This is a genomic window from Nitrococcus mobilis Nb-231 (assembly GCF_000153205.1).
GTDB classification, from domain to species: Bacteria; Pseudomonadota; Gammaproteobacteria; order Nitrococcales; family Nitrococcaceae; genus Nitrococcus; species Nitrococcus mobilis.
Window position 1 is genome coordinate 1,206,338 of the sequence record NZ_CH672427.1, and the last position, 113,508, is coordinate 1,319,845.

General features: G+C 59.8%; 115 protein-coding genes and 2 pseudogenes (2 of these 117 only partly in view). 48 read left to right on the plus strand and 69 right to left on the minus strand.

What is annotated here, in order from left to right; genetic code table 11:
- From NB231_RS05515 to NB231_RS05525, 3 genes are all read right to left on the minus strand, one after another.
- Positions 1-1,050, minus strand: the 5' portion of a protein-coding gene (locus NB231_RS05515) for a cytochrome b (RefSeq protein WP_005000440.1). 270 nt of this gene lie to the left of the window's left edge; only the first 1,050 of its 1,320 coding nucleotides appear in the window; it begins with the start codon at positions 1,048-1,050; the stop codon falls past the left edge of the window.
- Positions 1,047-1,646, minus strand: coding sequence for a ubiquinol-cytochrome c reductase iron-sulfur subunit (petA, locus tag NB231_RS05520; protein ID WP_040661897.1), 600 nt, complete (start codon positions 1,644-1,646; stop codon positions 1,047-1,049). The genes NB231_RS05515 and petA overlap by 4 nt, the downstream gene beginning before the upstream one ends.
- 181 nt (positions 1,647-1,827) lie before the next feature.
- A complete protein-coding gene (locus tag NB231_RS05525; RefSeq protein ID WP_005000444.1) occupies positions 1,828-2,586 on the minus strand; it encodes a Nif3-like dinuclear metal center hexameric protein in 759 nt (252 codons plus the stop codon).
- A 101-nt stretch (positions 2,587-2,687) separates the two neighbouring features.
- Between NB231_RS05525 and NB231_RS05530 the strand changes: the two genes are divergently transcribed.
- Positions 2,688-3,857, plus strand: a complete 1,170-nt coding sequence (locus tag NB231_RS05530) for a S1C family serine protease (protein ID WP_005000448.1) — start codon at positions 2,688-2,690, stop codon at positions 3,855-3,857.
- Here NB231_RS05530 and hisD read toward each other — a convergent pair.
- The 9 genes from hisD to NB231_RS05575 are packed head-to-tail and all read right to left on the minus strand — an operon-like array spanning position 3,852 to position 10,529.
- Positions 3,852-5,180, minus strand: a complete 1,329-nt coding sequence (hisD, locus tag NB231_RS05535; RefSeq protein WP_040661900.1) for a histidinol dehydrogenase — start codon at positions 5,178-5,180, stop codon at positions 3,852-3,854. The genes NB231_RS05530 and hisD overlap by 6 nt on opposite strands.
- An 18-nt stretch (positions 5,181-5,198) precedes the next feature.
- Positions 5,199-5,879, minus strand: a complete 681-nt coding sequence (gene hisG / locus NB231_RS05540; RefSeq protein WP_040661903.1) for an ATP phosphoribosyltransferase — start codon at positions 5,877-5,879, stop codon at positions 5,199-5,201.
- A 22-nt stretch (positions 5,880-5,901) separates the two neighbouring features.
- On the minus strand, positions 5,902-7,161 hold the full coding sequence (gene murA / locus NB231_RS05545; protein ID WP_005000453.1) for a UDP-N-acetylglucosamine 1-carboxyvinyltransferase: 1,260 nt from the start codon (positions 7,159-7,161) through the stop codon (positions 5,902-5,904).
- 10 nt (positions 7,162-7,171) lie between these two features.
- On the minus strand, positions 7,172-7,411 hold the full coding sequence (locus tag NB231_RS05550) for a BolA family protein (RefSeq protein ID WP_005000456.1): 240 nt from the start codon (positions 7,409-7,411) through the stop codon (positions 7,172-7,174).
- Positions 7,408-7,767, minus strand: a complete 360-nt coding sequence (locus tag NB231_RS05555) for an STAS domain-containing protein (RefSeq protein WP_005000457.1) — start codon at positions 7,765-7,767, stop codon at positions 7,408-7,410. The genes NB231_RS05550 and NB231_RS05555 overlap by 4 nt, the downstream gene beginning before the upstream one ends.
- Positions 7,764-8,387 (minus strand): MlaC/ttg2D family ABC transporter substrate-binding protein, encoded by a 624-nt coding sequence (locus NB231_RS05560; protein ID WP_156776909.1) that lies wholly within the window; start codon positions 8,385-8,387, stop codon positions 7,764-7,766. Before NB231_RS05560 ends, NB231_RS05555 begins: the two co-directional genes overlap by 4 nt.
- Positions 8,384-8,881, minus strand: a complete 498-nt coding sequence (gene mlaD, locus NB231_RS05565; RefSeq protein ID WP_005000460.1) for an outer membrane lipid asymmetry maintenance protein MlaD — start codon at positions 8,879-8,881, stop codon at positions 8,384-8,386. The genes NB231_RS05560 and mlaD overlap by 4 nt, the downstream gene beginning before the upstream one ends.
- Before the next feature lie 29 nt (positions 8,882-8,910).
- Positions 8,911-9,687, minus strand: coding sequence for a lipid asymmetry maintenance ABC transporter permease subunit MlaE (gene mlaE, locus NB231_RS05570; protein ID WP_005000461.1), 777 nt, complete (start codon positions 9,685-9,687; stop codon positions 8,911-8,913).
- On the minus strand, positions 9,684-10,529 hold the full coding sequence (locus tag NB231_RS05575) for an ABC transporter ATP-binding protein (protein WP_005000462.1): 846 nt from the start codon (positions 10,527-10,529) through the stop codon (positions 9,684-9,686). The genes mlaE and NB231_RS05575 overlap by 4 nt, the downstream gene beginning before the upstream one ends.
- A 275-nt stretch (positions 10,530-10,804) precedes the next feature.
- Here NB231_RS05575 and NB231_RS05580 point away from each other — a divergent pair, with 275 nt between their 5' ends.
- The 11 genes from NB231_RS05580 (at position 10,805) to NB231_RS05630 (ending at position 19,019) form a co-directional block, all read left to right on the plus strand.
- Positions 10,805-11,818: a KpsF/GutQ family sugar-phosphate isomerase gene (locus tag NB231_RS05580; protein WP_005000463.1), complete on the plus strand. Its 1,014-nt coding sequence runs from the start codon at positions 10,805-10,807 to the stop codon at positions 11,816-11,818.
- Positions 11,818-12,375, plus strand: a complete 558-nt coding sequence (locus NB231_RS05585; protein WP_005000465.1) for a KdsC family phosphatase — start codon at positions 11,818-11,820, stop codon at positions 12,373-12,375. The genes NB231_RS05580 and NB231_RS05585 overlap by 1 nt, the downstream gene beginning before the upstream one ends.
- Positions 12,368-12,937: an LPS export ABC transporter periplasmic protein LptC gene (gene lptC, locus NB231_RS05590; RefSeq protein ID WP_005000466.1), complete on the plus strand. Its 570-nt coding sequence runs from the start codon at positions 12,368-12,370 to the stop codon at positions 12,935-12,937. Before NB231_RS05585 ends, lptC begins: the two co-directional genes overlap by 8 nt.
- The gene (gene lptA / locus NB231_RS05595; protein WP_005000467.1) at positions 12,918-13,487 is read left to right on the plus strand and encodes a lipopolysaccharide transport periplasmic protein LptA; all 570 of its coding nucleotides are present in this window, start codon (positions 12,918-12,920) and stop codon (positions 13,485-13,487) included. Before lptC ends, lptA begins: the two co-directional genes overlap by 20 nt.
- A complete protein-coding gene (gene lptB, locus NB231_RS05600) occupies positions 13,484-14,233 on the plus strand; it encodes an LPS export ABC transporter ATP-binding protein (protein ID WP_005000468.1) in 750 nt (249 codons plus the stop codon). The genes lptA and lptB overlap by 4 nt, the downstream gene beginning before the upstream one ends.
- 130 nt (positions 14,234-14,363) lie before the next feature.
- Positions 14,364-15,845, plus strand: coding sequence for an RNA polymerase factor sigma-54 (locus NB231_RS05605; RefSeq protein ID WP_005000469.1), 1,482 nt, complete (start codon positions 14,364-14,366; stop codon positions 15,843-15,845).
- Positions 15,846-15,861: 16 nt separating this feature from the next.
- The gene (gene hpf / locus NB231_RS05610) at positions 15,862-16,188 is read left to right on the plus strand and encodes a ribosome hibernation-promoting factor, HPF/YfiA family (RefSeq protein ID WP_005000470.1); all 327 of its coding nucleotides are present in this window, start codon (positions 15,862-15,864) and stop codon (positions 16,186-16,188) included.
- A 99-nt stretch (positions 16,189-16,287) separates the two neighbouring features.
- Positions 16,288-16,758: a PTS IIA-like nitrogen regulatory protein PtsN gene (gene ptsN, locus NB231_RS05615; protein ID WP_005000471.1), complete on the plus strand. Its 471-nt coding sequence runs from the start codon at positions 16,288-16,290 to the stop codon at positions 16,756-16,758.
- A 208-nt stretch (positions 16,759-16,966) separates the two neighbouring features.
- Positions 16,967-17,812, plus strand: a complete 846-nt coding sequence (locus tag NB231_RS16660; RefSeq protein ID WP_198007239.1) for a hypothetical protein — start codon at positions 16,967-16,969, stop codon at positions 17,810-17,812.
- A complete protein-coding gene (gene rapZ, locus NB231_RS05625) occupies positions 17,809-18,675 on the plus strand; it encodes an RNase adapter RapZ (RefSeq protein WP_005000476.1) in 867 nt (288 codons plus the stop codon). The genes NB231_RS16660 and rapZ overlap by 4 nt, the downstream gene beginning before the upstream one ends.
- Before the next feature lie 56 nt (positions 18,676-18,731).
- Positions 18,732-19,019 (plus strand): HPr family phosphocarrier protein, encoded by a 288-nt coding sequence (locus NB231_RS05630; RefSeq protein WP_005000479.1) that lies wholly within the window; start codon positions 18,732-18,734, stop codon positions 19,017-19,019.
- Positions 19,020-19,043: 24 nt separating this feature from the next.
- Here NB231_RS05630 and NB231_RS05635 read toward each other — a convergent pair whose 3' ends face one another.
- The 14 genes from NB231_RS05635 to leuS all read right to left on the minus strand — a co-directional run bounded on the left by NB231_RS05635 (position 19,044) and on the right by leuS (position 36,405).
- Positions 19,044-19,382, minus strand: a complete 339-nt coding sequence (locus tag NB231_RS05635) for a hypothetical protein (RefSeq protein WP_005000480.1) — start codon at positions 19,380-19,382, stop codon at positions 19,044-19,046.
- Positions 19,383-19,674: 292 nt separating this feature from the next.
- Positions 19,675-21,036: a metalloprotease PmbA gene (gene pmbA, locus NB231_RS05640; protein WP_005000481.1), complete on the minus strand. Its 1,362-nt coding sequence runs from the start codon at positions 21,034-21,036 to the stop codon at positions 19,675-19,677.
- 33 nt (positions 21,037-21,069) lie between these two features.
- Positions 21,070-22,530, minus strand: a complete 1,461-nt coding sequence (tldD, locus tag NB231_RS05645) for a metalloprotease TldD (RefSeq protein WP_005000482.1) — start codon at positions 22,528-22,530, stop codon at positions 21,070-21,072.
- A complete protein-coding gene (locus NB231_RS05650; protein WP_005000483.1) occupies positions 22,523-23,386 on the minus strand; it encodes a carbon-nitrogen hydrolase family protein in 864 nt (287 codons plus the stop codon). Before NB231_RS05650 ends, tldD begins: the two co-directional genes overlap by 8 nt.
- Positions 23,373-27,167 (minus strand): YhdP family protein, encoded by a 3,795-nt coding sequence (locus NB231_RS05655; RefSeq protein ID WP_040661906.1) that lies wholly within the window; start codon positions 27,165-27,167, stop codon positions 23,373-23,375. The genes NB231_RS05650 and NB231_RS05655 overlap by 14 nt, the downstream gene beginning before the upstream one ends.
- Before the next feature lie 84 nt (positions 27,168-27,251).
- A complete protein-coding gene (gene rng, locus NB231_RS05660) occupies positions 27,252-28,718 on the minus strand; it encodes a ribonuclease G (protein WP_005000490.1) in 1,467 nt (488 codons plus the stop codon).
- Positions 28,719-28,721: 3 nt separating this feature from the next.
- Positions 28,722-29,333, minus strand: coding sequence for a Maf family protein (locus tag NB231_RS05665; RefSeq protein WP_005000491.1), 612 nt, complete (start codon positions 29,331-29,333; stop codon positions 28,722-28,724).
- A 58-nt stretch (positions 29,334-29,391) separates the two neighbouring features.
- The gene (gene rlmH / locus NB231_RS05670) at positions 29,392-29,862 is read right to left on the minus strand and encodes a 23S rRNA (pseudouridine(1915)-N(3))-methyltransferase RlmH (RefSeq protein WP_005000492.1); all 471 of its coding nucleotides are present in this window, start codon (positions 29,860-29,862) and stop codon (positions 29,392-29,394) included.
- A gap of 6 nt (positions 29,863-29,868) precedes the next feature.
- Positions 29,869-30,243 carry a ribosome silencing factor gene (gene rsfS, locus NB231_RS05675; protein ID WP_005000493.1) on the minus strand — a complete coding sequence of 125 codons (375 nt, stop codon included), beginning with the start codon at positions 30,241-30,243 and terminating at the stop codon, positions 29,869-29,871.
- Positions 30,244-30,298: 55 nt separating this feature from the next.
- On the minus strand, positions 30,299-30,967 hold the full coding sequence (gene nadD, locus NB231_RS05680) for a nicotinate-nucleotide adenylyltransferase (protein ID WP_005000494.1): 669 nt from the start codon (positions 30,965-30,967) through the stop codon (positions 30,299-30,301).
- Positions 30,964-32,235 carry a glutamate-5-semialdehyde dehydrogenase gene (locus NB231_RS05685; RefSeq protein ID WP_269593384.1) on the minus strand — a complete coding sequence of 424 codons (1,272 nt, stop codon included), beginning with the start codon at positions 32,233-32,235 and terminating at the stop codon, positions 30,964-30,966. The genes nadD and NB231_RS05685 overlap by 4 nt, the downstream gene beginning before the upstream one ends.
- Positions 32,236-32,272: 37 nt before the next feature.
- Positions 32,273-33,295, minus strand: a complete 1,023-nt coding sequence (gene holA / locus NB231_RS05690) for a DNA polymerase III subunit delta (protein ID WP_005000497.1) — start codon at positions 33,293-33,295, stop codon at positions 32,273-32,275.
- Between the two features lie 18 nt (positions 33,296-33,313).
- Positions 33,314-33,808 carry an LPS-assembly lipoprotein LptE gene (locus NB231_RS05695; protein ID WP_040661909.1) on the minus strand — a complete coding sequence of 165 codons (495 nt, stop codon included), beginning with the start codon at positions 33,806-33,808 and terminating at the stop codon, positions 33,314-33,316.
- A gap of 8 nt (positions 33,809-33,816) precedes the next feature.
- Positions 33,817-36,405, minus strand: a complete 2,589-nt coding sequence (leuS, locus tag NB231_RS05700; RefSeq protein ID WP_040663285.1) for a leucine--tRNA ligase — start codon at positions 36,403-36,405, stop codon at positions 33,817-33,819.
- 231 nt (positions 36,406-36,636) lie between these two features.
- Between leuS and NB231_RS05705 the strand changes: the two genes are divergently transcribed.
- The 3 genes from NB231_RS05705 to rpoE all read left to right on the plus strand — a co-directional run bounded on the left by NB231_RS05705 (position 36,637) and on the right by rpoE (position 39,222).
- Positions 36,637-37,161, plus strand: coding sequence for a zinc ribbon-containing protein (locus tag NB231_RS05705; protein ID WP_005000500.1), 525 nt, complete (start codon positions 36,637-36,639; stop codon positions 37,159-37,161).
- A 352-nt stretch (positions 37,162-37,513) separates the two neighbouring features.
- Complete coding sequence (locus NB231_RS05710) at positions 37,514-38,251, plus strand: response regulator (protein ID WP_005000501.1); 738 nt, start codon at positions 37,514-37,516, stop codon at positions 38,249-38,251.
- A gap of 266 nt (positions 38,252-38,517) precedes the next feature.
- The gene (gene rpoE, locus NB231_RS05715) at positions 38,518-39,222 is read left to right on the plus strand and encodes an RNA polymerase sigma factor RpoE (protein ID WP_005000503.1); all 705 of its coding nucleotides are present in this window, start codon (positions 38,518-38,520) and stop codon (positions 39,220-39,222) included.
- Between the two features lie 109 nt (positions 39,223-39,331).
- Here the strand turns inward: rpoE and NB231_RS19425 are convergent.
- The 3 genes and pseudogenes from NB231_RS19425 to NB231_RS05730 all read right to left on the minus strand — a co-directional run.
- Positions 39,332-39,808: pseudogene (locus tag NB231_RS19425) on the minus strand (DUF938 domain-containing protein); the annotation flags it as partial.
- A gap of 99 nt (positions 39,809-39,907) precedes the next feature.
- Positions 39,908-40,684 (minus strand): SIMPL domain-containing protein, encoded by a 777-nt coding sequence (locus NB231_RS05725; protein ID WP_005000505.1) that lies wholly within the window; start codon positions 40,682-40,684, stop codon positions 39,908-39,910.
- Positions 40,685-40,978: 294 nt separating this feature from the next.
- Positions 40,979-42,181 (minus strand): M12 family metallopeptidase, encoded by a 1,203-nt coding sequence (locus NB231_RS05730; RefSeq protein ID WP_232210393.1) that lies wholly within the window; start codon positions 42,179-42,181, stop codon positions 40,979-40,981.
- A 246-nt stretch (positions 42,182-42,427) separates the two neighbouring features.
- Between NB231_RS05730 and NB231_RS05735 the strand changes: the two genes are divergently transcribed.
- Positions 42,428-42,637 carry a DUF433 domain-containing protein gene (locus tag NB231_RS05735; RefSeq protein ID WP_005000508.1) on the plus strand — a complete coding sequence of 70 codons (210 nt, stop codon included), beginning with the start codon at positions 42,428-42,430 and terminating at the stop codon, positions 42,635-42,637.
- 497 nt (positions 42,638-43,134) lie between these two features.
- Here the strand turns inward: NB231_RS05735 and NB231_RS05745 are convergent, their stop codons facing one another.
- Together NB231_RS05745 and NB231_RS05750 are read right to left on the minus strand one after the other, a co-directional pair.
- Complete coding sequence (locus NB231_RS05745; RefSeq protein WP_005000510.1) at positions 43,135-43,560, minus strand: type II toxin-antitoxin system HicB family antitoxin; 426 nt, start codon at positions 43,558-43,560, stop codon at positions 43,135-43,137.
- A gap of 9 nt (positions 43,561-43,569) precedes the next feature.
- Positions 43,570-43,755: a type II toxin-antitoxin system HicA family toxin gene (locus tag NB231_RS05750; RefSeq protein ID WP_005000511.1), complete on the minus strand. Its 186-nt coding sequence runs from the start codon at positions 43,753-43,755 to the stop codon at positions 43,570-43,572.
- Between the two features lie 650 nt (positions 43,756-44,405).
- Here NB231_RS05750 and NB231_RS16670 point away from each other — a divergent pair.
- Entirely contained in the window at positions 44,406-50,132 is a 5,727-nt protein-coding gene (locus tag NB231_RS16670; protein WP_005000516.1) for a Calx-beta domain-containing protein, read from the plus strand.
- 125 nt (positions 50,133-50,257) lie between these two features.
- Positions 50,258-51,052, plus strand: coding sequence for a DUF7901 domain-containing protein (locus tag NB231_RS05760; RefSeq protein WP_005000517.1), 795 nt, complete (start codon positions 50,258-50,260; stop codon positions 51,050-51,052).
- 171 nt (positions 51,053-51,223) lie between these two features.
- Here NB231_RS05760 and NB231_RS05765 read toward each other — a convergent pair whose 3' ends face one another.
- From NB231_RS05765 to NB231_RS05785, 6 genes are all read right to left on the minus strand, one after another.
- Entirely contained in the window at positions 51,224-52,558 is a 1,335-nt protein-coding gene (locus NB231_RS05765) for an HlyD family type I secretion periplasmic adaptor subunit (protein ID WP_156776910.1), read from the minus strand.
- A gap of 3 nt (positions 52,559-52,561) precedes the next feature.
- Positions 52,562-54,313 (minus strand): type I secretion system permease/ATPase, encoded by a 1,752-nt coding sequence (locus NB231_RS05770; RefSeq protein WP_005000520.1) that lies wholly within the window; start codon positions 54,311-54,313, stop codon positions 52,562-52,564.
- Between the two features lie 190 nt (positions 54,314-54,503).
- Positions 54,504-55,091: a Uma2 family endonuclease gene (locus NB231_RS05775; protein WP_005000521.1), complete on the minus strand. Its 588-nt coding sequence runs from the start codon at positions 55,089-55,091 to the stop codon at positions 54,504-54,506.
- A gap of 542 nt (positions 55,092-55,633) precedes the next feature.
- Positions 55,634-56,170 (minus strand): hypothetical protein, encoded by a 537-nt coding sequence (locus NB231_RS18335; RefSeq protein WP_156776911.1) that lies wholly within the window; start codon positions 56,168-56,170, stop codon positions 55,634-55,636.
- Between the two features lie 479 nt (positions 56,171-56,649).
- A complete protein-coding gene (locus NB231_RS05780; protein WP_005000524.1) occupies positions 56,650-57,285 on the minus strand; it encodes a peroxiredoxin in 636 nt (211 codons plus the stop codon).
- A 129-nt stretch (positions 57,286-57,414) separates the two neighbouring features.
- Positions 57,415-57,687, minus strand: coding sequence for an ORF6N domain-containing protein (locus tag NB231_RS05785; RefSeq protein WP_005000525.1), 273 nt, complete (start codon positions 57,685-57,687; stop codon positions 57,415-57,417).
- 113 nt (positions 57,688-57,800) lie between these two features.
- On the opposite strand from NB231_RS05785, the gene sohB reads away from it, so the two are divergent.
- The gene (sohB, locus tag NB231_RS05790) at positions 57,801-58,790 is read left to right on the plus strand and encodes a protease SohB (RefSeq protein WP_005000526.1); all 990 of its coding nucleotides are present in this window, start codon (positions 57,801-57,803) and stop codon (positions 58,788-58,790) included.
- A gap of 201 nt (positions 58,791-58,991) precedes the next feature.
- Here sohB and NB231_RS05795 read toward each other — a convergent pair whose 3' ends face one another.
- Positions 58,992-59,234 carry a sulfurtransferase TusA family protein gene (locus NB231_RS05795; protein WP_005000527.1) on the minus strand — a complete coding sequence of 81 codons (243 nt, stop codon included), beginning with the start codon at positions 59,232-59,234 and terminating at the stop codon, positions 58,992-58,994.
- A 106-nt stretch (positions 59,235-59,340) separates the two neighbouring features.
- Here NB231_RS05795 and NB231_RS18960 point away from each other — a divergent pair, with 106 nt between their 5' ends.
- On the plus strand, positions 59,341-59,517 hold the full coding sequence (locus tag NB231_RS18960; protein WP_005000528.1) for a hypothetical protein: 177 nt from the start codon (positions 59,341-59,343) through the stop codon (positions 59,515-59,517).
- A gap of 166 nt (positions 59,518-59,683) precedes the next feature.
- A complete protein-coding gene (lipA, locus tag NB231_RS05805) occupies positions 59,684-60,688 on the plus strand; it encodes a lipoyl synthase (RefSeq protein WP_005000530.1) in 1,005 nt (334 codons plus the stop codon).
- Positions 60,689-60,908: 220 nt separating this feature from the next.
- Here the strand turns inward: lipA and cyoE are convergent, their stop codons facing one another.
- The 4 genes from cyoE to NB231_RS05825 are packed head-to-tail and all read right to left on the minus strand — an operon-like array spanning position 60,909 to position 64,277.
- Positions 60,909-61,841 (minus strand): heme o synthase, encoded by a 933-nt coding sequence (gene cyoE, locus NB231_RS05810; RefSeq protein ID WP_005000531.1) that lies wholly within the window; start codon positions 61,839-61,841, stop codon positions 60,909-60,911.
- Positions 61,838-62,875, minus strand: a complete 1,038-nt coding sequence (locus NB231_RS05815) for a COX15/CtaA family protein (protein WP_005000532.1) — start codon at positions 62,873-62,875, stop codon at positions 61,838-61,840. The genes cyoE and NB231_RS05815 overlap by 4 nt, the downstream gene beginning before the upstream one ends.
- Positions 62,876-62,911: 36 nt before the next feature.
- Positions 62,912-63,556 (minus strand): hypothetical protein, encoded by a 645-nt coding sequence (locus NB231_RS16675; protein WP_005000533.1) that lies wholly within the window; start codon positions 63,554-63,556, stop codon positions 62,912-62,914.
- Complete coding sequence (locus NB231_RS05825) at positions 63,546-64,277, minus strand: SURF1 family protein (protein ID WP_005000534.1); 732 nt, start codon at positions 64,275-64,277, stop codon at positions 63,546-63,548. The genes NB231_RS16675 and NB231_RS05825 overlap by 11 nt, the downstream gene beginning before the upstream one ends.
- An 85-nt stretch (positions 64,278-64,362) precedes the next feature.
- Here NB231_RS05825 and NB231_RS05830 point away from each other — a divergent pair, with 85 nt between their 5' ends.
- Positions 64,363-64,587 carry a twin transmembrane helix small protein gene (locus tag NB231_RS05830; RefSeq protein WP_005000536.1) on the plus strand — a complete coding sequence of 75 codons (225 nt, stop codon included), beginning with the start codon at positions 64,363-64,365 and terminating at the stop codon, positions 64,585-64,587.
- Here NB231_RS05830 and NB231_RS05835 read toward each other — a convergent pair.
- The 6 genes from NB231_RS05835 to bioB all read right to left on the minus strand — a co-directional run bounded on the left by NB231_RS05835 (position 64,584) and on the right by bioB (position 71,164).
- Positions 64,584-65,447 carry a cytochrome c oxidase subunit 3 gene (locus NB231_RS05835; protein ID WP_005000537.1) on the minus strand — a complete coding sequence of 288 codons (864 nt, stop codon included), beginning with the start codon at positions 65,445-65,447 and terminating at the stop codon, positions 64,584-64,586. The two genes, NB231_RS05830 and NB231_RS05835, sit on opposite strands and share 4 nt — an antisense overlap.
- A gap of 320 nt (positions 65,448-65,767) precedes the next feature.
- Positions 65,768-67,378 carry a cytochrome c oxidase subunit I gene (gene ctaD / locus NB231_RS05840; protein WP_005000539.1) on the minus strand — a complete coding sequence of 537 codons (1,611 nt, stop codon included), beginning with the start codon at positions 67,376-67,378 and terminating at the stop codon, positions 65,768-65,770.
- A gap of 115 nt (positions 67,379-67,493) precedes the next feature.
- The gene (gene coxB / locus NB231_RS05845; protein WP_005000540.1) at positions 67,494-68,375 is read right to left on the minus strand and encodes a cytochrome c oxidase subunit II; all 882 of its coding nucleotides are present in this window, start codon (positions 68,373-68,375) and stop codon (positions 67,494-67,496) included.
- A 161-nt stretch (positions 68,376-68,536) separates the two neighbouring features.
- Positions 68,537-69,097, minus strand: coding sequence for a DUF2244 domain-containing protein (locus NB231_RS05850; protein ID WP_005000541.1), 561 nt, complete (start codon positions 69,095-69,097; stop codon positions 68,537-68,539).
- 154 nt (positions 69,098-69,251) lie between these two features.
- Positions 69,252-70,142 (minus strand): malonyl-ACP O-methyltransferase BioC, encoded by an 891-nt coding sequence (gene bioC, locus NB231_RS05855; RefSeq protein WP_040663324.1) that lies wholly within the window; start codon positions 70,140-70,142, stop codon positions 69,252-69,254.
- Positions 70,142-71,164, minus strand: a complete 1,023-nt coding sequence (bioB, locus tag NB231_RS05860; protein ID WP_005000543.1) for a biotin synthase BioB — start codon at positions 71,162-71,164, stop codon at positions 70,142-70,144. Before bioB ends, bioC begins: the two co-directional genes overlap by 1 nt.
- Before the next feature lie 148 nt (positions 71,165-71,312).
- On the opposite strand from bioB, the gene NB231_RS05865 reads away from it, so the two are divergent.
- The gene (locus tag NB231_RS05865) at positions 71,313-71,972 is read left to right on the plus strand and encodes a ComF family protein (RefSeq protein ID WP_005000544.1); all 660 of its coding nucleotides are present in this window, start codon (positions 71,313-71,315) and stop codon (positions 71,970-71,972) included.
- Here the strand turns inward: NB231_RS05865 and ubiA are convergent.
- The 8 genes from ubiA to NB231_RS05905 form a co-directional block, all read right to left on the minus strand.
- On the minus strand, positions 71,957-72,835 hold the full coding sequence (ubiA, locus tag NB231_RS05870; RefSeq protein ID WP_005000545.1) for a 4-hydroxybenzoate octaprenyltransferase: 879 nt from the start codon (positions 72,833-72,835) through the stop codon (positions 71,957-71,959). The genes NB231_RS05865 and ubiA overlap by 16 nt on opposite strands.
- A gap of 17 nt (positions 72,836-72,852) precedes the next feature.
- On the minus strand, positions 72,853-73,419 hold the full coding sequence (locus NB231_RS05875) for a chorismate--pyruvate lyase family protein (RefSeq protein WP_040661924.1): 567 nt from the start codon (positions 73,417-73,419) through the stop codon (positions 72,853-72,855).
- A gap of 64 nt (positions 73,420-73,483) precedes the next feature.
- The gene (recG, locus tag NB231_RS05880) at positions 73,484-75,577 is read right to left on the minus strand and encodes an ATP-dependent DNA helicase RecG (RefSeq protein WP_005000548.1); all 2,094 of its coding nucleotides are present in this window, start codon (positions 75,575-75,577) and stop codon (positions 73,484-73,486) included.
- A gap of 20 nt (positions 75,578-75,597) precedes the next feature.
- Positions 75,598-75,984 (minus strand): RidA family protein, encoded by a 387-nt coding sequence (locus NB231_RS05885; RefSeq protein ID WP_005000549.1) that lies wholly within the window; start codon positions 75,982-75,984, stop codon positions 75,598-75,600.
- A 54-nt stretch (positions 75,985-76,038) separates the two neighbouring features.
- A complete protein-coding gene (locus tag NB231_RS05890) occupies positions 76,039-78,219 on the minus strand; it encodes a RelA/SpoT family protein (RefSeq protein WP_005000550.1) in 2,181 nt (726 codons plus the stop codon).
- Positions 78,220-78,234: 15 nt separating this feature from the next.
- Positions 78,235-78,492, minus strand: coding sequence for a DNA-directed RNA polymerase subunit omega (gene rpoZ / locus NB231_RS05895; RefSeq protein ID WP_005000551.1), 258 nt, complete (start codon positions 78,490-78,492; stop codon positions 78,235-78,237).
- A 207-nt stretch (positions 78,493-78,699) separates the two neighbouring features.
- Entirely contained in the window at positions 78,700-79,326 is a 627-nt protein-coding gene (gmk, locus tag NB231_RS05900; RefSeq protein WP_040661928.1) for a guanylate kinase, read from the minus strand.
- A 210-nt stretch (positions 79,327-79,536) separates the two neighbouring features.
- Positions 79,537-80,403 (minus strand): YicC/YloC family endoribonuclease, encoded by an 867-nt coding sequence (locus NB231_RS05905; protein WP_005000553.1) that lies wholly within the window; start codon positions 80,401-80,403, stop codon positions 79,537-79,539.
- 155 nt (positions 80,404-80,558) lie between these two features.
- Here NB231_RS05905 and rph point away from each other — a divergent pair, with 155 nt between their 5' ends.
- From rph to hemW, 3 genes are all read left to right on the plus strand, one after another.
- Positions 80,559-81,275 (plus strand): ribonuclease PH, encoded by a 717-nt coding sequence (rph, locus tag NB231_RS05910; protein WP_005000554.1) that lies wholly within the window; start codon positions 80,559-80,561, stop codon positions 81,273-81,275.
- 273 nt (positions 81,276-81,548) lie between these two features.
- Positions 81,549-82,145: an RdgB/HAM1 family non-canonical purine NTP pyrophosphatase gene (gene rdgB, locus NB231_RS05915; RefSeq protein WP_005000555.1), complete on the plus strand. Its 597-nt coding sequence runs from the start codon at positions 81,549-81,551 to the stop codon at positions 82,143-82,145.
- 4 nt (positions 82,146-82,149) lie between these two features.
- Entirely contained in the window at positions 82,150-83,316 is a 1,167-nt protein-coding gene (hemW, locus tag NB231_RS05920) for a radical SAM family heme chaperone HemW (RefSeq protein WP_040661931.1), read from the plus strand.
- A gap of 74 nt (positions 83,317-83,390) precedes the next feature.
- Here hemW and NB231_RS05925 read toward each other — a convergent pair whose 3' ends face one another.
- Complete coding sequence (locus NB231_RS05925; protein WP_198007242.1) at positions 83,391-83,765, minus strand: SirB2 family protein; 375 nt, start codon at positions 83,763-83,765, stop codon at positions 83,391-83,393.
- Positions 83,766-84,233: 468 nt separating this feature from the next.
- Here NB231_RS05925 and NB231_RS20240 point away from each other — a divergent pair, with 468 nt between their 5' ends.
- From NB231_RS20240 to NB231_RS05935, 3 genes are all read left to right on the plus strand, one after another.
- Positions 84,234-84,587, plus strand: coding sequence for a DUF3135 domain-containing protein (locus tag NB231_RS20240; protein WP_084766246.1), 354 nt, complete (start codon positions 84,234-84,236; stop codon positions 84,585-84,587).
- Between the two features lie 167 nt (positions 84,588-84,754).
- Positions 84,755-85,012: a type B 50S ribosomal protein L31 gene (locus tag NB231_RS05930; RefSeq protein ID WP_005000559.1), complete on the plus strand. Its 258-nt coding sequence runs from the start codon at positions 84,755-84,757 to the stop codon at positions 85,010-85,012.
- A 524-nt stretch (positions 85,013-85,536) separates the two neighbouring features.
- On the plus strand, positions 85,537-86,838 hold the full coding sequence (locus NB231_RS05935; RefSeq protein ID WP_005000560.1) for a citrate synthase: 1,302 nt from the start codon (positions 85,537-85,539) through the stop codon (positions 86,836-86,838).
- Between the two features lie 88 nt (positions 86,839-86,926).
- On the opposite strand, the gene NB231_RS05940 is transcribed toward NB231_RS05935, so the two are convergent.
- Both NB231_RS05940 and NB231_RS05945 read right to left on the minus strand, forming a co-directional pair.
- Positions 86,927-87,544, minus strand: coding sequence for a hypothetical protein (locus tag NB231_RS05940; RefSeq protein WP_005000561.1), 618 nt, complete (start codon positions 87,542-87,544; stop codon positions 86,927-86,929).
- A gap of 17 nt (positions 87,545-87,561) precedes the next feature.
- Positions 87,562-90,021 (minus strand): penicillin-binding protein 1A, encoded by a 2,460-nt coding sequence (locus NB231_RS05945; RefSeq protein WP_005000562.1) that lies wholly within the window; start codon positions 90,019-90,021, stop codon positions 87,562-87,564.
- Positions 90,022-90,146: 125 nt separating this feature from the next.
- Between NB231_RS05945 and NB231_RS05950 the strand changes: the two genes are divergently transcribed.
- The 8 genes from NB231_RS05950 to NB231_RS05985 all read left to right on the plus strand — a co-directional run bounded on the left by NB231_RS05950 (position 90,147) and on the right by NB231_RS05985 (position 97,652).
- Positions 90,147-91,256: a pilus assembly protein PilM gene (locus NB231_RS05950; RefSeq protein WP_005000563.1), complete on the plus strand. Its 1,110-nt coding sequence runs from the start codon at positions 90,147-90,149 to the stop codon at positions 91,254-91,256.
- 1 nt (position 91,257) lies between these two features.
- On the plus strand, positions 91,258-91,833 hold the full coding sequence (locus NB231_RS05955) for a PilN domain-containing protein (RefSeq protein WP_005000564.1): 576 nt from the start codon (positions 91,258-91,260) through the stop codon (positions 91,831-91,833).
- Positions 91,833-92,450: a type IV pilus inner membrane component PilO gene (locus NB231_RS05960; protein WP_005000565.1), complete on the plus strand. Its 618-nt coding sequence runs from the start codon at positions 91,833-91,835 to the stop codon at positions 92,448-92,450. Before NB231_RS05955 ends, NB231_RS05960 begins: the two co-directional genes overlap by 1 nt.
- Complete coding sequence (locus tag NB231_RS05965; RefSeq protein WP_005000566.1) at positions 92,447-92,998, plus strand: pilus assembly protein PilP; 552 nt, start codon at positions 92,447-92,449, stop codon at positions 92,996-92,998. The genes NB231_RS05960 and NB231_RS05965 overlap by 4 nt, the downstream gene beginning before the upstream one ends.
- Before the next feature lie 49 nt (positions 92,999-93,047).
- Positions 93,048-95,165, plus strand: a complete 2,118-nt coding sequence (gene pilQ / locus NB231_RS05970) for a type IV pilus secretin PilQ (protein ID WP_156776913.1) — start codon at positions 93,048-93,050, stop codon at positions 95,163-95,165.
- A 108-nt stretch (positions 95,166-95,273) separates the two neighbouring features.
- Positions 95,274-95,798 (plus strand): shikimate kinase AroK, encoded by a 525-nt coding sequence (gene aroK / locus NB231_RS05975; protein ID WP_005000568.1) that lies wholly within the window; start codon positions 95,274-95,276, stop codon positions 95,796-95,798.
- Positions 95,791-96,906, plus strand: coding sequence for a 3-dehydroquinate synthase (gene aroB, locus NB231_RS05980; protein ID WP_005000569.1), 1,116 nt, complete (start codon positions 95,791-95,793; stop codon positions 96,904-96,906). Before aroK ends, aroB begins: the two co-directional genes overlap by 8 nt.
- Positions 96,907-97,313: 407 nt before the next feature.
- Complete coding sequence (locus NB231_RS05985; protein ID WP_156776915.1) at positions 97,314-97,652, plus strand: hypothetical protein; 339 nt, start codon at positions 97,314-97,316, stop codon at positions 97,650-97,652.
- A gap of 80 nt (positions 97,653-97,732) precedes the next feature.
- Here the strand turns inward: NB231_RS05985 and NB231_RS05990 are convergent, their stop codons facing one another.
- Positions 97,733-98,557, minus strand: a complete 825-nt coding sequence (locus NB231_RS05990) for an IS5 family transposase (RefSeq protein ID WP_005000571.1) — start codon at positions 98,555-98,557, stop codon at positions 97,733-97,735.
- 179 nt (positions 98,558-98,736) lie between these two features.
- On the opposite strand from NB231_RS05990, the gene bhcB reads away from it, so the two are divergent.
- From bhcB to bhcD, 3 genes and pseudogenes are all read left to right on the plus strand, one after another.
- A complete protein-coding gene (gene bhcB, locus NB231_RS05995) occupies positions 98,737-99,690 on the plus strand; it encodes a beta-hydroxyaspartate dehydratase BhcB (protein WP_005000572.1) in 954 nt (317 codons plus the stop codon).
- Between the two features lie 31 nt (positions 99,691-99,721).
- Positions 99,722-100,510, plus strand: coding sequence for an alanine racemase (locus tag NB231_RS06000; protein WP_005000577.1), 789 nt, complete (start codon positions 99,722-99,724; stop codon positions 100,508-100,510).
- A gap of 56 nt (positions 100,511-100,566) precedes the next feature.
- Positions 100,567-101,532: pseudogene (bhcD, locus tag NB231_RS19430) on the plus strand (iminosuccinate reductase BhcD).
- Positions 101,533-101,635: 103 nt separating this feature from the next.
- Here bhcD and NB231_RS06010 read toward each other — a convergent pair.
- From NB231_RS06010 to NB231_RS16680, 4 genes are all read right to left on the minus strand, one after another.
- A complete protein-coding gene (locus NB231_RS06010; RefSeq protein ID WP_005000585.1) occupies positions 101,636-101,908 on the minus strand; it encodes a WGR domain-containing protein in 273 nt (90 codons plus the stop codon).
- Between the two features lie 709 nt (positions 101,909-102,617).
- On the minus strand, positions 102,618-102,800 hold the full coding sequence (locus tag NB231_RS06015) for a PLDc N-terminal domain-containing protein (protein ID WP_005000594.1): 183 nt from the start codon (positions 102,798-102,800) through the stop codon (positions 102,618-102,620).
- Between the two features lie 375 nt (positions 102,801-103,175).
- On the minus strand, positions 103,176-103,460 hold the full coding sequence (locus NB231_RS06020) for a C69 family dipeptidase (protein ID WP_084766247.1): 285 nt from the start codon (positions 103,458-103,460) through the stop codon (positions 103,176-103,178).
- Entirely contained in the window at positions 103,453-103,644 is a 192-nt protein-coding gene (locus NB231_RS16680) for a type II toxin-antitoxin system HicB family antitoxin (protein ID WP_005000596.1), read from the minus strand. The genes NB231_RS06020 and NB231_RS16680 overlap by 8 nt, the downstream gene beginning before the upstream one ends.
- A gap of 50 nt (positions 103,645-103,694) precedes the next feature.
- Here NB231_RS16680 and NB231_RS06025 point away from each other — a divergent pair, with 50 nt between their 5' ends.
- Together NB231_RS06025 and NB231_RS06030 are read left to right on the plus strand one after the other, a co-directional pair.
- Positions 103,695-103,943: a type II toxin-antitoxin system Phd/YefM family antitoxin gene (locus NB231_RS06025; protein WP_040661940.1), complete on the plus strand. Its 249-nt coding sequence runs from the start codon at positions 103,695-103,697 to the stop codon at positions 103,941-103,943.
- Positions 103,943-104,365 carry a type II toxin-antitoxin system VapC family toxin gene (locus NB231_RS06030; RefSeq protein ID WP_005000598.1) on the plus strand — a complete coding sequence of 141 codons (423 nt, stop codon included), beginning with the start codon at positions 103,943-103,945 and terminating at the stop codon, positions 104,363-104,365. The genes NB231_RS06025 and NB231_RS06030 overlap by 1 nt, the downstream gene beginning before the upstream one ends.
- A 172-nt stretch (positions 104,366-104,537) precedes the next feature.
- On the opposite strand, the gene thiD is transcribed toward NB231_RS06030, so the two are convergent.
- The gene (gene thiD / locus NB231_RS06035; RefSeq protein WP_040661944.1) at positions 104,538-105,350 is read right to left on the minus strand and encodes a bifunctional hydroxymethylpyrimidine kinase/phosphomethylpyrimidine kinase; all 813 of its coding nucleotides are present in this window, start codon (positions 105,348-105,350) and stop codon (positions 104,538-104,540) included.
- Positions 105,347-106,939 (minus strand): AMP-binding protein, encoded by a 1,593-nt coding sequence (locus tag NB231_RS06040; RefSeq protein ID WP_005000601.1) that lies wholly within the window; start codon positions 106,937-106,939, stop codon positions 105,347-105,349. The genes thiD and NB231_RS06040 overlap by 4 nt, the downstream gene beginning before the upstream one ends.
- 137 nt (positions 106,940-107,076) lie before the next feature.
- On the opposite strand from NB231_RS06040, the gene NB231_RS06045 reads away from it, so the two are divergent.
- A complete protein-coding gene (locus NB231_RS06045; RefSeq protein ID WP_005000605.1) occupies positions 107,077-107,877 on the plus strand; it encodes a TatD family hydrolase in 801 nt (266 codons plus the stop codon).
- A gap of 19 nt (positions 107,878-107,896) precedes the next feature.
- Here NB231_RS06045 and dusA read toward each other — a convergent pair whose 3' ends face one another.
- On the minus strand, positions 107,897-108,901 hold the full coding sequence (gene dusA, locus NB231_RS06050; RefSeq protein ID WP_050756055.1) for a tRNA dihydrouridine(20/20a) synthase DusA: 1,005 nt from the start codon (positions 108,899-108,901) through the stop codon (positions 107,897-107,899).
- A gap of 348 nt (positions 108,902-109,249) precedes the next feature.
- On the opposite strand from dusA, the gene NB231_RS06055 reads away from it, so the two are divergent.
- The 5 genes from NB231_RS06055 to NB231_RS06075 all read left to right on the plus strand — a co-directional run bounded on the left by NB231_RS06055 (position 109,250) and on the right by NB231_RS06075 (position 112,127).
- Complete coding sequence (locus NB231_RS06055; protein ID WP_156776916.1) at positions 109,250-109,489, plus strand: hypothetical protein; 240 nt, start codon at positions 109,250-109,252, stop codon at positions 109,487-109,489.
- 118 nt (positions 109,490-109,607) lie between these two features.
- A complete protein-coding gene (locus NB231_RS19435) occupies positions 109,608-109,859 on the plus strand; it encodes a glutaredoxin family protein (RefSeq protein ID WP_232210396.1) in 252 nt (83 codons plus the stop codon).
- A gap of 9 nt (positions 109,860-109,868) precedes the next feature.
- The gene (locus tag NB231_RS06065; RefSeq protein ID WP_005000612.1) at positions 109,869-110,429 is read left to right on the plus strand and encodes a L,D-transpeptidase family protein; all 561 of its coding nucleotides are present in this window, start codon (positions 109,869-109,871) and stop codon (positions 110,427-110,429) included.
- A 242-nt stretch (positions 110,430-110,671) separates the two neighbouring features.
- Positions 110,672-110,980, plus strand: coding sequence for an Lpp/OprI family alanine-zipper lipoprotein (locus NB231_RS06070; protein WP_005000615.1), 309 nt, complete (start codon positions 110,672-110,674; stop codon positions 110,978-110,980).
- Positions 110,981-111,128: 148 nt separating this feature from the next.
- A complete protein-coding gene (locus NB231_RS06075) occupies positions 111,129-112,127 on the plus strand; it encodes a DUF2333 family protein (RefSeq protein ID WP_005000617.1) in 999 nt (332 codons plus the stop codon).
- Here NB231_RS06075 and NB231_RS06080 read toward each other — a convergent pair whose 3' ends face one another.
- On the minus strand, positions 112,128-112,985 hold the full coding sequence (locus tag NB231_RS06080) for a class II glutamine amidotransferase (RefSeq protein WP_050756056.1): 858 nt from the start codon (positions 112,983-112,985) through the stop codon (positions 112,128-112,130).
- A gap of 25 nt (positions 112,986-113,010) precedes the next feature.
- On the minus strand, positions 113,011-113,508 hold the 3' portion of the coding sequence (locus tag NB231_RS06085; RefSeq protein WP_005000619.1) for a CoA pyrophosphatase. The gene runs 129 nt beyond the window's last position; 498 of the gene's 627 nt are visible here — the last part of the coding sequence; its start codon lies beyond the right edge, outside the window; its stop codon occupies positions 113,011-113,013.

Consider the following 113,508-nt stretch of genomic DNA (forward strand, 5'->3'; position numbering starts at 1 on the left):
GGCGATCTTGAACCCACGCCCTCGATAACGCACTGAGCGCACCTTGCCACGATCCAACCAGGGCAGAAGGAACAACATGAAGATCGACGCGGCGAGCGCAACGACCCCCCAGAGTTTGTCGGGCACACAGCGCAGAATCGAGTAGAACGGAGTGAAGTACCAAACCGGTGCGATGTGCTCAGGGGTCTTGAGGGGATTGGCGGGCTCGAAGTTCTCGGGCTCCAAAAATAGCCCCAACATGGTGGGTGAGTAGAAGACGACTAGGACGAACACAATCAAAAACACCACCACACCTACCATGTCCTTGACAGTGTAATAGGGGTGGAACGGGATGCCATCCAGTGGAATACCGTTAGTGTCCTTGTGGCGCTTGATGTCGATGCCATCCGGATTGTTCGACCCCACCTCATGCAGAGCCATGAGATGCACCGCCACCAGCAAGACGAGCAGCAGCGGCATTGCCGCCACGTGCAGCGCGAAAAAGCGGTTCAAGGTAACATCGGAGACGGTGTAATCGCCCCGAATCCAAATCATGAGCTTTTCGCCGATCCCAGGGACCGCACCGAACAGCGAGGTGATCACCTGCGCACCCCAGTACGACATTTGTCCCCAAGGAAGCAAATAGCCAAAGAAGGCCTCCGCCATAAGAATGGCGTAAATCGCCATGCCGATGAGCCAGAGCAACTCACGCGGCTTACGGTAAGAGCCGTACAGCAGCCCTCTGAACATATGCAGATAAATAACGACGAAAAAGGCTGATGCGCCGGTGGAATGCAGGTAACGGATGAGCCAGCCCCAGTGCACATCGCGCATAATGTACTCGACCGAGGCGAAGGCTTGCGCGGCGCTCGGTTTGTAGTACATCGTCAGCCAGATGCCGGTAAGCAACTGCAAAACCAGCACGAATATCGCCAAGGAACCGAAATAATACCAAAAGTTGAAATTCTTCGGCGCGTAGTATTTAGCGGCGTGATCTTCCCACAGCTTGGTGAAGGGAAAACGTGCGTCGATCCAGCCCAGCAGCCCCCGAGTCTTGGCATCATCGCTCATGAGGCGCCCCCCTTCTCTTGGTGTTCACCGATAACGATGCGCGATTCGCTCGGATACCAATACGGCGGTACCGCAAGATTGAGCGGGGCCGGCACGCCTTTGTAAACACGTCCGGCAAGATCGTATTTGGAACCATGGCATGGGCAGAAAAAACCGCCCAGCCATTCATCGTCAACTGAACCAGGCTTCGGCTGGTAGAGCGGTATGCAGCCGAGGTGCGTACAGATGCCGACCATGACGCCATATTCGGGTTTGATTGATCGAGGCAGATTCTGGCAGTACGGCGGCTGCTGGGTGATGATCTCGGAGTGAGGATCCCGCAGCAAGTCATTGAGCTTCGGCAAGGTATCCAGCTCTTGTTGGGTGCGGCGGAAAATCCAAATTGGCTTGCCCCGCCAATCGACATCAATCTTCTGACCCGGTTCGAGCTTGCTGATATCCACTTCGACCGGCGCGGCCGCCGCTTCCGCCTGCACGCTGGGCTGCCAATAACCAATGAATGGTACGGCGGCATATGCCACGCCCACGCCACCGACTACACCAGCCGCCCCGGTGAGCAAACGCCGCCTTCTTAAGTCCGCCCCCTCTGGTTTCATCCACATCTCCCCTTTAGGCTGGGTCTGGGTTAGCTGAACATATGGCCAGAAAAAACGGCCTGAACGGCCGACTCTCGGGGCTCGCTAATGACTACAAGCTGCGTGCAGCGTGCAAGGATCTTACATAGCGTTCCGGTCGTCAAGCACATCACCGAACATGCGGCAAACTGCCCACGGGAGGTCAGACCGGATTCGGGTCGTCAACAAAGCGGTGCTCAAGACACAGCTTTGCGGCGAGGTGCTCGCCCAGTGCCTGCACTCCGTAGCGCTCGGTCGCATGGTGCCCAGCGGCAAAGTAGTGAATTCCATGCTCCCTGGCCTCATGAGTGGTTGGCTCGGAGACCTCGCCACTGATGTAAGCGTCGGCCCCAAGGGTTACGGCCTCGCCGAGGAAGCGCTGCGCTGCGCCGCTACACCAGGCCACTTTACGGATAATCCGCGGGCCGGCCCCCACATGGAGCGGGGCACGCCCAAGCAGACGAGCCAGCCGATCGGCCAGTTCGCCCGGGGTAGACGCAACATCAAGACGCCCGAAGGCCAGCAATCTCGGTACCCCACCGGCCTCGGCGTAACCGTCTACCTCAAAGGCAAGCCGTTTGCCAAGTTGCGCATTATTGCCGAATACTTCGTGGGTATCCAAAGGCAAATGATAGGCGATCAGACTGACTCCATGCCGCAACAGCATACTCAGACGCCGCGCCTTCAGGCCGGTCACCGGCAGCGGCTCTCCCTTCCAAAAATAGCCGTGGTGTACGAGCACGGCATCCGCGCCGAGGGCAATGGCCTGCTCAAGCAACGCCATCGAAGCTGTAACCCCGGTGACGATGCGAGCCACCTCGTCGCGGCCTTCTACTTGCAATCCATTGGGGGTGTAATCGTGAAAGCCGCTGGTGCCGAGCAGCTCATCACAGTAACGAACCAACTCGGAAAGTTGTATCATGAAGGTGTCAACTCTCCGTTCGAATCCATGCAGCCCAACTTGCTGTCCTCCTGGATTCCTCGCGCTGCGGCGTGAGCAAGTGAAATGTGAGATAAAACGGCGTGCAGCCGCATAAGCGTGTAACGCAGTTCATACTCAGATACCTTAGTATCGGCGTCGCCGTTGCGGGGGTCACGATCTGGCTGGCGCCCCGATTGTTACCCACTGAACGACCGATCGTGGAGATCCACGAAGCACCACTTGTAAGCCGCATCGCCCTGGTAGGGGCAACAACGGCACCGGTCTCTTACGCCGAAGCCGTCGTGCGAGCAGCCCCGGCGGTGGTGAATATTTATACCACTAAGCAGGTGGCCGAACCACGCCACCCGTTTTTCGACGAACCCATGCTGCGCCGCTACTTCGGCAAACGCTACGAACAACCCCGCAAACGCCTGGAGACCTCTCTGGGCTCCGGCGTCGTGATCAGCAGCAAGGGCTATGTGCTGACGAATAATCACGTGATTCATGGCGCGGATGAAATCCAAGTGCTGCTCTCCGACGGGCGCAGCACCGCGGCGCTCATCGTAGGCAGCGATCCCGAAACCGACCTGGCGGTGTTGCGAATCGACCTGCAGGGACTGCCCACCGTAACGCTCGGCCATTCGCAAACCTTGCGGGTCGGCGACGTCGTGCTCGCCATTGGCAACCCTTTCGGTATCGGACAAACGGTCACTCAGGGTATTGTAAGCGCGACCGGGCGCAGCCAACTCGGCTTGGCCACGATCGAGAACTTCATTCAAACGGATGCCGCCATTAATCCCGGCAACTCCGGCGGTGCGCTGATCAACGTGCACGGGGAAGTAGTGGGTATTAATACCGCCATTTTTAGCCGTACCGGAGGATCACTGGGCATCGGTTTTGCCATCCCGATCAGCCTGGCGCGTGGCGTTTTCCAAGGCATCGTCGAAAACGGTCGCGTGATCCGCGGTTGGATCGGCGTTCAGATCCAGACGATCACACCGCAGCTGGCCGCTGCATACGGGTTAGACGCCTCGGCACATGGGGTACTCATTGCCGGTGTGCAACGCGGCGGTCCGGCGGCCCGGGCCGGGTTAAATCCAGGGGATATGGTGCTGAACATAAATGGGAACCCGATCGCCGACATCCACGATCTCCTTACAGTAATTACGGCCCAAAAGCCGGGTACCACAATCGTGGTATCTGGACTGCACAACGACGGCCTCGCTTTCCAACGCCGCGTCCCAATTGAGGAGCGCCCGCGCCGATTATAGGGGCGGTTGCTGTTCGTCGTCAGATTCTTGCACTCTATATTCAGCCGACCGTGCATGCGCGGTCAGTCCCTCGCCTCGCGCGAGCCGCCCAGCGATGCGCCCCAGGCGAGCGGCGCCGTCGCCAGAACAGCGTACCAAGCTGGTGCGTTTCTGAAAATCATACACTCCGAGCGGCGAGGCAAAGCGCGCTGTGCGCGAGGTCGGCAAGACATGATTGGGTCCCGCACAGTAGTCGCCGAAGACTTCGGCGGTATTTTGGCCCAGGAACACCGCCCCGGCGTGGCGCACGGCGCTGAGCATTCGTTCAGGCTCGATCAGCGACAATTCCAGATGCTCCGGGGCGACGAAATTGACCACATCCGCTGCTTCGGCAAGGTCCCGGACGCAAATCAACGCTCCGCGGCTGTTGAGGGCAGCGCGAATAATCTCGGAGCGTTCCATCGCAGGCAAAAGTCGTTCCATAGCGCTTTGCACTTGATCCAAATACAACGGATCGGGACAGACGAGCATGGCGCGGGCATCTTCATCGTGTTCGGCCTGGGCGAACAGGTCGACAGCGATCCACTCGGGATCGGTTTGGCCATCGCAAACGACCATGATCTCCGAAGGCCCGGCTATCATGTCGATCCCGACCTGACCGAAGACCCGACGCTTAGCCTCCGCAACATAGGCATTGCCCGGACCAACGATCTTGTCCACTGCAGCAATAGTCTCGCTGCCATAGGCCAAAACACCGATGGCCTGGGCGCCACCGATGGTAAACAATCGGTCCACTCGCGCGATCTGTGCCGCAGCGAGAACCAAGGGATTGATCTCGCCTCCCGGCGCCGGGGCGAGCATGGTGATTTCATCGACTCCGGCCACACGCGCGGGCAACACATTCATAAGCACCGAGGAAGGGTAAGCCGCTTTACCGCCCGGCACGTACACTCCCACGCGCTCCAACGGCGTCACCTGCTGGCCGAGAATGCTGCCGTCGGGCTCGGTATAAGACCACGACTCGGTTTTCTGCCGCTGATGATAAGCGCGGATTCGCTCCGCGGCGAATTCCAATGCCTCGCGTTGCATACTCGGAAGCCTGTCCAGAGCGGTGGCCCTGCGCTCGGGCGAAATCTCCAGCTCAGCGACACAGCTTGCCGTGATGCGGTCGAAGCGGGCCGTATACTCCAGCACGGCGGAATCGCCGCGCCGTCGTACCGCCTCAAGGATCTCGACGACGACTTGCTCTACCTGTCCTGTGGCGCCGCTATCCCAATCCATTAGCCGCCGAAGGCTGCCCCAAAAATCCGACTGTGTAGTACTCAGACGTTTGATCGTAAGCATCTCCCGCTCCCAGCGTGATCAGGATTTGCCGGTTGTCCCTGAATTCGCCGCCGAGCGGTGCATTGCCGCTACAGCGGCCTGCATCCGCGCCAGAAACGGCTTGATCAGCCGATGTTTGGTCTTCATCGCCGCCCGATTGACCACCAAGCGCGAGCTGATGTCGGCGATGTGCTCAAGTGGCGCGAGACCGTTGGCTTGTAGGGTGCGGCCGGTGTCGACAAGGTCGACGATCAAATCGGCCAATCCAACCAGCGGCGCAAGCTCCATTGAACCGTAGAGCTTGATAAGCTCCACCTGCCGCCCCTGTTCGGCAAAATAACGGCGGGTGATGTTGACGTATTTCGTTGCCACACGAACGCGGCGGGCGGTCACGTTTGCGCCGGGTCTACCGGCGATTACGAGACGACAGCGGGCGATGCCGAGGTCCAGCGGCTCATAGAGCCCCTGCCCGCCATACTCCATGAGCACGTCCTTGCCCGTCACACCTACATCGGCGCCACCATACTCGACGTAGGTCGGCGCGTCCGCGGCGCGCACGATCACCAGCCGTACCTGCGCCACGCCGGTAGCCAAAAGCAACCGGCGGCTCACCTGCGGCGGCTCCACCGGCTCGATGCCAGCGTGACCCAGCAGCGGCAAGGTTTCCCTTAGAATCCGGCCCTTCGACAGAGCAATAACTAGTGTATCGTCGTCGCTCACGGCAAACAGTGGCTCCTGCGCTTCAACCGGGCATGCGCCGAATGTTGGCACCGAGTTGCGCAAGTTTCTCTTCGATGCACTCGTAGCCTCGATCGATATGGTAGATACGTTGTACGACCGTTTCGCCCGCAGCCACCAAGCCCGCCAACACAAGACTGGCGGAGGCGCGCAAGTCGGTTGCCATGACCGGTGCCCCCATGAGCTGGGGTACACCGGTACTGATGGCCGTGCGCCCCTCGAGACGCACATCGGCACCCATGCGCTGCATCTCGAGCACATGCATGAAGCGGTTCTCGAATACCGTCTCCGTCACCGTCCCCACACCGCTCGCCACCGCGTTGAGAGCGCAGAACTGAGCCTGCATATCGGTCGGGAAACCCGGATAGGGTGCGGTCCGCACCTTTACCGCACGCGGGCGCTCGCGGGCCATATCCAACTCGATCCAGTCCTCACCGGTGCGCACCAGCGCGCCGGCCTCCTCTAGCTTGAGCAGCACGGCCTCCAGCAATTCCGGCCGGGTATCCTTTACCTTGATACGACCGCCGGCCATAGCGGCGGCCACGAGATAAGTACCGGTTTCAATCCGATCGGGCAGCACGTTGTAGTGTACCCCGCTCAGACGTTCAACACCCTCGATCACGAGCGTATCCGTACCGCCGCCCTTTACCCGCGCCCCCATGCGGTTGAGATAATTGGCCAGATCAATAACCTCTGGCTCCCGAGCCGCATTCTCGATAACGGTGGTCCCTTTGGCCAAAGTGGCCGCCATCATTAAGTTTTCTGTGCCGGTGACGCTCACCAGATCCATAACCAGGCGAGCCCCGCGCAGTCGCTTACAACGCGCCCGGATATAGCCGTTCTCCACATGGATGGTCGCGCCCATCTGACGCAAACCCTCCACATGCAGATTGACCGGCCGATTCCCGATCGCGCATCCCCCGGGCAGAGAAACATCGGCCTGCCCGTAGCGGGCGAGTAGCGGGCCAAGCACGAGAATCGAGGCCCGCATGGTTTTCACAAGCTCGTAAGGGGCGTAGCACTCGTGGAGCCCGCGCGGGTCGACCTCGATGTTCATGCGCTCGTCAACGGTGAGACGCACGCCCATCTGGCCCAGCAACTCCATGGTAGTGGTAATATCATGCAGGTGTGGGATACGACCGATCTGGCTTGCCCCGTCTGCAAGTAACGCCGCCGCCAGAATCGGCAGGGCTGAGTTTTTCGCTCCCGAGATACGAACCGATCCCTCCAGGGGGTGACCACCCTGGATGATCAAACGCTCCATCGATCAACCATCATTCCGCCGCCCGCTGCGCGGGGGTCAGCGTGCGCAGCGAGATCGCGTGCAGCACTTCACTGTCGATGTGCTCCTGCAAGAGAGCATAAACCATGCGGTGGCGCTTGAGCATGGGCGCGCCTTCGAAATCCGGGCTGACGACAAGCGCCTGGAAATGTCGGCCATCACCGGCAACTTCCACTTGTGCATCGGTGAAACCGGTTTCAATCAGCTGTTTGATCTGCTGCGGATTCATCATGGATGATCTCCTGTAATGCGCCGGCCGCCGTCCGCCTCAACCCCGGAATCCGTCGACAAGAGCAGCAACATCTGCTCGACTCCGCTGAGACGGGCAAGCGTAAGGAGCTGTTGTGGTGTATTGATGAATTCCAGGGCATGGCCAGAGGTGCGAGTCAAACGCGCCCACTCGATCAAAAGCGCCAACCCCGCGCTGTCCACCCGCTCAAGCCCGGCGAGATCGACGCACAGCCGTGGCCCTTGCTTAAACATCGAGTCCAGTTCCTTGCTCAGTCCAGGGACCGTCTCAAAGGTCAGCTCGCCCAGCAATGCCAGCCGCCCTTCTTCATCTCGGCTTGCAAAATGCGCTGCGCTCACGGCGAGCGGGTGCTCTCGGTGTTGCGCTGCACGAGCTGCTCGATCAGCGCGTCCAGCCCGTTGTGTCGAATCTCAGCACTAAAAGAGCTACGGTAAGTTTGCACCAGGCTGGCATGATTGGTAATCACATCGAAGACCTTCCAACCATCGCCCCCCTTCTTGTAAAGCTTGTAGTCGAGCGGGATCGGTGGACCGTCAGCCTGCTTGATGTTGGAGCGCACGGTCGCGCGCTTCGAGCTCGGCTCTGAGCGCAGCGGCTCGAACTCCACAGTCTGCCCGGAATACTCGGCTAATGATCGGCCGTAAGTGCGCACCAACAGCTGGCGAAACTCATCGACAAAGCGCTGGCGCTGATCAGGCTGGGCCGTACGCCAATGTTGAGCCAGCACGAGGCGGCTCATGAGCTCGAAATCGAAATGCGGCAGCACCAATTTCTTGACCAAATCATAAATCACGGACGGATCGCGCTTGATCTCAGCGCGATGCGCCCTAATGGCCTGCAGCGTCTGCTCGGTCGTCTGCCGCGCCAACACATCCGGCGGCACAACGTTCGCACCGGCCGAATTGGTCGCCACGGCCACCCAGGCCATGACAAACATTACAACGATTCGGCGTATCAAGGCTCCTGCCCTCCATCCGTCTGGCTCTCCGAGGCCCCCGAAGCCGTGCTATACAGGAACTGACCGATCAACTGCTCGAGCACCACGGCCGACTGGGTCAACATGAGCTCGTCACCGGGCTTGAGTACCTCTTCCATGCCACCGGGTTGCAATCCGATGTATTGCTCTCCCAGCAAACCGGCGGTAAAAATACTGGCGCTGGTATCCTGCGGTAGGTTGGCATATTTATCGGATATGGTCAGCACCACCCGTGCCTCGAACGTTTTTGGATCGACGGCTATGCTTTCTACCCGACCCACCGGTACCCCGGCTAGCGTCACCGGCGCGCGCACTTTCAGCCCGCCGATATTTTGAAATTGAGCGATGACGTCATAGCCTTGGGTCTGCTGAAAGGCCGATATGTTGCTGACCTTCAGAGCCAGGGTAAGCAACGCGCCCAAGCCCAAAAGAACGAACAGTCCCACTCCGATCTCCAGCAACCGCGAATTCTGCATGCGTCCCGTCCGTGCGTTTGTGACTCCGCTCAATCGAACATGAGCGCGGTCAGGATGAAATCCAAGCCCAGCACCGCAAGCGAGCTGTGCACCACCGCTCGGGTCGTGGCCCGGCTCACGCCTTCCGAGGTCGGTGCACAATCGAATCCCTCGAATACCGCGGTCCAGCTGACGACGAAACCAAACACCAGGCTCTTGATCACGCCATTGACCACATCGTCGGTGAAGCTGACCTGGGCCTGCATCTGTGACCAATACGCGCCACTGTCCACGCCGAGCAGCACCGTGCCCACGAAATAGCCGCCGAACACGCCTACCAGCGTAAAAATCGCCGCGAGCAATGGCAACGCAATCATTCCACCCAACAAGCGGGGCGCCACGACCCGACGCTCCGGATCCACCGCCATCATCTCCATGCCCGAGAGTTGTTCGGTGGCCTTCATCAGCCCGATCTCCGCAGTCAGCGCCGAACCCGCGCGGCCACTGAAAAGTAACGCCGAGACGACCGGCCCCAGCTCTCGGGTAAGTGATAACGCCACCAGCACGCCCAGCGACTGCTCGGCACCGAAGTTCACTAACGTATTATATCCTTGCAGCCCCAACACCATTCCAACGAACAGTCCCGAGACCACGATGATAAGCAGTGAGAGCACGCCGGTGGCGTAGATCTGAGTGATCACCAGACCGGGGCGCAGCAGCAACCCCGGCAGACCGAGCAGCACGCGCAGCAGAAACAGGTAACCGCGCCCAAGGCGAGCGGTCGCGGCCAGCGTCTGCTCGCCGAACAGCCGCAGCCATTCGATCATAGCGCGGACACCCCGACACCGCTGTTGCCGAACAAATCCTCCTCGAGCGAGGGTGCCGGATAATGAAACGGCACCGGCCCATCCGGCAAAGCGTTGAGGAATTGCTGGACCCACTCGGAAGATGACGCACGCAGCTCTTGCGGCGACCCGGACTCCACCACCTTGCCCGCAGAGATCACATGAACGCGGTCGGCAATTTCTGCCGTCTCCAACACGTCGTGGGAAACGATGATGCTGGTCAAACCGAGCGCATCATTGAGCAGACGAATGAGGCGTACCAAAATGCCCATGGAAATAGGATCCTGCCCGGAGAAAGGTTCGTCATACATGACGACCATCGGATCCAAGGCAAGGGCGCGCGCCAAAGCCACGCGGCGGGCCATGCCACCGGAGAGTTCGGCCGGATACAGCGCGTGGGCACCGCGTAGGCCGACCGCTTCGAGCTTGATCAGCACCAGGTGCCGAATCAGCGCTTGCGACAAACGGGTATGCTCTCGCAGAGGAAAGGCCACATTCTCGAAGCAGTTCAAATGAGTAAATAGCGCACCGCTTTGGAATAGCATCCCCATGCGCTTGCGCAACTGATAGAGCCCTCGGCGCTTGAGCGTATCGACATCCACCCCATCGACCCGGATCCGGCCAGCATCCGGACGCAGCTGCCCACCGATCAAGCGCAGCAGGGTTGTCTTGCCGGTACCGCTCGGACCCATGATCGCGGTAACCTCGCCCCGGCGGATACCGATATCCACGCCCGCAAAGATCCGCCGCGTCCCACGCGAGAAGTGCAAATTCTCGATTTCGACCACGCAGCCGTTGGTTCGATCACCTGTAACAGTTGCCATGTGTAATCGCTCGAACTACCCGCTGCACCCGCCACCGGGCAGTGCAATAGCAGCAGACGGGGCATCGAAGTACTTGTTGGAAATTCTTATTTTCGGCGAGTGGCTGCAGTATCCGGCATAGACTCGACACAGTCAAACCACTGCCAGCCGCGCAAACCACGCCGCAAGGGCGAACGGGGCGTTGCCATCGGCAATGCCATCGGGTCCAATAGCACTCATTCAGAACACGCGCACCTACAGTCGTTGCGCTACCGGTCGATCACAAGGAGTGCACCATGACCGAGCCGCATACCCTCCGCCCGTTGCCGGCGCGTCGAACCACCGATGAGGACCTGTGTCAACTCGGCCGCGCTGTTATAGAGGTGGAAGCCGCCTCCATCCTGGCACTCGGGCAACGCATCGGCCACGACTTCGCCCGAGCTTGCCGCTTGCTGCTCGATTGCCGGGGTCGCGTGGTCGTCACAGGCATGGGTAAATCGGGGCACATCGGCGGCAAACTCGCCGCCACCCTGGCGAGCACCGGCACGCCAGCTTTTTTCGTTCACCCCGGGGAAGCCAGTCATGGCGATCTCGGCATGATCACCGCAAGCGATGCGGTCATCGCGTTATCTAACTCCGGTGAAACTCGAGAAATCACCATCCTGCTGCCGTTGATCAAGCGCCTCGACGTGCCGCTTATTGCGCTGACGGGCAACCCGGGTTCCACGCTTGCGCGCGCAGCCTCTGTGCACATCGACATCAGCGTCACAGAGGAAGCCTGCCCCCTCGGCCTAGCCCCCACGTCCAGCACCACCGCCACACTGGCCATGGGGGATGCGCTGGCGGTCGCGTTGCTCGATGCACGTGGTTTCACCCGCGAGGACTTCGCACGCTCCCATCCCGGCGGCTCGCTGGGCCGACGCCTGTTGCTGCGCATAGAGGACATCATGCACATGGGAGAGCGCATTCCACGGGTCGCCCCAGAAACGTTATTGAGCCATGCGCTGGTGGAGATGACCAACAAGGGACTGGGCATGACCACTGTGGTCGATACCGAAGGCCGGGTGCTGGGGATCTTTACGGACGGCGATCTGCGACGCGCCCTGGATCATCAAATCGATGTCCACAACACCCGCATGGCTGAGGTCATGACTCCCGGCGGACGCACCGTTCAAGCCCACAGTTTGGCCGCCGAGGCGCTGCAGCTCATGGAAAAACATAAAATCAACGCCCTGTTAGTAGTGGACAGCGAGAACCGTCTGATCGGAGCTCTTAATATGCACGACTTATTGCAAGCGGGTGTGGTTTGATGGCGGCATTCGCCGATGCCTATTGCGCACGCCCGAGCGCTGAGGTGATCGCGCGGGCGGCCCGGGTTCGATTGCTGACCTTGGATGTCGACGGCGTGCTCACCGACGGCACGCTCTACATCGGTCAGCACGGCGAGGCCATAAAGCCATTTCACACTCATGACGGCCAAGGCATTAAAATGGCCATCACCTCTGGCATCGAAGTTGCCATGCTGAGCGCGCGCTGCTGCGCTACAGTGGCACGGCGTGCGCGGGAACTGGGCGTTCGCCACGTCGTTCAGGGCGCGCAGGACAAACGCCTCGCCTTGAGTGCGTTGTGCGAGGGACTAAAACTCACCACGCTCGAGTGCGCCTACGTTGGCGACGATATCGTCGACCTCGGCGCCGTGCGCATGGCAGGGCTCGGTATTGCGGTAGCTGGCGCCCATCCCCGGATCGCGACAGCCTGTCATTGGCAGACTCACCGCCGCGGCGGCCACGGTGCCGTACGCGAGGTCTGTGAATTACTGCTCGCAGCGCGCGAGCGTCTGCAAGATTTGCTGGAGCAACATGGCTAGCGCCCGTCGCCATCGTCTGTTTCCCGTCGTGGTATTCGGCTTGCTGGCACTGCTAGCCTGGTGGCTATTCGACGAGCAGCGCCCAATTCGACCGCAATCCAAGCAGCCCCAAACCACCTATTATTTGGCTGACTTCGATCTGCACGTCACGCGCTCGGACGGTCGCACCGACTACGACGTTCGGGGCAAGCACATGGTTCATTACCAGCAAGCCGACGTATCGTTGATCGAGCAGCCGGTATGGACCGTGTACACGCCGACCGGGGCGCCGTGGTACGGCCGCTCCGACAATGGCCGGATAGCGGCCGGTGGTAGCGAAGTGCAGCTCTACGGTAGCGTACGGCTGCATCGTCCAGCGAGTTCGGACAACACAGCGATCACGCTGAAAACGCAACGCTTGCATCTGCGCCCGCATGAGGACTATGCCGATACCGACACGCCGGTAACCGTCTATGGTCGTGATTTTCGAATCGACGGCATTGGAGCTCGAGCCTGGCTGCGCAAGCAGCGCATCCAGCTGCTCGCCGCAGCCAAGGGATACTATGCCGCATCGAATCGCTGAGCGAGGGGTGGGTTGGCCTCTGCTCATCACGGCCATGATCGCACTGCTCGCACTCCTCGCACCGTGCTCGAGCAGCACGGCCCGCGACAGCGATCGCGACCAGCCTATCAAGCTAAGCGCGAATCAGGCCGAAATCGATAACGTCAAAGGCGTAAGCGTCTACCGCGGCGATGTCGTGCTCACTCAGGGGACGCTACGAATCACCGGCGAGATCATGCATATTTATTATGCTCCGGACAGCCGTGCACTTGATCACATCATCGTGGAAGGCGATCCAGCAAGCTACCGGGAACTGCCCGAGGGTGAGAGTGAATACGTGCACGCCAAAGCGCCTCGCATGGAATATTACGAAACCGGACCGCGCCGGATCCGGCTGCTCCAAGGAGCCACGTTGTGGCAAGGTTCCAACACGTTTCGCGGCAATCAAGTAGTCTACGATATCGAGGCGGATCAAGTTGAGGCTCACTCCGGCAAGGATAAAACGAAGCGTATCCACATTACCATCTACCCCAATCGGCCCGGTGCCAAGCAAGCGGACGAAGGCCAATGAGCGTAGCCCAGCCGGCACCCGGCAACGAACTCAAAGCCGCCGGGCTGACCAAGCACTACCGCCGACAGCCGGTGGTCCGAGATGCTTCATTTTATATCCGCAGCGGCGAGATCGTCGGCTTGCTCGGCCCCAACGGGGCCGGCAAAACCACTTGTTTTTACATGGTCGTCGGGCTAGTGTCCACCGACGGTGGGCGGATTGCCTTGGATGGACATGACATTACCCGTCTGCCTATGCATGCTCGAGCCCGCTTGGGTATCGGCTACCTACCTCAAGAAGCCTCGGTATTCCGTAAGCTCACCGTTGCCCAGAATTTAATGGCCATTCTTGAGCTGCGTCGCGGCCTCTCGCGGGACGATCGGCGGCACACCATGGAAGCGCTATTGGAGGAATTCCATGTCAGCCACCTGAGCGATCAACTCGGCATCAGTCTCTCCGGCGGTGAACGCCGGCGGGTGGAAATCGCCCGCGCGCTCGCTGCAGACCCCCGCTTCGTGCTACTCGATGAGCCTTTCGCCGGGGTGGATCCGATCTCGGTAGGAGACATTAAAGACATCGTCCGACATTTGGTCGAACGGGGAATCGGTGTACTCATAACGGATCACAACGTGCGCGACACACTCGGGATCGTCGACCGGGCCTACATCCTAAGCGCTGGCCGAGTAATCGCCGAAGGCTCCGCCGATGCTGTGCTTGCTGATGACCAGGTCAAGGCCGTCTACCTGGGACGTAATTTCCGCCTGTGACGAAGCGCCCGCTTCTGGCACCATTAAGAAATAGATCAACAATTGCGCTACTCTGCAATGTGATACTGTTTCAAGTACAGTCATTACACTAACGGCCGCACGGGCATTTGACCGGCACTGATAGCAGAACATGAAACAGTCGCTTCAACTTCGCCTGCGTCAGCAGCTCACGATGACGCCCCAGCTTCAGCAGGCTATACGCCTGCTACAATTACCGGCCCTTGAGCTGCGGATGGAAATACAGCAGGCGCTTGAGTCCAACCTGATGCTCGAACTCGCCGAGGAAGCCGATACCAGCTTCGATGAGACGGAATTGCTCGTAAGCCCTTCGGAACGCGAACATGAGACTGAGCTCGGAGCGGCCGGCTCGGGACAAGACAACGAAGGCACGGTACAAAACGAACAAATCGGTGATGAGCTGCCGCTGGACACGAGCTGGGAAGACGTCTACGACGGCACCACCATTTACAGCGATCCAGGCTATGCCGAGGAACGAGATCCTTTTGCCAACCAAAGCGAGGGTGGCCAGTCGCTTCAGGACTACCTGACCTGGCAAGCTCAACTCAATCGATTCTCGACTCGGGAGTTGACTATCGCCGAGGCCATCATCGACGCGGTTCGCGATGATGGTTATTTGGGCTGTTCACTGGCCGAGATCCACACAGTGCTTCCCGAGCAATGGGGCGTCTCCGAGCAAGAGATCGAGACTGTACTGACCCAAATCCAGCGCTTCGATCCGGTCGGGGTTGCGGCACGCGATCCGCGCGAGGCACTGTTGGTGCAACTCGACCAACTCGACCCCGAGACCCCTTGGTTGGAGGCGGCGCGGCAACTCATCGACCGACACCTGGGGCTGGTGGCCAAGCGCCAGTTTGCTCAGCTCAAGCGTCGGTTGCACCTCGATGAACAAGCCCTTCAGCAAACCCTAGCACTGGTCCAGACGCTTGATCCCCGCCCCGGGCTACGCATCAGCAGTGAGCGCCCCGAATACATTACTCCGGATGTTTTCGTACGCAAAGAAAACGGCCACTGGCGGGTCGAGGTCAATCCGGACGCTTACCCATGCCTGCGGGTCAACAGTCAGTATGCCGGGCTCGTGCGGCGCGGCGATAACAGCCGTGACAACTCAGTCATGCGACAGCATCTGCAGGAGGCACGCTGGCTGATCAAGAGCCTGCATTCACGCAACGAGACCTTACTGAAGGTGGCACAGTGCATCGTGGAACGACAACAGGATTTTCTCGAATATGGCGAGGAGGCGATGAAACCGCTGGTGCTGCGCGAGGTGGCTGAAGCGATCAATATGCATGAATCCACCGTCTCGCGCATCACCAGCCAAAAGTATCTCAGGGCACCCAGCGGGACCTACGAATTCAAACATTTCTTTTCGAGCCATGTTCAGACGGTAGACGGAGGGGAATGCTCGGCAACGTCGATACGCGCCCGTATCCGCCGCCTGATCGCCGCCGAAGATGCCTCACGCCCGCTCAGCGACAGCCAACTCGCCGAGCAGCTACAGGCCGACGGGATCAATGTGGCACGGCGGACAGTGGCCAAGTACCGCGAGTCCATGAGCATCGCCTCATCAACCGAGCGCAGGCGCTTTGCCTGATCACCAAGAGGGCGTTATGCAGATCGATATTACTGGGCACCATGTGGAAATCACCGAGGCGTTACGCGACTATGTAGGGTCGAAGTTCGACAAACTGGAGCGGCACTTCGATAATGTGGTCGACGTACATGTTGTTCTGACCGTCGAAAAGCTAAACCAGAAAGCGGAGGCGACGCTCAACGTGAGCGGCGCTAAACTCTATGCCGGTGCGCTCGAGCAGGACATGTACGCCGCTATCGACGGGTTGATCGACAAACTCGATCGACAGGTCGTCAAGCACAAGGAAAAACGTGCGGACCACCATCGCCGCGAGGGCCCGGTCAGCCAAGCCCTCGAACAGTAACGTAATGAGCGGCTGGCCGGGATTCCTGATCGATCCTGGCCAGCGCGTGAGGCCGTGAACAGGACACGCCTCAAATCTCATCCGTTGAGGCAGGGGGCAATGAATGTCGTCAATCTGTTAGTCCCCGAGCGAATTCGCTGTGGGGTCCATGTAACCAGCAAGAAACGCAGCCTGGAAGTACTCAGTGTGCTCCTCGCCCAAACCGAAGGCGAGCCGACGGACAGAACGATTTTCGAACATCTGATCGGGCGGGAGCGATTGGGTAGTACCGGACTCGGCAAAGGCGTGGCTTTGCCGCATGCCCGCGTTGATGGCATCAAAGAAACGCGAGGCGCGCTAATCAGGCTGGGCCAGCCGGTCGATTTCGATGCGATCGATAAACAGCCGGTCGATTTGCTGTTCGCCTTGATCGTACCGAAACATTTCACCGACGAGCATCTGCGCGTTCTTGCGGCTTTGGCGGAACTGTTCAGTGATCACGCGTTCTGCGAACGGTTGCGAAGCAGTCAAAGTGTGGAGGAAATGTACCAACATATCATGCGCTGGCAAGCCGACTCACCAGGCTCTTGAACCGGCTTCGAGCCGCATAAGGCGTCCCCAATATCGACTTTCACTAAGCTGATTTGGGAGCACGTAGTCAAAAGCACTTATGGCCAAGGTTTGCGCCAATGAGCGCAAGCGAGTGGGATCGGTCTACGTGGCGAGCGCACGACCAAAATTGATCGGTTTGGTCGCTCCCGCGGTAGCCCCTCGTTTAAAGCCGGTCGGGAGAAAGGGAATGCCTGATACAAACAATTTAGGGGACACCCGGCTCGACTGTGCCATACTCGCTCGCGCCTTAGATGCCGATACCCCGAGGCCGGCGGTATCGGAGCTGCCCACCGACTTGCAGCTGCCCGAAACAGCGGGCTGTTGGGCCGGCCCAGAGACACCAGCCCCGATTCGGCTCATACCGAGCCGGCCCGAGCTCGATTCCACACCAACACCCCTTCTTTGGATCGAATCCGCCGACAGCAATAGGGCTCACCGCCACGAGCGTTTGCTGGCGCCGGTTATCAGCACTCCACTGCCCAGCTCGGTGGCCTTCACCCGCATCCGCAAACTGCTCGATGCACAGCTCGATCTGACGCGCCCGGGAACGCTCGTCCAAGTTCATGGCTACGGCGTACTGCTCCAAGGCGAAAGCGGTGTGGGTAAAAGCGAAACCGCTTTGATGCTACTCGAACGCGGCCACCAGCTGATAACCGATGACGCGGTCCGCATACAAGCACATGCCAGCGGCGCGCTGCTGGGCAGCGCACCCGGACCACTCCACGGTCAATTAGCGGTACATGGGCTGGGGCTACTGAAGGTCAATGAACTCTTCGGCGAGACAGCCGTTACATCGAGCGCCATTATTCGGCTGCTCGTGGCGCTCACGACCCAATCACCCCCCACCGACCCATTGACTGGCGCCTGGGCGACACAAGGTTGGCTGGGTCGTAGTCTACTCCGGCTGACCCTATCCAATCGGCGACCGCGAGCGCTGCTCATCGAGACCGCAGTGCGCCAGATCCAAGCTCGCGGTGGCGTCAGGGATTCCGTGCTGGAATCAGTTAGTGAACGGATGCCGGAGCCGGTATGAGACTAGTGATTATCAGCGGACTGTCCGGGTCGGGCAAAAGCATCGCGCTTAACACACTCGAAGATACCGGCTTTTATTGCATCGACAACCTACCGATGGGATTGCTAAGCGCGTTTGCTCGCCATGTCACGGAAACCCAGACCGCCGCGAGCCAGCATTATGCCGTCGGCATCGATGCGCGCAATAGCCCCAAAGATCTGACTCGGTTCCCAACAATTCTGCAGGAGATAACGGCTCGGGACATCCATTGCGAAATTCTGGCGCTGGATGCGGAGCATGCTACGTTACTCAAACGCTTCAGCGAGACCCGCCGGCGCCACCCGCTCAGCGGCCCTGACATCCCTCTTTCGGAGGCCATTGAGCGCGAGCGCGTGTTGCTCAAGCCGATACTGGAGCGGGCCGACCTCATTATCGATACCACCCGGACTACCGTGCATCAATTGCGCGATCTGGTACGCAAACGCCTCGTCCGCGAACCCTATTCGCTATCATTGCTGTTTGAGTCATTCGGCTACAAGCAAGGGCTCCCACCGAATGCCGATTATGTATTCGATGTCCGCTGCCTTCCCAATCCGCATTGGGAGCCTGAGCTGCGCTCGCTCACCGGCTTGGATACGGCCGTAATCAGCTATCTCGCCGCACAGCAGGACGTGGAACGCTACTATCGCCAAGTCGAGGATTTTCTCGATGAATGGATTCCACACTTCGAACGCGAAAACCGCAGTTACCTCACCGTCGCCATCGGCTGCACCGGTGGCCAACATCGTTCCGTTTATCTGGCGAATCGATTGGCCGATCATTTCCGTACACGCAGGGCCAGCGTCACCATTCGTCACCGGGAGCTCGCACATGGCTGCGTGTAAACAATGTCGGGGGCACAATGGAGTACGGCTGACAAAAGCCCTATGCCAATTTGGACATGACACATAACGACGAATTTCTCATACGCGAGATTCGGATCACCAACAAGCTCGGCCTGCATGCTCGGGCCGCTGCCCGTTTCGTCTCCATAGCCTCGCGTTTTCATAGCGAGATACGAATCAAGCGCGGCAGCAAGGAGGTCAACGGCAAGAGCATCATGGGTCTGTTGATGCTTGCGGCCTGTTGCGGAACGGAGCTCTTGATTCTAGCCCGCGGGCCAGACGCTCAGGAGGCCCTCGCCACATTGGCTGAATTAGTCGATGGGCACTTTGGCGAAACCGAATAATAGCCCGCCCCGCTTCCAATCGGCTTACCCCTCATCGAAATCAGCGCCGAAACACCGCAGATGCTTGCGGGTGAGGGACTGGAAACGCGGTGTCAGCCCGGTATCCTCGTAGATCGGATCACCCTGTTCGTCCTCGGCCACGATTCGGTCGCCCGGCACATAGGGGAAAGCTGCCTCAATTTCGTCGAGTGCGGTGGAGAGCAAATCGGTAATAATGTCCTGCTCCGAGCGCCCTGGGAACATCTCGGCAAGCGCGGCAAGCTTGGCTGCGTCATGGACCGGCAAGCGCACCGAATAGACTTCCAAAGTGCGCCGCTCCCCGGCTGATCTCTCCCAGGTTTCGAGCAGTTCTCGAAACTTCATACTTCTCCCCTTCGTCTAACCTTGTGCGTTGACGGCGCTACCGAAGCCTCAATCGGTCCATGCCGAGCGAAACCGCCGCTCGAAATTCCTTGGCCAAAGCAGTCGCCGTGAGCTGAACGCAGCTTTATTCGCGCGCCGTCCACGCACCAAGGCAAACCGCCTTTGCCCGGCGTCTTAACGACACTCGTTAGCGGGTCTACCACCGTAGGTAGGGTCGATTTAGCCGACCGCACGGTCGGTCAGCCACTCGCCACTGCGCGGGCAACATCCCCACGCTCGAAGTCAACGCCGACTACTCGCCCGCAACGGTCATACCCTCGACCAATACGGAACCGGTGCGTATGTTGCCACGGATATCGACATCTAGGCCAACCGCTCGAATGCGCTCGAACATTTCTTTGAGGTGACCTGCGATGGTGATTTCTTCCACCGGATAGACCACCTCACCCTTGTCCACCCAAAAACCAGCAGCGCCCCTGGAGTAATCGCCGGTTATCAAGTTTACCCCCTGCCCCATCAAATGACTGACCACCAGCCCCTGATGCATGTCCTGGAGCAGTTGCGAGTAATCCATAGCGCCGGGATGAACGACTAGATTATGGATCCCCCCCGCATTGCCCGTCGTTTTCATTCCGAGCTTTCGAGCCGAATAACTCGACAGCACATAGCCGCGCAGCATACCTTGCTCGACCAGAGTGCGAGGCCGTGTCGCCACTCCCTCCCCATCGAACGGTGCGCTACCCAAAGCGCTCGGTAAATGCGGTTGTTCCTCGATGCTGAGCCAATTCGGAAATACTTGCGTATCCAGCGAGTCGAGCAGAAAAGAGGCCTTGCGATATAAACTGCTGCCCTGGATCGCCCCGAGAAAATGGCCGAACAGGCTGCGTGCGGCGGTAGGCGTAAAAAGAACCGGTACCGTGCGAGTCGAGAGTCGGCGCGCCCCCAAACGCTGCACGGTACGCCGACCGGCTTCTTGCCCAACGACTGTGGCCGTTTGCAACGCACTCGGATCACGGGCAGTCGTGTACCAATAGTCACGCTGCATGGACTCGCCGCTGCGGCCGAGCACCGCACAGCTGATGCTGTGCTGGGAAGCCGGATAGCCGTCCAGAAAACCGTGAGTGTTGCCGTAAACGTGAATCCCCTGGTGGGTCGAGACTTCGGCGCCCTCGGAGTTGGTCAAGCGCGGATCCACTCCGAGTGCGGCAGCTTCGCATTCGCGAGCCAAATCGATCGCCGTCTCCGGCTCGATATCCCAGCGATAATGGAGCCTCAGATCTGGCGCATCCGTGCTCATCAACGCGGCGTCGGCCAAGCCGGCGCAAGGATCCTCGGAGGTATAACGCGCGATATCGCATGCGGCACGAACCGTCTCGACCAACGAGGCACGGCTAAAATCGGCCGAGCTTGCCGTTCCCTTACGCTGGCCGAAATAAACGGTAATCGCCAAACCACGATCACGCATGTGCTCTAGCGTATCCACCTCGCCCTGGCGAACCTTGACCGACAGACCGAAGCTCGAACTGACGGAGGCTTCAGCTGCCGTAGCGCCTTGCCGAGTAGCCTCCTCGAGCGCTTCACCAAGCGGCTCGGCAAGCTCGGCTTTGGCTGGCAACTGGCGCTGCACAGCCGGACTCAACGCAGATTCCGTCATCCAACCCTCCTGTCTAAAATCTCGGCGTATCACCTAATCAACCTGCGTTCCCCCAACCGTAAGCGCATCCACTTTAAGAGTGGGCTGTCCCACCCCGACGGGCACGCTTTGGCCTTCCTTACCACAGGTTCCGATGCCGCTGTCAAGCTGAAGGTCATTGCCCACCATGCTGACTCGGGTCAACACGTCCGGCCCATTGCCGATCAATGTCGCGCCTTTGACCGGACGAGTAACACGTCCATTTTCAATGAGATAAGCCTCGCTGGCGGAAAAAACGAACTTGCCTGAGGTGATATCGACCTGCCCGCCACCGAAATTAACGGCATAGAGACCGCGCTCCACCGAGGCGATAATCTCCTCCGGGGCATGCGGTCCAGCCAGCATGTAGGTATTGGTCATACGCGGCATCGGCAGATGGGCATAAGACTCCCGCCGACCGTTTCCGGTCGGGCGCATGCCCATCAGCCGGGCATTGAGACTGTCCTGCATATAGCCGGTAAGCACGCCCCGCTCGATCAGGGTGGTGCATTGGGTCGGAGTGCCCTCGTCATCGATGTTGAGTGAGCCACGCCGGCTAGACAACGTCCCGTTATCGACTACTGTGCAGAGCGGCGAGGCGACCCGCTCACCGAGACGCCCCGCGAAGGCCGAAGTGGCTTTGCGATTGAAATCACCCTCGAGACCATGCCCAACAGCCTCGTGCAGCAGCACTCCCGGCCAACCCGGGCCGAGCACGACCGGCAAGGTCCCCGCCGGGGCCTCGACCGCTTCCAGGTTGAGCAGCGCTTGGCGCACCGCCTCGCGGGCATATCCCTTGACGCGCTCACTGTCGAGAAAACACTCGTATCCGGTTCGCCCGCCACCACCGGCGCTACCGCTCTCACGACACCCGTTCTGTTCGACCAGGACAGTGACATTGAGCCGCACCAAGGGGCGAACATCGGCGCTCAACCGGCCATCGCCGGTGGCCACCAGAACCACGTCATGCACACCGGCCAGGCTCACGACCACCTGTTCTACTCTCGGATCCTGGCGTCGGGCCTCGGTATCGAGTTCGCGCAGCAGCGCCACCTTCTCATCGGCGCTCAAACTGTCCAGGGGGTTGAGCGGCTGATACAGTGCCAAGCCTTCGCCCGCCTTCCAGGCTTGGAGCCGCCCGTCGCCACCGCTACGGGCAATGGCTCGCGCGGCACTGGAGGCCTCCAGCAGGGCCGGCAACATGATTTCATCGGAATAGGCGAACCCGGTCTGCTCACCGCTGATGGCTCGCACGCCGACACCTTGATCGAGGCTGCGACTGCCCTCCTTGATAATCCCATCCTCCAGAACCCATGCCTCATGCCGCTGCACCTGAAAATAAAGATCGGCGGCGTCGACCTTGGGTCCCATCAAGCGTCCGAAAACCCGCTCCAGATCGGTTTCGCTCAGTTCGGCTGGAGCCAAAATGCTCTGGCGCGCCAGATTCAGATTGTGCTGCATCGTATCGTCAGACATTGCCTTCCTCCGTCGACCTTGCCGCTGGCAGAGCCACGCCTAGGCGACGATGCTCGAGCGCCGGGAAGCGGCGGCGCGTTTCCCGAAGCTCAGCGCGAGCCATTCGAGCCTGGGCCAGACCGGGGCCGCGACTATGGCGGCCTAGAATCCGCCCCCATGGATTCACAATCAACGTCTCGCCATAGGTCAGGCGGCCATTGGGATGCTCCCCGCCCTGGTCTGGAGCCACCAGATAGCACAGATTCTCTACTGCCCGCGTACGAACCAGAAGCTCCCAATGCGCGGCACCGGTGAGCGCCGTAAATGCCGAGGGCACCACCAGCAGCTCCGCACCCCGCGCCACCAGCTCACGAAAGAGCTCGGGAAACCGTAAATCATAACAGACGGCCAGACCCACGCGGGCGAATGGGGTGTCGAAAATCACCGCATTGTTGCCCGCTTGCAGTGTTTCCGATTCACAATACCGCTCATCGGCACTTACGGCTACGTCAAACAGATGAATCTTATCGTAGCGCGCACAGCGCTCACCGCTGGGTCCATAAACCAAACAGGCGGCCCGCGCCCGCCGCTGATCGGAAGTGTGTAAGGGTATCGTACCACCGACCAGAAAGATGCCATGACGACGCGCCCGCTCCGCCAAGAAAGATTGGATTGGACCGCCGTCATCCGGTTCCGCTATAGCCAGTTTGCCCGTTTCATCGCGACCGACAAAGGCGAAATTCTCCGGCAACGCCACCAAATCGGCACCGCCAGCCACTGCCTCGGCGATAAGGCGATCGGCCGATTCGAGGTTCGCCGCGACACCATCGCCCGAGACCATTTGAATGGCCACCAGGCGCGCTTCATCTTGAGTCATCCCTCCCCCCTGGCACCTCGGCTCGCGCTTGTCCCATGCCTTCGATCCGCGGATGCTCCCACGGGCCGGTTATCCGATACTGGTTCTGGACCATCTGCGCCATGCCTGTCTGAAATAATTTCTGAGTCAGAAACAAAGCCACCCCCACTATCGGGCCACCTGCCAAGCCACCGAGTAATGACACCGCGGAGGAGACATGTGGGATTACGGTAACCGTCTGATCGTATTCCCTCTTCACCAAATCAATCGGTCCGGAAACCTCGATATAGGCCGAGGGAGAGTCAATATAAAATACTTCAGGCCGCGCCGCGCCACTTTCAAGGCGACAATGGACCTCCATCCGGTCGAATGCCAAACCTTTGCTGAAAAGATCGGAGAAATCCAGCATCAGCCGTCTCGGCAAAGTCGCCACGCTGAGTAGGCCGAAAATCCGCCCGGCTCCGGGCTGAACTTTGAGTAGCGCACCGTCGCGAACGGTGAATCGTATTCTCCCGGCGATATCTGCCACTCGGAAATCCAGCAATGTACCAGGCCACTGCAAATGTGCCTGTGCGTTGGTCTTACCCTTGCCGATGGCCTGTGCGAACCCGAACAGCGTCAGCGCCTTGCCGGTATCCTCACTGGCCACGTTGAGTTCTATCGTCGAATGACCGCGCGGCTCGTTATCATCCCATCGACCGGCCGCTTTGATCTTGAGCACCGGCCCAGTCAAATTCATCGTCTCCAACACCAGCCCACCACTCACCCGAGCAAGACTTAGTCGGAGATGGCCGAAGTTGGCGGTACCCAGCCGCAGGGCCGCGATGTCCAAATCGATTCCGGGAAGGCGCAGTGCATTCGGCGCGAGCCGATCACGCTCGGTACCAAACTCAGGCCATCCGGCCAGATGCAACCGTGCAAGACTCACCCTCGCTCGGCCCATCCCCTGTTGCGGCCAGCTCACCCAGCCGGCGGCATTCGGACCCGCGAGCCGGATGAACCAGTCGCCCGATCGTTTTTCTGCGCTTAAATGCAGCGCACTTACGAGCCGCGCATCCGCCCAGAACAGCGTACCGAGGCGCAAATCGACGCTTTGCAACGAGGGCAGCTTGAGCGTCTCTTGTCCTGATCCCAAGCCGATCAGCGCGGCCAAATCAAGCTGCTCCAACGTTCCGGATAGCTCGGTCCCCGGGCCTTTAGGCAACCGCACCGGACCGCTGCCGAAACGCACCCCAAGCCGCTCCACGCTCCACGTGCGTGACGTCAAGGTAAGAACGGCGGAGCCCAAATCTCCATAACGTACACGAATCGGTCCTCGACCCGCTGCCGCGTCCAACCGCGTTCGGATCTTGAGCTGCCGGGAGGTCGATTGTGGCTTCGCCAACGGTTGGGGCCAATTCACCGACACACCGCGCAGCGCGGATTCCAAAGTCAAAACCAAGCGCCGCTCAGTAGAGCGAAAACCGTTCCCTTCGATCCGCAAGCGCCAGTCCGTAGTGCCAGGAAGCTGCGCGGCGAGCGGATTATCAGCGCCGAGTAGATCCGCCACCGAAGAACGGAACCGCGTCTCGATCCGAATCCGCCGCGGCGCACCAGTCGTGGCGGCCGTGCTCATCAAAGTATGGCCGCTGAAACGCCCGCGCAGCCGATCCCAGTGCACACCATTCTCATCGAAACCGACCCGCCCCGTCAGATCTTCGATAACCAATCCGAGGGGTGGCGCCGCCAACCGTGCCCGGTCCAGATCGATGCGGCCAGCGACTTTGATCGGTCGGCCGCCAAACGGCACAGCGAGCTGTAGATCGAGCCGTTGCTGCCCCGCAAGCGATAGCCGCCGCAATGCGGCCGCATGATCATCAGCCAATGGCGATTCGCCTAGAAAACGCAGCAAATCGCCGCCTGGACCGGTAAAATGGGTACTCACCTTAAGCCGTGGCTGCATCAGATCGGGTATAGTGGCCGTGGCATGGGTCAATCCGCTGCGATAAATGCGACCGCGATCAAGTTCGACTCGCAACACCCCCCGGCGGAACAACAACCGGCCACCCAGTCCATGCAGCATCGGCCAATTCGGATGATAAGCCAGACTCGCCTCGTCTATCCGGCTGCGCACCTCGAATACCCCCGAGCCCGTGCGATAGGGGAAATCGTGGAGCCGACCACGCAGCACCAAGTCAGCCTGGACACGACCGCCGTGTATCGCGTGCTGCAGCCATTCGGTCAACCCCTTGGCCAGTACCCGCTCCGGCAGATAACGCCTGATGTGAGCGGCCTCACCGTGACGCAGGTGGGCGCGCGCATCGATGAATGGACCCTGTCGCGCGCCGAACCATAATCCCACCCGCGCATCCAACTCACCGCCTGCATCGCTCGCCTGCAGCCGAGGGATTGCCAACCGCAGCCGGCCCTCGCTGACCCGCCATTCGCTTTGTACCTGCAGGCGCTGCAGCGCGAGCGGTCGGGAAAAGAGCTCAGGCAGTTTAAGGTTCGTGTCGCGCGCAGCGAGCCGGAATCGACCGCCACGCTCGCTGATCAGGAAACGACCGGCTCCGCCGGTCAGACCCGGCAACCGCTCAGCCGGCTCTAGCGCAAGACCTTGGAAGCGCCCGCTCACGCGCCAGCGCTGCACTCGGTCCGTGGCCTGCAATACCAAAGCGGCCTCGCTGAGCGCGCCCTGAGGGGCCAATTGTGCGAGCCGCCGGCGCCAGTTCGACGGCACTCGATCATTGTCACGCGCCAGCGCGGCCAAATCACCAAGCCGTAGCGCTGTGGCACGAACACGCCACAGCGCCGCACCCTCGACATTGATCGCATACCGAACTGATACATTACCGGGCGAGCCTGGCGCTGCGCCCGGCCGTTGCAGCTGCAAGGCATTGATATCGAGATTCCAACCGTCATCCGTACGCTGCCAGTGGCCGCGCCCGGCTAAGCGCCGAAACCGCATCGTCCCCTCGGCCCCACTGAGCTCCAGCCCCCAGGCACTGGCATCAACTGAAACTCGCTCGGGTCGCCCCCCGCGTACACTCAACCAGACCTGAGCATCGGCTTGCCCGGCAACCACCGGCACGCTCCAAACGGGTGACAAGACCGCGCCGATTTGGCCGAACCGCGCCTCGCGCAAGCGCAGATAACCCGAGCCGTTGACTTCAGCCAAGGAACGAGGCGAGCCGTGCCAACCTACGGCGAGCTCCATCCGTTTCGCCATGTGCGGCTGCACCGGTAGGAAATGGGCGGCTAGACGGGCGTCCCCGGCGTCGTGCCAAAACCAAGCATGGAGCTTGGACAACCGCCAGATTTTGCCCCGGCGCTGATCGATCAACTTGACCGAGGCATCCCGCAGGCGCAGGCGCGATATGAGTGCAAACAACCGATTGCCCGCATCGCTCGCCTGCTCACCAAGGGAGATACGCCCATCGGCATGGCGCCTCAGCGTAACCTCAAGCCGATCGGCGCGCAGCTCGACAAACCGCGGCTGAAGGCTACGCAGCATCGCCCCCAAGTCAATCGAGACTTCGAACCGGCTCGTCGCCAGATCGGCTGGATGCTTCGAAGTGCCGCCGATGCGTACCTCGTGTAGGACCAGCGTTGGGGTAAATCCGACTAAGTGCGCATCCAGCGCAGCAATCGCCACTGGACGATGCAGCCACTGCGTGAGCAACGCCTCGAGCTCGCCGTGGAAAGCCGGGGCATAAGCAAGCGCCAACCGCAGCGCCGTCAACGCAATCGCCACTGCGACCAATACGCCCGCAACGCCATAGAGCAATCCCGCGCGGACCCGCTTAGCCGTATGCAACGACAAAGTAATGACTCCCGGGCGAGCGCCAACCGTTGCGCCCCCCCAGCCGGCACGGGCCAGCCATCCCGTGCTTGCGCCGCCGAACGATCACATCAAAACCACGTCGAACTGTTCCTGGGTATAAAGTGGCTCGGCCTGGAACTCGATCGGTTTGCCGATAAAGCTCTCGAGCTCGGCAAGGGTATCGCTTTCTTGATCGAGGATGAGATCGACAACCTCTTGGGAGGTCAACACCAATAGCTTCTGGACATCGAACTGCCGCGCTTCCCGGAGGATTTCGCGCGCAATCTCGTAACAGACGGTTTCGGCGGTTTTGAGGCTACCGCGCCCAGCGCAGGTTCGACACGGTTCGCACAGAACCCGTTCCAGCGACTCTCGGGTACGCTTACGGGTCATCTCCACCAGGCCCAATGCCGAGACGCCACTGATCTGGGTTTTCACATGATCCCGCTCAAGGGCCTTCTCGAGCGCGCGCAGCACCTGACGCCGATGATCTTCTTCCTCCATATCGATAAAATCGATGATAATGATCCCGCCGAGGTTGCGCAGCCGCAGCTGTCGGGCTATAGCTTGAGCTGCTTCGAGATTAGTCTTGAAGATCGTCTCTTCCAAGGTTCGATGGCCGACATACCCCCCCGTATTAACGTCGATCGTCGTCATCGCCTCGGTCTGATCGATAATCAGGTAACCGCCTGATTTGAGCTGGGTCTGGCGCTCCAACGCACGTTGAATTTCGTCCTCCACCCCATAGAGATCGAAAATCGGGCGCTCACCCTGGTAGTGCTCTATAAGTTCCGCGATGTCCGGCAAAAACTGTTCACAGAAAACCTGCACTTTCTGGTAGGTCTCCCAGGAATCCACCCATACTTTAGCGATGCCTTCGGTGATCAAATCCCGCAAGGCGCGCAGCGCAAGCGGCAGATCGCCATGGATGAGCGTCTCGGGCTGAGCCAAATCGCTGCGCACCTGGATCGATTTCCAAAGCTTACCCAGAAAGTCCCGATCGCATCGTAAGGCCTCCTCGGTAGCGCCTTCCGCCGCCGTGCGCAATATATAGCCGCAACCCTCGCCGGCCGCGACAAACGCCTCGCCGATACGGCGCAGCCGTGCCCGTTCGGCCTCCTCTTCGATCCGAGCGGAAATACCCACCGTCGGGTTATCGGGTAGCAAAACCATGAGCCGGGAGGGAATGGTGATATGGGTGGTCAAACGGGCGCCTTTGGTGCCAATCGGATCCTTAATCACCTGCACCAAGACATGCTGCTGCTCCTTGAGCAAGTCGGTGATGTCGGCTACTGGGACGCTGCCCGATTCGTGCGGCGTCGCAGGACAGGTAATATCTGAGGCATGCAGAAAGGCCGTGCGTACCAACCCTACATTGAGAAACGCCGCCTGCATCCCCGGCAGTATGCGTGAGACGCTCGCCTTATAGATATTGCCCACCAAACCACGTCGACAGGCCCGCTCGATGTAGATCTCCTGCAAAACACCGTTTTCCACCACCGCGACCCGGGTTTCACGAGGTGTAACGTTAATCAATATCTCTTGGCTCACGATTTATCCGGAGCCCCAGTGTCGCTGATAGGCGATCTCGAACTCGGCGAGCAGGTCTCCAACCTCGAACAGCGGCAAGCCCATGACGCCAGAGTAACTGCCATCCAAGTGCGCGACGAACCCCCCGCCCCGGCCCTGAATGGCGTAGCCACCAGCCTTATCGCAGGGTTCACCGCTGCGCCAGTAAGCGTGTAGCTCCTCAGCTTGGAGCGGGCGGAACGTTACGTTGCTCACGGACAAGCGCGTCGCCTCATGGTCGGGCGTAACGAGCGCAACGCCGGTGAGCACGCGGTGAACCTGCCCGGATAACCGCCGCAACATCGCCATAGCCTGCGCTTCATCGGCCGGCTTGCCAAGAACTTCATCGTCGATAACCACCACTGTATCCGCCCCTAGAACCGGTCTGAGCTGATCCTCCGGCAACGCCTGCAGCCCAGCACGGGCCTTTTCCAATGCCAAGCGCAATACAAACACCTCGGGGCTCTCACGCGGCTGCGGAGTTTCCTCGATATCCTGTTGGACTTCAGCAAAATGCACGCCGAGCTGCTTGAGCAGCTGTCGGCGGCGCGGCGAAGCAGAGGCGAGATAGATATCGGGCAGCGCTTGCGACTCCATGTCAAACCTCATGCGGCTTGCTCGCGAGACGGCGCTGCAGGCTCATAACGCCTGTGGCTCATCCGCCTCGATGATAAGGATGATTTTGCAGCACAGTCCAGGCGCGGTATAGCTGTTCCGCGACGATGACCCGAACGAGCATGTGTGGCAAGGTCAACGGCGACAGGCACCAACGGTATTCCGCCTGGGTCAGACACTCCCGGTACAAACCATCCGGGCCGCCGATCAGCAAGGCGACATCGCGCCCGTCCTGCAACCACCCCTCCATACGCGCAACGACTCCGCTGGTACTGAGCGGGTGCCCCCGGCAATCGAGCGCCACAATCCGCGCGTTGCCGGCCGCGGTAAGCACCCGCCTCCCTTCCTCGGCCAACGCCGCGTCGATGCTCTGGTGCCGACCGCGCCGTCCCAGCGGCACTTCCAGCAAACGCAGCGGCAACTGAGCCGGCATCCGTCGGGCGAATTCCCGCCAGCCCTCCTCGACCCAGCGCGGCATGCGCTGCCCGACTGCGATCAGGCGCAGTTCCATGATCTATCAAGACCCTTCCCCGAATCCGCTCGTCTCGTCTTCGGATTCCATGCCCCACATGTGCTCGAGCCGATAAAACTCCCGGGCAGAGAGCTGCATCACATGAATCACCACATCACCCAAATCGATGAGGATCCACTCAGCACTCTCTTCCCCTTCGACACCTAGCGCATGGATGGCGTTGCGTTTGGCTGCCTCGAGGATACGATCAGCGATCGATTTGACGTGCCGACGCGAGGTGCCGCTAGCGAACACCATAAAGTCGGTAATGGAAGTACGGCGGCGCACATCGAGCACGACCACATTTTCAGCCTTGATATCCTCCAACGCCGTCTGGATGATTCGTCGCACCTCATCTACGGCCTTGACCGGTTTCATCATCAAGTCCTGTCGACCTCCTTCTCCGCCGCGGCTGGAGAACTGCTACTGAGCCTGTTCAGATCTGCGGATAACCATACAACCCCTCTTTGGCGATACACCCCCATACCAAATCCGGTACCAGGTAACGAGCCGAGCGGCCCTGGGCGATGAGCCGCCGGATCCGGGACGCCGAAATATCAAGCGGCGTGGTCTCCTGAAACAAGATTAACCCACTGCTGCAACCACGCAGAGCGGCCGGATCGAGCACCTGCCGAGCCGCGGTCCATTCGGCCAGTTCGTCACCGAGCCGCAAGGCGTGCCCCGGCCGCCGCATTACCACCAGATGGGCCAGCGTCTCAAGATCGCGCCAGCGATACCAGCTGGCTAGCCCCAGAAAAGCATCGCTGCCCAACACGAAGCACAGCGGGCGCGACCCCAACTCCGCACGCAGCTCATACAGCGTAGCCACCGTATAGGAATAACCGCCGCGACGCAGCTCCCGGGCATCGACCACCAGACCCGGCGCACCCACCACCGCGTATTGCAGCAAACGCAGCCGCTGCTCAGAATCCGCGCGGGGTGGGCGTCGATGGGGCGGGACATGGCCGGGAACAAGACGCATTTCCGCTAAGCCCAATCGCTCCTGCAATTCGATTGCGGGGCGAAGATGGCCGTGATGAACGGGGTCGAAAGTCCCACCCAATAGACCGATCGGCGCGCCATGGACCGCCGTGTCGCGCCTCATTCGCGGATATGGCCGTCGCCCAACACCACGTATTTTTCAGTGGTCAAGCCCTCGAGCCCAACCGGCCCCCGGGCGTGCAGCTTAGCGGTGCTGATGCCGATCTCGGCGCCGAGCCCATATTCAAAGCCGTCGGCAAAACGTGTCGAGGCGTTGACCATGACCGAGCTGGAATCGACTTCGCGTAGGAAGCGCCAGGCACGCGTATAGTTTTCGGTCACTATGCTGTCCGTGTGATGCGAGCCATAGCGCTCGATGTGTTCGATCGCCTCGTCCAAATCGGCAACGATCCGAATGGCCAGTATCGGGGCGAGGTATTCGGCTCGCCAGTCCGCTTCCGTAGCCGCCGGTATGGCCGGCGCGAGCGCTCGGGTACGCTCGCAGCCCCGCAACTCCACCCCGGCCTGCTGGTAAAGATCGATCAGTCGCGGGAGCAGTTGCGGCGCGATGGCCTCGGCGATCAGCAGGCTCTCCATAGTGTTGCACGTGCCATAGCGTTGCGTTTTGGCATTATAGGCGATCCGCGCGGCTTTCTCCGGATCGGCTTGATCATCGACATAGACATGGCAGACACCGTCCAGATGCTTGATCATGGGCACCGTGGCCTCGCGCAGCAATCGCTCGACCAACCCTTTACCGCCGCGGGGAACGAGCACATCAAGATACTCATCCATCGTGATCAACTCACCGACCGCCGCACGATCGGTTATCTCCACCACCTGCACGGCCTCCCGGGGCAACTCGCTCACTGCAAGCCCGCGACGGATGCAATCGGCAATGGCCTGATTGGAGTGGATGGCCTCGGACCCGCCCCGCAGAATGACCGCATTGGCGGATTTCAGGCACAATCCGGCGGCATCCGCGGTCACATTGGGCCGAGCTTCATAGATGATGCCAACGACGCCGAGCGGCACCCGCATGCGGCCTACCTGGATCCCCGAGGGGCGGCTGTGCAGATCCCGAACGGCGCCGATCGGATCGGGCAGCGCCGCGATTTGGCGCAGCCCCTCGGCCATGTCATCAATCCGAGCGTCGCTCAGACCCAAACGGTCCAGGAGTGCGGGTTCCAACCCGCCGGCCCGACCCACTTCCTGATCGCACTCATTAGCTTCCTTGAGCCGTTGGCGCTCGCTCTGCAGCTGCTCGGCTACGGCCAACAACGCCGTATTGCGCTGGGCGCTGCTGGCGCGCGCCAATATCCGGGCCGCCGCTTGTGCCGCGCGGCCGATACCCTGCATGTAGTCACGTACCTCCGAACTGTGCATCTGCACTGTCTCCGTCCGATTCGGCGCTTGCCTGCGGCAATCTTCAAATCGCCGCCGCCAATGCCGTCAGCTCAAAACTCAATTGTAACAGTTCATCCCAAGGCCGACCGGGCGCCGCTCCTTTGATCACTCGATCAACCCCGGCCGCTCGGGCCAACAACCCCTCCCAGGCATCGGCCGTGGTGCCAGCCGCAAGTTGACACAGCCGGGGTTGGCGATGCTTGGGGATCCGATGCTGGCGAAACAGCTCATTGATTCGGCGCGCATCCCCCGCCAGCGCCGACAGGGTTGCCAGTACCCGTAGCTCGCGCGCCAGCGCCCACAGCACCAACGTCGGCTCGGTGCCCTCCTCCTGCAGGCCGCGACAGATACGAGCCACACGCGTACAGCCGCCGCCGAGCACCGCTTCGCTCAGATCGAAAACATCGTAGCGTGCGCTGTCCACTACGGCGCGACGCGCGGCAGCCAAGTCCACCTGGCCCGCACCCAACAACAAATACAGTTTTTCCACCTCTTGCGCGGCGGCCAACAGATTGCCCTCGGCACGCTCGGCAAGCAGTTCGACGACCATCCGATCAGCGATCAAACCGCGCGAGTGTAACCGCTGCATTATCCAGCGTGGAAGATCCCGCCGACCCACGGGCCAGATATAGAGCATCACGCCAGCCCGACTGAGCGCCTCTACCCAGGCGCCGCGGCGCTGCCGAGCATCGAGTCGCGCGCTGGCCACCAACAACAACGTGTCGGCCGGCGGCGCCCGGCAATACGCCTGCAAGGCCTGGGCGCCGCCGGCTCCAGGCTTCCCCCCCGGCAAGCGAAGCTCAATCAACCGGCGTTCGCTGAATAAAGAAAGATTACCCGCCGCCGCGCCTAACTGTCTCCAGTCAAAACCGTCCGTCTCGGCGTGCAGCACTTGGCGCTCGGAATACCCAGCCGTACGGGCCGCCGCACGAATACCTGCGCCTGCCTCGTCGATGAGCAGTGGCTCTTCGCCGGCCACCAACCACACTGGGGCGAGGCGTCCGCTCAAATGCCGCTCCAGCTCGTCGATGCGAATCTTCGCCACGCTCTTAAACCGTAGCCGTCAAGATCGGGGGATGCCGGCCAGCCGCCCCATCATCAGATCAAGCGCTTGGCGGCGCAGCTGCTCAATAAGTCGCCGCTCCTGGCTCTCTCTACCGAGTACATTCTGTGGATCCGCCTGATAGACCACTTGGGGCGCGACCGTCTGCTCGTCCAACAGGGCTTCGCCCTCTGCAGTGTCCACGCGAAAGTGCAGGGTATAGCTCAGCTCATAGGCTCGGGCCTGACCCTGCGACGTGACGGATACCGTCCGGCGGTTGGTTTGCTGACCCAGCAGGACCAAGACCCAGTCGGCGACCGGCTGGTCACCGACCACTTGCGCGCCGTAATTGCGCAGGGTATCGGTCGTGACGTTGGCGAGCTCGCCCTCGCCCATCTCCGGCAGCACATAAACCATGACGCCTTCCAAATCGGCACCGCCACCCGAACCCCGCAGATGCCAGCCGCAACCTACCAGAAGCGCGACCACAAGCAGCTGGGATAAGCGAGCCAGCATCGAAAGGCTCATCGGGCAACCACATTCACCAACCGAGCGGGCACGACAATGACGCGCTCGATGTGCTTGTCGGCGGTGAAACGACGGACATTCGGGTCGTTCAATGCCGCCGCGCGGATGGCTTCCTGCTCCGCATCGACAGCCACCTGAATGCAGCTGCGCCGCTTGCCGTTGACCTGGACCACCAAGTCGACCACGTCCCGCCGCAGCGCCGCCTCATCCACCGTGGGCCACTCCGCGTCGACGACGGCGTCACTATGCCCTAACTCATACCAGAGCCGGTGCGCGATATGCGGCACCATCGGCGCCAAAATCAGCACGCTGGCCTCCAGACCCTCTTGGCGCACGGCACGCCCCTGATCGCTGCTGTCATCGAAACGGCTCAAGGCGTTGGCAAGCTCCATGACGGCGGCAATAGCCGTATTGAAGGTAAACCGCCTACCCACATCGTCACTCGCCTTTTGGATCGTCTCGTGAATCTTACGTCGCATCGCCTGCTGTGGCGGCGTCAACTGGGCGGGCTCCGGCGCACGGGCCGGACCGTCGGTGACATGCGCCAAGACCAGATTCCAGAGCCGTTTAAGAAAGCGGTATGCGCCCTCAACGGCGCTGTCGGACCACTCCAGTGCTTGCTCGGGCGGCGCCGCAAACAGGATGAACAGCCGCACCGTGTCGGCACCGAAACGCTCCACCAGCGCTTGCGGGTCCACACCGTTGTTCTTGGACTTGGACATGGTGCCCATGCCGGCGGATTCCACCGGTTGGCCGTCACTTCTGAGCACGGCACCGGCGGGCTGGCCCCGCTCGTCGTAGCGCAGCTCGATCTCGGCCGGACTGTAATAGACGATGCCTCCCGCCGGGGTGCGGCGGAAGAAAATGCTGTTGAGCACCATCCCCTGGGTGAGCAGCTGGGTGAACGGCTCGTCGGAGGCGAGCAAGCCCTCATCCCGCAGGAGCTTATGATAGAACCGCGCATAAAGCAGGTGCAAAATAGCGTGCTCGATACCACCGATGTATTGAGTCACCGGCGTCCAATAAGCCGCGCGGGAGTCGAGCATCGCCTGTATATTATCCGCACAGGCAAAACGCGCGTAATACCACGACGACTCCATGAAAGTATCGAAGGTGTCGGTTTCGCGCCGTGCCGCGCCGCCGCATTCGGGACACCGGGCCTGGTAGAAGGCCGGCAAACGCTGCAGCGGCGAGCCCGCCCCGTCGAATTCAACCTCCTCCGGCAGCACGACGGGCAACTCTTCATCGGGCACCGGCACATCGCCACAGTGCGGGCAGTGCAGCATCGGGATCGGCGCACCCCAGTAGCGCTGCCGGGAAACGCCCCAATCGCGCAGTCGATAGGTAATGCGGCGTTTGCCGCAACCCATGGCCTCGAGGCGCTCGGCAATGGCCCCACTGGCCTGCTGCGAGGTAAGCCCGGAGAACTCACCGGAGCTCACCAGCACACCCGGTTCTATGTAAGCGGCCTGAGCGAGATCGCTCGTGCCGCCCGCGCCGGGGGCGACCACCTCCCGGATGGGCAAGGCGTAGGCCATGGCGAAATCCCAGTCGCGCTGGTCATGAGCCGGCACCGCCATCACCGCACCAGAGCCGTACTCCATCAAAACGAAGTTGGCCACCCAAATCGGCACAAGCTCTCCGGTAAGCGGGTGCAACGCACGCAAGCCCGTATCCAGGCCGACTTTCTCGGTGGTGGCCAGCACCGCCTCGGACACCGAATTCGCCTTACAGCGCTCGATGAAGGCGGCAAGCTCGCGATTGCTCCGTGCCGCCTCGGCGGCCAGCGGGTGCTCGGCGGCGAGCGCCATATAGGTCACACCAAAGAGCGTATCCGGGCGCGTGGTGAACACCTTAAGTGGCGCATCCCGATCCGGCAGCGCAAATTCGATCTCGACTCCTTCGGAGCGGCCGATCCAATTGCGCTGCATGGTCTTGACCTGCTCAGGCCATCCAGGGAGTTCGTCCAAAGCCCCCAACAGCTCGTCGGCATACGCGGTGATCTTCAAAAACCACTGCGGAATGGCGCGCCGCTCCACCGCGGCACCCGAGCGCCAACCCTTGCCATCGATCACTTGCTCGTTGGCAAGCACCGTCTGATCGACCGGATCCCAGTTGACCGTAGCCGTCTTTTTATAGACCAGCCCCTTACGGAACAAACGGGTGAACAGCCACTGCTCCCAGCGGTAGTAGGAGGGCTCGCAGGTGGCGATCTCGCGATGCCAATCGTAGCCGAAGCCGAGTCGCTTGAGCTGCCGGCGCATGTAGGTGATGTTCTGCCGAGTCCATTGGGCCGGCGGCACTCTGTTTTGAATCGCAGCGTTCTCCGCCGGCAATCCGAAGGCGTCCCAACCCATGGGTTGCAGCACGTTCCGGCCGAGCATGCGCTGATAGCGCGCAACGACATCACCAATAGTGTAATTGCGCACATGCCCCATATGCAGCTTACCGCTAGGGTACGGAAACATGGATAGACAATAATAGCTCGGGCGAGCCGGATCCTCCGTGGCCCGGAACGTGTCATTCTCCTCCCAGAATCGCTGGGCCTGCGCCTCGATTTCCTCCGGCTGGTAAATCTCTTCCATCGCTTTTCGCTGCATCCCCCGATCAACACTTGACATGCGGACACACCCGCCCGAATTCCCGCCGCCATCCCAACGGCAGCCCAAAAGGATACCGTAGCGCCACGGCTTTGCACCACCGCCCGACGCAATTCCGAGCCGACGGCGCGCTTACATTCCCACACACTCCCGTCAGTCTTGGTGAAACCCGCCGATGGGCGCAGAATAAAGCAAACAGCCCACCGGGGAGCGACTATGACTGAGCGCAACCGCGACCACCATGCCCATGCCTATGAGCGAATGCTCGATCGCCTTCGCCACGCCATGGAGCACGCGAAGCTGCATGAAGCCCTCGAGACGGTCAAGGAGCGGGCGGTCGAACTGGGCGAACTCACGCGAGAGGAGGCGGAGCGCGTAGGCAGCTTCCTACGCCGGGATGTCGAAGACGCCGCCCGTTATTCTGCAACGACCGATGAAGATCTCAAGAGCTGGCTGCGGATGGACCTGCAGCTGGTCGAGAACTGGATCTGGGATCGCTTCTCCTCCGTGGCCGACCGGACCCGCCTGGAGTGGATGGCGCTGCAACGCGAACTGCAGCAGCAGCAAACGTCGGACTACTATGCAGGTGAGGTCGCCGGACCCGGCGCCCTTACCTGCAGCAACTGCGGCGCGGTCATCCGCTTCACCCAGGCGGAACCCATCCCGGTTTGCCCGCAATGCCAGGGTTCGGTCTACCGGCGCGCTCCGACCTCCAAGAGGCGGGATCGATCAGAACAATAGCTAACCGCAGGCGCCGATGGCACGGTTTTTTTGCCTGCCGGGGCGCCGTTTAAGCAAAAGAACCCTCGATTTTATTCTATGCTTGAATAACCGGGCGTTTTTACCCGGGTCGATTCAGGCTCTTCTCTGAATCAGTAAAAAAGCTGGGGACAATCAACTGCCCTAGAGGGGCGGCTGTGCGATCGATTCAAAGAGCGAACGCCGCGCTTTCGCGTACGATGCGGCGCCGTCACCCCGGAGGCTTGGGCGATGCCAAGAGGGCACGTTGACCCTATCCCAAAACGCATACGCTCTCCGCTTCCGGCCGCAGGCACACGAAACTACACTCCAGCAAAAGCAACGGAGAAAGGAAATGCCAAATCCACCTACCCGCACTAAACAAACACGGCAAAAGACATATAACATAAAGAAACCGCTGCGCATCCTTCTGGCCGACGATCACGCCCTCGTACGCGCGGGCCTCCGCAAATTATTGGAGCAAATACCCGCCGTCGAGATCGTCGGCGAAGCGGCCAACGGCCTCGAAGCATGCCGGCTGGCTCGCTCCCTGAACCCCGATCTCGTGCTGATGGACATCTCGATGACCGTCTTGAATGGCGTGGAGGCCACGGCGCAGCTGCTCAAATCCTCAGACGCCCAGGTCCTCATCCTGTCCATGTATGCCAATTCCGACTATGTGCAACGTGCTCTCAAAGCCGGTGCCCGCGGTTATCTGCTCAAAGAGGCAACGAACACGGAGCTCGAATTGGCCATCGAATCGGTGCGCAAAGGCAAGATTTATCTCTCCCCCGCCGTTGTCACCGATGTCCTCGACGAGTGCCTCGACTACCTCGGCCAGACCAGCAAGCAAGAAGGCGGAGAGCTCGAGGTTTTGACCCCGCGGCAACGGCAAATACTGCAACTCATCGTCGAGGGCAATACCAATAGTGACATCGCTGATCTGCTGCATCTGAGCATCAAAACCGTAGAAGCACATCGCTCCGAGCTGATGCATCGGCTCGACATTCACGATGTTCCAAGCTTGGTGCGTTATGCGATGCGCATGGGGATCATTCCGCCGGAGCGGCCGATAGATGAACCGGCAGCGTGATATGGATCACAGAGAATGATCGCGCTGGCTCGATTCGGGGGCTCTACCGCCGGTTAACGAGGGTTTACCCGCGTCGTTATTCACAAGAGGTTATTCATACTTAAACCCACGGCCAAAGCAAAAATCCGGCTAGAACAGGTACCGAGAACTGACTCGCGGCCGCTTCCACCGCCAGTCCTGCCCTTGGCAGACGGTGATGAGGCAATGTGACCAAAAAACAGGCCCGCGTTCCTGTCTAGCAACACCAAAACAGGGAGGGATATGCGATGGCAGTGCAAACCGAAACGTGTCTCGGCTACGAAAACCTGGTCGCCGCCACTTCGAAGCAAGTGCCCCACTTAAAGGCGCGCGGGGATCAACCCGACTCTGCGGGCGGCGCACCGCTTGCCCAAACGCTTTCCAATTCCCAGCTCGATCAAATGCTGGTCGCGCGTGTGCAAGCCGGCGACAAACAGGCCTTCAATGCGCTAGTCCAAAAGTATCAACACAAGCTTTTCAAGCTGATCTCCCGCTACATCCACGATCAGACCGAAGCGCTGGATGTGGCGCAGGAAACATTCCTCAAGGCGTACCGCGCATTGCCCAAGTTCCGCGGCGACAGCGGTTTTTACACCTGGCTCTACCGCATCGGGCTCAATACGGCGAAAAATCACCTGGTCGCGCTCGGCAGGCGGCTGCCCGACCAGGACATCGATGCCCAAGAGGCCGAGCGCTACGGGATTGATTTCCGGCTGAAGGATCACGATTCGCCCGAGGCGCTTGCCCTGCGCGACGAGATCGAGCACACCGTGTCACTGGCCCTCGAGGAACTACCGGAGGACCTGCGCACCGCGCTTATCTTGCGGGTGCTCAATGGCTTGACCTATGAGGAGGTGGCACAGGTGATGGATTGCCCGATCGGGACAGTGCGCTCACGTATTTACCGCGCCCGCGAAACCATCGACAAGCGCCTGCGCCCCCTGCTGGAATGACGACGGGCACCCGGCAACGCGGATAACTGCCGAATCCGTTCTCGCTAAGTAAGCACCCTACGGGTGTGATACTCCGGGAACCATTGTCACGCGCGTCTCGCTCGTTACGCGCGCGCAACCAAACGTCGAGCTGCGCATTGCCCGCGCTGGTGTACTCACCGCCCTCATTGAAAGGACCGTAGAGGCAGAACAGGCCCCCTGGCCCCACAACCCGCGCGAGCCCAGCGAACATGCACTCAACGCTCGACCAGGAGAGGATGTGCGCCGTGTTGGCCGAAAAGGCGCCGGCGACGCGGGTCACAGGCCAGGGATCACGGCGCACATCCAGGGCTAATGGGGGCGGGAGGTTGGCCAACGCCGCCTCCCGCCGTTATGCTTCAATCCCGCCAAGCTCCGCTGGCAGCTCAGTTGCCTGCCAAGTTACATGCGGCAAATTGGTCGCGAAATAGACGGCGTGCTGCCCGGTGCCGCTGCCGATCTCCAAAATGCATCCCGCCTCGGTGAAAACATGTCTGAGCACATCGAGTATCGGGGCCTTGTTACGATCCGCCGCGGCGCAGAAGGGTCGCTGCAGATCGCTTGCCATCTTGCTCCACCATTTACTCTATCTCGCAGTTGCCGAGCTTTATCGGAATCAGTGTAGTGCGTTGCTCTATTTAGCGCTTATAACGTGAGACCAGACGGCTTACCGCTCGAGCACGAAACTCGCGTGCACCACACCGGTAATCCGCTTGGTGATCGTTGCGGTATTGTAGACACCGACACTGGAGACATTGGTGGAGTGCAGCGCGGTCACCTGGAATACGCCGCTATCCACCGAGCGCAGCGGCCCCACCTGCGCGCCGGTGGTCCCGGCGATGCTCTCGGCACGCTGCTGGGCATCGTGGATGGCCTTGGCGAGGAGCTCACGGCGCATCTGCGGCAGCTTGCTGTAGTAGTAGGCCAGAGTCTGCGTGGCGAGGCTGATCCCCTGCTTCAAAAACGGCGTCATGTCCTGCGCCAGCGCCGTCACTCGCTGCACTTGCTCGGAATCGATGGTCACCGTCTGCCCCAGATCGTAACCCATCACCTTGTCCACGCAGCCAGGCGGGCTCTGGTAGCCGCAGCGCTGATAGCGCGGATTCTGTTGCACCGGCGAGATTACCAGTTTGTCGCGCTGAAAACCCTGCGCGCCCAGCAGCGCGACGATCTCGGCCAAATCCTTCTGAAGCCGAGCGTAGCCCGTCTCCAACGCTGCCACGTCCGTGCTGTCTACCGTTCGGGTAAAGCGCCCCACCCACTTAACCGTATCCGAATCGACCACCTCGTGGCTGGAGCCGGTGACGCTGATCATCGACGTATCGAACAACTTCACGTACTCGACGCCTCTCATCACGACCCACGCCGAGCCCACCATGCCGACAGCCAGGATCGCTCCGAATACGATCAGCGCAATTGCGTTGTTGCGCTCCCACCCGGCCATCGTCTATCCCCCATGGCTCCGATCAACTCTTGCATTTCGAACGCATCCAAACCGCCGTTCAAACCCGAATAATGAGGTATCCGTCTAACCGTACACTACACATTCAAGTCTTATCCGCGACTTTGACCGCCCAAAAGGCGCGCATCCAGCGGCTTGAAGCCTCCCCATTCTCTGGCGGCTCGAAGGCGCAGCGGCGCATCACTCGCAGCCCCGACCGCTGTAGTCGAAAAGCGCCAGGCCGCTCGAACAAAATAGCCGGGAACTGGAATCCAGCGCCCTCCAACGGTAGAGCCTCTACCACATCATGATGGCCATATCACCTGCGGAAAAATTGAAATATAGGCGTATCCGGAGAATATAGCGCCTACCCTGGTAAAGCCGAGCGCGAATTCGGGCGTTCAAGTGGCTACCGCTGTCATCATCGCCGTCGACGAATTTCAGGTTACCGCCTTGATCCTCGAACAGCACCATGACCGTGTCGGATGCACCGAAAGTTTGAATTGTGTATTCACGCGTCACCCCAGGCACGACCGCAAAGTTCTTCTGCTCGCCGGGGGCGAGCGACAGCACTTCTGACTTGAACGGCTCAAGCGTGGGGTTGCTCGAATCATCCTGGGGAGGATACAAACGACGCACTTCTTCGATGTCGGAGTCCGACAGCCCCGGTTGCGGCGTCAGCCCCTCCTGATACTCCTCCGGTTTCTCAATCAAGCCTGCTTGAAACTTATAGTGCATGATGGAATCAGGATCCCACTCCGACCCTTCGACAGCGCCGGGTAGAAGCTTTTTCAACACATTGTGGTGCGTGGTCTCACGAGACCAGTTGTTCGGCGGACCGCCGAAGTAGTTGTACACCGCCTCCTCATCCCAGATGATCCCGGCAAATGGGTTCTGGTGCTCGTGCGGAAAGCCAAGGGTATGCCCAATCTCATGAACCGGCGTATCCACTCCACGCGGGTCTTGTGTGAGATCCCATCCGAAATTCATGGTGCGCTCCGACTGGCCAGGAATATCGATCACGTCTCGCCCTACATACGACCAGGCGCCATCACCGGAGAGAAAGCCGATCCGGACTTCGGATTCGCCGATGTCCGCAACCTCTTCGAAACCAATACCGATTCCAACCGCTTTCCAGACATCGAATCCTTCCCGGACGAGCGCTTTCTGCGTGTCTTCGCCCGAGAAAGGGCCGCTTTTGAAAAAGTAATACCGCAGCTTAGTGCCATTGACCCACTTCTTATCGAGATAGCGAATTAAGCGAGCGCGATGCAGGGAGACGTCGCGTTCGAAAGTTCGTTCGGGAACTTCCGGCAGGCTACAGAACCGCTCAGACGCGTTCTCTTGCGTGCTTTCCGGCCGGCGTTGGCCGGTTCTCAGCTGCGCCTCGAGCCGATCGAGTCTACTGGCCAGTTTTTCAATCTGCTTGGAAAGCGGTTTTAACTTTTCGACGGACATTGCTGAGCTCCCCAAGGTGCTGATGGGATTCTTATGAAGCATAGTTGCTTCGACGATAGTACGCTCGTGGGGCTGGCGTGCTTTCACATCCGCTAGAGTCAACAACGGATCACCGGCTAGGCCGGCCCGCGCATACTCAAGTGTGCCTCGTGGACTCGGACAAAAGACACAGGCCCAGCTATGCACAGAGCAAGGGGTGCTGCTGAATGGAAACTACAGTCTGCGAGTGCTCGACATCCCATTTCCTGCGGCTTGATTTTATCCTCTTCGTGAGTTACTGCTTCGTCTATGAAATCAAACGTAATTATCTCAGATCCCCAGATCATGGGCGGCACGCCGGTATTTAAAGGGACCCGCGTCCCGATGCAAACGCTCATTGACTACCTTGAGGCGGGTAGTACCATTGAGGAGTTTCTAGAAGGCTTCCCAACCGTCGACAGACAACAGGTGATTGATTTTTTTGAGGAAACCAAGGAGCGGTTTCTTGCCAACGCGTAGAGTTCTCCTCGACGAGTGTATAGATAGGCGACTTGCGAAGGAAATTACTGGACACGAGGTCTCCACAGCACCTGAGATGGGATGGGCCGGACTGAGAAATGGGGACCTCCTTTATAAGGCAGAAAGAGATTTTGACGTTTTCATCACGGTCGATCGAAACCTCGCTTTCCAGCAAAACCTGCCGAAATTCGCGATTGCGGTCCTCGTCCTGCACGGGCATTCCAATCGACTCCAAGATCTATTGCAACTCGTCCCGAAAATCCTCGAAGCTTTAAATAATCCTCAGCCTGGAAAGACTGTGACGATAAGCTGCTAAGGAATGGTATAGCGCCGATTTCTCCGAACACGAAAGTAAGTGATACTTTCGTTGCCGAAGAGAAGATTTGGAGGTGGGCAAGAAGCCGCTGTTGAGCACCGAGCAGCGGGCGCAGTTGGTGATAAGCCCCACCTATGCTGCGCTCGCCACCGAGGCGGGAGGGTGGCGCATGGCGGGCACGCTAAGCAGCCTTGACCGTCACATCGAGACGCTTGCCGAGTGCGGCGAGCGCGGCCTCGATCTGATCGAGCCGCGAGGCATGATTGAGGTCGATCAGTCGGTCGACCTGCGGCATGTGCCAGTGCAGCCGTCGGGCCAACTCCGCCTTGCGCACCCCCTGCGCACGCATCTCGGCGTAGAGCAGCACTTTGGCCGCAGTGAGCGCCGACAGGCGGACCGCGCGCTGCCCTTCGCCCGGCTCGGAGGGCAACGGCACGTCCTCGCGGTCGTCTATCCGTGCGGCGATCATCGTCTCGAGCGCGTCCACCGCGCGGGCAAGCGCCTCAGCTTCATCCTCGCCGAAGGTCGTCACCTCGGGGAGGTCCGGGCACGTCACGAGCAGCGTGCCGTTGGTATCAGGGGTCAGGATTACAGGGTAACTCAACATCCCATCACCTTATTTCAGTCCTAAATCTTTCTTGATCTTCTCCATCAAGCCCTTACCCAGCTCTTTACCACCGCCGTGCATGGGCAGGTCCGCTTTGCGATGGCCGCGCCGTATCAGCAGATAACCGGAGCGGCCCTTCGTCTCGAACGTGCAACCTTGCTTGGCAAGCCACTTCTGGAATTGCTTGCTGTTCATGGGTCATTATACAAAAGTGTTTTATGCATAACATTTATGTTGCGTATTTCACCCGTCAATAAGGAGAACAGCGGATGAGCCTCGAATACGACGAGCGCCGGACGCTCGCCGCGCTACCGCGGGAGACGTTCGCGGGCGAGTAACCACTTCCCCCGCCGCCACGAATGAATGACTCCTATTTCGGCCTCGGTCACGTCATCCCAAGGGAAAAGACGCAGACCGGCAGACGAAAAAATAGTCAATCAATGAACTGCTTCACGTCGTTATTTTTTACACTTTTTGTTTCCTGGACTGATCAAGCTGAGCATTTATAAATCCAACGTATTGTTTAGCTATGATAAAGATAATAGCGGCCTAAATATTGCCTTCTAAGCCCCCTCCGCTACAAAATCCGCTTATACAAATTTTTTGCAAAATCAGCTGGCTGTTCTGCTCTCTTGATGCTACACATTGCGTCATGGGCGATCGGTTAAGTAACAACTAACTCGCTAATACATCGCCCGGCATGTCACAGAATAAAGGCCAACCATTCACTCGCGATGGAACGAAGCATCCGCAGGGTGAGGGTTGAAAGCCGTGGCATGCACCGCTCCAAATCCAGATCTCTGAATACTAAAGCTTAATAACAAATCAACAGGGAGAAAATTTAGATGGCGGATCCAATCATCACGATCTCCAGCGGTCAGGCCATAGAGAACGGGACGATTCAGTTCGAGGTCACACTCTCCGAACCGGCGACCCAGGCGGTAACCGTTGAACTCCGAACCTTGGAGGGGGCTGGCACGGCACTCGGTGATCGCGTGGACTTTAACGAAGCGTTCAGCACTGTGCGCATCAATGCGGGTGAGACCAGCACCACGTTCGGCATTAGGTCGCTTGCGGACAACCTGACCGAGGCCGACGAGAGCGTGGTCGTCGAACTCTTTAACCCCACCAACGCGGTATTCCCGGATGACGCAGGCGCGCTGCGCGCGACCGGGGTGATCCTCGATGACGACGGCACCGGAGCCAAGCGAGCGCTGTTCGTCAGCCCAGTGCAGCTGGTCGAGGGCGACGACGGCAGCCAGCAGGCGGTCTTCGAGGTCACCCTCTCGCGCCCCTCGGACACCGCGATCACGCTCGATTACACCACCGCCGACGGCTCGGCCCAGGCCGGCACCGACTACCAGGCGCTCGCCGACTCGCTGACCTTCGCCCCGGGCGAGACCATGAAGGCGGTGGCCGTGCCGCTCATCGGCGATACCGTGGCCGAGGCCAACGAGTTCTTCAACCTGGTGTTCACCCCCACCGCGGCGATCGCCAACGGCGTCGAAGGCGCGGTCGGCAAGGCCGTGATCCTCGACGATGACACCTCCGCCGCGCTGCCCGAGATCAGCATCCAAGGCGGTCAGGCCATAGAGAACGGGACGATTCAGTTCGAGGTCACACTCTCCGAACCGGCGACCCAGGCGGTAACCGTTGAACTCCGAACCTTGGAGGGGGCTGGCACGGCACTCGGTGATCGCGTGGACTTTAACGAAGCGTTCAGCACTGTGCGCATCAATGCGGGTGAGACCAGCACCACGTTCGGCATTAGGTCGCTTGCGGACAACCTGACCGAGGCCGACGAGAGCGTGGTCGTCGAACTCTTTAACCCCACCAACGCGGTATTCCCGGATGACGCAGGCGCGCTGCGCGCGACCGGGGTGATCCTCGATGACGACGGCACCGGAGCCAAGCGAGCGCTGTTCGTCAGCCCAGTGCAGCTGGTCGAGGGCGACGACGGCAGCCAGCAGGCGGTCTTCGAGGTCACCCTCTCGCGCCCCTCGGACACCGCGATCACACTCGATTACACCACCGCCGACGGCTCGGCCCAGGCCGGCACCGACTACCAGGCGCTCGCCGACTCGCTGACCTTCGCCCCGGGCGAGACCATGAAGGCGGTGGCCGTGCCGCTCATCGGCGATACCGTGGCCGAGGCCAACGAGTTCTTCAACCTGGTGTTCACCCCCACCGCGGCGATCGCCAACGGCGTCGAAGGCGCGGTCGGCAAGGCCGTGATCCTCGACGATGACACCTCCGCCGCGCTGCCCGAGATCAGCATCCAAGGCGGTCAGGCCATAGAGAACGGGACGATTCAGTTCGAGGTCACACTCTCCGAACCGGCGACCCAGGCGGTAACCGTTGAACTCCGAACCTTGGAGGGGGCTGGCACGGCACTCGGTGATCGCGTGGACTTTAACGAAGCGTTCAGCACTGTGCGCATCAATGCGGGTGAGACCAGCACCACGTTCGGCATTAGGTCGCTTGCGGACAACCTGACCGAGGCCGACGAGAGCGTGGTCGTCGAACTCTTTAACCCCACCAACGCGGTATTCCCGGATGACGCAGGCGCGCTGCGCGCGACCGGGGTGATCCTCGATGACGACGGCACCGGAGCCAAGCGAGCGCTGTTCGTCAGCCCAGTGCAGCTGGTCGAGGGCGACGACGGCAGCCAGCAGGCGGTCTTCGAGGTCACCCTCTCGCGCCCCTCGGACACCGCGATCACACTCGATTACACCACCGCCGACGGCTCGGCCCAGGCCGGCACCGACTACCAGGCGCTCGCCGACTCGCTGACCTTCGCCCCGGGCGAGACCATGAAGGCGGTGGCCGTGCCGCTCATCGGCGATACCGTGGCCGAGGCCAACGAGTTCTTCAACCTGGTGTTCACCCCCACCGCGGCGATCGCCAACGGCGTCGAAGGCGCGGTCGGCAAGGCCGTGATCCTCGACGATGACACCTCCGCCGCGCTGCCCGAGATCAGCATCCAAGGCGGTCAGGCCATAGAGAACGGGACGATTCAGTTCGAGGTCACACTCTCCGAACCGGCGACCCAGGCGGTAACCGTTGAACTCCGAACCTTGGAGGGGGCTGGCACGGCACTCGGTGATCGCGTGGACTTTAACGAAGCGTTCAGCACTGTGCGCATCAATGCGGGTGAGACCAGCACCACGTTCGGCATTAGGTCGCTTGCGGACAACTTGACCGAGGCCGACGAGAGCGTGGTCGTCGAACTCTTTAACCCCACCAACGCGGTGTTTCCAGATGGCGTGAAAACATTGCAAGCCACCGGCATCATCCTGGATGACGACGGTACCAACAACAAGCTCGGTCTGTTCGTGGAAAATGCTCAGATCGTCGAGGGCGCCGACGGCGTCACCCGTGAGGTGGCGGTCCCCATTGTGCTGTCCCGTCCGGCCGATCAGGAATTGACGCTCAACTTCACAACCGCCGACGGCGAGGCCACCGCCGGTCAGGACTACACCCAGACCAGCGGCAGCGTGACCTTCGCACCCGGCGAGACCATGAAAGCCGCCTTCGTACCGATCCTCGGAGACAGCGTCGAAGAGCCAAATGAGAACTTCACCTTGACGGTCACCCCCACCGCGGAAATCGCCAACGGCTCGGATGGCGCGACGGGGACGGTCACCATCATTGATGGCGACGTTGGGCCGACTCCGGAGAAGCCGGTGCTCGCCCTCGAAGCGGTCAATGCCGATCAGCCCGAAGGGAATACCGGAACAACGCCGTTCACCTTCCAAGTAACGCGCAGCGGGGATTTGAGTGCGGCGAGCACGGTGGCGTTCGCAGTGACCGGTACCAGTGCAGACCCCGCCCAGGCCGATGACTTCGCCGGGGCCACCCTGCCCAGCGGCGTGGTGAACTTCGCCGCCGGCGAGAGCGAACAAATCATCACCGTCAATGTCGCCGGCGATACGGTGGTCGAGAACGACGAAGGTTTCACCGTCAGCTTGTCCGATCCCAGTGACGACACTGTTATCGATGCGAACAACAACACGGCGAATGGAGTTATTCGCAACGACGACGGCGAGCAACCTCCAGTGGTCGCTATCGAAGCAGTCGATGCCGATCAACCCGAGGGCGATGCTGACACAACCGCGTTCACTTTCCGAGTGACCCGCAGCGGCGATCTCAGTGCGGCGAGCACGGTGGCGTTCGCAGTAACCGGCAGCGGCGCCGACCCGGCACAAGCCGACGACTTCGCCGGGGCCACGCTACCCAGCGGCGTGGTGAACTTCGCCGCCGGCGAGAGCGAGCAAATCATCACCGTCGATGTCGCCGGCGATACGGTGGTCGAGAATGACGAGGGCTTCACTGTAAGCCTATCCGACCCGACTGATGCCACCATCGACGCCGACAACGCGAGTGCCGCAGGCATCATTCGCGACGACGACGGCGGACTGCCGGTGGTCGCGCTCGAAGCGGTCAATGCCGATCAGCCCGAGGGCGATACCGACACAACCGCTTTCACCTTCCAACTAACCCGCAGCGGTGATCTCAGTGCCGCCAGCACGGTGGCGTTCGCAGTGACCGGCAGCGGCGCAGACCCGGCCCAGGCGGATGACTTCGCCGGGGCCACGCTACCCAGCGGCGTCGTGAACTTCGCCGCCGGCGAGAGCGAGCAGATCGTAACCGTCGATGTCGCCGGCGATACGGTGGTCGAGAACGACGAGGGCTTCACTGTAAGCCTATCCGACCCGACTGATGCCACCATCGATGCCGACAACGCGAGTGCCGCAGGCATCATTCGCGACGACGACGGCGGGCTGCCGGTGGTCGCGCTCGAAGCGGTCAATGCCGATCAGCCCGAAGGCGATGCCGACACCACGGCATTCACTTTCCGAGTAACCCGCAGCGGTGATCTCAGTGCCGCCAGCACGGTGGCGTTCGCAGTGACCGGCAGCGGCGCAGACCCGGCCCAGGCCGACGACTTCGCTGGTGCGACACTGCCCAGCGGCGTGGTGAACTTCGCTGCAGGGGAAAGCGAGCAGATCGTAACCGTCAATGTCGCCGGCGATACGGTCTTCGAGAACGACGAGGGCTTCACTGTAAGCCTATCCGACCCGACTGATGCCACCATCGATGCCGACAACGCGAGTGCCGCAGGCCTCATTCGCGACGACGATGGCGAAACGGTAGTCGCCCTTGAGGCAGTCAATGCCGATCAGCCCGAGGGCGATGCCGATACCACCGCGTTCACTTTCCGGGTGACGCGCAGCGGTGATCTCAGTGCCGCCAGCACGGTGGCGTTCGCAGTGACCGGCAGCGGCGCAGACCCGGCCCAGGCCGACGACTTCGCTGGTGCGACACTGCCCAGCGGCGTGGTGAACTTCGCTGCAGGGGAAAGCGAGCAAATTATTATCGTCAATGTGGCCGGCGACACCGTGCCCGAAAACGACGAGGGCTTCACCGTAACTCTGTCCGATCCCACCGATGCCACCATAGATGCGGACAACGCCAATGCTGCCGGGCTCATCCGCAACGAGGACCCTCAACCACCGACGGTGGTCGCCCTCGAAGCGGTCAATGCCGATCAGACCGAAGGTGATACCGACACCACGGCATTCACCTTCCGGGTAACCCGCAGCGGCGATCTCAGTGCCGCCAGCACCGTGGCGTTCGCAGTAACCGGCAGCGGCGCCGACCCGGCACAAGCCGACGACTTCGCCGGGGCTACGCTGCCCAGCGGGGGGGTGAACTTCGCCGCCGGCGAGAGCGAACAAATCATCACCGTCAATGTCGCCGGCGATACGGTCTTCGAGAACGACGAGGAATTCACGGTCACCCTGTCCGATCCCACCGATGCCACCCTCGATGCCGACAACGCCAGTGCTGCAGGGATCATCCGCAACGACGACCCTGAAAACGAAGGATTCTCCATCCGCCTCGGTGATGCGCCGGTACGGGTTTCCCGGGCGACCAGAGACGCATGGGAGAAAGCCTGGACCGATCCCGATGACCGCGTGGACATCACGCACAAGGCGGACCTGACCGACGGTAATGAATCCTATACGGATGTTCTTTTCCAGAGCTCGGGCAGCGGCTCGCTTGCCGGAGGGGATATCGCGGCCGGCGATCTCGGTGTGAGCGGTCAGACGCTTCAGACCAGTGCCATTCGGCAAGAGATCGACGGCACGGAGGGGCTGCGCTTCGAGCTGAATCAGGAAGCAACCGAGTTCCGGTTCGGGGTGTCCCGCCTCTTTACGGACGACGAGGGCACGGGTTTCACCGAAGCCGGTCGCGTACAGCTGCTGAACGACGCCGGTGAACTGGTCGCGGAGGAGTTCTTTTTCGCCGACAATGCGGCCGGCACGCAGGAGGCCGCCGTGTCCGCCCCGCAGGGGTTCACCCAAGCCGTTTTTTCCGCGGGCGCCTTCGACGGCAACGCGTTCGTCTTCGGAGCCTACGGCAACGGTACCGGCGACGGATTTGGCTCGGAATCATTTGCTGATGGCGGCAAACAGCACGGCAGCGATTACGCCGTGGATTTCGTCGAGTTCGAAGCGTTACCGATCGTCGGCGTCGGTTCGGATCCCGGAGCGGGGGTTGTTTAAAGAATCTGAAAACTCCGCCTATGCAGAGGCCCTTCGACAAGGCTCTCCCGAGCCGGTCGAAGGGCTCAGGGCGAACGGATTAGGTGATCAGATAATTCTTTAATTCTCCGGACACTCCGGCAAGCATGCAACAAAACAAAGAACAGTACATCGAGGAGGCTCGAATGATGGGACAAGGTCGATTTTGTGATTGGAGTGCCTGGGCCGATGGGCGTGGGCTGTTATCGCTTGCCTTCGGCGGGATACTGCTATTGGCACTGACGGGGCCGGCAGCATGGGCGGCTCAGGTTTTCGAGCAGCCTCCGGCGGACGGCAACGATGCCTTTTCAAGTTTCAAGGACGATCAGTCCGCCGATGATTTCCTGCTGTCTTCAGACGCGGCCGTGACCCAAGTGCGCTGGTGGGGATCGTATCTCATCAATCCGGGCGATCCCGGTGACCCGGGGGTGGACGATCTATTTCACGTGCGCTTTTTCAACGACGCGGGGGGTATTCCGGACGCGAATCCATCCACGGAGTTCATGCAGCCGACGCTCAACGTCAGCCGCACCGCCACCGCTTTACAAGACATCGCGGGCGGCACCGTGTTTCAGTTCGATGCAACCCTGCCGAGTCCGGTTGTTCTGACGGGAGGCACGCCTTTCCATCTCTCGATCGTTAACTTCTTCGACGCAACAGATGCCGAATGGTTTTGGTTGTTGAGCGACCAACAAACCGGCGACAATGCCTTCCGCTTCGATGGAGATCCTTGGACGAGCGGCCCGCCGGGGGATTTGGCCTTTGCGTTGTTCACGGCCGGAAGGCCACCGACAGCGGTCCCGGAACCCTCGCTATTCGGTATGTTCGTGCTGGGTCTGCTGTTGCTCGTAGGCGCCCAACGCAGCCGGCGGCACGGCGGTGTATCCGACCGCGCGTGCTGAGCTTCACGCCAAGCGCAGCAGGTATGGACGCGCGGCGATAACAACAACCGCGCGGACCTATAAATACAAAACCGCTCACAATCATCTTGTGGCCAGGAAGGACTGCCACTACTTAGGCGGCAAGGACGCCCACCCGCTCTTGGGAAGTTGGCCAACCGGAAGGCATACGCCTTACTCCTCTCGCCACGCCCGTTCCAGGCTGTCCAGAAATGGCCGTGCCAAATATTCGATTGCCGTACCCTCCCCCGTTTTGATCATCACTTCGGCCGGCATACCGGGCTGTAGGTGCTTGTCACCGAGCCGCGCCACCTCATTGTCGGATACGGCGAGACGTGCCTTGTAGTAGGCTTCGCCGGTGCGCGAATCGACGATCCGATCAGCGGATATGTAGCTTACGTGACCGACCAATGACGGCGTATTACGCCGTTTAAAAGCGGTGAATCGAATGTTGGCCTCTTGTCCAATATGCACATTGTCGATGTCTTGCGGTTGCACCCTTGCTTCGATGATCAACCGGTCATCGACGGGGACGATATCCAGAACCGTTTCCCCGGCTTTTATGACACCGCCGACCGTATGCACCGCCATGCCGACGACCGATCCACTGACCGGCGCGCGGATTTCGATGTGCTCAAGCACATGCTGCGCGGCGCGGATACGCTCTTTGAGATCCAAGATATCGGCCTGGATCGAGCGCAACTCATCGGCCACCTTTTCCTGAAACTCACGCCATAGCTGGATGATCTGCAGCTTCGTCTCCCCGATTTTGGTATTGGCCTGGGCGATCTCTGATATGTGCTCCCCACGCTCGCCTTCCAGACGTGCGACTTCGCGCTCGAGCGCAAGATAACGAGGCTTACCCACATAGCCTTTCTGCAACAGTTTCTGCAGGCTCCGGGCCTCGTCCTCGACGAGCTCGATCTGGTGTTCCTTCGCTTTTTGCTGCGCTCGCACCCCAGCAATGTCGTTTTTGAGCTGCTCGATGCGGCTCTCGAGGATGATGGTTTCACCCTTCAATGCATTTCGCCGCGCCTCGAACAGGGTTTCCTGCCCAGAGAGCAGCTCCGCGACGTTCGGGTCGACACGCCTTTTTAACAAATCATCGGCAAATTCGATCTCGGCCGCGTCATCGCGTTCGGCCAGCAGGCGCGCTTCTAGGGCACGGGCAGCGTCAGACTTGGTCTGCAGGATCGCAAGGGAGGCTTGCGGTTGGGTTTCATCAAGCTGTACCAGCACATCACCCGCTTTAACCTTGTCGCCGTCGCGAACCAGTAGCGTTTTGATGATGCCGCCTTCGAGGTGCTGAACTTTTTTATGATTGCTGTCGACCGTGACCACGCCCGGAGCAATGGCGGCGCTGGCAAGCGGTGCGATAGCGGCCCAGGTTCCAAAGCCGCCGAATGCGACCAGGATAGCCACCACTCCGAGCGCTATGGATGAACCCAGATTCAGGGGCGGTTTCCGAGGATACGGTTCCTTGGGGCGGGATTGCGTGGACGAAGCCATGGCTTATCTCGTGGTTTGGTTATCCAGCGTGCCGCGCCGTGCACTTTGCTCACCGGTATTGACGACCGCGTGCGTGACACTCGGCAATACCTCCGCCGGCGGGCCAAACATATTGACTCGGCCGTCGCGCAGAACCAAAAGCTTGTCGACCGCGTTGATGATCGCCGGGCGATGCGCAATCACGACTACGGTTTTGCCGGCGGCGCGCAGGTTCGTCAGCGCCGTGCGCAGCGCTTCTTCACCCTCAGCGTCGAGGTTCGAATTGGGTTCATCCAAAACAATGAGTACCGGGTCGCCATAGAGCGCCCGCGCCAGTGCTATGCGTTGCCGTTGACCGGCCGAGAGAACGCTGCCCCCTTCCCCGATCGGCGTATCATAACCCTCGGGGAGTTCGAGGATCATCTCATGTACGTCGGCCCGTTTAGCCGCCGCAACAACTTTGTCACCCGCCGGCTGCTCATGGAAGCGCGCAATGTTCTCGGCCACGGTGCCATCGAATAGCTCGACGTCTTGCGGCAGATACCCCACGTGCGGTCCGAGCTGTTCACGGTTCCAGCGGCATACGTCGGCCCCATCGAGCCGTATATGCCCCGCCGCCGGTTCCCACACGCCGACCAGCAGGCGCGCCAAGGTGGACTTGCCGGCCGCATTGGGGCCGATCAGACCAAGCATCTCACCTTTTGATAAAGCGAAAGACACTCCTTTGAGGATGGCTTTGGTGGCCCCGGGAGGGGCGGCGACCACCCCCTCTACGGCGAGTACTCCGCTCGGTTTCGGCAGCTTCATCGGCTCCTGTGCGGGCCGCCATTGCGCCATGAGATCCTGCAATCTTGCGTAAGCGGACCTTGCACTCAAGAAACTGCGCCACGAATTGATCGCCACTTCCACCGGCGCCAACGCCCTCGCCATAATGATCGACGCCACGACCATGACACCGGGGGTAATCACCTGCCGAATCGCAAGATACGCCCCCACACCGAGCATCCCGATCTGTAGCAGTTGGCGCACGATCTTCGCGCTCGCGCTCACCCCACCGGCCCGGTCGCTGGCCAGCGCTTGCAGCGCGATCGCCGTTTCCTGGCGCCGCAACCACCGCCGCAACAGGCCCGTCATCATGCCCATAGCCTGGATCGCCTCGGCGTTGCGCAGGCTGGATTCGGCAAACGCATGGGAATTGACGGAGACCTTTGATGCTTCCCTGAGCGGACCGCGCGTGATCAACTCGCCCACGATCGCCAATGCGAAGAGAATCACCGCGCCACCCAAGGCGACGAAACCAAGGACGGGATGAAGCACGAATATGACCAGGATAAAAATCGGCGTCCAAGGCGCGTCGAACAAGGCGAGTAGGCCGGGACCGGTCAGGAAAGTTCTGATCGTCTCCAGATCGCGAAGCGGCTGGCCGTGTGTCCGCTGGCTGCGCAAACGACTGACGAGCATCGCCGAGAGTACCGAATCGCTCAATCGATTGTCGAAGCGGGCACCTACCCTAACGAGAATACGCGAGCGCGCAAGATCCACCAAACCAAGCGTCAATAGAAGGCCCAGGGCGAGAATGGTGAGCATGAGCAAGGTATCTTCGCTGCGCGAGGCTAGTACACGGCCGTATACCTGCAGCATGTAAAGCGGGACGGTCAGCATGAGCGCGTTTATGAAAAAGCTGAATATCCCGACCGAACCGAACACCCCGCGGGAAGCGGATAATGCGTCGTCGAGCTCGGTACGGGTATTCGCTCGAACGCCAGCGGCGGCCATAGCGTGCTCCTGTGTTCTTGTTTTATCTGGCTAGCGCATTGGCCATTTGCGACTATGATACCGGCTGATGCAATGGGCCGGTTCTTTATCTCACCCATTCTAGCCGAGCAACGCCGAATTTGGGGATCAGAATACGGAAATCGTGTGCTGCACTCAGCCGCTTAGGGAGTTGCATCAGCTCGATCATTGATCACTCGACCGACGGCAATACGTCCGACACGGTAAATCGAGTATCCGGAAACGCGAGGGGCGTTAACGTGTCGCCGGGACGCAAGCGCCGAGTCAAGCTATAACCGTCCTTCCTCGGCTCTCGCAAGACTTCCACACCGCCCGTGGTCAAATCCACAATCCAAAGCTCTATGATGCCGGCGGCGGCACAGAGTGGCGCTTTCACCTCACGGTCACGCTGCAACGAAGTATCGGCAACCTCGATGACGAGGAGCACATCATCCGGGCGCGGATGAGCGTCCGCGTAGCACTCGGGGCGTCCCCGCAGCAAAGCGATATCCGGGTAGAGTTCGGAGTCGTCCGAAAGTACCAGTGCATTTTGTGGTGAAACCACGACTCCCTCGCCGACGCTGCGAGACAACAATTGTACGAGCAAGTTCACGCAGGCGGCATGGCGCGGGCCGATCGGCGCCATCGTCAACAACTCCCCAGCCACCAGCTCCACCCGCTCATCATCGGTGAGGATACCGACGGCGCCCATCCGATGGTATTCCGCGACGGTGAAGCGGCGCCGCTCCCTTGCCTCGACATGAAATACGGCCGCACCCATGGATCGACTCCATCGACGCCGCGCGCCGGTTGCTATATCTGCAGATTCATTATATCGGAGCGGCGGGCAGCAGCCATTATATTCAGGACTGCGTGCAGTATTCGGTCAGACGCAGCACGAAATCATCCTGATGGACGCTACGGGGCTGTCGAAAATAGCGTCGATCGCGGTTATTGCACCCAATTCTCCAGCTTCAGGCCGTCCACACGCTCAAATTCACGGGTGTTGTTGGCTACCATCGTCAGCTTGGCCAGTGCCGCCGCCCTGCGCTCGTCAGGATACTTGGACATCGTTTCCCCTATCGCCCCCCATCTTTATTAGAAGGATAACTCGGTGAGACGACATCTATCCTGACAGGGAGGGGGTCGAACGGAATTGTCCGCTCGAACTCGAAGCTACCTTTTACGTTCAGGGCGTGGCGCGAGCCAGGAGGTGTAAAGAGAGAGGCATCATCGGGCGCCAAGGTGCCGGTAGAGTTGTCTCATCGCATCACGGGCCACGCTCAAACGCCAGATCCGCTGTCCAAAAGATCACACGGAACCTCACACCTTGGAAGCTTCACGAGCGCCGCTGGATGCACCCTGCCAAGTAGTATGATGAAACGAGTGTGGGCCAATAAAGATCTCCGCCTCGGTTTGAATTGATACGACACGTGTCGCCTGATCCCCTAGGCGCGGCTTGCGAGGATAAAATAAGCCAACAGCCCACTCTTCTTGAGAATAGGGGTTAGCTGACGAGCGGATGTTGGTTCGTGGAACGATTTCTTTTCCAGAATCATCGCAATAAGAATTACGAACTCTGATTACGATCTCAGCTTTGTAACGATTCTTTTCCATTATGGCTTTATTGATCCAACTCGCAACCAACCAAAAAAAATAAACTCCCGGAACAGCGCACAAAACTTTTATCCCCATTGGCATTGGTTTACGTTCTTTAGGCCTCACCGTCCAAACATTGACTTCACCACCTAGGCTCGTATAGATAAGAGGCGCACACGGTGAACGAGAATCACACCAACTCCAAGTTTCGACCCATATTTGTTGACCAGGAACTTGCTCTATTTTTTGATAATGCGACATCGGTTTACCTCAAAATATATTTGTTTGCTGGTGCTGGTGAGTATGGGCAGCTCATGCAGTACAACAGGACTTGTCTCGCACTATAGGAACGCCATGCCTGGCCATTTCGGAGTCCCTGGCTAAAATATGCAAATAAAATGGCTCGGTTTTACGGGCTCGATAACAGCAACGATCAATTGTTAGTTAGAGAGCTGAAACCAATCACGCAGCAGCAAGACAGGCACAGCGCATTACATACTCGGATAGCAGCCCGATCAACTGAGGCGGCTGGACTAAAACGTCTGGCCATACCCCAGGGGTATCTGATTTATTCGCCACGCGGCGAAGTCTACCAGGCTAAGGATTGCGCTTTAGCATCAAGCGGCAGCGATAAAGGCCAGCCACGCTTGCTCGCAATTACCCTTGGAAGAATTCGCGACGTTCAAAAAGAAGACGCCGGCACTGGGTCACGGCGTCTTCCGAAGAAGGCTCTAACGCTATTACTTGTTGGGCTGTGGCGTCAAACGCAGATACGCACGTAGTGTCTTCCAGCCCTTGGGAAACTGTGCCTTAGCCTGCTCGTCCGAGATGCTCGGAAGGATTACGCAATCATCACCGTCCTTCCAATCCACGGGGGTGGCAACTTTGTGATTATCGGTGAGCTGGAGGGCATCGATCACCCGCAAAATCTCCTGGAAATTACGCCCGGTAGCCGGCGGGTAGGTAATCATCGCCCGGATTTTTTTGTTTGGATCGATAAAGAACACTGATCGAACCGGTACGGTGTCACTGGCCTTGGGATGGATCATCTCGTAGAGTTCAGCGACCTTGCGATCCTGATCGCCGATGATTGGGAAGTTGACCGTGGTCTGCTGAGTGTCATTGATGTCGTCAATCCAGCGGCGGTGGTCTGCTACTGAATCCACGCTTACCGCGATTACTTTGGTGTTGCGCTTATCGAACTCTGGCTTGAGATTGGCCGTGCGTCCCAGCTCCGTGGTGCATACCGGCGTAAAGTCCGCTGGATGCGAGTAGAGCACCGCCCAGTGGTCACCAATCCATTGATGGAAGTCAATGGTGCCTTCAGTGGTCTCGGCGGTAAAATTGGGAGCGGTATCACCGATTCGTAGCGACATAAAACGGCCTCCTTAGTTATGCTTAGCCTGTCGCCGCAGCATACAGTCGTCCATCGTCACGGTCGACCACATAGCTACAGCATGATTATTTTTCGGTGGAATCGTTTACTCTATTTATCATACCATGCGTTATATACTGCGCTGCATCCGCTCATATCCGCGCCGTGTAATCAACACCATGTTGACACTTGCAAGATAAAGCGCGCCGGATTGGTGCAGCGCCTCTGCCAGCTTCGAATGCTCATTCGCGGCCAGACAGAAAAAATCCATCCCTTCTTCCAGGCAAGGCCGCACGCGCTTGAAGACCCGGAAACTCGTCCCTTTAGGCACGCCATTGAGCCGATCGAGCTGCCGTAAGGTCATCACCTCCCGGCCGCGGTAGTGGAAAGGTTGCGTCTTCATACTAGCGAACCCGCCAACGACGTCCCGTCAAAAGACGTATCGAGGTGAACAAATGTGTCTAATACCTGTCATCATGGCAAGTGTAAACGCCTAGCGGAGCGGGAACGAAGCCCATGGATTTTTTGTACGACTACGGCCTCTTTCTAGCAAAGACAGCTACCGTGGTGATTGCGCTGCTCGCCGTAATCGGCACCGCCGCGGCAACGACCATGCGCGGTCGCGGCCGTTCCCGAGACCGCCTGGAGCTGAATCGTCTCAATGAACGCTACCGGGATAGGGTGGAGCGTATCGAGGGTGTGTTTACCCCACGGCGGCCTGTATGGCACCGGAAAAAACGCGCCACGGCTACCCGTCAGGCCAACAGCAAAGACACCAGCGATCGCCCTCGGCTGTTCATCCTGGACTTCCAGGGCGACCTCCGGGCGAGCGCAACAGAGAGCTTGCGTGAGGAGATCAGCGCCATCTTAACCGCGGCTCGGCCGCAGGATAGAGTTTTGCTGCGGTTGGAGAGCGCGGGAGGGCTGGTACACAATTATGGGTTGGCCGCCTCGCAGCTTATCCGACTACGCAAACGGGGTATCCATCTCACTATAAGTATCGATCGTGTGGCAGCCAGTGGGGGCTATTTGATGGCGAGTGTTGCCGACTGCCTCGTTGCCGCACCCTTCGCGATCGTCGGCTCCATTGGAGTGATCGCCCAAGTCCCCAATTTCCACCGCGTGCTAAAGAAGCATGAGGTGGATTTCGAACTGCATACCGCCGGTGAATTCAAGCGGACGCTTACCCTGTTCGGGGAAAATACGGATGCCGCGCGGGCAAAGTTTCGAGAGGAGTTGGCAGAGATCCATCAATCGTTTAAGGAGCACATTGCCCGCTATCGACCTAACGTCGAGATCAACCGGATCGCAACCGGTGAATATTGGCTTGGTGAGCGTGCCTGCGAACTCGGGCTCGTGGACGAGTTAGGCACCAGCGACGATTTTATCTTAAGCCGACTGGAGACAATGGAGCTCATCAGTCTGCGTTTTCGGCGTCGTGAACGCATGACCCGCCGCCTCGCGCTCGGGTTCGAATCCCTGCTGAAGCGACTCATGGGACACTGAACGGCGCCCATTATACTTGAGTAAGACACTGTGTCCCTATTGGCACACACTTCTGCCATTGATTAGGGCAGGGCAATGCAAACGCATTTTAATGAAGCCCAGGAGGAATTTGCGTCGTCACACTCCAGCAAGCGTGCAAACCTGTCATGGACCAGTACATGAACTGGCCGAATTATTGCCTCGCTGAGGCTTTCTTCGCAGCTAGTTTGCAGCGCACTTGCGCACAAGGAAGTAAAACTCATCCTCGTGTCGCCAATGATCTACGAGCTCGTGCCCGGTTTTAATGCAAAAAGCGGTAAAATCGATCACTGAGTGCGGGTCGGTAGCCCGCACGCGAACCACCTGCCCGTTGAGCATGGTGACGAGTTGCTTTTTCGTCCGTAGGATTGGCAAAGGGCAGTTGAGTCCGCGCAAATCGAGATCGACATCGTACTGGATACTCATTGCTGCAGTCATAAGCTTACGGGCAGCGTAAAATTCGTTATCCCAAACTATCAACCGTCGACAGTATAACTGATTACTGCACCAGAATGGGGGGCGGGATTCCCTTATGAGCACAAACCACGACACCGATCGCCAAGAGCACGAATTCGACCCACGCCCGGTCAGTGACGAGCAGCTGCGCGAGGAGTACTCGCGGGAACAGGTCGAACGTTGGCGCAAGAACGCCGACAAAGCCCACAGTGAATGGTTCGACGTTATGAACAACCCCTACGGCAAGGATTGAACATCGTCTAGAAAGCGGGCGGCTAGCGGGCAGTCCTACTGTGTAGGCCCATGCCTTGCTCGAAGCCGGTCTAAAATCGCTAGACTATGAGCTCTGGTGCCATCGCACCAGGTCACACTCTGATCTGTAGACCATTCGGACGAAATTGAATAGAGATTTCTACGCCATGAGCGACCTTAAGGGCATCCCTATCGTCATAAGCGGAACCAAAATCGCCAAACCCAATGGCATCCGTGCCATCAAAAACGGACTCAAAGTGGATCGCCGCGCTACGGCGATCCCACGTGGCAACAAACCGAGCTGGCTGCGAGTACGGATACCTACGGGCGAAGGCTATCAGCGAGTCAAGCAAATTGTTCGCGATCACCGCCTGGCTACGGTGTGCGAGGAATCCATGTGTCCTAACATCGCTGAATGTTGGGGCAGTGGCACCGCCACCCTGATGTTGATGGGCGACGTCTGCACGCGTGCCTGCCGTTTCTGCGCCGTGGACACCGGCAACCCGCGCGGCCGGCTCAACCCGGACGAACCGCGGCTAGCCGCCGAAACGGTGCAGCTCATGGGGCTTAAATACGTTGTGCTCACCTCAGTGGACCGGGATGATTTACCCGATGGTGGCGCCTCGCACTATGCAGACTGCGTCCGATGGATTAAACAAAACAACCCGGAAACTGCGATCGAAGTTCTAACACCTGACTTCAAAGGCGTACTGGAACACGTCGCGCAGGTAGCCGGCACCAATATCGATGTATTCGCGCAAAATGTCGAGACGGTGAAGCGACTGACTCATCCGGTCCGGGATCCGCGTGCCAGCTACGAGACGACATTAGGTGTCCTTGAATATGTCAAACAACATTATCCTACGGTACTGACAAAAACCAGTTTGATGTTGGGCCTTGGTGAGACGGATGAAGAGGTCCTGGAAACCATGGACGAACTGCGAGCGGTCGGGGTGGATATCATCACCTTCGGACAATATCTGCGCCCCACTCTTAATCACCTACCGGTGCAGCGCTACGTCACACCCGCTGAATTCGAGCAATATCGTCGCTTGGGATTGCAAAAAGGCTTTCTGGAAGTCGTCTCTGGTCCGTTGGTCCGCTCGAGCTACCGCGCCGAACGCGTACTAGAACAGACTAATTGCGGCCTCAGCCAGAGCACCGACACGTAATCGAATCAAACTGCTAGGCTCTGATAGCCGTGCCACAAACGCAGTAACCGCAGCTAGTAAAATCCCCGCCCCACTCTGCAAATCGGGCCGATAAACTGCTAGCTCGCTAAGCGAAACGACCGACCGTCCAGTGGTCGGTCGCAGCATAGGGTAGCTTTCCGGAGCACCGCGGCCGATCACATCGGGTTACCCTACCCCAGCCACGGTTGCCGACATCCACTCACGACAATGCCAATTTAATGTAGGGTAAATACCGATCGAACAACAAAATAGCAAAGATTGCCATCAGGTAGATGATGGAGAAACCAAATGACTTCATGGGCAGCGACTTATCTGACGAAACCAGCATGGCCACACCATAGTAAAGGTAAATCCCGCCCATGATCATCGCGCCGGTCAGGTAAATAAGTCCACTGAGTCCTGTGACAAACGGCAAGGCACTGACCGCCACCAGTAGGATGGTATAAAAAAGCACATTCCAGCGGGTATAACGGTCACCGTGAGTTACCGGCAACATGGGAATATTGACCTTGGCGTAATCTTCTCGCCGATGAATAGCAAGCGCCCAGAAATGCGGTGGTGTCCAAACAAAGATGATGAGAAACAAGAGCAGCGAATTCGGATCAATCGATCCGGTAACGGCCGTCCAGCCTAGCATAGGAGGTGCCGCACCCGCTGCACCGCCAATAACTATGTTCTGCGGCGTCGCTCGTTTTAGATAGAGCGTGTAAATAAATGCATAGCCAATGAGCGATAGAAATGTCAAAAAAGCGGTGAGCGGATTGATGAATAAGTAGAGAATACCGAGCCCACTGACCCCTAACAGACTGGCAAAGACGACGGCGTGCGGCGTTCGAATGCGCGCGGTTGGCAAAGGCCGGCGCTTGGTCCGCCACATTTGCCCGTCTATGCGTTGGTCAACCATGTGATTAATCGCGGCGGCCGAACCCGCGGCCAGTGCGATCCCGAGGCTGCCCAAAGTCAACGCCCGCCAAGGCACCTCGCCTGGGCTTGCCACCAACATGCCAACGATTGCTGTAAAGGCCATCAGAGCGACAACCCCTGGCTTGCATAATTCATAGTAATCGCGCCAATGGCGGATCAAATGCTGGCGGGCTGGCTCAATCCAAGTGATAGAGATACTTCTACTCATGATGCACGCACCGGTCTAATGAGGTGGTTAAGTGTCACAAACGTCAAAAGTAGCAGCGCAGCTCCAGCATTATGTGCTACCGCTACTGGAAGGGGCAAGATAAACAGGACGTTGCTCACCCCCAGAACGAATTGAGCGGTCACCAACAATGCGAGTACTACGGCGCTCCATGTCGCGACACGCCCGGGCACCCAGCGCCAGAGAGCGAGTGCCAATCCGAGGGTGAACACGGCGACGATTACGGCGCCCAATCGATGTACCAAATGGATAGCGACCCGCGCCGGCGCTTCGAGCACACCGTATTCGTAGTTGATCCCGAGTCCGCGCCACAGCACGAAACCCTCGCTGAAATCAGCATTAGGCCAAATCTGTCCATCATGACAGGCCGGAAACTGATTGCACGCCAACGCTGCGTAATTGGAGCTCGTCCAGCCGCCGAGCGCAATCTGCGCTACCACGAGAACCAAGCCGAGCGCCAAAGCCGCTTTTAGCCAAAATTTCGGAACGAGCCCACTCGAACTCTCGCCGGAGCGCCTCATTCGTAAGACTTGCCACCACAGTAATGAGACGATCGTCAGTCCACCGAGCAGATGCGCGAGCACGACCACCGGCTTGAGCTGCCAAGTCACCGTCCACATCCCGAGTAAAGCCTGAAATACCACCAAGCCGAGCAAAAGCAGCGGGATAACCAGTGGATAGCCCGAAATTTTGCGCTTACGCCAAGCGGCAATTGCTAAACCGAGAATCAGCAACCCAAGAGCACCGGCGAAATAGCGATGGATCATCTCCTTCCAACCTTTGGCCGCCTCGAGCGGGCGGTGTGGATAGGCTGCCTGCGCCGCCTGCTGCGCAGCCGGGCTCTCCGGTACCGTCAGATGACCGTAGCAACCAGGCCAATCGGGGCAACCGAGCCCGGCGTCGCTTAGGCGCACATACGCGCCGAGCACTACCACACCGAGCGCGAGCACCGTCGCTAGTAGCGAGAAACGATAAAACCACGGGCTTGCCACCGTCGCTCCTCTGGCCGTCATCATTGGATTCGCAGTCATCGTCTGGCTTGCAGTCATTGTTTAAAGATCCTGGGATTGTTGCTGATTGCGTTCAACTTGACGGTTGGAAACTCTTAATAAATGTTCCATATCATCAAGCATGCCACTGCCGTCAAACGGCACCGGGTAGGTCATCATATTGAAAGCGCGATAGTCGATGATGAACACCCCCGTTCCCCCCTCAGCCGTGCCCGCGCGCTTCGCTAGCAAGGAAGCGATTCGCGGGTTGGGTGCGAGCAATTCGAATACAACGGGCTGCGAGACCTTGGGCAAATCAGGCGCAGGAGCCCCGTGCGGCTGCAGCAACAATAGATGCACTCGGTCGGCATTCGCTCCAAGGGCTAGGCGCAGCCGGCGCAGCAGGTCCAATGACTCCAGGCAAACTCGCTCGCAGCGCCCGTCCACGACCAGGAGCAGATTCCAATAGCCGAGCAGATCGGCACGGCCGAACGGTGTTCCCGATCGAGTCGTCCAGTCACTGCTTGCCATTGCTTGCGGAGGTTGAATCAACTTGCCATGGTTGGTCGTACCGCTCGGCCACAAACCCATCGTAAAGAGCAGCCATGCCAATAGCATGGGAGCGGCGAAAAGCCCTGCAATAATTAAAATTTGCATACGGGCACGACGCCGGCCCTGCCCCGATGTGGACTCGATATCAGTTGTCATTGACTCGGCGCTTTAGATTAACTAGGAAATAGATGATTACTACTGCGGTCGCCATGGCGAACCATTGCGCCGCATAGCCCAGATTCTTCTCCGGCCCCATGGCGGGTTTCGGCGGCACGCGGACGAAACCATCCCCCGCATCCGGATCGAGCCGGATAAGATAGGGTGTTACCCGGTAAGGCAGAGCTTGCGCGATATACGAGAAGTCTACATATCCGATCCGCTGCGGCCAATCGCCTTGCCCTACATACGCTCGACCCAGCCTGACGGCCACCGACGGACCTTTGTCTATCACTCCGCTGACACCGCGTTCAGTCTCCGGTACGCCGACATCGGGGAGGACCTTTCTATCAAACGGCGCGGCTACCCAGCCGCGATCGACTAGAACGGCCGCACCCACATCGCTCAGCCGCAAAGGGGTGAGGACATGGTAGCCGACACGTCCCTTGTAAACTTGATTATCAAGCAAGAATTGATGTGTGCTGTCGTATCGGCCACGGGCGGTAGCGATTCGGTGCTGCGCTACCGAGTACTCAGGCTCTGTCGTATTCAGATTGATGGCCGCTGCCTGGCGGCCAGCGTGTAGACTATCTAAATAAGCCTGGGTCTCTTTCGCCCGGTCGAGCTGCCAAAAACCAAGGGCAGTCAGCAGTGGCAGCACGAGCACCACTGCTAACGTGGGAACGAAACCTGGGCGGAATTCGTAAGAACCGATTCGCATTACCTGTCAGCCGGTTGTCGATGCCCACTACTGCCCTAATCACCTATAATTACCAACTCATGATGCCAAATCACAGGAGTTTCAAATGGCCGTGCTATTGATCAAGATAGGAATTGTCATCACCCTAATCGCCATTTTCATCAGCCTCATGTCCGCGGGTTTTTTCCTGGTCCGAGACGGCAGTAAGTCCCGCAGAATGCTCCAATCTCTAACCCTGCGCATCACATTGTCGGTGGTGCTGTTCGCACTGATACTTATTTTGATGTTTACTGGCGTTCTGCCCGTAAACCGTAGCCCGTTAACCTATTAAATCAAGACATAGACAAAGATAAACAGGCCAAGCCAGACCACATCGACGAAATGCCAATACCAGGCCACGCCTTCGAAACCAAAATGATTCTCAGGTGTGAAATGCCCCTTCATGCAACGCAGCGTGATCACAATCAGCATGATCGTTCCAATGGTGACGTGGAAACCATGGAAACCGGTCAGCATAAAGAACGTCGAGCCATAGACGCCGGTGTGCATCGTCAGGTTCATATGATGCCAAGCCTCGTAAAACTCATAGGCCTGAAACATCAAGAAGGTCGCGCCCAAGCCCACTGTTGCCCACATCCACTTGACCAGTTTTTCACGGTCAGCGGCTTTCAACGCATGATGAGCAATCGTGATGGTCACGCCGGAGGTCAGCAGGAGAATGGTATTGATTGTCGGGATTGGCCAAGCCGGCATGTATTCAAATTCGAAATCTGCATGGCCGGGCCCCGCCGTGGGCCAATTGAGACTGAGCCCATCCCACAACAATTTGTTGGTTTCCACATCAACGCCACCCAGCCACGGCACCGAGAGAACCCGTGCATAGTATAGCGCGCCGAAAAACGCGGCAAAAAACATCACTTCCGAGAAAATAAACCAGGACATCCCCCAGCGGAACGACCGGTCGACTTGTTCATTGTATGCGCCGGCTACGCTTTCGCTGATTACGGTTCCGAGCCAACCGAACATCATGAAGATCAGGATGGCGAAGCCGAGAAGCATGGCCCATGGTCCCCAGCCCGCACCTTGGAAATACGAGGCCGTGCCCACCGCCAGTATAAACAACGCAATACTGCCGGTGATAGGCCAATGGCTTCCATGGGGTAAGTAGTAGCCACCGTGTGTTGCAGCCATTTTTAAAACACCTCCGTAAGGCCCGTTATTTTGATGCCGCATAATCGGCACATACAGCCGTTAGCCCTAAACACGCAGTGCTAATCAGGCTGTCATGGATCATTTACCGATTAATAAAATATGCGTTCCAAATAGAACGCGATGTAGACCGTAAAGGCAACCACGGACAGAATAATCACGGTACGTCGCACTTTACGTCTGCGTTCCTCGGAATCCATTTGCTGTGACATCGTTTTCATCGTCTCGTCCGGGTAAGCCCGGCGACCCTGCGCTGCAGTCGCCGGGCTTTACATATATGCCCGAAGCAATGGTCCGTGCAATTAAGAATGCGCGTCCCCTCTGGCCATGACCTTGCTGATATCGGGCGGCGTCTGGAAACTGTGATAGGGCGCCGGTGAGGGTATTTCCCACTCCATCCCATGCGCGCCCTCCCAGCTCCTAGCATCCGCCTTAACTCCGCCACGAATCGCTTTGATAATGATCCAAAGGAAAATCAGCTGGGAGAAACCGAAAACAAAGCCACCGACTGTGGAGACCATGTTCCACTCGGTGAACTGCACCGCATAGTCCGGAATGCGTCGCGGCATACCGGCCAGGCCCACGAAGTGCTGCGGGAAATAAAGCACGTTCACCGAAGCCACTGACAGCCAGAAATGCAGTTTACCGAGCTGCTCGTCATACATATTGCCGGTCCATTTCGGCAGCCAGTAATACGCCGCCGCTATGATCGCAAACGCGGCACCCGTGACGAGCACGTAGTGGAAGTGCGCGACCACGAAATAGCCGTCCTGATACTGGAAATCGACCGAAGCGATCGCCAGCATCAGCCCCGAGAAACCGCCGATGGAGAACAAAATCACGAACGCCAACGCAAACAGCATCGGGGTCTCGAAGGTCATGGAACCTTCCCACATGGTGGCTACCCAGTTGAATACCTTCACCCCGGTGGGCACCGCGATCAACATGGTTGCATACATAAAGAACAGCTCACCGGCCAGCGGCATGCCGACAGTGAACATGTGATGCGCCCAAACGATAAACGATAGGAACGCGATCGAGGCGGTCGCATAGACCATCGAAGCGTAACCGAACAGCGGCTTGCGGGCGAAGGTCGGGATGATCTGAGAGACGATCCCGAACGCCGGCAGAATCATGATGTACACCTCGGGATGCCCGAAGAACCAAAAGATGTGCTGGTACATCACGGGGTCGCCGCCGCCGGCGGCATTAAAGAAATGGGTGCCGAAATACTGGTCGGTAAGCAACATCGTAACCGCACCCGCGAGCACCGGCATCGCGGCGATCAGCAGGAAGGCGGTGATAAGCCAGGTCCATATGAACAGTGGCATCATCATCAACGTCATCCCCGGCGCCCGCATGTTGAAGATGGTGGCGATGATGTTAATGGCTCCCAAAATCGAGGACATGCCCATCAAATGGACTGCGAAGATAATGAACGGGAACGCTTGCCCCGTTTCCAGCATCAGCGGGGGATACATCGTCCAGCCACCGGCCGGCCCGCCACCGGGCATGAACAGGGTGGACAGCAACAGGGTGAATGCGAATGGCAGCAGCCAAAAGCTCCAGTTATTCAACCGGGGCAGTGCCATATCCGGCGCACCGAGCATCATCGGTATCTGCCAGTTGGCGAGCCCGACGAAGCCCGGCATGATGGCGCCGAAGATCATGACCAGCCCGTGCAGCGTGGTCATCTCATTGAAGAAATAAGGATCGACCAGCTGCATTCCTGGTTGGAAAAGCTCTGCCCGAATGATCAACGCCATTGTCCCGCCGATGAAGAACATCATCAGCGAAAACAACAGGTACAATGTACCGATATCTTTATGGTTGGTCGTGAAAACCCACCGTAAAAGCCCAGGCTCGGGCCCCTCGTGATGGTGGGCATCCGCCGCGTGGTCAACAGCACTCATTTAAAACCTCCTCGGCACGATTTCCTTAACATTCGGAAAAATCCCTCAACGCGTCGCCACCGCTTCGCGGAAAGCCGCATTGCACCGCCGCTGCGGCGGAGGCCACGCTGATCAGTTAGCTTTGAGTCTGAGCTACATCGATCGCAGGCGAGGGCTCGGCGGCGGCCTGTTCAGCACCTTCCGAGGCACTCTGGCGCTTTTTCTCCTCGGCCAGCCACTTCTTGTACTCCTCCGGAGTCTTGGCTATCACCACGATCGGCATAAAGCCATGGTCACGCCCGCAAAGCTCGGCGCATTGTCCCCGATACACGCCAGGCTGCTCGATATTCGCCCACGCTCTGTTAATGTATCCAGGGATGGCATCCATTTTCCAGCCAAAATCCGGCACCCACCAGGAATGAATCACGTCATCAGCGGTGATCAGGAAACGAATCTTGGTATTGATCGGCACCACCAACGGCTTATCCACATTGCGCAGATAATTATCCACCCGCTCCGGCCGCACCGAAGATCCCAGCACTCGGGCTTGGTTGCTCTGTTCGTCGAGCTTGCTGTAAAAGCTGACCCCCTCGCCGAGGTAGTCGTAGCGCCACTGCCATTGATAACCGGTGACTTTGATATCCATGTCGGCGTTATCGGTGTCGTACATCAACACCAGCCCCCGAGTCGCGGCGATTGCCATGCCGACCAGGATAAGCAATGGAAGAACCGTCCAAACGATTTCTATGGTCGTATTGTGGTGAAACTGAGCGGCGACGGCACCTTGCGATTTGCGATGATAGTACATCGAATAACCCATCGCGCCGAAAACGATGATGCCGATAAAAATCGTGATCCACAGCACGAGCATGTTCAGATCGTAGTTCATGTGCGCAATGCTCGTTACGCCGTACGGCAGGTTCAATTCCCCGAGCCCTGCCCATGCCGGGGTCGCAGCAAGCGCCAACCCCCCTGTAAGGCCCGAAGTAATCGCGACCAATCGTTTATCCCATTTCATCTTCTGCAACCTCCCCGAAGGTGATTTGTTCAGTAAGGCTTGCCCTAAATAAGACAAAAAAACTCACAACACTACTTTGAACGCGCGCGATTCAAAATACCGCGGCATTCCGCCCTGAGAATCAGCTGTTAGAAAGCAACCTTAATTGCACTAGCCTTTCATCAGGCCTTGCGGTGGGTAGCCCCGTCCTTACGCTCGATGGCCGGACTGATTCTTAGTCTTGCGATGGGGCCGCCCAGCCCCGCCATGGGACCGATCCAGCGGCGCAACTCCCCGGCCACCCGGGCCCGCTCCTCGTCGGCGAGGAAGCGACCCAACTCGACCTGCTCACCCCGTGAACGCACCGCCAAGCGCGTCGGGTACCACGGGTGTCCCGGCCCGGCCAAGATCACCTCGCTCCAAAGTCGATCGAAACTCCAATGCCGTTCCGGGCGGCGCCGTCCTTTATCGATTTCGACTTTGGACTCCGAAACATGGACGACCTCGGTATCATACGCCCGCTGCGCCGTGATGATGAGCGCCAACGTCAACGCCCCGATCTCCAAGCCGACAAATGGCAGAATCAGCCACATGCCCATCAGAGCAAACACGCCCGCTGCGGCGAAACAGACGCCCGCCGTGAACAGCAGGAACAGCTTTGCCTGCCGCCAGGATAATGCGACGTTTGGGCGCAAAATAAGGCACCAAGATCCATCCTTCTCGTCGTACTGTGTCGCAACCATTACCCTCCACCTCCCGAGGAGGCGGTAAGCGCCTACTTCAGCTGCACGCGGTTACTCCACGGTGCGGGACATTTTATTGAGCCCGCAACCCAAAAACAACCTTAGCCGACATCGTTGATACTTGTAAAGGCCGAGCAAAGCAGGATAACGGCCGTCAACGCGCTCTAAATCGACGTCTCCCGAGCTCGGCCAGCGGGACGTGGATCGCACCCGAGCGATCCACCGTCTGACGCACGGGCTGCGTACCCCAGGCATGACCGTAGATCACTTCGTAGGTCGCAGGCAGCAACCCCTCGGCAGCACGCAAGCGCTCATAGGCGGCCTCCATGGCAAACCAACGCTGACGCCCGGTCAGCCCCCTATTACGGCCAACGATGATATTGTGAGCACCAAGGGCTTTGAGCTCGCGCATCAGATCGCGCGCACTACGGTAAGTCAAGGTAAAATATTCCATCTCCATGACCGGATCGGCCAGGCGCGCGCGCACCAGTGCATCGCCCACCTCGTGCATATCGACAAATCGGTTCACGTGCACATAGCCATCGACACACTCCCAAGATTGGCGCAGCTCTTTCAAGGTGTCCGGCCCAAAACTGGTGAACAGCAGTAAACCGTTCGGCCGCAGCACCCGCTGGATTTCACGAAAGACTCGCTCCGGATCGTTAACCCATTGGAATGTGAGATTGGAGAAAACGAGATCGAAGCTACCCGCGGCAAAGGGAAGCGACTCGGTATCGGCACAGGCACAGCGCAACCGCTGCAGCAAGGGAGCGCGGCGGCGAGCTCGGCGCAGCATAGCAGAGGCGACATCAAGCGCAACGAAGCGCGCACGCGGATAGCGCTGCATCAACCGGCGCGTCGTAGCTCCGGTGCCCGCCCCGATATCCAGAATCCAGCGCGGGTTCAACCGGATCAGCTCGAGGCGCTCGATCAGACGCTTGCCGACCTCTCGCTGCAGCACGGCCGTCGCATCGTAGCTCGCCGCCGCGGCATTGAAGGAGCGCCGCAGCAGCCGTTTGTCCAGACACTGCTGACCCGACTCCATCAGATCGGCCTCCGAATCCTCTTGCCGGCCGCTCCGCACACCGACCGATCAGACTCCGAACGCGCCTGAAAGCGTAAACCGAGCTTGGCGAACAAGACCCGATCGTGCTGCTCTTCGGGGTTATCGGTGGTGAGCAAGCGCTCACCATAGAAAATGCTATTGGCACCGGCCAAGAAACACAGGGCCTGCGTCTCGTCACTCATCTCACAGCGGCCAGCGGATAGCCGAATCCATGCCTTCGGCATGAGGATACGGCTGACCGCAATCACGCGAACCATCTCAAACGGCTCCACTGCCGGGGTGTCGTACAATGGCGTGCCCGGGACTTGGATGAGTTGATTGATCGGCACACTCTGCGGGTGTTCCGGGAGATTCGCCAAGGTACAGAGCATGCCCGCGCGGTCGGCACGGGTCTCACCCAAACCGATGATACCGCCGCAGCAGAGCTTGATTCCAGCGGCTCGAACATGCGCCAAAGTCTCGAGACGATCCCGATAGGTTCGAGTCGTGATGACATTGGGGTAGTACTCGGGCGAAGTGTCGATGTTGTGATTGTAGTAGTCGAGGCCCGCCGTTTGCAGGCGCTGCGCCTGCGCAGCGGTGAGCATACCCAGAGTGGCACAGGTCTCCATTCCCAAGGCTTTGATCGCCCGCACCATTTCGATGACACGCGTTAGATCCCGATCTTTCGGGCGTCGCCAGGCCGCCCCCATGCAGAACCGCGTTGCACCGGCTGCGCGCGCCTTTTGTGCCGCGGCGAGCACCGTCTCGACGTTCATGAGCGCTTCAGGCTCGACACCGGCATGGTAGCGGATACTCTGGGGGCAATATTTACAGTCCTCCGGACAGCTGCCGGTTTTAATGCTTTGCAGCGTGCACACCTGAACCTCATTCGGGTCAAAATAACGCCGATGAATCTCCTGGGCCTGGAACAGCAAATCGTTGAAGGCTTGCCCGAGCAGTTCCTCGACCTCGCTGTGTCGCCAGTCGTGGCGAATGTCTGCGCCCTCGCTCACTGCCATCGGCTCGTTCTCCGCCGTAATGGGGTTATTCTCTCGAGTGGGAAACTAGCGTGTAAGCGATGGTAGCGTGGTCACGTTAACTGTCAACCGTCATTCCTCGCCATGGGTTTACCGATGGCTAAATCGTGTCCATACGCGGTTCTATCCCATGCGTTGCCGCTTTTGTGCCGCGCCAGGGGTGAACGGGCTCGAGCTATGCGAGCCTTGCGCCGCGGAGCTGCCCTGGCTGGATGCACAGTGCCGACAATGCGCGTTGCCGCTTACTGATACCGGCGAGGAGCGGCTGTGCGGCGGTTGCCTGCGCCACCCCCCGCCTTTCCGACACGTTCGCGCTCCGTTTCGCTATTGCCATCCCATCGATGCCTTGCTCAAGGCCCTAAAGTATGGGGGTGATCTTGCCGCGGCCCGGTGTTTGGGTGATTTACTCGCCGATTACCTGCACCGACGGGGCGTAGCGGTGCCCGATGCAGTGATACCCGTTCCCCTGCATCCACAGCGGCTACGCCAACGGGGTTTTAATCAGGCGCTTGAGCTCGCTCGCCGCCTGGATGCCCCGCTCGCCCCGCAAATAGTCCGCCGCAGCCGTGCAACAGCCGCACAAACCGGCCTGGACAGAAGCGAACGCCGGAGTAACACGCGCGGGGCGTTCCAAGTAACAACACGCCACGTACCGGCACACGTGGCCGTGATCGACGATGTTTTGACCACCGGAGCGACCGTAACCGAGCTGACCAAAACGCTACGCCGCGCCGGGGCCGAACGGGTCGAAATCTGGGTTATGGCACGCACTCCTCAGCTCGATAGGTAATGCAAGGCGATCCCGATAAAAATCACGCCGCCGTAAATATTGTTGTTGAGGAAGGCACGGAAGCATTCCGCGCGGCGACGGCCACGGATCAAATACTGCTGATAGCCGAACAACAGCGTAGCCAATGTCAGCGCGAACCAAAAAAACAGTCCAAGGTGCGCCAAGACACCGATCCAGATCAGTAGAGCAGTCATTAGCAGTTGCAGGAGGCCGATTGCGGCGCGGTCATGCCGGCCTAACAGGATCGCCGTAGACTTGAGACCGATTCTCAGATCGTCATCCCGATCCACCATGGCGTATTCGGTATCGTAAATGCTCGCCCAAATCACAGCCGTCAGGAAAATCAACCAGGCTATGGTCGGCACGTTGCCGGTCTGCGCCGCAAAGGCCATGGGAACCGCCCAACCAAAAGCGACGCCGAGGTGCACTTGCGGCAGGTGTGTATAGCGCTTCATGAATGGGTAAGTAACTGCCAGCATTACAGCTACGACCGAAAGATAAATAGTCAGTCGATTCATCAGCAGAACCAGACCAAATGCAACCAAGCACAACAGCACGAATAACGGCAACGCCTCCTGTGCGCGGACCGCGCCGATCGCCATGGGTCGATCATGGGTACGCTTGACCCGGCCGTCGAAACGGCGATCGGCATAGTCGTTAATCACACAGCCGGCTGCCCGCATCACCAGCACGCCGAGCAAGAAAACGCCCAAAACCCGAGGATCGGGCCGCCCGGCGGCCGCAATCCACAAGGCCCACAACATAGGCCAGAGCAGTAAAAAGTTGCCGATCGGACGATGCAGCCGAGCCAGCCGCGCATACTGCACGGCGCGATCCAAGAGAGTGCTTGTCATCTGCTCCATTAAATGTGCCCGCCGACTTAGAACGATTCGCCACCGGCGGCGCGAGCCGCCAGCGCCGGCAAAAATACTTCGGTGACCAATAACGGGTGCTCGGCGACGTGAAAAACCGACCGCCGTGCCCAGCAACCTGGCGCAACCGCTGTGCTCTGTACCACCTGACGATACAGACCGTCGTCCGCAGCCAAACGCGCGATCTCGATCTTACCGCGGCTTACCGGGTGGCGCTTGAACAGGACGCTGCCAAGTGGTTGCTGACCCAGTTGCTGCAACCCGCGCAGGTGCCCGCGCAAGGTCTGTCCGGGAATGACACTGCGGCCATAAACCCACGCGCTGTCATCGCAGCACAACAAGACCTCGCGCAGCCAAACCCAATTTTTATGCCGCAGACCGAGACGGCGAGCCTCGTCTAAAAACGGGGCGCCCCACCGTTCGCCTAAGACTTCGACATAAAAGCAACCAGAGCACTTGTGGCGTATCCGCCGCGTCAATGAACCCGGCTCATCCAACCACCGGCGCAGCAACGGCAATGCCATGCGCTGCAACGGTAACCGGCGCGGCCGCCACTTACGGACACCTCGATTCACCCGTTGCCTCGATTCGTCATCGTTTGCCCACCGCCCGCTTGTTTAGCTGCGAACCAAACCGGTCTCACACTCGAGCGTAGCGTTCACCTTCGCCGACCCATCGTGTAATCAGTGCATCAACCTGATCCGGACAGCCCCGAAGCAGTATGGCTGCCCAGCGCCGCACATCCGGCAAAAGATCGGTATCGCGCCGCAAATCCGCTATCCGATAGTGCAGTTCGCCGGTCTGACGGGTACCGAGCAACTCTCCAGGGCCGCGCAGTTCCAAATCGCGTTGCGCGATCCGGAACCCATCCTGAGTGTAACGCAGGATCGCAAGACGGGCTTGCGCGGTCTGGCTCAGCGGGCCATGGTACATGAGTACGCAGCTGCTCGCAGTTGCCCCGCGCCCTATGCGGCCGCGCAACTGATGCAGTTGCGCGAGGCCAAAACGCTCGGCGTTCTCGATGATCATAAGACTGGCGTTAGGCACATCGACACCGACTTCGATTACCGTGGTCGCGACCAGCAGTTGTAGCTCTCCAGCCTCGAAACCCGCCATTACCGCCTCTTTCTCCACACCTTTCATCCGGCCATGCACGAGGCCCACACGCAGCTCCGGTAGACTCTCGCGCAATCGCTGCGCGGTCGCCTCCGCCGCTTCCGCTTGGCATGCCTCGGATTCCTCCACCCGCGTGCATACCCAATAAGCCTGCCGCCCCTCGGCGCAGGCATGCCGAATACGCTCGATCACCTGCCCCCGCCTGGCATCGGAGATGGCAACCGTAATTATGGGCTTACGGCCCGGGGGCAGCTCATCGATCACCGAGACGTCGAGATCAGCATAAGCCGTCATAGCCAAAGTGCGTGGAATGGGGGTCGCCGTCATTATGAGCTGGTGCGGCTGAATCTCCTCCACACCGCTTTTGTTCTTCAAGGCGAGCCGCTGATGTACGCCAAAGCGGTGTTGCTCATCGACAATGGCCAAACCCAGGCGGTGGAAGACCACCTGATCTTGGAACAGCGCATGTGTACCCATGACCACGCGTATCTCGCCGTTTGCCAGGCGTTTGATGTGCTCACGACGGCTACTGGCCGCCAACCGCCCGGTCAACCAGGCTGTTTCAACTCCGAGTGGGGCCAACCAACGCTGAAAGGTACGATAATGTTGCTCCGCCAGCAGCTCCGTTGGTGCCATAAACGCCACTTGCCAGCCGGCTTCTACAGTAGTCAACGCCGCCAAGGCAGCAATCACCGTTTTGCCGCAACCGACATCCCCTTGCACCAACCGCAACATGGGGCGAGCCTGCCCCATATCCTTAGCCACCTCCCGCATCACGCGACGCTGGGCCGAAGTAAGCCGAAACGGCAAACGAGCAAGCCAAGCCTCTAAGAGCGCGCCTGTTCCCTGGAGCTTCGGCGCCGACTTGGCGAGTTGCCGGTGGTCGCGCAATCGCAGCAGGCTCAAACGATGTGCCAGTAGCTCTTCAAGGATAAGCCGGCGCACCGCGGGGTGCCGCCGCGCTATAAGATCAGTCGCCGAGGCGGTAGACGGCGGCGCATGCAGGAGGCGCAGAGCCTCTATCAGCTTGGGTAGCCCAAGCTCTTCCCGCAACCGTCGCGGCAACAATTCAACCCCCGCACGCCCAGCCATCGCCTCCTCAAGTGCGCGGCGTGTCAGACGACGTAAGGAAGCCTGATCTAGGCCCTCGGTTGAGGGGTATACTGGCGTGAGTTCTTTTTCGCCGGAGATAGGTCGGCCTGGGGCGAACACTCGCCATTGCGGATGGGTCATCTGCAGGCCCAGTGGCCCTGAGCGCACTTCGCCGTAGCATAGCAACCGCACCCCTGCTTGGAGCCTCTTCCGCTGGTTCGGATAGAAATGAAAGAATTGCAGAGTCAGGCGGCCTGTGCCATCGCTAATCCGGCACAGTAGCCGCCGGCGACGCCCCCCCACCACCTCAGCGAGTTCTACAACGCCTGCAACCAACGCGCTCTGCCCTGGACGGGCACGACCTAGAGGAAGGATCCTGGACCAATCCTCATAGCGCAACGGCAGATGGAATAACAGATCATCGACCCCACGGATGCCCAGCCGCGCCAACCGTGCGGCTCGACGCGGGTCTAGATCCTCCCAGCCAGTGAACGAAGCGTCGAGCGCACCCGCCGCGGTGCTCATGCGTGTCCTGATCCGGTGGTTTAACCAGAGAGGCTCACTATGGCCTCCATCTCTATGGTCGCCGCTTTCGGTAGGGCGGCGACCCCGAGGGCCGCCCGAGCCGGGTAAGGTTCCTGAAAATACTCGCTCATGATTTCATTGACGCGGGCGAAATGACTCAAGTCTGTGAGGTAGATGGTGAGTTTGACGATATCGGCAAGATCGCCGCCGGCTCCCTGACAAACGGCGCGAAGGTTATCGAAAACGCGCCGGGTCTGGATCGCAATGTCGCCCGCCACCAGTTCCATGGTCACGGGATCCAGGGGAATCTGGCCCGACAGGTAAACCGTCTCGCCCACGCGCACCGCCTGCGAGTACGGGCCAATGGCGCGCGGTGCATTGTCGGTATGAATAATCTCGCGACGCATGATGGCTCCTCAATCAACCCATGGCAACTATCGGCGCTCGCAAATCGAATCGCTTTAACCCCTACGACGGGTAATCCGCAGCACGGTGTTGAGCACGCGCAACCGGCGCATGAGTCGAGCTAAATGCAGCCGATTACGCACCATGAGCACGAGCCGGATAGTGGCAATTACCCCATCCTTTTCATCGATATCCACCGCTTTAATGTTGGAATCAAGATCGGAAACCGTAGCGGCCACATCGGCGAGTACACCACAGCGATTGACCACATCGACGGCGACAGCGACCTGAAACTCACCTGCGACCTCTTTGTCCCATTGGACGTCGAGCCATTTCTCCGGATGATTGCGATATTCGCGGATATTGTGGCAGCTCTGCTGATGCACCACCACGCCGCGCCCGGAGCTAGCAAAACCGACGATTGAATCGCCGGGAATGGGCCGACAACACCGCGCGAAGGTAATAACTGCGCCCTCGGTCGCGCGGACCGCAAGCGGTGCGGTGGCACGGCCACGTTTTTCCGCACCAAGCGCCTCGATCGCTTCGACACTGACTCTGGAAAGCCGCTGCGCGACCAGCCATGGCATGCGCTGACCCAGCCCAACTTGCTCCAATAAACCGTCGAGGCTTTCCGTACCAAACGCCTCCACCGCCTCTTTGATCCAGGCTTCGGGCAGCTCTTCGAGCTTCATGGTCAAGGCATCTAACGCCTGCCCCACCAAACGACGCCCCAGATTGATGGCCTCCTCGCCCTTGAGACGTTTGAGGCTGTGACGAATGGCCGTCCGAGCCTTGGCGGTCACGACGAAGTCCAGCCACGCCGGATTCGGCCGAGCCGCCGGTGCCGTGATGATCTCCACGGTTTGCCCCGTCTCCAGCAAGGTACGCAATGGCGTCAATCGGTGATCGATCATCGCCGCAATGCAGCTGTCGCCGATATGGGAGTGTACCGTATAGGCGAAATCCACCACCGTGGCGCCACGTGGCAACTCCATGATCTCGCCACTGGGAGTAAACACATAGACTTCATCGGGCAGCAAATCGATCTTGACGTTTTCAATGAATTCCAGTGAATTCCCGGCGTTGCGTTGCATCTCCAGCAGTCCGCGCAGCCACTCCCGCGCCCGCGCATGGGCCGCGTTGCTGGCTCCGGTATTACCCTTGTAGAGCCAATGAGCGGCAATCCCCGCCTCGGCCACCTTGTCCATTTCGACTGTGCGGATTTGAACTTCGAGATGGATACGGCGCGGACCCAGCAACGTGGTATGCAAAGACTGATAACCATTCGCTTTGGGTATCGCTATATAGTCCTTGATGCGCCCAGGCAATGGCTTATATAGGCCGTGCAGCATACCCAGCACTTGATAGCAAGTGCTTACGGAATCGACTGTGACGCGAAAACCATAGACGTCGAAAATGTTATGGAAATTGCCGTGCTTAGCACGCATCTTCTGATAAATACCCCAAAGATGCTTCTCCCGCCCGACCACACGGCCCGGGATGCCGGCCTCGGCCAGGCGCCCCTCCAACGTGTGTCCGATTTTCCCGACGATCTCGGAACGAGATCCTCGTTGACGCCACAGCTTCTCTTTCAGCACCCGGTAACGCATGGGGTAGAGTGCGGCGAAGCCTAGATCTTCAAGCTCCACTCGTAACGTATTGATACCCAAGCGTTGGGCGATGGGGGCATAGATTTCCAGCGTCTCGCGCGCGATTCGCCAGCGCTTGTGCGCCGACATTACCCAGATGGTGCGCATATTATGCAGGCGATCCGCCAACTTGATCAGGATCACCCGGATATCCTGCGCCATGGCCAAAAACATCTTACGGAAGTTCTCGGCCTGCGCCTCCGCTTTACTGCCGAAGTCGATTTGAGTCAGCTTGCTCACCCCATCGACCAGTTCGGCCACCTGATCACCAAAGCGGGTAGCAATCTCGACTTTGGCCGTGGGCGTATCTTCGATGACATCATGCAGGAGGGCCGCCACGATGCTCTCCACCTCAAGGCGCATCTCGGCCAGAATCTTTGCCACCGCCAATGGGTGCATGATGTAAGGCTCACCCGTGAGACGGCGCTGATCTTTATGCGCCAAGGCCGCGAACTGGTAGGCCTCAACGACGCGTCGCACTTCGCTGGAGTCCATATAACTTGCCAACAAAGTACACAGATCAACCGCTTGCGTCGGGAGCTCGGACCCGGTGCGCTGTTCGTAGACTACCGCATCGCCGTGAGCCATGATCGACTACCTATCCTACTCCGGACGAGCCTCCACGGCGTCCCCCCTCAAATCGAACTCCGGCTTGGGCAGTTCGTCTGCCCGCAAGATCTCTGCTGTAACATAACGCTCGGCGATCTCGCGCAAAGCCACAACGGTGGGCTTATCGTTCTCCCAATCCACATACGGCTGAGCCCCTCGCGCTATCTGACGGGCACGCCGAGTGGCCACCAAGACAAGCTCGAAGCGATTGCCGACATGCTCCAAACAGTCCTCTACTGTTACTCGCGCCATGCGCTCGCATCCTCCCGAGATTCCGAACGTTAATATACCTAATGTATTCTAGTCACAAGCCAAGCGCCGATGAAAGTAAGCTGGCCGCCGATTTGCGATCCGCGCCATGCGCACGACGCGATTGCCCACGCCGAAACCCTGGAGGGCCACGCGGCGATTGCACAATCTTTATAGTCTCGTAGGGATCACAAGCTGGGGCCATCGCCCCTACCGGAGATCATCTCGACGCAGCAACTCGCTCACCACCCCAGCCCAACGCGGCGCCTGCACCGTGCGTTGCAGGCGCCGCGCATGAACGATCGCGCACAAGTCCGCCAGTGCCTGCTCGAAGTGATCGTTTATCACGAGGTAATCGTATTCAATATAGTGGGCCATCTCCTCGACGGCGGCTTGCATCCGCCCCGCGATCACAGCATCGCTGTCTTGGGCACGAGTGCGCAACCGATGTTCCAACTCCGCGCGCGAAGGCGGTAGTATGAAGACAGAAACCGCCTCGGGCATGGCAGCACGAACTTGCCGTGCACCCTGCCAATCGATATCGAGCAGGACGTCTTGGCCGCGGCCAAGCGCTTGTTCAACCGCCGCACGCGCCGTCGCGTAATAGTGATCGAATACACGCGCATACTCTAGAAATTCACCGGACGCAGCCATTCGTTTGAAGACCACATCCTCCACGAAATGGTAATCCACCCCATCGCGCTCTCCCGGGCGGCGCCGGCGCGTGGTATGCGAGATCGAAACCACCATCCCTGGCTCGCTCTGGCTCAGAGCGCGCAACAGGCTGGTCTTGCCTCCACCAGACGGGGCGGACACAATGTATAATGTTCCAGTCATGCCTTCTGTCTGAGACCAGGTGTTTTTTGGCATCCGCCGTTCGCTTGCGCCCATCGAATTCGGGCAAAGCGACGCCCCTCGGGCCCCGTGCCGAAACAAGTCCCGTTACCGCGGCTCCCCTGTCCACCACACAGCGTGTGAATCAAAACGGGCAAAATACCACACAGACGGTCGCCGTTTCGTCTTTCGAGCCGGCGGTGCTGGAACGAACTATTCTATATTCTGCACTTGTTCGCGCATCTGATCGATGAGCACTTTCATCGTCACCGCCGCGCGAGTAGTCGCGGTATCCGATGACTTCGACGCCAGCGTATTGGCTTCCCGATTGAGTTCTTGCATCAGGAAATCCAATCGTCTGCCCTTAGGTTCATTCTGTCGCAGCACCTGTTCCACCTCCTCGATGTGGCTGAGCAGTCGTTCTAATTCTTCGTCGACGTCCAACCGCTGAGCGATTAATACCAACTCCTGCTCTACACGAGCGGGGTCGGCACTTGCCTTAAGAGCCTCGATGCGCGCGCACAACCGCTCCTGGGCCGCCCGCACGACCGTGGGGCGCCTACCCTGGACTTCCCGCGTCACCTCGCGTATCTGCTCCGCTCGCTCGTGCAGCATTGCCGCAAGCCGCTCGCCCTCCCTCTCCCGCATGCCCAACAATTCGTCCAAAGCAACCTCCAACAACTCGAGCGCGGCTTCGGCGACCGGCTGCAGATCGGACTCGCCCTCCTGCAGGATGCCAGGCAGACGCAGCAACTCGAGTGGTGAAATCGGTGCCGCCTGCGGAAGCAACTGGCCAAGCGAGAGACAACCTGCAATGACTTGCTCGGCATAAGGCCAATTGATCTGGAGCGCATTAACCGCATCAATGCTCGGGCGGTAACGCAAAGTGCACTCGATCTTGCCTCGGCCCAAACGATTCCCCAGCCGTTCACGCAACACCGACTCGAGCGAGCGCAGTTCCTCGGGCAGGTGCAACCGGATATCCAGATAGCGGTGATTAACGGAGCGTATCTCCCAGATGAGCTCGCCCTCGCCGCCCTGCCACTCCCGCCGTGCAAACGCGGTCATACTGCGGATCATCGTCTCTCTCCCTGCGGGACAAGGCCCAATAGCGGGACAAGGCCCAAATGTTACGCGTAATGGCGCTGTGAGGAAAACGCCGCAGTCAGTCTCCCGCAACGCCCACTGCTATGCTAGGCTGTTTCACTAAACTGGAAATCGTGACGAGGAAAGCCATGCGCCCCAGTGGCCGCCACAACCACGAAATGCGGGCCGTGCGGATTACTCGTGGCTTCACCAAGCATGCGGAAGGCTCTGCTTTGGTGGAGTTCGGCGACACTAAAATCCTCTGTAACGCCTCCGTCGAAGAGCGTGTACCGCCCTGGCTACGCAATAGCGGCCGGGGCTGGATAACGGCCGAGTACGCAATGCTCCCGCGCGCGACCCAGAGCCGCAATGACCGCGAGGCCGTACGGGGACGCCAACAAGGCCGAACCGTCGAAATCCAGCGCTTAATTGGCCGTTCGCTGCGTGCGGCGATCGATTTACAGGCGTTGGGTGAGCGCCGGATCATCATCGATTGCGACGTCCTGCAAGCCGACGGCGGTACCCGCACTGCCGCCATTACGGGGGGCTACGTTGCTTTGGCGGATGCTCTGCAAAGCCTTATCAAAAAAGGCTTGCTCAAGCGTCCCCCCCTGTTCGGCCACGTGGCGGCCGTGTCCGTGGGAATCTATCGAGGCAAGGTGGTACTCGATTTGGACTATGCTGAGGATGCCGAGGCGGAGACCGACATGAACATCGTCATGAATGAAGTAGGCGCGCTCATTGAAATCCAAGGCACCGCCGAAGGCCACGCCTTCCGGCGTGTAGAGTTGGGCCAGATGATCGATCTGGCAGAAGAAGGAACCCGTAGCCTGATTGAAGCGCAACGCCAAGCACTGGAAGCCTAGGGCCTGTTGATAATCACCCGCGGCGTCGCGTGGCTGCCCAAAATGCGGCCAGCCAAGGCGCGAGGAGAGAAGTTTGGTTATTCCAAATGAACGACGAGCAACGTCGGCTGGCCGCATTTTGGGCGCCCCCCAAAGGGCCGGGGCCATTTTCCCGCAATCCTGCGTTATCGCTCGCTTATGTAGCAGGCTACACGGCGCTCGCGATGCCTTGTCTTGCGAGAAAATGGCCGCCGGCGCGGCGGCGCGGGTAATTGTCAACAGGCCCTAGTACGCGTGCATCGGATCGTCCTGGCCAGCAACAACCCCGGCAAGGCGTTGGAGATGCAAGCCTTGCTACGGGGCATGAGCATCGAGCTGGTACCACAGCCCCTCTACTGCGTGCCCAGCGTGGTGGAGACGGGGTTAACTTTCGTCGAAAACGCTCTTATCAAGGCGCGGCATGCCTGCGAGCACACCGGCCGCGCCGCGATCGCCGACGACTCCGGCCTTGAAGTCGAGGCCCTAGCCGGCGAGCCAGGTATCTACTCGGCCCGTTATGCCGGTGAGGACGCCGACGATACCGCCAATAACCGGCGCCTGCTCGATGAACTTATAGACACCCCGGTAAGCGAGCGCAAAGCCCGTTTTATCTGCATCATTGCCTACCTACGGCACTCGCGTGACCCAGATCCACTCATCTGCCGCGGCACTTGGGAGGGGCAAATCATCGAACACCCGCGCGGGACGAACGGTTTCGGTTACGATCCATTGTTTTATCTGCCGGAACTCGAGTGCACGGCAGCGGAGCTGGAAGCGCAAACCAAAAATCGCATCAGCCATCGAGGTCAAGCGCTGCAGGCGTTGCTCGAGGCCCTCCAGCGCGAGGGCTGAAGCCGTGTTCCGCTTCACCGCCTCTCCGCCCCTCGCACTCTACGTCCATCTACCTTGGTGCGTGCGCAAATGCCCGTATTGCGACTTCAACTCACACGCCCTGCGCGGCGAGCTACCGGCAACAGCCTACGTGGACGCGCTGCTCGCTGATGTGCTCCGAGAGATCAAGCACATCCACGAGCGCGAGATCAGCTCCGTATTCTTTGGCGGCGGAACCCCCAGCTTGTTCCCGCCGGCGGCCCTTGCACGACTGCTCGAGGGGTTGCAGCGTTATCTACGGATTGCCGCCGACTGCGAAATCACCTTAGAGGCCAACCCTGGGAGTGTGGACCAGGCCCGCTTCGAAGACTTTCGCAGCGCCGGCGTAAACCGTCTGTCCATTGGCGTGCAAAGCTTCCAAGCGGACAGCCTGCACCGTCTCGGGCGCATCCATGGCCCACAAGCCGCTGTCGCAGCGGTCGAAACCGCCCATGCGGCCGGCTTCGACAACTTCAATATCGATCTCATGTACGGATTGCCGAACCAGGGCCGGCCGGCGGCTGTCGCAGACATCACCCAAGCCATTGCGCTGGCACCACCACATATCTCCCACTACCAACTCACGCTGGAGCCCAATACGGCGTTTGCGGCCCGGCCTCCCGCACTCCCCGAAGACGATGCAATCTATGCGATGCAGATCGACTGCCAAACACGACTCGCCGGCGCAGGTTATCAGCACTACGAAGTATCGGCCTATGCCCTCCGAGACCGACGCTGCCGGCACAATCTCAATTACTGGAGCTTCGGTGACTACCTCGGCATCGGTGCCGGAGCCCACGGCAAAGTGACCGACCTCGACAAGGGTAAGATCACTCGCTATGAAAAGCTGGCACGGCCGATGGCGTATATAAGGGAGGCAACCGCCGGAGAGGCCGTGGCAAAGTCACATCAGCTCAGCGCGCAGGATGCGGTCCTGGAGTTCATGATGAACGCCTTGCGGCTACCGGAGGGAGTGCCACGCAAGCTTTGTACGGCGCGAACCGGTTTGCCCTGGGTCTGCTTCGAGGCCGCAGTCGACGACGCCCGCAACCGCGGTTGGCTCGATATAACGGCGGATGATCGCGTACGACCCACTGCGCTGGGCATGCGGTTTTTGAACAATCTGCTTGGCTGTTTCCTACCGCCAGACTGACCGCAGCTGCCAACGGCGAGCGCATTGCCCAGCATCAATGGCCGTTATCCACATCAAAGACCAAGACTAAACACCTAGGGCATCTTGGTTACCGCTACGAACACAATGTAGCCAAACAACAGCAAAGAGCCGACGAAGGCGGCGACACGCACCCGTTTGGTCCGACCGCGCCTCAGGGCGATCGCACCGAGCACGACGTAGGCGAGCAACCCGGTCAGCTTGGCGATAATCCAGGGATGATAGGTCAGCGGGAACTCATAAAATGCAACGGCCAAATACAGGCCGCTCGCCAACACCACGGCGTCGATCGCATGGGGCAACACGCGCACCCACCGCCGGCTGAGTAAGGGCGAGTCGTACAGCATCCATACTCCGCGCGCCGTAAAAGACAAGAAAGTAGCAATAACCACGGTAACGTGGAGCGATTTCGCGACTATATAGGCGGACAATACCATTCCCTCCTTCCCTGACGTTCCATGCGCATACCGGATGATTGATCTAAGCTCTTTCTTATGACTGACTACCGCCCCGTCGCCTGCAAAATATATGCTGAACTGGAGTTGGCCATCCTGCGGCGCAGGATGCTACGTATTGGCTGGCGAGAGAGCAATGGAGCATGCCACCTCACGGCGCTATGGCCTCGGAATTTAGTAACTCGCAGCCATGAAGAGTATTTGATCGCCAAGGACATAAACGGGAGCCAGCTTGAGATTCGTCTCGATCGTATCACTCGGTTTGATCCTCTCAAGCCCTGTCGGAATTAGCCGAGCAAGAGCGCGTTGGCTGAATTGCGCCGACCATTCCACCGTGCACTTCACCACCTACCAGCAGCACTACTGAGAGTGGTGCCGGCCAGCGAGTGCCGCCTATACTGATGGTACGGTCTGGCAGATTGATCTTTACGAGGGCTTCCGCCCATGGATAGCGAACGATGCTTCACCATTGACTTCGACGAGTGGTCGAGTCTTGCTAGACAAGACCCGAAAGGTTTCGAGGCACGGCGACGTGCCACGCTGGATTCCTTTATCAAGGCGCAACCTGCCGGGCGACGCCAGCGGTTGCGTTGCTTACAATGGCGGGTGGATCGCATCCGACAGAGCTCGAGCACACCCTTGCTTGCCTGTCAGAGGCTCTCACAGCTGATGTGGGATGCTTTCGTCGGACCAACGGGTCTCATGCAGATTCTTGCAAGGCCATACCCCCCGGCGCGCGATACCCAGCAAGCGCTGCACTCGGCAAAAATTCTTCCCTTCCGTCGACCAATCAGATAGGCTCAGCTGATCGACCCCACGAACCGACTCAGAGTGAACCCGAGCCGTCATAGCCACCCTATTCGATCGGCGGTTGCCTTCCATTGCCGGCCGAGTCTATGATGACGCGCCTTGCAGCTGGTGGCTGCATATGGTGGCCTCATCAACGAGCATTAGGAGGCAGCTCTATGAAAAAGGACATCCACCCCGAATATCGCCCCGTCGTGTTCCAGGATCTTTCTTCCGACTTCGCGTTCCTCACTCGCTCCACGCTGCGCACGAAGGAAACGACCAAATGGAAGGACGGCGAAGAATACCCATTATGTAAGGTCGAAGTATCCAGCAAGAGCCATCCGTTTTTTACCGGTAAACAACGCGTAGCCAGTAGTGGCGGCCGCGTGGATCAGTTCCGCAAGCGCTACGGCAATGCAGGCAAGAATAAATAGCCGTTGCAACGCCTGCGGAGCAAGCTGTTGCTTCGATCCGAACCCGCCCCCGGCCCAGTCTACGCCGCAACGGCATGTCGTGCTGCATCGACTCGGGCCGCTGGGACGAGGATATTCCTATATCCATCACCTTATACATAAGTCCATAATATTAAATTGAAACAATATGTTACGAACTGACCCGCTGAACGCCGACTGGGCAGATGGGATCAGTGTTTTCAATCACTTGGCTGGCACCAGCGCGACCTGAGTCGACTGGAACAGACTTGTGTGTAATGGAATGCCCCATATCTTCCGCCACCTCTTCCCTATAGGAACTCTGGATAATCCCGTCCATGCCGGGCCCTTCGACTACTCTCGGGATGGACTTGTCGAAGGGCTGTAGGCGAACGAAGCACAATTAATCTTTCTTGAGACTCCACCTAATCTATAGCAGCCCAATACGGATCGTCACGAATCCAGCGGCAACGGCAAACGCACTCGGCTCCAGGCTTCGCTCGAGGTCTATGCAGGAGAGCAAATTAATGTCCCAGAAAACCGTCACGATCACCGACAATGCCACAGGCAAGAGCGTGGACTTCCCCATACGCGAGGCAACGCACGGACCGGCTGTAATCGATATCAAAAACCTCTACAAAGAAATGGGGTACTTCACCTACGATCCTGGATTTACCTCCACAGCCAGCTGTCGCAGCGATATCACATACATCGGCGGTGATCAGGGCGAGCTATGGTACCGAGGGTATCCGATCGATCAGTTGGCCGAACAGAGCTCCTTTCTCGAGGTGGCTTATCTGCTGCTGCATGGCGAATTGCCGAACAAACGTGAGCTGGATACATTCAACCGCGCGATAACTCACCACACAATGGTCAACGAGAGCCTGAAGAACTTCTTCAATGGCTTCCACTACAACGCCCATCCGATGGCGATGTTAACGGGGGTGGTCGGCTCTCTATCGGCCTTTTACCATGATACCGTCGATGTCAACGACCCACACAACCGGATGCTTTGCGCCTATCGAATCTTCGCCAAAATGCCGACCATCTCCGCCGCGGCCTTCAAACACATGCTGGGTGAGCCGTTCGTCTATCCGCAAAACCGTCTGAGCTACTGCGGCAATCTCCTCAACATGCTCTTCTCCCGACCCTCCGAAGAGTTCGAAATCAACCCGGTGGCAGAACGTGCCCTAGACCAACTGCTGATCCTACACGCCGACCACGAGCAAAACGCCAGCACTTCCACCATCCGCCTCACTGGCAGCACGGGAACGAACCCGTTCGCGGCCGTCGCGGCCGGTTGTGCGGCGCTCTGGGGCCCGGCGCATGGCGGGGCCAACGAGGCCGTTTTGAATATGCTTGAGGAGATCGGCGACGTAAAACAAGTGCCCCGTTATATCGACAAGGCCAAGGACAAGGATGATCCATTTCGGTTGATGGGGTTTGGACATCGCGTCTACAAGCACTACGACCCCCGCGCCAGCATCATCCGCAAAACCTGCCACGAGGTGCTCGACGAGCTGGGCATCTACAATGATCCACAACTCGAGTTGGCAATGAGGCTCGAGGAGATCGCCCTGGCGGATGATTATTTCGTCGAACGCAAGCTCTATCCCAATGTCGATTTCTATTCGGGCATCATCTACCGTGCACTGGGTATCCCGACCGAGTTTTTCACCGTGATGTTCGCAATCGGCCGAGCCCCAGGGTGGCTCGCGCAGTGGATGGAACTGGTTACCGACCCCGAGCAGCGCATCGGTCGTCCGCGCCAGCTCTATGCTGGGCCGAGCAAGCGCGACTATGTGCCACTGCACCGGCGCTCAGGCTGATCATCCAGGAATAGTTCGGCCACCATACGTTGCAGCAAACCTGGCGAAACAAGATATTATGCCTCGGCATGGTGCCAGAGCGCATAGCTTAGCGCGCCTGTTGCAATAGCTGGCGTACGGCGGCTCGATTCGCCCGCCGCATGGGTTGGCCGTCCGTATAGCTACGCGGGGGCTGCCGCAATCCCAGGCGATCGAACACGGTGAGATCGATGCGCGTGTCGTCGGCTACGAAACGGTAGACCGGCAGAAACACATAATCGTCCGAGCCGCTGAAGCGAAGGCGGCGCCAATCTTCCTCAAAAGGAACATGCTGCTCCATGAGAAACAAGGCGATCTCCTCCGGCGTGTCGGCAAAGACATGGAGATTAATATCGGAATAGGCATCCGCCGTGCCCTCCAACACCGAGCCGACTAAGCGGGGCCGGAAACGCGCGAAAAACTCCATGGCTTCCAGCGCTACGCCCCTCAGGCGGTGCAACTGCCGGGCCTGGGCCGCACCGCCAAAAAGGCGCTGGTAGTCGGTCAACGCCGCCTGGATTTCGCGATTCTGCGGCAAATTGCGGGTATCCGGGGCACCTACTCGGTCTGCTGCTTTGCGCTTGGCGAGATGAAAATCACGGATCCCTTCTTCCGCCATCAGGCGAGCCGCGACCTGTATCAAGCGCTCGCGCATGCGGTTGTCGCGTGCGTTGCCGCGGTGTGGCATGATTCAGACCTCGTCGACTAAAATAGCGATTGCGTAGACGGTGGAGTTCGATCCCCACCGGTCGCGCCGCCGATTGTTTGAGATTCCCGCGCGGGTATTCTGCCGGCCCGGAAGGTCTCGAACATAGCGTCGGGGTTACCGGATGTCGTCACCAACCCCGTCCTCGAATCGATGCGCACCGTTACCAGACCCGACGGTTGCACCAGCGGCTGTTCTGGAACCCCTTGCAAGGCACCTTCCATATAAGCCATCCACATAGGAAGCGCTGCCTTGGCACCCGTCTCATTGTACCCAAGCGGTCGCAGACGATCGAAACCGATCCATGCGGTGGTCACCAGAGTCGGATTGAAACCCGAAAACCAAGCATCGCGCTGATCGTTGGTGGTCCCCGTCTTGCCCGCGAGGTCGGAGCGATCCAATGCCAAAGCCTTGCGACCCGTCCCTCGGCGTATTACATCCTGCAACATCGTGGTCAACAAATAAGCGTTTTCCGCCGATATCACCCGGGGCGCCGAGTGTTTCCGCGCGCCGTGTGCCGCAGCCGCCGCGATCGGCAACGCCACACCCGGTGCCGCGTTGGCGGTCGGGCGGCTTTGCGGCTCAATGCAGTCCGAACAAGCCACGGCCGGATGGGCTTCGAAAAGAACCTGCCCGTTGTCGTCGACGATCCGTTGGATGAAATAAGGTTGGATTCGAAAGCCGCCGTTGGCGAAAACGGCATAGCCTCGAGCGAGCTCCAATGCAGTCACATTGGCACTGCCAAGCGCCAGTGACAGATTGCGCGGCAGCTCCTCGGGCGTGAAACCGAAGCGTTGCAGGTATTTAATTGTTGGTGCGATACCGACCTGCTGCAGAATCCGGATCGAGACCAGATTGCGCGAATGAACCAGCGCCTCGCGCAGACGCGTCGGACCGAAGAAGCGGCCGCTATAATTCTGCGGGCGCCAGGTATCCTCCAGCGTCGAGTCCTTGAACACAACCGGCGCATCATTGATCAACGTGGCCGGCGTGAAACCGGCGTGCAAAGCCGCCGAATAAATGAAAGGCTTGAAGCTCGACCCCGGCTGGCGTTGCGCTTGAGTCACGCGGTTGAATTTACTGAGCCCGAAATCATAACCACCCACGAGCGCGATAATACGCCCGTCAGAGGGTGCGATGGAAAGCAGCGCGCCCTGTACCTCAGGCACTTCGGCCAACCTCGGGCCCGCGTCAGTGACCCGGACGCGGATAATATCACCGCGCTCGAGCACCTCGGTAGTCACAGCCAGGTGCCCATTTTGGTTGGCGCCGCGGTCGCGGGCCGCCCAACGAATTCCGTCCCAAGATAGCCGCCACGGCTCCGCCCGGTCTTCGCTGACGAGTTTCACGCCACTCTTGTCAACCCCGAGCACCAGGGCATTGTGGAGATCGGCAACCTCAGGATAGCCAGCAAGCAGCTCCCGCCAATTGGGCGGCACCCAGGCTTTTCCAAGCGCGATGCGGTCCACCGGCCCTCGATAACCATGCCGTTCGTTATATTGATAAAGTGCTTTGCGCAGTGCCCGCAACGCTATTTGCTGGGGCTTACTCTGCACGGTGGTATACACGCGGTAACCCTTGGAATAAGCTGCCTCCTCCCCAAACCGCTCGGTTACGACCGCCCGCACCATCTCCGCCAGATAGTGGGCCTCCACCTCATAATCGGCGCCGTGCAACTTGGCCGTAATGGGAGCTGCCATGGCCTGCCGATAGCGGGCCGCGTCGATGAAACCCATAGCGCGCATCCGACCGAGCACATAACTGCGCCGGATCAAGGCACGATTCTCATCGGTGATGGGATTGAAGGCCGAAGGCGCTTTGGGCAGACCCGCGATCATCGCTAGCTGCGCCAGAGTCAAGTCCGACGGCGATTTGCCGTAATAAATCTCGGCGGCAGCACCTACGCCATAAGCGTGGTGTCCCAGATAGATCTTATTCAGGTAGAGCTCGAGGATTTCCTGTTTGCTCAGATCGCGATCGATTCTCAGCGCCAGGAGGATCTCTTTGGCTTTCCGAATAAAGGAGCGCTCTCGGGTGAGGAAAAAATTCCGGGCGACTTGCATGGTAATGGTACTGCCACCCGGGCCTTTTTCACCAGTGCGAACTAGGTACCAGACCGCCCGGAGAATGCCTTGGTAGTCTACTCCCGGGTGTTCGAAAAAACGCTGGTCCTCGGCGGCAATAACGGCATTGATCAGGTCTTCAGGCAGATCGTCGTAATGTAGCGGGAGACGTTTTTTCGCACCATAGGCGGCGATCAGCGTGCCATCGGCGGTGAATATCCGCAATGGCACCTGGAAGTCCACGTCCTTGAGCGTTTTCACCGAAGGCAAACTCGGCGCGAGCGCGAGATAACCGACTCCGGCTGCGAAGCAGCCTAGCAGCAGGATCAATAACGACAGGCTGACAAGGAGGTAGGCCGAGATGCGCAACAGGCGTTTCATTGTTAGCGGCAGCATATCAACTCCAACGACCGCCAGTATAACACCTGCAACATCCCATCGATTTCACCCAGAAACATCGCGAATTCGCCATGCAACCGCGATCGGCTTAGAGCGCATTGCGTGCAATGGATAGGTACGGGATGAGACTCAATACGCAACAGCTGACCACATTCTTTCGCAAGCAAGGCTCACCTTTCTTTCGCAGGCAAAGCTCACCTTTGCTCGGCATCGATATCAGCTCCACGGCAGTCAAACTCATCGAGTTGCGCCGGCTGAATACGGAGCGCTTACGAGTAGAAAGCTATGCGATCGAGCCATTGCCGAAAAATGCCGTAGTGGAAAAGAACATCGCCAACTTGGAGGCCGTATCGGAGAGCGTGCGCACCGCACTCAAACGCGCTCAGACGAAAGTCAAGGAGGGCGCCGTTGCCGTTTCCAGCTCCTCGGCTATCAGCAAGACACTGACCCTACCCGCCCATCTCAGCAACGAAGACATGGAGGCTCAGGTCAACCTGCAAGCCGATCAGAACATCCCTTATCCGCTGGAAGAGGTCAACCTCGATTTCCAAGTGCTCGGGACATCGGCACACAACCCGGAAGAGGTGGACGTGCTGCTAGTGGCCTCGCGCAGCGAAAACGTCGACATTCGCGTCGACGCGCTCGAAGCGGCAGGTCTGAAGACGAAAATCGTCGACGTCGAAAGCTACGCCCTGGAAAAGGCGTTCCGGCTCATCGCCCCTGATCTACCCGGCGACGAACCTAAGACGGTAGCCGTAGTGGATATCGGCGCTACCATGACCTCGCTGACCGTGTTCGAAGGCGAGCGTATCGTCTACACCCGCGACCAAGTCTTCGGGGGACGCCAGCTCACAGAAGAGATCATGCGCTGCTACGGCCTATCCTACGAACAAGCCGACACCAAAAAATGCCGGGGCGGGCTACCCGATAGTTACGAGACCGAAGTCCTAGAGCCGTTCAAAGAAGCCATGGCTCAGCAGGCGGCCCGATCACTGCAGTTCTTCTTTGGCGCCAGTCAACATAACAATATAGACCACATCCTGCTCGCCGGTGGTTGCGCCGCCATCGCCGGCGCCGCCGAGGTGATCGAAGAGCACACCGCAGCCCCCACCACCGTGGCAAATCCGTTCGGCCGGATGGCCGTCTCCTCCAGGGTGCAGCCGCAGAGCCTTGCCGAAGACGCGCCATCACTGATGATCGCGTGCGGGCTGGCCTTGAGGAGTTACGGCTGAGATGGCGATACACATCAACCTATTGCCCTGGCGCGAAGAGCTGCGCAAGCAGCGCGAGCGCATCTTCTACGGCATGCTAGCGGCATCGGTGCTACTCGGCGCCGTCGTATGGCTGCTTACCCATACCGAGCTCAACGGCCGTATCGACTACCAGCACGACCGCAACCAATTCTTAAAAACAGAGATCGCCCAGCTAGACAAAAAAATCGTCAAAATTCGTAAGCTCGAAGCAACCAAGAAGCGGTTGATTGCCCGGATGGAGGTGATTCAGAAGCTCCAGCAGGGGCGCCCCCAGATCGTGCACCTATTCCATCAGTTCGTAACGACCCTCCCCGACGGCCTCTACCTGACCAGCATCAAAGAACAAGGCAGCCACGTCACCGTAACCGGGGTGGCCGAATCCAACGCCCGGGTCTCCAACTACATGGAAAACCTGGACGGTTCGCATTGGTTGACCGATCCCGACTTGAACGTCATCGAAGTAAAAGACCGCAGTGGGTTTCGGACCAGCAACTTCACATTAGCTGTGCAGCAAACCAGCCCAGCGGCGAGCAAAACCGCAAAGGAGGGAAGTTGATGGACCTGGCTGAGTTGCGTGAGATCGATCTCAATCAACCGGGGCGCTGGCCGCTGCCCGTCAAGCTCGCGGCGTTGGTCATCGTATTTTCACTGGTGCTCGCGGTAGGGTGGTACTTCGACTGGCAACATCAATGGGAACAACTCGAACAGGCCCGCGCGCGCGAGACCGAGCTGAAAAAGCAATTCGAGCGCAAACAACGCATCGCCGCCAACCTGGAAAAATACCAGAAGCAACTCACGGATATGGAGGCCTCTTTTGGGGCCATGCTGCGGCAACTGCCCAGCCAAGCCGAGGTGGCGAAGTTGCTGGTGGACATTTCCCAAACCGGCTTGGCAAGCGGCCTGGAGTTCGAACTTTTCAAACCACGCGAGTCCATTCGCAAGGAATTCTACGCCGAGCTCCCAGTGTCGATCCGAGTTCGTGGCACCTATCAAGAATTCGCCCATTTCGTCAGCGCTGTAGCAAATCTGCCGCGGATCGTCACCCTGCACAACATCAGCATCAATCAAAACGGCCCTGCCCGCACCGGGCCGAATAAGAACCAAGGCACACCGCTGCGTATGGCGCTGAGCGCAAAAACCTACTGGTACCTGGCAGAGGGCGCTAACCGATGAGCTCATTGCTAGACCGCCGCAACCGGCTCGCCGCCATACGCGCAGTCCTCTTGTTACCGATCATTGCCTTATTGGCGGGCTGCTCTCAAGACATGCATGATCTGCGCAGCTACCTCCAAGAGGTAAAGCAACGACCTGGGAGGCCAATCGCCGCGCTGCCCGAAATGAAACCGCTTGCCACCTTCAACTATCCGGATACGGCAACGCGCGACCCATTTGCTCCACTGGCTTTCGGCAAGCCGGAACAAACTGCGAGCCGCGCACAATCCGGCCCAAGACCGGATCCCACGCGGCCTAGAGAGGCGCTGGAGGAGTACCCGCTGGACTCACTGGCATTCGTAGGCACCTTGCGGCGCGGCAATCAGCTCTGGGCGCTCATCCGCGATCCCGGCGGAACGGTTCATCGCGTACAAAACGGCAATTACATGGGTCAGCGCTACGGGCGTGTGGTCGCCATCTCGCCTCGATCGATCGAGCTCACCGAGCTTATCCCCGATCAACAAGGGGGTTGGTTGCGGCACGAGGGATCGTTGGCAATGAACGATTGACAGTTCGGGATCGTACAAAATGAACAAGCACCAAGGATTGGGGGGCACCATGAGGATGATATCGATAAGAACGCTCGCTTCGCCTGCCGCCTGGCCACTGCTGCCCATGCTGCTGTTGCTCATCGGCGCGTCCCAAGCCGCACAAGGGGCGGAAAATGTTCTGCGTCAGCTCGATTATTCGGCCTTACCGGGTAATCGAGTCGAACTCACTCTGACGCTCGACCAGCCGGTAGCGCAGCCACAAAGCTTCAAAACCAGCAACCCGGCCCGTATCGCTCTCGATTTCATGGGTACCCGCAGCGCCCTCGCGCAACGCAGCGTGGACATCGGCATCGGCGCAATCAACTCGGTCACCACCGCCGAGGCCGGCAACCGCACGCGTGTAGTCATCGCGCTCTCGCAGATGGTCCCCTACATGACCCAGGTGGATGGCAACAAATTTCATATTCTGCTGCAGCAGCCCACGGCCATGGTGGGCGCGGCGCCCTCCCCCACTTCCTCGCGTGCGGCGAGCACAAGCGAAAATCGGATCACCAAGATCGGCTTTCAGCGCGGCGCCGGTGGCGCGGGCAAAATCGTGGTTAACTTCTCCGATCCCTCCACCGCCGTGGATGTACGCCAGGAAGGCGGGAAGGTGGTGGCCAGTTTCATGCGTACGAAAGTGCCGGAACGGCTACAGCGCCGCCTTGATGTCACCGATTTCGCCACGCCAGTGCAAACCATCGTCACGACTCAGCGCGGAGACTCCTCGCGCATCATCATCACGCCGAGCGGCACTTACGATCAGATCGCCTATCAAGCCGACAACACATTCACCATCGAGATCAAACCGATCTCCACAGCGGAACAAAAGCAGCAACAAAAAAAGGCATTCCAATACACCGGAGACCGCTTGTCACTGAACTTCCAGGACATCGCCGTACGCTCGGTGCTGCAATTGCTCGCGGATTTCACCGGCACCAACCTAGTGGTTAGCGACAGCGTCACAGGCAGCATTACGCTGCGGTTGCAGAACGTGCCCTGGGACCAGGCGTTGGATATCATCCTCAAGACCAAGGGGCTCGGCCAACGCCAGACCGGCAACGTCATGCTCGTGGCGCCGGCGGCGGAAATCGCCGCCCGCGAGAAGCTGGAGCTGCAAGCCAAGCAGCAAATCCAGCAGCTCGCCCCCTTGCATTCGGAATTTATCCAGGTCAATTACGCCAAGGCCCAAGACCTCGCCCAGCTCATCCTGGGCGGCGGCCAAAAAGGCCGCTCCCTGCTCTCCGATCGTGGCACGGTCAACGTCGATGAGCGCACCAACACGCTTATTACCCGCGACACCGAACAGAACCTGGATGACATCCGGCGGCTGGTAAGCAAACTCGATATCCCGGTACGCCAAGTGTTGATCGAATCGCGGGTGGTGATCGCCAACGATGATTTCACCAACGAACTCGGTGTGCGCTTCGGCTACAGCCGCAATCAGAGCAACTTCGGCACCAGCAACCACGGCGCGGTCATCGGCGGCACGCAGCCCGGTAATGTCAATTTTGGCCAGTCAACAGGCTTCGAGGTGCCAGCCGGCAGCGGCAACGAGGGGCTGTTGGTCGATCTACCGGTGACCGCTGCGGCCGGGTCGGTCGGACTCGCGGTGGGCAAGATCGGCAGCTATCTGCTCCAACTCGAGCTCTCCGCCATGGAAAATGAGAACCGCGGGAATCTCATCTCCACCCCGCGCGTGATCACGACCAATCAAAAAGAGGCCTATATCAAGCAGGGCGTGCAAATCCCCTTCCAACAAGCCACCTCCAGCGGCGCGACCAGTGTCCAGTTCAAGGAAGCGGTACTCGGGCTCACCGTCACCCCCCAGATCACCCCCGATGATCGAATCCTGCTCGACCTACAGGTCACCAAGGACAGTCGCGGCGAGCAAACCAACGCAGGACCAGCGATCAATACCCAGTCCCTGGGTACGCAGGTGTTGGTAGACAACGGCGAGACCATCGTGCTGGGCGGCGTATACGAGCGGAACAAAAATCGAACGATAAATCGAGTGCCCTTCTTCGGGGAACTGCCGCTGCTGGGCTGGCTGTTCCGCAACACCGTGCGCGTCGACAACAACAAAGAACTGCTGATTTTCGTCACGCCTAAAATCCTCAAGGCGAACATGGCGCTTTATCAATAGGGCCGGATCGACCGACATACCCGGCTGCCGCCGGCCCTTGCGCACCCGAGTGGCGCGCAAGCGCCGCGCCATGGCTATAATAAATCGTTTAGTCGTGGCGGAGGATGGATGTCGAGCGAGGAACGAGTCTTCCTGATCGGCCCCATGGGCGCGGGCAAAAGCGCAGTGGGCCAGGTCTTGGCCCAGCGGCTGGGACGACGCTTCCTGGACTCCGATCGGGTTCTCGAAGAGCGTACCGGCGTCGATATCGCGCGGATTTTCGACGTCGAAGGCGAGGTGGGCTTCCGCGCGCGTGAGGAAATCGTACTGCAAGATCTGACTCGGCACGACGGCGTTGTCTTGGCGACCGGGGGCGGTGCGGTGCTGCGCGAGCGCAACCGCGTCTACTTGCGTGAGCGGGGCCTTACCGTCTATCTGCGTACCAGCATCGACACCCAACTCATTCGGACCCGACACAGCAACCGACCGCTGCTGCAGACCGAAGACCCACGAGCACGCTTGCAGGAGGTGATGCTCGAGCGGGCACCGCTCTACGAAACGCTCGCCGATATCACCGTGGATACGGATCATGGCACCATTGCAGCAATCGTCGACGAGATCATCCAGCGACTCGGAGAGCGCGTGCGTGCCTAATCGCCAGACCAACCATTCCGGTCACACCGTTCATGTGGACCTGAAGGACCGCTCCTATCCCATCTACATCGGCCAAGGTCTGCTGGAGAAGGCCGAGCTGCTGCACCGGCACATACCCGGCACCCAGGTACTCGTGGTCACCAATGAAACCGTGGCTCCGCTCTACCTCGAGCGGGTCTGCGCTGCCTTAGCTGGATTTGATCTCGGCCGAGTCATCCTGCCCGATGGTGAACAGCACAAAACTCTGGAGACGACCACGCGCATCTACGATGCCCTGATCGATCAGGGTTTCAACCGCTCCGCCACGCTGGTGGGCCTCGGCGGCGGCGTCGTAGGTGATATAACAGGGTTCGTGGCCGCCACCTACCAGCGTGGTGTGCATTTCATCCAAATACCCACGACGTTGCTGGCGCTGGTGGACTCGGCGGTAGGCGGCAAAACCGGTGTGAACCACCCGCGCGGCAAAAACATGATCGGAGCCTTCCACCAGCCGCGCTGCGTACTGGCGGACACGGCTACGTTGAGCACGTTACCGGAACGCGAATTCCGCGCCGGTATCGCCGAGATCATCAAATATGGACTGATCCAAGACTACGCTTTTTTTCAGTGGCTGGAGCGCCAACTGGCCCAGGTGCTGGCGCGTGATCCGGCGGCTTTGATGTATATCATCGAGCAATCTTGCCGCAACAAAGCTTATGTGGTCGCAGCCGATGAGCGCGAATCCGGTCAGCGGGCTTTACTCAACCTGGGGCACACCTTTGGCCATGCCATCGAGACGGCAACCGGCTACCGCGAATGGCTGCACGGCGAGGCGGTGGCCGTCGGCATGTGCATGGCCGCTCACCTGTCGGCGAGCATGGGCTGGATGACCGCGAAGGCCTTCGAACGCACGGAAGCCCTGATTCAGGCGGCCGGTCTGCCCGTTTTGCCCCCGCCCCTGTCTCCCGGCGCGCTGCGCAAGCTCATGGCCATCGACAAAAAGGCAACCGGCGGACGGCTGCGCCTGGTTTTGCTCGAAGGCATCGGCAGCGCTGTGGTCACCGAGGCGTTCGACGATCAAGCACTCACCGCGACACTGGAACATTTCACGGCGGCAGCCGGCAGATAATAAGCAGATAAGCAAATTCCCCCGCTTACGCGGGAGAGCCTGCGCAGAGAACTACGGCCATGGTCTGAATATATGGCATGCCGTGGTGTGGTTCGGCCGCACTCCTAAATCTTGTTTGATGCACGTTATACGGCAGCGCTTCTTAACCTGATCGTTTCACAAGTTTTGCGCGAGTGGCCAATTTTACGCCAAGGCGAGGTCGAGTCACGGTTATTCGCCCGCTACGCATCGCCCAGTGCGTCCCCCACGCATGAAATATGCGACCATGACGCCTCGTAGGCGCCGCGAGCACACAAAAGTGACGTGATTCTCCGCGCCGCGCGCAGAGGCGGTTCTCCGGCGACGGCCGGATGAGTGCTTAGGAGCGAGGCTGCGCAGATCAGACCGGCTGGGCGCGGGCGAGCTCAGTGTCGACGAGCCCTCATGGCAGAGGCTGCAGTGGAGCACGTAGGCGGCGGCGAGTCGCCTGCGCACTTGGCGTTGGCGCAGCGGCGCGCATGCAGCGCCTGGGTGGTGGCGAGTTGGAGGGCAGCCAGACGCACGAGCACGACGTTGCCGGGGAGCCTGAGGAGGAAGTCGGGGTGCGCCTCCTCGAAGGCGAGCGCCATGAGCTCGGGGTTAGCGAAATGTCGTCGCCGCGCAGCACCAGCGCGCCGCCGTCGAAGGCGCCGCGCACGGTGAGTCCATCGATGGCAGGGAAACGCAGCAACTCTGGGGTAGAATTCGACACGGGCGACCTCGTTTGACTTCTTCCGAAGCGTTTATTATGGAACACCCATTATATTAGTGGGTTAAACGAAGCTCGCCTTTTTGTGAATTTTTCGGGCTAGAGCGTGTTATGAACTTGCAGCGCGGCTAATATTCGAGCGGCCGCTGGCAGCATGAGCACGGCGAAGACCAGGAAATGCAGACCACTCAGGACCGTGGGTAAACGCTCGTAGTCTCTGGCGAGCCGGCGAAACCGCGCCAGCCATCCGAAGCTGCGTTCCACCACCCAGCGTCGGGGCAACAGTACGAAACCTTTCTTGGCTTCAGGCAGTTTGACCACCTGCAGCTCGATGCCGTTGCCCTGCGCCGCCTCCTTGGCCTGCTCGCCCGTGTAGCCTTGATCCACCCAGGCCAGCTTGACCGTGCCGCCCGTGGCCTCTTGCACGGCCTCGCACAACAGCCGCACTTGCGCGCGCTCCGGCTCGTTGGCCGGCGTGACGTGCACGGCCAGCAAATGCCCCAGCGTGTCCACCGCCACGTGCACCTTGCTGCCGCGGTGACGCTTATAGCCATCGTAGCCGGCGCGCGGCCCGCGGGCCGCTCTCGCAGCTGGACAGCGTGCGCCCTCCATCACTACGGCGCTGGGCTGGCTCTGGCGTCCTTGTGCCACGCGGATGATCGAGCGCAGCTCCGAGACCATGGCCTCGAAGCAGCCCGAATCGACCCAACGCCGGCTTTGCTGGTAGACCGCCTCCCAGGGCGGAAAGTCGTTGGGCAGCAGTCGCCACGGCGCACCCGCCCGCACGAGCCAACGCAGGGCATTGAAAACCTCGCGCAGGTCGCGCCGGCGTTGCGGCGCGGGCGCGTTCATGAGGCTCAGGTACGGCGCCGCGAAGCTCCATTTTTCGTCGCTGACATCTGTGGGATAGGGCTTTCGAGTCATGGCGCCATTCTACAGGCCTCGGCCCCGCCCCCGATCAGAAGTTCATAACACGCTCTAGGCTACCCCCATTGAGCTCGACAGCGGGGTGGCCGCCGCCCAGGGCTACTACCGGGTCGAGGTCATCCCGGTCCAGCGCAAAACCGGCTGAGCCGAGCGCACGATAGAGGAGCTGCCAAGCGATGTATATCCCGACCTACGACGACGTCCAGGCCGCCCACGAGCGCATTCGGCCCTGGATCCACCGCACGCCGGTGCTCACCAGCACCACCCTCGACCGCATGAGCGGCGCCGAACTGTTCTTCAAGTGCGAGAACCTGCAGAAGGCGGGCGCGTTCAAGGTGCGCGGCGCCACCAACGCGGTATTCAGCCTGACGGCGGAGGAAGCAGCGCACGGGGTGGCGACCCATTCCTCCGGCAACCACGCCTTGTCCCTGAGCCGCGCGGCGGGCTGCCGGGGCATCCCATGCACAGTGATCATGCCGAAGACGGCGAGCCAGGCGAAGATGCGCGCCGTGGCGGACTACGGCGGCGAGATCATCACCTGCAAGCCAAGCCTGGAGGATCGGGAGCGCACCCTGGAGGCCCTGGTGGAGCGCACCGGCGCGAATTTCGTCCACCCGTACAATGACCACCGGGTGATCGCCGGCCAGGCCACCTGCTCTCGGGAGCTCCTGGAGGACGTGGGCGAGCTGGACGCGGTGGTCGCCCCCATCGGCGGCGGCGGCATGATCAGCGGCACGTCCCTGACCGTCTCCACCATCGCGCCGGACACACGCATCTATGCGGCTGAACCGCAGAACGCCGACGACGCGTATCGTTCCTTCAAGGCCGGTCACATCATCGAGGACGATGCGCCGGACACGGTGGCCGACGGCCTGCGGGTCTCTCTGCGGGAGCTGACTTGGCACTTCGTCTCCAGCTACGTCACCGACATTCTCCTGGCGACGGAGGAGGACATCGTGGACGCCATGCGCCTGGTATGGGAGCGCATGAAGATCGTCATCGAGCCGTCGTCGGCCGTGGCCGTCGCCACAATCCTCAACAACCCGGAGCTGTTCCGGGACCAACGGGTGGGCGTGATCCTCACCGGCGGCAACGTGGACATGTACAAGCTGCCCTGGCTCACCAAGTAAACCAGCACGGAACACGCGAGAGGAGGACATCATGAGCACCAACGTCCCCGCCCTTGTGGGCACCCCCATCGACGCCATCAACGCCGCCGCCCTGCGCTACGGTTCGCACATCGAGGTGCTGGTGGAGATCGACGTGGGTGCGGGCCGCTGCGGCGTGGCGCCGGGACAGCCCGCCGTCCCCCTGGCACGCCGGATCGCCGATTCCGAGGCACTGACCTTCGCCGGGCTGCAGGCCTACCAGGGCAAGGCTCAGCACGTGCATGACTACCAGGAGCGCAAGGCGAAGATCGACGAGGCGGTGGCCGCCACTAAGGAGACCGTGGAGCTGCTCCGGCAGGAGGGCCTGGAGTGCGACATCGTCGCCGGCGCCGGCACCGGAACCTACGCCTTCGAGGGTGAGAGCGGCGTCTACAACGAGCTCCAGTGCGGCTCCTACATTTTCATGGACGCGGACTACCAGCGCATCCTTATGGAGGATGGCCGCCCCACCGATACCTTCGAGAACAGCCTGTTCATCTACACCACGGTGATGAGCAAGACCAAGGCCGAGAAGGCCATCTGCGACGCCGGCCTGAAGGCTCAGAGCGTGGACTCCGGCGTGACCGTGGTGTACGGCCGGGACGATGTGGAGTACATCGGCGCCTCCGACGAGCACGGCGTGATCAAGGATCCGGACAACAAGCTGCGCCTGGGCGAGAAGCTCAAGCTCGTGCCTGACCACTGCGACCCGACAGTGAACATCTACGACTGGTACGTGGGAGTGCGCAACAACCGGGTGGAGTGTCTGTGGCCGATTACCGGGCGCGGCATGAGCCTGTAACACGGGTCGCCGGGGTGGCCCCGTGCCGCCCCTGCCCTCAACGAGGAGTGCGACGGATGCTGATCCTTTCCGAAGATGTGGTACAAGCTACCGTCGGCCGCGCGGACGCGGTGGCGGCAGTGGAGTCGGTGTTCGCCGCCATGGCGACGGGCGGCGCCTGGAACTTCCCCGTGGTGCGGGAGGCCATCGGCCACGCCGACGCCCTGTATGGGTTCAAGTCCGGCTTCGACCGCAGCACTCTGACCCTGGGGGTCAAGTCCGGCGGCTACTGGCCGGGCAACGCCGCCCGGGGGCTGACCAACCATCAGTCCACGGTGCTGCTGTTCGATCCGGACACCGGCCGACCCTGCGCCCTAGTGGGCGGCAACTACCTGACTGTGCTGCGTACCGCCGCGGCCAGCGCCGTGTCCATCCGCCACCTGGCACGGCCGGACGCGAAGGTGCTGGGGATCGTGGACGCCGGTCACCAGGCACCGTTCCAGCTCCGGGCCACCGTGGAGCAGCGGCCTATCGAGCGGGTCATCGCCTGAAACCGCAGCCCGGAGCGGCTAGACACACTCGCCGAGGCGGCCCAGTTTATGGGCCTGCCCTGCGAGGCTGTGGACCGGGACACCCTGGCAGCCCAGGCCGACGTAATCATTACCATCACATCTTGCTTCGAGCCGCTGCTCACGGCGGACCAGAGCCGCCCCGGTACCCACATCGCCTGCATGGGGACGGACACTGCCGGCAAGCAGGAGATCGACCCGGCGATCCTCGCCGGTGCGCAGGTGTTCACCGATGCCCCGGAGCAGGCCCGCACCATCGGCGAGTCTCAGCACGCGGTGGCGCAAGGACTCATCGCGGCGGACGACCTTCGCGCCATTGGCGAAGTGATCGATGCTCCCGACTCCCTGAGCCGCCCGGCGGACGCCATTACCGTGTTCGATGGTACCGGCGTCGGACTCCAGGATCTAGCGGTGGCCCGGGTGGCGGTGGAACGAGCCGCCGAGGCCGGCACGGCCAGCGAAATCGCTTGGTAACCTTCCTCCCTAGACGTTCAGGCGGCCCAGGGAGCCGGGGGCATCGATCACCGCCGGGAACACCGGCACGGCCCAATGTCAAAAAGCCGCACCCCTTCGCTGCTCATGCGATCACCCGGTAGCCGCGCCGGCACTTACGTCGGATGAGCGCTTGCAAGGCCCGCCGCGCGGCAGAGAGCTCGTCATGCGGATCGCGGCGGACTGTGCCGCCCTGGCCGATGCGGCCCCATTCGCGTACGAGCGCCACACCGCCAAAGAGATCCGGCCAGAGCACCACGTGGTAGAATCGATAGACGTTGCGCTCTGGGTCGATGCGCTCGAGGCGCACAGCGTCGCTTGGCTCGATTTGTAATTCTTCTCGCGATATGTGTTTCACAGCCGGCCTGCAAAAGCCCCCAGTCGGGGGTATCGGATTATCTTGCGGCTCTTCTTAGCATAGCGGTGGCGGGATTAAACGCCTAGAGCCTGCTTATAGGCGCCTTCAGCGCAACCTCGCCCGCAAGCTTTTAGCGCAATTAACCTCACATCGATCAAAACGGCTTGCTGGAGCGATGTGTAGCCGGCGGGCACCCGCTGATGATGGAACGCGCGGCGGAGTGTCCTCCTTGCGCAAGCTACCGAACCAGCCAAGCACCAGCAGACCGAGGCTCACCGGCTCGACGCGGCGCGTGGGAGCACCTGCAATGCAGCTTGCGCGATAACCTCATGGCCCGCGGTGGTCGGATGGAGGCCATCCAGCCCCCCGTCGGGTCATTAATACACGCCGGAGAGACTGCGCAGAGAAAGCTCGCATCGGCAAAGCCGAATGCTTGCGGATTGCCGACGAGGGTCTAAATAAGGCCGAAAGCGTCGAACTGGAAGATGCCGATGGGTAGGGTACTCAGCGGGATCAGCGCCGCTTCGAACAAATCATTTATCGGCCGAGCGATGGCCGTGCCGATCACTATCGCATTCTACCCAGCGTCTGACCGACCGGCACGAGTCCGAGATCAGGCACGATCCATATCAAGAAAATTACTCGCGCCGACCGGCCCCACGCGCACGCCGCCATAAGTAAGGATTGCGCGGCGTACCCGCCACACTTGTCAGAGCGCTTTCGGCCCCATGAGGAACCAGATTACCAAACCGAGCAACGGCAGCAGCAAAACCAGAACCACCCAGAAGACCTTGGCCCCCGTTGAGGCGCCGCTTTGCACGATGGAGATGATCGCCCACACGTCGAGAACCAAAAGGATAAACCCAAAAAATCCACCGACCTCTACACTCATGGTCGTGCTCCAATGTTATTTTGGACACAATTTTTTTAGCTCGCACAAGGATTCTTGCCCAAATGACTGCGCCCGCCAAGACCTGGGAGTGCTTGCCGGGCGATCCGGCTCCACACCGGGGAGGCAATTCACCGTCTCCCCTTCGCGTAGGTTGATCTCGCCCCCTTGTCGGTTGCGGCAGGCCGAAACGCACCCGGGTCACCGTCTCGATCCCCGCCACCAGGGACTTGCCCAAGGCCAGCGCCAGCGCGGCCAAACGCTCCTCCAGCGCCGTGGGGGAGAGGTACTTGAGCTCCGGCTCCCACGCCGACACCCCTGGTGCCCTTAGATCGCGTGCGCGTTGAACGGCATACCGCTCGCCGGGTCGTACCAGCCCTACTCCACAGCGAAACCGATCAGGTTCTCCGCGCCCATAAAATCCGGGTGATCGCGAAAATCCGGCGGCACCTCCTCAATGTAGCCGGGATAGAGCACGCGCACCTCGTTCGGGCCGAGGCGCTCGGCCACCCACAGTCGCCGACCGCCGGCGAACTCCCAGACGATCCAATCTTCGTTGGAATCGGCGATGAGATGGGTGTTGCCGCCGTAGATGGCGTAGCCGTAGCGCTCGATGAGCTCACCGATCAGGGCCACAGCCTCACGGGCAAGACACTCACACAATCACCTCGACCACCTCTGCGTCTATAGACGGCGAAATCGGTTCATCGTGGACTTTCAGTCTTTCAAGATACCCTTCGATAGCCTCTTGAATGTTCTTCAGCACCTCGCCCCTCGTATGGCCTTGGGGAAACGCACCCAGGTACCTTTTATCCGTGAGGGCGCTTCGGTCGTTGGCGTTGTTCATCGTTCAGTACATTATATGACCACTTAAGAGGTCATGTTTCGAGGATGCTGATGGACAGCACAACGGTTACTTTTGCCGAAGCTAAAGCCCATCTTAGCCAGCTCACGGAGCGCGCTGCGGCCGGTGAAACGGTCATTATCACCAAGCGAGGCAAACCAGTAGCGCAGCTATCAAGGCCTGCCACATCTCGCAAACCTGTGGGCTTAGCCATGCTGCGCCGCCTGACGGAGAGTATGCCAAAACAATCGGAGGAGGCAGACCGGTTCATGCGGCGACTGCGCGATGAAGCGCGTTATTGATGTACTATCTGGATACCAGCTTGCTGGTTGCCGCACTCACCAATGAGCCACGCACCCTCGAGACGCAGGAATGGTTGGCGGCGCAATCACCCGAGGAATTGGCCATCAGCGATTGGGTGGTGACCGAGTTCTCAGGGGCATTGTCGGTCAAGGTGCGAACAGGGCAACTGTCGGCTGCGCACCGGGCCGATGCCTTAGCCGTATTCGTATCGCTGACCCAAGCGTCATTTGCGCTTCTTTCAGCATCGCGACTGGACTTTCAAACCGCCGCGCGCTTTGCGGATCAATACGCGACGGGACTGCGTGCCGGCGATGCCCCGCATCTTGCCATCGCGGCCAATCACGGTGCTCAAGTGTATTCCCTAGACCGCCAACTCCTGCAGGCGGCGAAACCCTTGGGCGTCAGCGCCGCCTTTCTGTAACTACTACGTCCTCACATGGAACTCGCCCATCGGCTTGATGTGAGTGAGCGTGTGGTGCGCCGGTGGGTTAGCACTGATTTGAAGCCGTCCAATAGCAGCGGAAATCCTCGAGAAGATCTCCAAGGCTAACGATTGGTTGAAGACGGTGCATTAGAGCGTCAGCTTCGGACCATCAGCTGCCCTTAAAGGGCGCAACGGTGTGCAAGTGGTTTACCGGGCCGTCCCCGTGTCCCAACGCAAAGGCACTCTCCAGCGCGTGCTGCAGATAGGCGCGCGCACGCCGGACCGCCACCGCCAGTTCCAGTCCTTGAGCGAGACCGGTGGCAATCGCCGAAGCCAGCGTACAACCCGTCCCGTGGGTGGCGCGCGTCGCTATCCGCGGATAGATCAGATACTCCACACCAGCGGCACTAGCCAGCACATCCACAACTTCAGTACCTCCCGGCTGATGCCCCCCTTTGAGCAACGCAGCCGGGCAGCCGAGCGCGAGGAGCGCCTGGGCGGCCTCCATCATCGCCGCACGACTATCGATGCGCTGCCCCAGTAATACTTCCGCCTCGGGAAGGTTCGGAGTCACCAGCGCCGCTTGGGGCAACAAGATATCGCGCAGTGCGGCCACGGCGCAGCCGTCAAGTAACCGATCGCCGCTTTGCGCGACCATCACGGGATCGACCACTATGGGCACCGTCGGGGCCAGCTCGCTGATCACGCGGGCCACGGTCTCGATCGCCGGCGCTACATGGAGCATGCCAATTTTGATGCAATCCGCGCCGATATCCGTCAGCACCACTGCGATCTGCTGCTCAATGAAGCCGCAATCCACCGGCATGATACCGTGTACGCTGCGGGTATCCTGAGCCGTCAGTGCGGTAATGGCGCTTGCAGCATAACCTTGCAGACAAGTAACCGTTTTGATATCAGCCTGGATCCCGGCCCCACCCCCGGAGTCCGAGCCGGCAACGATCAGAACACGTGCGGGCGTTATGACTCACCTCCTCCAGACTTACTCATGCCCGGCGCGTATAGCTGGCGGGCCGCATTACGATCGACCTTCCCGGCCCCGGTGAGCGGCAGACGCTCGACATAGACAATATGCTTCGGCACCTTGTAACCGGCCAATCGTTCATGCAGGTAAGCCCGTAATACATCAACCTCGGGCGGCGCGCCGCTCGCCACGACCACGGCCATAGGCGCCTGGCCCCAGCGCGCGTCGGCAACACCGAAGATCGCGGCCTCGGCGATGTCAGGGTGCTCCGTGAGCACCCGCTCGATCTCCTCGGGCGAGACATTCTCGCCACCGCTGCTGAATTGATTATCTACCCGCCCGACGATATAGACATAGCCGGCGTCGTCCTCGCGCGCGAGATCGCCCGAGTCGACCCACCCCCCCTCGAGCAGCGCTCGCTCGGTGCGCTCGGGTTGGCCGAGATAGCCATCGAAGTTATGCGGGCTGCGCAACAATAATACCCCCACCTCACCGCGGCGCACTGGTTGATGGCTTTGCGGCTCCACAATGCGGTAGTCGCAGTGGAAAAAAGCAGTGCCGACGCTCGCGTGGCGGGCCCGAACAGCCGCCATCGACGTTGGACTTTGGCCGTGCATAAAATTCGATGGCCCGGCCTCGGTCAGGCCATAGGCTTGGCTCACCGGTATGCCCCGCTCCCAAAAAGGCCGCATGGCCGCTTCCGAGCAGGGTGCCCCAGCGGAGGTAACCCCCCGTAATGCGCTCAGATCCGCCGCCGCAAACCCTGGCTGCTCAGCCATAAGCTTGAGCATCGCTTCGACGGCACCGAGGTGACTGATGCGCTGCTCTTCGATAAGCGCCAATACCCGAGCCGGTTCGAACCGACGGATGAGCACCACACGGCCACCTGCGTGGAAGACCGGGGTGAATGTATTCCACCCGCCGATATGAAACAGCGGAAAGAGCAGCAGCTCGCGCCGACTCGCCAAACCCTCCGCCGCCGCCAGGATGAGTTCGAAGGAATTCCAAACCATCTGCCGGTGGGAGACAATGCAGACCTTCGGTGTCGCGGTCGTCCCGCCCGTGTGAATGAGCAGGTAAGGATCGTCGAGCGCGAGCGCATTGTTGACCTGCCGAGGCGGAGTGCTCAGCACCTCCCGCTGATAGGGCGAATGTTCGGCCGCGTAGCGGATCGTATCGACCAAGCACGCCGGACGGATCAGCGAGTCGCATAGCTCCGCGAAGGTCTCCTCGTAGAACAGCACCTTAGGTTGAATACACTGCAGCAACTCGCTCAGTTCGGGCTGGCGCAGCCGAAAGCTCAACGGCGCCAACACGACCCCGAGCTTGCCGGCTGCCAAGTAGAGATCGATGGGCTCGATGCGGTTGCCGCCGATAAAAGCGATCCGATCCCCCTTAACCAATCCCAGGGCATCGCGCAAATAGGCTCCGACTCGGTTGGCCCGATCGTCGAGCGTAGCGAAGGTATAGGACTGACCGCTATCGGCGTCTACCACGGCGCTGCGCTGCGGCGTCAAAGTGCAGCGCCGACCCGCCCAGTCACCGACCCAGTCCATCGGCAACGCATCGTAGCTGTAACCCTTTACCATGCGCCCAGGCCTCTCAAAACGAAAGCCAACCGGGATCCATCGGCCCGTTTGCCGCTCGCGGGCATGCCCCACCCCACCTTGCCACGGCCGTCAGGCCCGTTACCATAGGCAGCTATCGGCTCCGCGGAGGATGTTGCATGAGCGATGCGTGCGAGTTGGTGGACATCGGGGTCAACCTGACTCATCGGCGTTTCGACCGGGATCGTGACGAGGTCATCGAGCGCGCCATCGAGGCCGGTGTCACCACATTGATTCTGACCGGCGCTGACCCGGATGGGTCGAAAGCGGCCCTGGAGCTCGCCCGCCAGCGCCCTGAGCTGCTGTGGTCAACCGCCGGCGTGCATCCCCACCACGCCCGGGAGTGGAGCGCCGAGACAACCTCGGAGATTCGAGAGCTGGCGGCGGATCCACGGGTGGTCGCCATCGGGGAGACGGGATTGGATTTCAACCGTGATTTCTCGCCGCACTCGGTACAGGAGCGGGTATTCACCCGACAGCTCGAGCTGGCCGTCGAGCTGCAGCGACCGGTGTTCCTCCACCAGCGGGATGCCCAAATGCGCTTCCTGGCCATTCTCCGTGACTACCGCGATTCGCTGGCCGAGGCCGTCGTACACTGCTTTACGGGCGGACGCGAGGAGCTCTGGCCGTACCTCGATCTCGATCTGTACATAGGTATCACCGGTTGGCTCTGCGACGAGCGCCGTGGTGGGCTCCTGCAATCCTGTGTCCGTGATATCCCAGAGAATCGTTTGATGATCGAGACCGACGCCCCTTACCTTACGCCGCGGGATCTCGAACCCAAACCCAAAGACGGGCGCAATGAGCCCGCCTTTTTGCCCCATATCCTACGCCGCCTGGCGCAGCTGCGCGGCCGTGACACGCGGCAACTGGCGAGCACGACGACAGCGGTGGCCCGACGCTTCTTTCGACTTGGCTAGGGCTCAGACCACGCTTAACTCAAGCAAACACCGCTCCGCCCTCGAGTTCCCGCGGCAGCAAGCGCAAGGCCTGCATGATCACCTCGACACCGGCGCCGCTGCGCGGGCCGCGCGCGCTCAGATGGGATCGCCACGCCCGCGCCCCCGGCATGCCCTGATATAACCCCAGGAGATGCCGGGTCATGCAAGAGAGGCGGGCACCGGCCGCGAGCTGGCGCTCGATATAAGGTAGGTAGGCGTGAACCAACTCGTGCCGTGTGGGAACGGGACGGGTGTCGCCAAAAAGCCAAACGTCGGCCTTGGCGAGCAGATATGGATTCCGGTAGGCCTCGCGTCCGAACATCACGCCATCGACACTCGCCAGCTGCCCCTCGGCTTGCTCCAAGGTACGCATACCGCCGTTGAGCACGATCTCAAGCTCGGGGAAATCCCGCTTGAGACGCCATACCCGATCGTATCTCAGCGGCGGGCGCGCGCGGTTCTCCTTGGGACTGAGGCCCTTCAGCCAAGCTTTGCGAGCATGCACGATGAACGTTCGGCAGCCGGCGTTGGCCACGTATTCGACGAACTCAGCCAGTACCGCGTAGTCATCCTGTTGGTCAATACCGATGCGGGTCTTGACCGTAACCGGCAGGGTGGTGGCCTGCCGCATAGCGGCAACCAGCTCGGCCACCAAGTTGGGCTCGGCCATCAAGCAGGCACCGAAACGCCCCGCTTGGACGCGTTCACTCGGACAGCCGACATTGAGATTGACCTCGTCATAACCATAGGCCTCGGCCATACGGGCGCAATAAGCGAGTTGGCGAGGATCGCTGCCGCCGAACTGAACCGCCACGGGGTGCTCCTCGCTATTGTAGGCGAGGAGCCGCTCACCACGACCGTGCCACACTGCTTGGGCCGGCACCATCTCCGTATAGAGCAGCGCATGGCGCGAACACAGGCGTAGAAAATACCGTGCATGGGGATCAGTGCAGCCCATCATGGGGGCAACCGAGAACCGCCGGGTGATTAGTGTCCTCGCCATGCCGGTGCACCCTGAATCTCCAGACCAAGCCGCGCCATACCCGACTTTGCGCCCGTTTGCACCACTCGGCGGCACCGCCCCATTGGGCGTGCTTTGCACCGGGGCGCCTGTCGGCGGAGAATGATCGACATCCAATAAGGCGCCAATACCGCTTGGCGGATGCTGACGATTAACGAGCCTGCATCAGAACACCCGCGGCACCTACTCGGGCAAATGCGCTCGCCGAGCAGGGCGATTCCCTGGCCCTGCTTAGGCGAATGCCCGCCAGAGCGAGCCGCGCGGGATATAGCAACGAACCAAATGATAGATGCCACGATTGGTGCCATGCTTCAGGAGGTATATGGATACATGAACGATCACCAACTTTACCAAGACTTGATGGATGCGGTAACCAAGGCAACTTACAACAATAACTGGGCCGAGGCGAACCGGGTCGGCGCGCAGTTTCGAGAGCGTGGTCTGATCGCCGTTTTCCGCGCCGAAGACAAGACAGTTTATCTCTTACTCGAAGATGAGGCAGAGGAACATCTCAAACCGGGAGACCGAATCCTCGGTGGCGATCCGCCAAGCCCGACAGAAGAGCCGTGACCGAAAAAACGAGCAACAATTGCCCCTCGCCCGTAAAATGTGGCACCCACCGCAGCCGCCCACAAAACCAGGCGATAAACTGCTCAATAAACGAACACACAAGCAGGTAGGACAGGCAGTGCAGGGGGACACAACAATAACGGTGGAGCTGCTCGAGACCAGCGGCTGCCGGCTATGTGGCGAGGCCGAGATGATCGTGCGGAGTGTTTTGAAGCGTCGGCGCCACGTGCTGCGCGCGGTTGAAATCGCTGGCGATCCGCTACTCGAAAGCAGCTATGTGGTCCGGATACCCGTTTTGCGCCGAACGGATTCCGGCGCCGAACTCGACTGGCCGTTTGGCCCAGAAGATGTCTATCGATTCCTACTTTAGGGGACCGGAATGGGGGCCATATCAACGTGGCGGCGAGGATTGGCGCTCGCCACTCTCATACTTTTCGCATCGGCCGTACGCGCCGACTCAAGGGTTTGGGTTCTCATCGACACCCATCGTGATCGAGCCGAAGTCCTGCGTGGGGATCAGCCGCTCGTGCGCTTCCCCAATATCTCATGGGGGCGAGGTGGTGTCGCGCCGGTCCACACCGCAGGCGATGAAACCACTCCTTTGGGTCATTACCGCATCACCCGAATCAAGTATCACAGCCGTTTCCATGTCTTCCTCGAGCTCAATTATCCTACCCTGACTCACTTGGATCGGGCTTTTCGAGACGGTATCGTCGATACTATGACCTATCAGGATCTACTCAATTATGCTCTCGCGCACGGCCAATTGCCGCAGGCCACGGAGCTTGGCGGACACATCGGCATTCACGGGCTGGGCCGAGCCGATCCCGCCATGCACGCCCGGTTTCATTGGACCCAGGGCTGTATCGCTCTGACCGATAACCAGATCGACCGCCTGCTAGACTACGTGCAAGTGGGAACACCCGTCGTCATTCGGTAACAGTTCTTTCCATTCGGTAACAGTTCTTTCGATGAATTTTTTTTTCATTAAAAACAAAATATTATATTGATACCCCAGCATTGAAATGGTTACTTTCATAGAAAGGGCTTGAAACGCTGCTCGGGTATAGTAATGATTTCAGGTAGCGGCGGTCGCATAACGCCGCGCCTCGTAGCCTAGAAATGGAACTCGACAGAGCCGTGAGGGCAACGGCTGGTCAAAAAGAAACAAGGAGATTTTTCATGTCCCGGACGCTGAAAACAACCCTGAAGCTCTCCACCGCGGTGCTGTCGCTATTCTTCGTGGCGGGATGCGCCGATGTACCCCAAACGCTCTCTCAATCGGACATCGAAGGGGTAAGCAACCAGGCAATGCAGGCCAACCAAACCGCGCAAAACGCCAAAGCTCAAGCCGAAGCGGCCATGGAAGCTGCGACCAAGGCACAGGAGATGGCTCAGCAAGCGCAGGGCACAGCCAAATCGGCGCAGTTCACGGCTGATCAAAACAGCCAAAAGATCGACCGCATGTTCAAAAAATCAATGTACAAATAAATTCAGGACTGGCCCAAACCACCCGGAGCCCCGCTAAGCGGGGCCTTTCGGGGTTTGGTGGCCGCGTTCCGGACCCGCTCGCTTCCTGGAGCGGGATGGTGCATTGTGATTGCGGCTTCCCGGACAGCTAAAATTGGAACGAAACTGAATGGCCAACATACTCTTTAGTGGCCGCTGGAAGGCGGCCGCAATTATCGTACTCATCCTGCTGCTCATCGGCTTCGGACTCTCAGTCTATTGGAACCGCTCACCGGATTTGTTCAATGTAGTGAAGGCAGCACAGCAACGTGTGCCAGACGGAGTCGATCCCACCAAGGTGCCGGGGTCTGTTATGACCGCGACGCTGGCGCAGGCCGTCGAAGTGCTGCTGAACAAGCCCGGGGGGTATCTCAGTAACGACATCACCCCACCGTCCATCTTGATGGATGACATGGCCAATTGGGAATTCGGTGTTGTGATGCAGGTGCGAGATCTCGCTCGCTCCTTGCGCAACGATATGAGCCGTTCGCGCTCCCAATCGGCTGAGGATAAAGACCTCGCCATTGCCGAACCGCAGTTCAGTTTCCCCAACGACAAGTGGATTTTCCCCGACACCGAAGGCGAGTATAAAAAAGGCGTAAAAGCCGTAGACCGATATCTGGACCGGCTGGCGAACGGGGATGCGCAGTTCTTCGCTCGTGCTGATAACCTGAAGGAGTGGTTGGCCCTCGTAAGCAGGCGGCTTGGAAGCCTATCGCAACGCCTCAGTGCCAGTGTCGGAGAACACACCTTCGATGAAGGAACGGCGGGTGCGCCAAGCTCGCGCCACGCAGACGAGGGATCCCAGCAGCAGATTTATAGCAAGACACCTTGGTTGCACGTAGACGACGTGTTCTATGAGGCGCGCGGCTCGGCGTGGGCGATCATAGAGTTCCTGCGGGCGGCTCGAATCGACTTCCGGGACATCCTCCAAGATAAGAATGCCCAGGTATACCTGCGCCAGATCGTGCGCGAGCTGGAATATTCCCAGCGCACCGTATGGAGCCCGGTAGTATTGAATGGCAGCGGGTTTGGGTTTACGGCGAATTACTCCTTGATCCTAGCCTCCTATTTGGCCCGGGCCAATGCCGCACTACTCGAACTGCAGAAGCTGCTTGCGGAAGGCTGATTACGACGGTCGAAGCCCTGGGTACGGTCGATCGCTTAGCAGACTGGGATGGCGCAGCGGCAACGGTAGGATCCGCCCGTTGCCGCGCACTTCGAAAGGAAAACCACCGTCGAAGACCACCAGCGAGCCTGGCGGCATAGTGGTCCATGTTTCGTTGCTAGTTAAAGGGCGGGTGGCAATGACGGTCACCACATCGTCGGGGGTGGTGACTTTCGCGAAATCCACCGTGAGTTCGGCATCCAACAACCTTGCCTCGCCGAACGGCGTGCAGCGGGTAAGCCAAGCCAGATGAGTGCTGCAAAAAGCATAGAGCACGCGACCGTCGCTCATGAGCATATTGAAGCTGCCCAGGACGTGGAGCTCACGCGCTAATTCCGCCAGGTAGCGCCAGAGCGTCTCACGACGTCGCGGCGGACCGGAAAATCGCTCTCGCAGCCGGCCCAAGAGCCAGCAGAAAGCGTGCTCACTGTCGGTGGTTCCCACCGGGCGATAATACTCGCTCAAGGGCCAGCGTTTTACCCTCCGCAGCTTGCCGTTATGGGCGAATACCCAAGGCCGCCCCCAGAGCTCGCGTTGGAAGGGATGCGTGTTCTCGAGCGCAACCCGGCCATGAGTGGCCCGGCGGATATGGCAGATCACGTTGCAGCTCTTGATCGAGTAACGCAGCAGCAAGCGAGCGATCTCCGAGTCGACACTGGGCCTGGGATCCTGGAATAGGCGACAGCCACGCCCCTCATAGAATGCTACACCCCAGCCATCGCGATGAGGCCCAGTGTGGCCGCCGCGACGCATCAAGCCCGTAAAGCTGAAGCAAATATCAGTCGGGACATTGGCGCTCATCCCCAAAAGCTCGCACATTGCGGCCGATCTCTCGTCAAGGCGTTCACACAGGCGCTCGCATGGAGTCACACTGCATGTCCAACAGGTGGCAAAGATTTCGCAGAATCGCGGCAGTGGCACCCCATATATAGTACGCCTGATACGGTATGGCCCAATAAGCAATCCTGCGCCCTCGGGATATCAACTCCAGGGGTTGATAATTGTTCGGATCAAGCACGAATGCCAATGGGACCTCGAAGATTTCGGCGACTTCAGCCGGGTCCGGCACCAACTCTGCGCTCGGTTCGGCAAACCCCACCACCGGATAGACCATAAACCCCGTCCCGGTCCGATAGCGGGGCAGCTCGCCCGTCAATGCCACCGACTTCGGCGGCAGTCGGATCTCCTCCTCAGCCTCGCGCAATGCCGCGGCGGCCGTCGAGGCGTCAGTGCGTTCGATGCGCCCGCCGGGAAAGCTGATCTGCCCGGCATGCTCGCGCAGATGAGCCGCGCGCCGCGTCAGAATCACCTGAATTCCTCGGCGACGCTCGACCAATGGAAC

Bases quoted from the DNA above. Each gene is read 5' to 3' on its own strand.
- NB231_RS05765 (WP_156776910.1), bottom strand. From the start codon at position 52,558: ATGGCTTCGTCCACGCAATCCCGCCCCAAGGAACCGTATCCTCGGAAA.
- NB231_RS05760 (WP_005000517.1), top strand. From the start codon at position 50,258: ATGCAACAAAACAAAGAACAGTACATCGAGGAGGCTCGAATGATGGGA.
- NB231_RS05950 (WP_005000563.1), top strand. From the start codon at position 90,147: ATGAGACTCAATACGCAACAGCTGACCACATTCTTTCGCAAGCAAGGC.
- rpoE (WP_005000503.1), top strand. From the start codon at position 38,518: ATGGCAGTGCAAACCGAAACGTGTCTCGGCTACGAAAACCTGGTCGCC.
- hpf (WP_005000470.1), top strand. From the start codon at position 15,862: ATGCAGATCGATATTACTGGGCACCATGTGGAAATCACCGAGGCGTTA.
- NB231_RS05585 (WP_005000465.1), top strand. From the start codon at position 11,818: ATGGCGGCATTCGCCGATGCCTATTGCGCACGCCCGAGCGCTGAGGTG.
- NB231_RS05650 (WP_005000483.1), bottom strand. From the start codon at position 23,386: ATGACTCAAGATGAAGCGCGCCTGGTGGCCATTCAAATGGTCTCGGGC.
- rapZ (WP_005000476.1), top strand. From the start codon at position 17,809: ATGAGACTAGTGATTATCAGCGGACTGTCCGGGTCGGGCAAAAGCATC.
- NB231_RS05635 (WP_005000480.1), bottom strand. From the start codon at position 19,382: ATGAAGTTTCGAGAACTGCTCGAAACCTGGGAGAGATCAGCCGGGGAG.
- NB231_RS20240 (WP_084766246.1), top strand. From the start codon at position 84,234: ATGGATAGCGAACGATGCTTCACCATTGACTTCGACGAGTGGTCGAGT.
- NB231_RS05935 (WP_005000560.1), top strand. From the start codon at position 85,537: ATGTCCCAGAAAACCGTCACGATCACCGACAATGCCACAGGCAAGAGC.
- NB231_RS05990 (WP_005000571.1), bottom strand. From the start codon at position 98,557: ATGACTCGAAAGCCCTATCCCACAGATGTCAGCGACGAAAAATGGAGC.
- NB231_RS05770 (WP_005000520.1), bottom strand. From the start codon at position 54,313: ATGGCCGCCGCTGGCGTTCGAGCGAATACCCGTACCGAGCTCGACGAC.
- sohB (WP_005000526.1), top strand. From the start codon at position 57,801: ATGGATTTTTTGTACGACTACGGCCTCTTTCTAGCAAAGACAGCTACC.
- NB231_RS05780 (WP_005000524.1), bottom strand. From the start codon at position 57,285: ATGTCGCTACGAATCGGTGATACCGCTCCCAATTTTACCGCCGAGACC.
- NB231_RS06025 (WP_040661940.1), top strand. From the start codon at position 103,695: ATGGACAGCACAACGGTTACTTTTGCCGAAGCTAAAGCCCATCTTAGC.
- NB231_RS06075 (WP_005000617.1), top strand. From the start codon at position 111,129: ATGGCCAACATACTCTTTAGTGGCCGCTGGAAGGCGGCCGCAATTATC.
- lptB (WP_005000468.1), top strand. From the start codon at position 13,484: ATGAGCGTAGCCCAGCCGGCACCCGGCAACGAACTCAAAGCCGCCGGG.
- NB231_RS06065 (WP_005000612.1), top strand. From the start codon at position 109,869: ATGGGGGCCATATCAACGTGGCGGCGAGGATTGGCGCTCGCCACTCTC.
- NB231_RS06000 (WP_005000577.1), top strand. From the start codon at position 99,722: ATGAGCACCAACGTCCCCGCCCTTGTGGGCACCCCCATCGACGCCATC.
- NB231_RS05825 (WP_005000534.1), bottom strand. From the start codon at position 64,277: ATGCGAATCGGTTCTTACGAATTCCGCCCAGGTTTCGTTCCCACGTTA.
- NB231_RS05945 (WP_005000562.1), bottom strand. From the start codon at position 90,021: ATGCTGCCGCTAACAATGAAACGCCTGTTGCGCATCTCGGCCTACCTC.
- tldD (WP_005000482.1), bottom strand. From the start codon at position 22,530: ATGTCTGACGATACGATGCAGCACAATCTGAATCTGGCGCGCCAGAGC.
- NB231_RS05865 (WP_005000544.1), top strand. From the start codon at position 71,313: ATGCGTTGCCGCTTTTGTGCCGCGCCAGGGGTGAACGGGCTCGAGCTA.
- petA (WP_040661897.1), bottom strand. From the start codon at position 1,646: ATGAAACCAGAGGGGGCGGACTTAAGAAGGCGGCGTTTGCTCACCGGG.
- lptC (WP_005000466.1), top strand. From the start codon at position 12,368: ATGGCTAGCGCCCGTCGCCATCGTCTGTTTCCCGTCGTGGTATTCGGC.
- NB231_RS05930 (WP_005000559.1), top strand. From the start codon at position 84,755: ATGAAAAAGGACATCCACCCCGAATATCGCCCCGTCGTGTTCCAGGAT.
- hisD (WP_040661900.1), bottom strand. From the start codon at position 5,180: ATGCTTACGATCAAACGTCTGAGTACTACACAGTCGGATTTTTGGGGC.
- bioB (WP_005000543.1), bottom strand. From the start codon at position 71,164: ATGGCAGTGAGCGAGGGCGCAGACATTCGCCACGACTGGCGACACAGC.
- NB231_RS05605 (WP_005000469.1), top strand. From the start codon at position 14,364: ATGAAACAGTCGCTTCAACTTCGCCTGCGTCAGCAGCTCACGATGACG.
- coxB (WP_005000540.1), bottom strand. From the start codon at position 68,375: ATGAAATGGGATAAACGATTGGTCGCGATTACTTCGGGCCTTACAGGG.
- NB231_RS05965 (WP_005000566.1), top strand. From the start codon at position 92,447: ATGAGCTCATTGCTAGACCGCCGCAACCGGCTCGCCGCCATACGCGCA.
- NB231_RS05835 (WP_005000537.1), bottom strand. From the start codon at position 65,447: ATGGCTGCAACACACGGTGGCTACTACTTACCCCATGGAAGCCATTGG.
- ctaD (WP_005000539.1), bottom strand. From the start codon at position 67,378: ATGAGTGCTGTTGACCACGCGGCGGATGCCCACCATCACGAGGGGCCC.
- NB231_RS05630 (WP_005000479.1), top strand. From the start codon at position 18,732: ATGACACATAACGACGAATTTCTCATACGCGAGATTCGGATCACCAAC.
- NB231_RS05575 (WP_005000462.1), bottom strand. From the start codon at position 10,529: ATGGCAACTGTTACAGGTGATCGAACCAACGGCTGCGTGGTCGAAATC.
- NB231_RS18335 (WP_156776911.1), bottom strand. From the start codon at position 56,170: ATGTCGCATTATCAAAAAATAGAGCAAGTTCCTGGTCAACAAATATGG.
- mlaD (WP_005000460.1), bottom strand. From the start codon at position 8,881: ATGCAGAATTCGCGGTTGCTGGAGATCGGAGTGGGACTGTTCGTTCTT.
- ptsN (WP_005000471.1), top strand. From the start codon at position 16,288: ATGAATGTCGTCAATCTGTTAGTCCCCGAGCGAATTCGCTGTGGGGTC.
- NB231_RS06070 (WP_005000615.1), top strand. From the start codon at position 110,672: ATGTCCCGGACGCTGAAAACAACCCTGAAGCTCTCCACCGCGGTGCTG.
- NB231_RS06015 (WP_005000594.1), bottom strand. From the start codon at position 102,800: ATGAGTGTAGAGGTCGGTGGATTTTTTGGGTTTATCCTTTTGGTTCTC.
- lipA (WP_005000530.1), top strand. From the start codon at position 59,684: ATGAGCGACCTTAAGGGCATCCCTATCGTCATAAGCGGAACCAAAATC.
- murA (WP_005000453.1), bottom strand. From the start codon at position 7,161: ATGGAGCGTTTGATCATCCAGGGTGGTCACCCCCTGGAGGGATCGGTT.
- mlaE (WP_005000461.1), bottom strand. From the start codon at position 9,687: ATGATCGAATGGCTGCGGCTGTTCGGCGAGCAGACGCTGGCCGCGACC.
- NB231_RS06040 (WP_005000601.1), bottom strand. From the start codon at position 106,939: ATGGTAAAGGGTTACAGCTACGATGCGTTGCCGATGGACTGGGTCGGT.
- cyoE (WP_005000531.1), bottom strand. From the start codon at position 61,841: ATGAGTAGAAGTATCTCTATCACTTGGATTGAGCCAGCCCGCCAGCAT.
- rph (WP_005000554.1), top strand. From the start codon at position 80,559: ATGCGCCCCAGTGGCCGCCACAACCACGAAATGCGGGCCGTGCGGATT.
- rlmH (WP_005000492.1), bottom strand. From the start codon at position 29,862: ATGGAACTGCGCCTGATCGCAGTCGGGCAGCGCATGCCGCGCTGGGTC.
- NB231_RS06080 (WP_050756056.1), bottom strand. From the start codon at position 112,985: ATGTGCGAGCTTTTGGGGATGAGCGCCAATGTCCCGACTGATATTTGC.
- NB231_RS05710 (WP_005000501.1), top strand. From the start codon at position 37,514: ATGCCAAATCCACCTACCCGCACTAAACAAACACGGCAAAAGACATAT.
- NB231_RS16680 (WP_005000596.1), bottom strand. From the start codon at position 103,644: ATGAACAACGCCAACGACCGAAGCGCCCTCACGGATAAAAGGTACCTG.
- NB231_RS06030 (WP_005000598.1), top strand. From the start codon at position 103,943: ATGTACTATCTGGATACCAGCTTGCTGGTTGCCGCACTCACCAATGAG.
- NB231_RS16670 (WP_005000516.1), top strand. From the start codon at position 44,406: ATGGCGGATCCAATCATCACGATCTCCAGCGGTCAGGCCATAGAGAAC.
- NB231_RS05940 (WP_005000561.1), bottom strand. From the start codon at position 87,544: ATGCCACACCGCGGCAACGCACGCGACAACCGCATGCGCGAGCGCTTG.
- ubiA (WP_005000545.1), bottom strand. From the start codon at position 72,835: ATGGAGCAGATGACAAGCACTCTCTTGGATCGCGCCGTGCAGTATGCG.
- NB231_RS05725 (WP_005000505.1), bottom strand. From the start codon at position 40,684: ATGGCCGGGTGGGAGCGCAACAACGCAATTGCGCTGATCGTATTCGGA.
- NB231_RS18960 (WP_005000528.1), top strand. From the start codon at position 59,341: ATGAGCACAAACCACGACACCGATCGCCAAGAGCACGAATTCGACCCA.
- NB231_RS05730 (WP_232210393.1), bottom strand. From the start codon at position 42,181: ATGCTTCATAAGAATCCCATCAGCACCTTGGGGAGCTCAGCAATGTCC.
- leuS (WP_040663285.1), bottom strand. From the start codon at position 36,405: ATGGAAGAGATTTACCAGCCGGAGGAAATCGAGGCGCAGGCCCAGCGA.
- pmbA (WP_005000481.1), bottom strand. From the start codon at position 21,036: ATGACGGAATCTGCGTTGAGTCCGGCTGTGCAGCGCCAGTTGCCAGCC.
- bioC (WP_040663324.1), bottom strand. From the start codon at position 70,142: ATGGAGTCGGGTCAGCAGTGTCTGGACAAACGGCTGCTGCGGCGCTCC.
- NB231_RS05830 (WP_005000536.1), top strand. From the start codon at position 64,363: ATGGCCGTGCTATTGATCAAGATAGGAATTGTCATCACCCTAATCGCC.
- rsfS (WP_005000493.1), bottom strand. From the start codon at position 30,243: ATGATGAAACCGGTCAAGGCCGTAGATGAGGTGCGACGAATCATCCAG.
- NB231_RS05580 (WP_005000463.1), top strand. From the start codon at position 10,805: ATGACCGAGCCGCATACCCTCCGCCCGTTGCCGGCGCGTCGAACCACC.
- NB231_RS05550 (WP_005000456.1), bottom strand. From the start codon at position 7,411: ATGATGAATCCGCAGCAGATCAAACAGCTGATTGAAACCGGTTTCACC.
- aroK (WP_005000568.1), top strand. From the start codon at position 95,274: ATGTCGAGCGAGGAACGAGTCTTCCTGATCGGCCCCATGGGCGCGGGC.
- rpoZ (WP_005000551.1), bottom strand. From the start codon at position 78,492: ATGGCGCGAGTAACAGTAGAGGACTGTTTGGAGCATGTCGGCAATCGC.
- NB231_RS05785 (WP_005000525.1), bottom strand. From the start codon at position 57,687: ATGAAGACGCAACCTTTCCACTACCGCGGCCGGGAGGTGATGACCTTA.
- lptA (WP_005000467.1), top strand. From the start codon at position 12,918: ATGCCGCATCGAATCGCTGAGCGAGGGGTGGGTTGGCCTCTGCTCATC.
- NB231_RS05745 (WP_005000510.1), bottom strand. From the start codon at position 43,560: ATGTTGAGTTACCCTGTAATCCTGACCCCTGATACCAACGGCACGCTG.
- NB231_RS05850 (WP_005000541.1), bottom strand. From the start codon at position 69,097: ATGGTTGCGACACAGTACGACGAGAAGGATGGATCTTGGTGCCTTATT.
- NB231_RS06055 (WP_156776916.1), top strand. From the start codon at position 109,250: ATGAACGATCACCAACTTTACCAAGACTTGATGGATGCGGTAACCAAG.
- NB231_RS05750 (WP_005000511.1), bottom strand. From the start codon at position 43,755: ATGAACAGCAAGCAATTCCAGAAGTGGCTTGCCAAGCAAGGTTGCACG.
- NB231_RS16675 (WP_005000533.1), bottom strand. From the start codon at position 63,556: ATGACAACTGATATCGAGTCCACATCGGGGCAGGGCCGGCGTCGTGCC.
- NB231_RS05905 (WP_005000553.1), bottom strand. From the start codon at position 80,403: ATGATCCGCAGTATGACCGCGTTTGCACGGCGGGAGTGGCAGGGCGGC.
- recG (WP_005000548.1), bottom strand. From the start codon at position 75,577: ATGAGCACCGCGGCGGGTGCGCTCGACGCTTCGTTCACTGGCTGGGAG.
- NB231_RS05695 (WP_040661909.1), bottom strand. From the start codon at position 33,808: ATGCTGGCTCGCTTATCCCAGCTGCTTGTGGTCGCGCTTCTGGTAGGT.
- NB231_RS05955 (WP_005000564.1), top strand. From the start codon at position 91,258: ATGGCGATACACATCAACCTATTGCCCTGGCGCGAAGAGCTGCGCAAG.
- NB231_RS05775 (WP_005000521.1), bottom strand. From the start codon at position 55,091: ATGGGTGCGGCCGTATTTCATGTCGAGGCAAGGGAGCGGCGCCGCTTC.
- NB231_RS05665 (WP_005000491.1), bottom strand. From the start codon at position 29,333: ATGGAGTCGCAAGCGCTGCCCGATATCTATCTCGCCTCTGCTTCGCCG.
- dusA (WP_050756055.1), bottom strand. From the start codon at position 108,901: ATGGCGAGGACACTAATCACCCGGCGGTTCTCGGTTGCCCCCATGATG.
- NB231_RS05705 (WP_005000500.1), top strand. From the start codon at position 36,637: ATGACTGAGCGCAACCGCGACCACCATGCCCATGCCTATGAGCGAATG.
- NB231_RS05795 (WP_005000527.1), bottom strand. From the start codon at position 59,234: ATGAGTATCCAGTACGATGTCGATCTCGATTTGCGCGGACTCAACTGC.
- NB231_RS05815 (WP_005000532.1), bottom strand. From the start codon at position 62,875: ATGATGACGGCCAGAGGAGCGACGGTGGCAAGCCCGTGGTTTTATCGT.
- NB231_RS06045 (WP_005000605.1), top strand. From the start codon at position 107,077: ATGAGCGATGCGTGCGAGTTGGTGGACATCGGGGTCAACCTGACTCAT.
- NB231_RS05735 (WP_005000508.1), top strand. From the start codon at position 42,428: ATGAAATCAAACGTAATTATCTCAGATCCCCAGATCATGGGCGGCACG.
- NB231_RS05525 (WP_005000444.1), bottom strand. From the start codon at position 2,586: ATGATACAACTTTCCGAGTTGGTTCGTTACTGTGATGAGCTGCTCGGC.
- NB231_RS05960 (WP_005000565.1), top strand. From the start codon at position 91,833: ATGGACCTGGCTGAGTTGCGTGAGATCGATCTCAATCAACCGGGGCGC.
- gmk (WP_040661928.1), bottom strand. From the start codon at position 79,326: ATGACTGGAACATTATACATTGTGTCCGCCCCGTCTGGTGGAGGCAAG.
- NB231_RS16660 (WP_198007239.1), top strand. From the start codon at position 16,967: ATGCCTGATACAAACAATTTAGGGGACACCCGGCTCGACTGTGCCATA.
- pilQ (WP_156776913.1), top strand. From the start codon at position 93,048: ATGAGGATGATATCGATAAGAACGCTCGCTTCGCCTGCCGCCTGGCCA.
- NB231_RS05885 (WP_005000549.1), bottom strand. From the start codon at position 75,984: ATGCGTCGCGAGATTATTCATACCGACAATGCACCGCGCGCCATTGGC.
- NB231_RS05890 (WP_005000550.1), bottom strand. From the start codon at position 78,219: ATGGCTCACGGCGATGCGGTAGTCTACGAACAGCGCACCGGGTCCGAG.
- nadD (WP_005000494.1), bottom strand. From the start codon at position 30,967: ATGAGGCGCGACACGGCGGTCCATGGCGCGCCGATCGGTCTATTGGGT.
- bhcB (WP_005000572.1), top strand. From the start codon at position 98,737: ATGTATATCCCGACCTACGACGACGTCCAGGCCGCCCACGAGCGCATT.